Annotated in this window: 110 protein-coding genes and 2 pseudogenes (2 of these 112 cut by a window edge); 48 read left to right on the forward strand and 64 right to left on the reverse strand. The window is 44.4% G+C overall.

Annotation, left to right across the window (positions count from 1 at the left end; translation table 11 throughout):
- On the forward strand, positions 1-11 hold the final stretch of the coding sequence (locus IE103_RS01010; protein ID WP_189344157.1) for a xanthine dehydrogenase family protein molybdopterin-binding subunit. The gene continues 2,254 nt to the left of window position 1, outside the view; 11 of the gene's 2,265 nt are visible here — the last part of the coding sequence; the start codon falls outside the window, past its left edge; it ends in the stop codon at positions 9-11.
- 153 nt (positions 12-164) lie between these two features.
- On the opposite strand, the gene IE103_RS01015 is transcribed toward IE103_RS01010, so the two are convergent.
- Positions 165-590: a hypothetical protein gene (locus tag IE103_RS01015; protein ID WP_189344158.1), complete on the reverse strand. Its 426-nt coding sequence runs from the start codon at positions 588-590 to the stop codon at positions 165-167.
- A 373-nt stretch (positions 591-963) separates the two neighbouring features.
- Between IE103_RS01015 and IE103_RS01020 the strand changes: the two genes are divergently transcribed.
- Positions 964-1,644 (forward strand): hypothetical protein, encoded by a 681-nt coding sequence (locus IE103_RS01020; RefSeq protein ID WP_189344159.1) that lies wholly within the window; start codon positions 964-966, stop codon positions 1,642-1,644.
- Positions 1,645-1,737: 93 nt separating this feature from the next.
- Here the strand turns inward: IE103_RS01020 and IE103_RS01025 are convergent, their stop codons facing one another.
- The 13 genes and pseudogenes from IE103_RS01025 to mltG all read right to left on the reverse strand — a co-directional run bounded on the left by IE103_RS01025 (position 1,738) and on the right by mltG (position 16,214).
- A complete protein-coding gene (locus IE103_RS01025) occupies positions 1,738-3,339 on the reverse strand; it encodes an ABC-F family ATPase (RefSeq protein ID WP_189344160.1) in 1,602 nt (533 codons plus the stop codon).
- Between the two features lie 104 nt (positions 3,340-3,443).
- Positions 3,444-5,483 carry a 3-hydroxyacyl-CoA dehydrogenase NAD-binding domain-containing protein gene (locus IE103_RS01030; RefSeq protein ID WP_189344161.1) on the reverse strand — a complete coding sequence of 680 codons (2,040 nt, stop codon included), beginning with the start codon at positions 5,481-5,483 and terminating at the stop codon, positions 3,444-3,446.
- Positions 5,484-5,689: 206 nt separating this feature from the next.
- Positions 5,690-6,394, reverse strand: coding sequence for an ABC transporter ATP-binding protein (locus IE103_RS01035; protein ID WP_189345045.1), 705 nt, complete (start codon positions 6,392-6,394; stop codon positions 5,690-5,692).
- Between the two features lie 5 nt (positions 6,395-6,399).
- A complete protein-coding gene (locus IE103_RS01040; protein ID WP_189344162.1) occupies positions 6,400-7,149 on the reverse strand; it encodes an ABC transporter ATP-binding protein in 750 nt (249 codons plus the stop codon).
- Entirely contained in the window at positions 7,137-8,390 is a 1,254-nt protein-coding gene (locus tag IE103_RS01045) for a branched-chain amino acid ABC transporter permease (RefSeq protein WP_189344163.1), read from the reverse strand. Before IE103_RS01045 ends, IE103_RS01040 begins: the two co-directional genes overlap by 13 nt.
- Positions 8,383-9,342 carry a branched-chain amino acid ABC transporter permease gene (locus tag IE103_RS01050; protein ID WP_189344164.1) on the reverse strand — a complete coding sequence of 320 codons (960 nt, stop codon included), beginning with the start codon at positions 9,340-9,342 and terminating at the stop codon, positions 8,383-8,385. The genes IE103_RS01045 and IE103_RS01050 overlap by 8 nt, the downstream gene beginning before the upstream one ends.
- Before the next feature lie 103 nt (positions 9,343-9,445).
- Positions 9,446-10,741, reverse strand: coding sequence for a branched-chain amino acid ABC transporter substrate-binding protein (locus tag IE103_RS01055; RefSeq protein WP_189344165.1), 1,296 nt, complete (start codon positions 10,739-10,741; stop codon positions 9,446-9,448).
- 502 nt (positions 10,742-11,243) lie between these two features.
- Positions 11,244-12,125: pseudogene (locus tag IE103_RS01060) on the reverse strand (23S rRNA (adenine(2030)-N(6))-methyltransferase RlmJ); the annotation flags it as partial.
- Between the two features lie 230 nt (positions 12,126-12,355).
- Complete coding sequence (locus tag IE103_RS01065) at positions 12,356-12,874, reverse strand: GNAT family N-acetyltransferase (protein ID WP_189344167.1); 519 nt, start codon at positions 12,872-12,874, stop codon at positions 12,356-12,358.
- 110 nt (positions 12,875-12,984) lie between these two features.
- Positions 12,985-13,374, reverse strand: a complete 390-nt coding sequence (locus IE103_RS01070) for a PilZ domain-containing protein (RefSeq protein ID WP_229826996.1) — start codon at positions 13,372-13,374, stop codon at positions 12,985-12,987.
- Positions 13,375-13,450: 76 nt separating this feature from the next.
- On the reverse strand, positions 13,451-14,494 hold the full coding sequence (gene holB, locus IE103_RS01075; RefSeq protein ID WP_189344168.1) for a DNA polymerase III subunit delta': 1,044 nt from the start codon (positions 14,492-14,494) through the stop codon (positions 13,451-13,453).
- 19 nt (positions 14,495-14,513) lie between these two features.
- On the reverse strand, positions 14,514-15,179 hold the full coding sequence (tmk, locus tag IE103_RS01080; protein WP_189344169.1) for a dTMP kinase: 666 nt from the start codon (positions 15,177-15,179) through the stop codon (positions 14,514-14,516).
- 39 nt (positions 15,180-15,218) lie between these two features.
- Positions 15,219-16,214, reverse strand: a complete 996-nt coding sequence (gene mltG / locus IE103_RS01085) for an endolytic transglycosylase MltG (protein WP_189344170.1) — start codon at positions 16,212-16,214, stop codon at positions 15,219-15,221.
- Positions 16,215-16,316: 102 nt separating this feature from the next.
- Between mltG and ygfZ the strand changes: the two genes are divergently transcribed.
- Positions 16,317-17,336, forward strand: coding sequence for a CAF17-like 4Fe-4S cluster assembly/insertion protein YgfZ (gene ygfZ, locus IE103_RS01090; protein WP_189344171.1), 1,020 nt, complete (start codon positions 16,317-16,319; stop codon positions 17,334-17,336).
- Positions 17,337-17,343: 7 nt separating this feature from the next.
- The gene (locus IE103_RS01095) at positions 17,344-17,646 is read left to right on the forward strand and encodes a DUF4936 family protein (protein WP_189344172.1); all 303 of its coding nucleotides are present in this window, start codon (positions 17,344-17,346) and stop codon (positions 17,644-17,646) included.
- Between the two features lie 189 nt (positions 17,647-17,835).
- Here the strand turns inward: IE103_RS01095 and IE103_RS01100 are convergent, their stop codons facing one another.
- Entirely contained in the window at positions 17,836-19,146 is a 1,311-nt protein-coding gene (locus tag IE103_RS01100) for a homoserine dehydrogenase (RefSeq protein WP_189344173.1), read from the reverse strand.
- Between the two features lie 38 nt (positions 19,147-19,184).
- A complete protein-coding gene (locus IE103_RS01105; protein WP_189344174.1) occupies positions 19,185-20,441 on the reverse strand; it encodes a pyridoxal phosphate-dependent aminotransferase in 1,257 nt (418 codons plus the stop codon).
- A 303-nt stretch (positions 20,442-20,744) separates the two neighbouring features.
- Between IE103_RS01105 and IE103_RS01110 the strand changes: the two genes are divergently transcribed.
- From IE103_RS01110 to IE103_RS01160, 11 genes are all read left to right on the forward strand, one after another.
- Positions 20,745-22,775, forward strand: a complete 2,031-nt coding sequence (locus IE103_RS01110; protein ID WP_189344175.1) for a preprotein translocase subunit TatB — start codon at positions 20,745-20,747, stop codon at positions 22,773-22,775.
- Between the two features lie 214 nt (positions 22,776-22,989).
- Positions 22,990-23,367 (forward strand): Mth938-like domain-containing protein, encoded by a 378-nt coding sequence (locus tag IE103_RS01115; RefSeq protein WP_189344176.1) that lies wholly within the window; start codon positions 22,990-22,992, stop codon positions 23,365-23,367.
- The gene (locus IE103_RS01120; protein WP_189344177.1) at positions 23,364-25,058 is read left to right on the forward strand and encodes a glycosyltransferase family 39 protein; all 1,695 of its coding nucleotides are present in this window, start codon (positions 23,364-23,366) and stop codon (positions 25,056-25,058) included. Before IE103_RS01115 ends, IE103_RS01120 begins: the two co-directional genes overlap by 4 nt.
- A 47-nt stretch (positions 25,059-25,105) precedes the next feature.
- Positions 25,106-26,230: a DegT/DnrJ/EryC1/StrS family aminotransferase gene (locus IE103_RS01125; protein WP_189344178.1), complete on the forward strand. Its 1,125-nt coding sequence runs from the start codon at positions 25,106-25,108 to the stop codon at positions 26,228-26,230.
- A gap of 22 nt (positions 26,231-26,252) precedes the next feature.
- On the forward strand, positions 26,253-27,203 hold the full coding sequence (locus tag IE103_RS01130; RefSeq protein ID WP_189344179.1) for a glycosyltransferase: 951 nt from the start codon (positions 26,253-26,255) through the stop codon (positions 27,201-27,203).
- A 7-nt stretch (positions 27,204-27,210) separates the two neighbouring features.
- Positions 27,211-28,167, forward strand: a complete 957-nt coding sequence (locus IE103_RS01135) for a formyltransferase (RefSeq protein WP_189344180.1) — start codon at positions 27,211-27,213, stop codon at positions 28,165-28,167.
- A gap of 145 nt (positions 28,168-28,312) precedes the next feature.
- Positions 28,313-29,353, forward strand: a complete 1,041-nt coding sequence (locus IE103_RS01140) for a bifunctional UDP-4-keto-pentose/UDP-xylose synthase (protein ID WP_189344181.1) — start codon at positions 28,313-28,315, stop codon at positions 29,351-29,353.
- Between the two features lie 119 nt (positions 29,354-29,472).
- A complete protein-coding gene (locus IE103_RS01145) occupies positions 29,473-30,426 on the forward strand; it encodes a polysaccharide deacetylase family protein (RefSeq protein WP_189344182.1) in 954 nt (317 codons plus the stop codon).
- A 32-nt stretch (positions 30,427-30,458) separates the two neighbouring features.
- Positions 30,459-30,944, forward strand: coding sequence for a peroxiredoxin (locus tag IE103_RS01150; RefSeq protein WP_268248934.1), 486 nt, complete (start codon positions 30,459-30,461; stop codon positions 30,942-30,944).
- A gap of 167 nt (positions 30,945-31,111) precedes the next feature.
- Positions 31,112-32,836, forward strand: coding sequence for a PhoH family protein (locus tag IE103_RS01155; RefSeq protein ID WP_189344183.1), 1,725 nt, complete (start codon positions 31,112-31,114; stop codon positions 32,834-32,836).
- Positions 32,837-33,072: 236 nt separating this feature from the next.
- Entirely contained in the window at positions 33,073-35,322 is a 2,250-nt protein-coding gene (locus tag IE103_RS01160) for a bifunctional diguanylate cyclase/phosphodiesterase (RefSeq protein ID WP_229826997.1), read from the forward strand.
- A 79-nt stretch (positions 35,323-35,401) separates the two neighbouring features.
- On the opposite strand, the gene IE103_RS01165 is transcribed toward IE103_RS01160, so the two are convergent.
- Positions 35,402-36,010, reverse strand: a complete 609-nt coding sequence (locus IE103_RS01165; RefSeq protein WP_189344184.1) for a TetR/AcrR family transcriptional regulator — start codon at positions 36,008-36,010, stop codon at positions 35,402-35,404.
- Between the two features lie 224 nt (positions 36,011-36,234).
- Here IE103_RS01165 and IE103_RS01170 point away from each other — a divergent pair, with 224 nt between their 5' ends.
- The 8 genes from IE103_RS01170 to IE103_RS01205 all read left to right on the forward strand — a co-directional run bounded on the left by IE103_RS01170 (position 36,235) and on the right by IE103_RS01205 (position 43,289).
- A complete protein-coding gene (locus tag IE103_RS01170) occupies positions 36,235-37,527 on the forward strand; it encodes an NAD(P)/FAD-dependent oxidoreductase (RefSeq protein WP_189344185.1) in 1,293 nt (430 codons plus the stop codon).
- Between the two features lie 39 nt (positions 37,528-37,566).
- Positions 37,567-38,367, forward strand: coding sequence for a DUF1365 domain-containing protein (locus IE103_RS01175; RefSeq protein ID WP_229826998.1), 801 nt, complete (start codon positions 37,567-37,569; stop codon positions 38,365-38,367).
- Positions 38,368-38,429: 62 nt separating this feature from the next.
- Positions 38,430-39,605, forward strand: coding sequence for a class I SAM-dependent methyltransferase (locus IE103_RS01180; RefSeq protein ID WP_373295226.1), 1,176 nt, complete (start codon positions 38,430-38,432; stop codon positions 39,603-39,605).
- Complete coding sequence (locus tag IE103_RS01185; RefSeq protein WP_229826999.1) at positions 39,602-40,174, forward strand: chalcone isomerase family protein; 573 nt, start codon at positions 39,602-39,604, stop codon at positions 40,172-40,174. Before IE103_RS01180 ends, IE103_RS01185 begins: the two co-directional genes overlap by 4 nt.
- A 20-nt stretch (positions 40,175-40,194) precedes the next feature.
- Entirely contained in the window at positions 40,195-41,478 is a 1,284-nt protein-coding gene (locus tag IE103_RS01190) for an MFS transporter (RefSeq protein ID WP_189344186.1), read from the forward strand.
- Entirely contained in the window at positions 41,475-42,014 is a 540-nt protein-coding gene (locus tag IE103_RS01195; protein WP_189344187.1) for a DUF3833 domain-containing protein, read from the forward strand. Before IE103_RS01190 ends, IE103_RS01195 begins: the two co-directional genes overlap by 4 nt.
- The gene (locus IE103_RS01200) at positions 42,011-42,805 is read left to right on the forward strand and encodes an SDR family NAD(P)-dependent oxidoreductase (protein WP_229827000.1); all 795 of its coding nucleotides are present in this window, start codon (positions 42,011-42,013) and stop codon (positions 42,803-42,805) included. Before IE103_RS01195 ends, IE103_RS01200 begins: the two co-directional genes overlap by 4 nt.
- A 58-nt stretch (positions 42,806-42,863) precedes the next feature.
- A complete protein-coding gene (locus IE103_RS01205) occupies positions 42,864-43,289 on the forward strand; it encodes a nuclear transport factor 2 family protein (protein ID WP_189344188.1) in 426 nt (141 codons plus the stop codon).
- A 109-nt stretch (positions 43,290-43,398) separates the two neighbouring features.
- On the opposite strand, the gene IE103_RS01210 is transcribed toward IE103_RS01205, so the two are convergent.
- The 13 genes from IE103_RS01210 to guaB all read right to left on the reverse strand — a co-directional run bounded on the left by IE103_RS01210 (position 43,399) and on the right by guaB (position 56,025).
- A complete protein-coding gene (locus IE103_RS01210; RefSeq protein ID WP_189344189.1) occupies positions 43,399-43,818 on the reverse strand; it encodes a hypothetical protein in 420 nt (139 codons plus the stop codon).
- The gene (locus tag IE103_RS01215; RefSeq protein ID WP_189344190.1) at positions 43,809-45,695 is read right to left on the reverse strand and encodes an MFS transporter; all 1,887 of its coding nucleotides are present in this window, start codon (positions 45,693-45,695) and stop codon (positions 43,809-43,811) included. Before IE103_RS01215 ends, IE103_RS01210 begins: the two co-directional genes overlap by 10 nt.
- 140 nt (positions 45,696-45,835) lie before the next feature.
- Positions 45,836-46,264: a GNAT family N-acetyltransferase gene (locus IE103_RS01220; RefSeq protein ID WP_189344191.1), complete on the reverse strand. Its 429-nt coding sequence runs from the start codon at positions 46,262-46,264 to the stop codon at positions 45,836-45,838.
- A 44-nt stretch (positions 46,265-46,308) separates the two neighbouring features.
- Positions 46,309-47,310 carry an NADP-dependent oxidoreductase gene (locus tag IE103_RS01225; protein WP_189344192.1) on the reverse strand — a complete coding sequence of 334 codons (1,002 nt, stop codon included), beginning with the start codon at positions 47,308-47,310 and terminating at the stop codon, positions 46,309-46,311.
- Between the two features lie 137 nt (positions 47,311-47,447).
- Positions 47,448-47,903: a PaaI family thioesterase gene (locus IE103_RS01230; RefSeq protein WP_189344193.1), complete on the reverse strand. Its 456-nt coding sequence runs from the start codon at positions 47,901-47,903 to the stop codon at positions 47,448-47,450.
- Between the two features lie 80 nt (positions 47,904-47,983).
- A complete protein-coding gene (locus IE103_RS01235) occupies positions 47,984-49,162 on the reverse strand; it encodes an acetyl-CoA C-acyltransferase (RefSeq protein ID WP_189344194.1) in 1,179 nt (392 codons plus the stop codon).
- Between the two features lie 27 nt (positions 49,163-49,189).
- The gene (locus IE103_RS01240; RefSeq protein ID WP_189344195.1) at positions 49,190-50,107 is read right to left on the reverse strand and encodes an LD-carboxypeptidase; all 918 of its coding nucleotides are present in this window, start codon (positions 50,105-50,107) and stop codon (positions 49,190-49,192) included.
- 45 nt (positions 50,108-50,152) lie between these two features.
- Positions 50,153-50,680 (reverse strand): tRNA adenosine(34) deaminase TadA, encoded by a 528-nt coding sequence (gene tadA, locus IE103_RS01245; protein WP_229827003.1) that lies wholly within the window; start codon positions 50,678-50,680, stop codon positions 50,153-50,155.
- Positions 50,681-50,687: 7 nt separating this feature from the next.
- The gene (queD, locus tag IE103_RS01250; RefSeq protein WP_189344196.1) at positions 50,688-51,131 is read right to left on the reverse strand and encodes a 6-carboxytetrahydropterin synthase QueD; all 444 of its coding nucleotides are present in this window, start codon (positions 51,129-51,131) and stop codon (positions 50,688-50,690) included.
- Between the two features lie 71 nt (positions 51,132-51,202).
- Complete coding sequence (gene queE, locus IE103_RS01255) at positions 51,203-51,838, reverse strand: 7-carboxy-7-deazaguanine synthase (RefSeq protein WP_189344197.1); 636 nt, start codon at positions 51,836-51,838, stop codon at positions 51,203-51,205.
- A gap of 6 nt (positions 51,839-51,844) precedes the next feature.
- The gene (gene guaA / locus IE103_RS01260) at positions 51,845-53,437 is read right to left on the reverse strand and encodes a glutamine-hydrolyzing GMP synthase (protein ID WP_189344198.1); all 1,593 of its coding nucleotides are present in this window, start codon (positions 53,435-53,437) and stop codon (positions 51,845-51,847) included.
- A gap of 15 nt (positions 53,438-53,452) precedes the next feature.
- Entirely contained in the window at positions 53,453-54,502 is a 1,050-nt protein-coding gene (locus tag IE103_RS01265) for a GGDEF domain-containing protein (RefSeq protein ID WP_189344199.1), read from the reverse strand.
- A 62-nt stretch (positions 54,503-54,564) separates the two neighbouring features.
- Positions 54,565-56,025, reverse strand: a complete 1,461-nt coding sequence (gene guaB, locus IE103_RS01270) for an IMP dehydrogenase (protein ID WP_189344200.1) — start codon at positions 56,023-56,025, stop codon at positions 54,565-54,567.
- A 121-nt stretch (positions 56,026-56,146) separates the two neighbouring features.
- On the opposite strand from guaB, the gene IE103_RS01275 reads away from it, so the two are divergent.
- Entirely contained in the window at positions 56,147-56,656 is a 510-nt protein-coding gene (locus IE103_RS01275; protein ID WP_189344201.1) for a DUF4124 domain-containing protein, read from the forward strand.
- 35 nt (positions 56,657-56,691) lie between these two features.
- On the opposite strand, the gene IE103_RS01280 is transcribed toward IE103_RS01275, so the two are convergent.
- The gene (locus IE103_RS01280; protein WP_189344202.1) at positions 56,692-57,012 is read right to left on the reverse strand and encodes an RnfH family protein; all 321 of its coding nucleotides are present in this window, start codon (positions 57,010-57,012) and stop codon (positions 56,692-56,694) included.
- On the reverse strand, positions 57,005-57,436 hold the full coding sequence (locus tag IE103_RS01285; protein ID WP_189344203.1) for a type II toxin-antitoxin system RatA family toxin: 432 nt from the start codon (positions 57,434-57,436) through the stop codon (positions 57,005-57,007). The genes IE103_RS01280 and IE103_RS01285 overlap by 8 nt, the downstream gene beginning before the upstream one ends.
- 122 nt (positions 57,437-57,558) lie before the next feature.
- On the opposite strand from IE103_RS01285, the pseudogene smpB reads away from it, so the two are divergent.
- Positions 57,559-58,020 (forward strand): annotated as a pseudogene (smpB, locus tag IE103_RS01290) (SsrA-binding protein SmpB); the annotation flags it as partial.
- Positions 58,021-58,102: 82 nt separating this feature from the next.
- Here the strand turns inward: smpB and IE103_RS01295 are convergent.
- A complete protein-coding gene (locus tag IE103_RS01295; RefSeq protein WP_189344205.1) occupies positions 58,103-58,450 on the reverse strand; it encodes a hypothetical protein in 348 nt (115 codons plus the stop codon).
- 278 nt (positions 58,451-58,728) lie between these two features.
- On the opposite strand from IE103_RS01295, the gene ompR reads away from it, so the two are divergent.
- The 3 genes from ompR (at position 58,729) to IE103_RS01310 (ending at position 61,715) form a co-directional block, all read left to right on the forward strand.
- Complete coding sequence (gene ompR / locus IE103_RS01300; RefSeq protein ID WP_189344206.1) at positions 58,729-59,454, forward strand: osmolarity response regulator transcription factor OmpR; 726 nt, start codon at positions 58,729-58,731, stop codon at positions 59,452-59,454.
- A 57-nt stretch (positions 59,455-59,511) separates the two neighbouring features.
- A complete protein-coding gene (locus tag IE103_RS01305) occupies positions 59,512-60,870 on the forward strand; it encodes an ATP-binding protein (RefSeq protein ID WP_189344207.1) in 1,359 nt (452 codons plus the stop codon).
- Positions 60,871-61,064: 194 nt separating this feature from the next.
- Entirely contained in the window at positions 61,065-61,715 is a 651-nt protein-coding gene (locus tag IE103_RS01310) for a protein phosphatase CheZ (RefSeq protein ID WP_189344208.1), read from the forward strand.
- 174 nt (positions 61,716-61,889) lie between these two features.
- Here IE103_RS01310 and IE103_RS18305 read toward each other — a convergent pair whose 3' ends face one another.
- From IE103_RS18305 to IE103_RS01320, 3 genes are all read right to left on the reverse strand, one after another.
- Positions 61,890-62,114: a hypothetical protein gene (locus IE103_RS18305; RefSeq protein ID WP_229827004.1), complete on the reverse strand. Its 225-nt coding sequence runs from the start codon at positions 62,112-62,114 to the stop codon at positions 61,890-61,892.
- A gap of 252 nt (positions 62,115-62,366) precedes the next feature.
- Entirely contained in the window at positions 62,367-63,053 is a 687-nt protein-coding gene (gene lolD, locus IE103_RS01315) for a lipoprotein-releasing ABC transporter ATP-binding protein LolD (protein ID WP_189344209.1), read from the reverse strand.
- Positions 63,046-64,302: a lipoprotein-releasing ABC transporter permease subunit gene (locus tag IE103_RS01320; protein WP_189344210.1), complete on the reverse strand. Its 1,257-nt coding sequence runs from the start codon at positions 64,300-64,302 to the stop codon at positions 63,046-63,048. The genes lolD and IE103_RS01320 overlap by 8 nt, the downstream gene beginning before the upstream one ends.
- 84 nt (positions 64,303-64,386) lie before the next feature.
- Here IE103_RS01320 and IE103_RS01325 point away from each other — a divergent pair, with 84 nt between their 5' ends.
- The gene (locus tag IE103_RS01325; RefSeq protein WP_189344211.1) at positions 64,387-65,385 is read left to right on the forward strand and encodes a hypothetical protein; all 999 of its coding nucleotides are present in this window, start codon (positions 64,387-64,389) and stop codon (positions 65,383-65,385) included.
- 56 nt (positions 65,386-65,441) lie between these two features.
- Complete coding sequence (recJ, locus tag IE103_RS01330) at positions 65,442-67,136, forward strand: single-stranded-DNA-specific exonuclease RecJ (RefSeq protein ID WP_189344212.1); 1,695 nt, start codon at positions 65,442-65,444, stop codon at positions 67,134-67,136.
- Here the strand turns inward: recJ and IE103_RS01335 are convergent.
- Positions 67,133-67,369, reverse strand: coding sequence for a helix-turn-helix domain-containing protein (locus IE103_RS01335; protein WP_189345053.1), 237 nt, complete (start codon positions 67,367-67,369; stop codon positions 67,133-67,135). The two genes, recJ and IE103_RS01335, sit on opposite strands and share 4 nt — an antisense overlap.
- A gap of 18 nt (positions 67,370-67,387) precedes the next feature.
- Positions 67,388-67,897, reverse strand: a complete 510-nt coding sequence (locus IE103_RS01340; protein ID WP_189344213.1) for a hypothetical protein — start codon at positions 67,895-67,897, stop codon at positions 67,388-67,390.
- A 188-nt stretch (positions 67,898-68,085) separates the two neighbouring features.
- On the opposite strand from IE103_RS01340, the gene IE103_RS01345 reads away from it, so the two are divergent.
- A complete protein-coding gene (locus IE103_RS01345; RefSeq protein ID WP_189344214.1) occupies positions 68,086-68,697 on the forward strand; it encodes a hypothetical protein in 612 nt (203 codons plus the stop codon).
- 116 nt (positions 68,698-68,813) lie between these two features.
- Here the strand turns inward: IE103_RS01345 and IE103_RS01350 are convergent, their stop codons facing one another.
- Both IE103_RS01350 and IE103_RS01355 read right to left on the reverse strand, forming a co-directional pair.
- Complete coding sequence (locus tag IE103_RS01350; RefSeq protein ID WP_189344215.1) at positions 68,814-70,364, reverse strand: S1C family serine protease; 1,551 nt, start codon at positions 70,362-70,364, stop codon at positions 68,814-68,816.
- A 101-nt stretch (positions 70,365-70,465) separates the two neighbouring features.
- A complete protein-coding gene (locus tag IE103_RS01355) occupies positions 70,466-71,044 on the reverse strand; it encodes a hypothetical protein (protein WP_189344216.1) in 579 nt (192 codons plus the stop codon).
- 360 nt (positions 71,045-71,404) lie between these two features.
- Between IE103_RS01355 and IE103_RS01360 the strand changes: the two genes are divergently transcribed.
- From IE103_RS01360 to lysS, 4 genes are all read left to right on the forward strand, one after another.
- Positions 71,405-73,612, forward strand: a complete 2,208-nt coding sequence (locus IE103_RS01360) for a YgiQ family radical SAM protein (protein WP_229827110.1) — start codon at positions 71,405-71,407, stop codon at positions 73,610-73,612.
- 189 nt (positions 73,613-73,801) lie between these two features.
- Positions 73,802-74,080 (forward strand): hypothetical protein, encoded by a 279-nt coding sequence (locus IE103_RS01365; protein WP_189344217.1) that lies wholly within the window; start codon positions 73,802-73,804, stop codon positions 74,078-74,080.
- Between the two features lie 245 nt (positions 74,081-74,325).
- A protein-coding gene (prfB, locus tag IE103_RS01370) for a peptide chain release factor 2 (protein WP_189344218.1) occupies positions 74,326-75,430 on the forward strand; the annotation gives its coding sequence in 2 pieces (ribosomal slippage) (positions 74,326-74,406 and positions 74,408-75,430; 1,104 coding nt in all).
- A 152-nt stretch (positions 75,431-75,582) separates the two neighbouring features.
- Positions 75,583-77,115 (forward strand): lysine--tRNA ligase, encoded by a 1,533-nt coding sequence (gene lysS / locus IE103_RS01375; RefSeq protein ID WP_189344219.1) that lies wholly within the window; start codon positions 75,583-75,585, stop codon positions 77,113-77,115.
- Positions 77,116-78,010: 895 nt separating this feature from the next.
- On the opposite strand, the gene IE103_RS01380 is transcribed toward lysS, so the two are convergent.
- Both IE103_RS01380 and IE103_RS01385 read right to left on the reverse strand, forming a co-directional pair.
- Positions 78,011-79,003 carry an NAD(P)/FAD-dependent oxidoreductase gene (locus IE103_RS01380; protein WP_189344220.1) on the reverse strand — a complete coding sequence of 331 codons (993 nt, stop codon included), beginning with the start codon at positions 79,001-79,003 and terminating at the stop codon, positions 78,011-78,013.
- Positions 79,004-79,187: 184 nt separating this feature from the next.
- Positions 79,188-79,643, reverse strand: coding sequence for a CBS domain-containing protein (locus IE103_RS01385; protein WP_189344221.1), 456 nt, complete (start codon positions 79,641-79,643; stop codon positions 79,188-79,190).
- A 259-nt stretch (positions 79,644-79,902) separates the two neighbouring features.
- Between IE103_RS01385 and IE103_RS01390 the strand changes: the two genes are divergently transcribed.
- The 3 genes from IE103_RS01390 to IE103_RS01400 are packed head-to-tail and all read left to right on the forward strand — an operon-like array spanning position 79,903 to position 82,428.
- Complete coding sequence (locus IE103_RS01390) at positions 79,903-81,213, forward strand: O-acetylhomoserine aminocarboxypropyltransferase (RefSeq protein ID WP_189344222.1); 1,311 nt, start codon at positions 79,903-79,905, stop codon at positions 81,211-81,213.
- A gap of 1 nt (position 81,214) precedes the next feature.
- Positions 81,215-82,021 carry an alpha/beta fold hydrolase gene (locus IE103_RS01395; RefSeq protein WP_189344223.1) on the forward strand — a complete coding sequence of 269 codons (807 nt, stop codon included), beginning with the start codon at positions 81,215-81,217 and terminating at the stop codon, positions 82,019-82,021.
- Between the two features lie 26 nt (positions 82,022-82,047).
- A complete protein-coding gene (locus tag IE103_RS01400; protein ID WP_189344224.1) occupies positions 82,048-82,428 on the forward strand; it encodes a DUF5071 domain-containing protein in 381 nt (126 codons plus the stop codon).
- 19 nt (positions 82,429-82,447) lie between these two features.
- Here the strand turns inward: IE103_RS01400 and IE103_RS01405 are convergent, their stop codons facing one another.
- From IE103_RS01405 to IE103_RS01415, 3 genes are read right to left on the reverse strand one after another with little or no spacing between them, the layout of a single operon-like run.
- On the reverse strand, positions 82,448-83,989 hold the full coding sequence (locus IE103_RS01405; RefSeq protein ID WP_189344225.1) for a DUF4407 domain-containing protein: 1,542 nt from the start codon (positions 83,987-83,989) through the stop codon (positions 82,448-82,450).
- Positions 83,990-83,996: 7 nt separating this feature from the next.
- Positions 83,997-84,782, reverse strand: a complete 786-nt coding sequence (locus IE103_RS01410; protein WP_189344226.1) for a LytR/AlgR family response regulator transcription factor — start codon at positions 84,780-84,782, stop codon at positions 83,997-83,999.
- On the reverse strand, positions 84,775-86,028 hold the full coding sequence (locus IE103_RS01415; protein ID WP_189344227.1) for a sensor histidine kinase: 1,254 nt from the start codon (positions 86,026-86,028) through the stop codon (positions 84,775-84,777). The genes IE103_RS01410 and IE103_RS01415 overlap by 8 nt, the downstream gene beginning before the upstream one ends.
- Positions 86,029-86,245: 217 nt before the next feature.
- Between IE103_RS01415 and IE103_RS01420 the strand changes: the two genes are divergently transcribed.
- Positions 86,246-87,199, forward strand: a complete 954-nt coding sequence (locus IE103_RS01420; RefSeq protein ID WP_189344228.1) for an MBL fold metallo-hydrolase — start codon at positions 86,246-86,248, stop codon at positions 87,197-87,199.
- Between the two features lie 95 nt (positions 87,200-87,294).
- On the opposite strand, the gene IE103_RS01425 is transcribed toward IE103_RS01420, so the two are convergent.
- From IE103_RS01425 to rpsB, 16 genes are all read right to left on the reverse strand, one after another.
- Positions 87,295-87,993, reverse strand: a complete 699-nt coding sequence (locus IE103_RS01425; protein WP_189344229.1) for an ankyrin repeat domain-containing protein — start codon at positions 87,991-87,993, stop codon at positions 87,295-87,297.
- Between the two features lie 15 nt (positions 87,994-88,008).
- Positions 88,009-88,794, reverse strand: coding sequence for a TatD family hydrolase (locus IE103_RS01430; RefSeq protein WP_189344230.1), 786 nt, complete (start codon positions 88,792-88,794; stop codon positions 88,009-88,011).
- A gap of 129 nt (positions 88,795-88,923) precedes the next feature.
- Entirely contained in the window at positions 88,924-90,072 is a 1,149-nt protein-coding gene (gene lpxB, locus IE103_RS01435; RefSeq protein ID WP_268248935.1) for a lipid-A-disaccharide synthase, read from the reverse strand.
- Positions 90,073-90,100: 28 nt separating this feature from the next.
- On the reverse strand, positions 90,101-90,889 hold the full coding sequence (gene lpxA, locus IE103_RS01440; protein ID WP_189344231.1) for an acyl-ACP--UDP-N-acetylglucosamine O-acyltransferase: 789 nt from the start codon (positions 90,887-90,889) through the stop codon (positions 90,101-90,103).
- 2 nt (positions 90,890-90,891) lie between these two features.
- Complete coding sequence (fabZ, locus tag IE103_RS01445; protein WP_189344232.1) at positions 90,892-91,401, reverse strand: 3-hydroxyacyl-ACP dehydratase FabZ; 510 nt, start codon at positions 91,399-91,401, stop codon at positions 90,892-90,894.
- Position 91,402: 1 nt separating this feature from the next.
- Positions 91,403-92,497: a UDP-3-O-(3-hydroxymyristoyl)glucosamine N-acyltransferase gene (gene lpxD / locus IE103_RS01450; RefSeq protein ID WP_189344233.1), complete on the reverse strand. Its 1,095-nt coding sequence runs from the start codon at positions 92,495-92,497 to the stop codon at positions 91,403-91,405.
- Positions 92,498-92,499: 2 nt separating this feature from the next.
- Positions 92,500-93,018, reverse strand: a complete 519-nt coding sequence (locus tag IE103_RS01455; protein WP_229827005.1) for an OmpH/Skp family outer membrane protein — start codon at positions 93,016-93,018, stop codon at positions 92,500-92,502.
- 76 nt (positions 93,019-93,094) lie between these two features.
- A complete protein-coding gene (gene bamA / locus IE103_RS01460; protein WP_189344234.1) occupies positions 93,095-95,449 on the reverse strand; it encodes an outer membrane protein assembly factor BamA in 2,355 nt (784 codons plus the stop codon).
- A gap of 70 nt (positions 95,450-95,519) precedes the next feature.
- On the reverse strand, positions 95,520-96,893 hold the full coding sequence (gene rseP / locus IE103_RS01465; protein WP_189344235.1) for an RIP metalloprotease RseP: 1,374 nt from the start codon (positions 96,891-96,893) through the stop codon (positions 95,520-95,522).
- A gap of 1 nt (position 96,894) precedes the next feature.
- Positions 96,895-98,082: a 1-deoxy-D-xylulose-5-phosphate reductoisomerase gene (ispC, locus tag IE103_RS01470; RefSeq protein ID WP_189344236.1), complete on the reverse strand. Its 1,188-nt coding sequence runs from the start codon at positions 98,080-98,082 to the stop codon at positions 96,895-96,897.
- A 46-nt stretch (positions 98,083-98,128) separates the two neighbouring features.
- Positions 98,129-98,953 (reverse strand): phosphatidate cytidylyltransferase, encoded by an 825-nt coding sequence (locus IE103_RS01475; RefSeq protein WP_189344237.1) that lies wholly within the window; start codon positions 98,951-98,953, stop codon positions 98,129-98,131.
- Positions 98,954-99,062: 109 nt separating this feature from the next.
- On the reverse strand, positions 99,063-99,815 hold the full coding sequence (uppS, locus tag IE103_RS01480; RefSeq protein ID WP_189344238.1) for a polyprenyl diphosphate synthase: 753 nt from the start codon (positions 99,813-99,815) through the stop codon (positions 99,063-99,065).
- 43 nt (positions 99,816-99,858) lie between these two features.
- The gene (gene frr, locus IE103_RS01485) at positions 99,859-100,419 is read right to left on the reverse strand and encodes a ribosome recycling factor (RefSeq protein ID WP_189344239.1); all 561 of its coding nucleotides are present in this window, start codon (positions 100,417-100,419) and stop codon (positions 99,859-99,861) included.
- A 106-nt stretch (positions 100,420-100,525) separates the two neighbouring features.
- Positions 100,526-101,242: a UMP kinase gene (pyrH, locus tag IE103_RS01490; protein WP_189344240.1), complete on the reverse strand. Its 717-nt coding sequence runs from the start codon at positions 101,240-101,242 to the stop codon at positions 100,526-100,528.
- A 195-nt stretch (positions 101,243-101,437) separates the two neighbouring features.
- Complete coding sequence (gene tsf, locus IE103_RS01495) at positions 101,438-102,319, reverse strand: translation elongation factor Ts (RefSeq protein WP_189344241.1); 882 nt, start codon at positions 102,317-102,319, stop codon at positions 101,438-101,440.
- A 135-nt stretch (positions 102,320-102,454) separates the two neighbouring features.
- Complete coding sequence (rpsB, locus tag IE103_RS01500; RefSeq protein WP_189344242.1) at positions 102,455-103,198, reverse strand: 30S ribosomal protein S2; 744 nt, start codon at positions 103,196-103,198, stop codon at positions 102,455-102,457.
- A 307-nt stretch (positions 103,199-103,505) separates the two neighbouring features.
- Here rpsB and map point away from each other — a divergent pair, with 307 nt between their 5' ends.
- From map to IE103_RS01515, 3 genes are read left to right on the forward strand one after another with little or no spacing between them, the layout of a single operon-like run.
- A complete protein-coding gene (map, locus tag IE103_RS01505; RefSeq protein WP_268248936.1) occupies positions 103,506-104,432 on the forward strand; it encodes a type I methionyl aminopeptidase in 927 nt (308 codons plus the stop codon).
- A complete protein-coding gene (locus IE103_RS01510) occupies positions 104,432-106,993 on the forward strand; it encodes a [protein-PII] uridylyltransferase (protein ID WP_189344244.1) in 2,562 nt (853 codons plus the stop codon). Before map ends, IE103_RS01510 begins: the two co-directional genes overlap by 1 nt.
- A 57-nt stretch (positions 106,994-107,050) precedes the next feature.
- Positions 107,051-107,797 carry a pseudouridine synthase gene (locus IE103_RS01515; protein ID WP_189344245.1) on the forward strand — a complete coding sequence of 249 codons (747 nt, stop codon included), beginning with the start codon at positions 107,051-107,053 and terminating at the stop codon, positions 107,795-107,797.
- 203 nt (positions 107,798-108,000) lie between these two features.
- Here IE103_RS01515 and ilvC read toward each other — a convergent pair whose 3' ends face one another.
- The 3 genes from ilvC to IE103_RS01530 form a co-directional block, all read right to left on the reverse strand.
- A complete protein-coding gene (gene ilvC, locus IE103_RS01520; protein ID WP_189344246.1) occupies positions 108,001-109,017 on the reverse strand; it encodes a ketol-acid reductoisomerase in 1,017 nt (338 codons plus the stop codon).
- 161 nt (positions 109,018-109,178) lie between these two features.
- Entirely contained in the window at positions 109,179-109,670 is a 492-nt protein-coding gene (gene ilvN, locus IE103_RS01525) for an acetolactate synthase small subunit (RefSeq protein ID WP_186889435.1), read from the reverse strand.
- On the reverse strand, positions 109,670-111,445 hold the full coding sequence (locus tag IE103_RS01530; protein ID WP_189344247.1) for an acetolactate synthase 3 catalytic subunit: 1,776 nt from the start codon (positions 111,443-111,445) through the stop codon (positions 109,670-109,672). The genes ilvN and IE103_RS01530 overlap by 1 nt, the downstream gene beginning before the upstream one ends.
- A 616-nt stretch (positions 111,446-112,061) precedes the next feature.
- Between IE103_RS01530 and IE103_RS01535 the strand changes: the two genes are divergently transcribed.
- The 6 genes from IE103_RS01535 to IE103_RS01560 form a co-directional block, all read left to right on the forward strand.
- Positions 112,062-112,631, forward strand: coding sequence for an RNA polymerase sigma factor (locus IE103_RS01535; protein ID WP_189344248.1), 570 nt, complete (start codon positions 112,062-112,064; stop codon positions 112,629-112,631).
- Positions 112,628-113,059, forward strand: a complete 432-nt coding sequence (locus IE103_RS01540) for a DUF3619 family protein (RefSeq protein WP_189344249.1) — start codon at positions 112,628-112,630, stop codon at positions 113,057-113,059. Before IE103_RS01535 ends, IE103_RS01540 begins: the two co-directional genes overlap by 4 nt.
- Positions 113,060-113,079: 20 nt before the next feature.
- A complete protein-coding gene (locus tag IE103_RS01545; protein WP_189344250.1) occupies positions 113,080-113,682 on the forward strand; it encodes a DUF3106 domain-containing protein in 603 nt (200 codons plus the stop codon).
- Positions 113,683-113,725: 43 nt separating this feature from the next.
- A complete protein-coding gene (locus IE103_RS01550; RefSeq protein ID WP_189344251.1) occupies positions 113,726-114,280 on the forward strand; it encodes an RDD family protein in 555 nt (184 codons plus the stop codon).
- A gap of 113 nt (positions 114,281-114,393) precedes the next feature.
- Positions 114,394-115,068, forward strand: a complete 675-nt coding sequence (locus IE103_RS01555) for a TetR/AcrR family transcriptional regulator (RefSeq protein ID WP_189344252.1) — start codon at positions 114,394-114,396, stop codon at positions 115,066-115,068.
- Positions 115,069-115,077: 9 nt separating this feature from the next.
- A protein-coding gene (locus IE103_RS01560) for an LOG family protein (RefSeq protein WP_189344253.1) crosses the window boundary here: on the forward strand, positions 115,078-115,343 show its beginning. 307 nt of this gene lie beyond the right edge of the window; 266 of the gene's 573 nt are visible here — the first part of the coding sequence; it begins with the start codon at positions 115,078-115,080; the stop codon falls past the right edge of the window.

The following is a 115,343-nucleotide window of genomic DNA, read 5'->3' on the forward strand; positions in this document are numbered from 1 at the left end:
AGTTGGCGTAATATTGCTGATATTGTGGGTTAGCGCTTAAGAAACTCACTTCCATCAAAAAGCCCCTAAGACCATTAGATCTTAGGGGCTTTTTGTTCGACAGCGCGATTGATTTAGTCACGCAATTTCATGCAACTTCACGCAATGATACTTACTTTTCAAAATCACTCATGTTTCAATTTGCTGTGATGCGCTTTAAAAAAACGGATGAAAATTAAACAAAACAAAGCACCAGCACCCGCCATCATCAACAATAAAAAATACAAAACTGGCTTCTCAAGTGGTAACTCGCTATCCATATAGATTTGTCCCGGCTTGGTCACATATTTGCCATCGGCACTTAACATGCCGCCATTTTCAGCCAGTTTAGGTCCGGTCTCTTGCTTTGGCATAATGACTCTTGCACTGACAGCTTGTCCTGCGACGATAGGAAATTCACTCGATGCGGTTTTAAAGCCACGCTTACTACAAGCTTCACTGGAAAAAATCTTTTTCCCTTGCTGGTCAATGCAAATAAAGGCATCTGCGTGCACAAGATCGAATGAACAGATCGCAGTTAAAAAAATCAAGAACGATAAAATACGTGGCATAGAGGCGAGAATCAGCAGGAAGTTAACAGTAGATATTTGCGTAAATTGAATTCATCTCAATATAGATGCAGAGTTACGAAAACATCTTCGAATACAAATAAATTCAATTGAGCGGCGATGTTATCAGAGCATCGACAGTTTAGCGAGTTTTAAACAAGAAGCGCTTCGCCATCTCAAGTGTAGAATTCTTTAACTCAAGATTAACTGAAGATTAAATGAATTGAAAACTAAAGCAAATTTCATCATTCAGACTTATTTTCTTCTATTCTGTTGGAACACGAGAAACTTATAGTATATTTTCGAATGTGCGAAAAAATTCCCAATTGCAACAATTTATCGCTAACACTTTCGGATCAAGCTTTCTTTTCTGTATATGCAAATTTCCATCTATGACAAAACCGATAAAGGGCGCGAAGAAATCGCTACCCGCAAATGGCATTTACCTTCGCGTATGCGTTCTTTACTGGTGCTCATTGATGGCAAAAAGACAGATGCGGATATCGTACAAAAAATCGGTGGCTTAGGATTGAATTCGCAAAGCCTGCAAGAATTGCTAGATGATGGGTTTATTCAACGCGTGTCGGTTGAATCTGATCAAGTTGATACCATACTCGATCAGCAATCCGATAATCTCGATTTGACCCAAAATCCAAGTTCTCCAGACTTACAAGTTAACACCTTAGGTTCTATCGATGCACTAGAAGAATCGCAAACGATTTTTGATGCTTCCGAAGACGAAAACCCCGCGTGGAATCAAGACCTAGACGCCCTGCTCGCCAAGTTTGATGAAGATAAAACAGAATCGCGCGTGCAAATGATGAAGCGCTATTTAGCGGAATCAATAAAAGAGCATTTAGGATTAAAAGGTTTTTTCCTACAGAGAAAATTACAGAAAGCACAGAATCTTTACGATATTCACACCTTCAGACAAGCCTACGTCTCGGCTGTTTTGCATTCCAAAGGTAAGGATTTAGCGATTGAATTACGCGATCAATTTGATGCCCGCATGTATGTTCGATTTTCTTTGGATGATCCTGAATTTCTAGAAGAATAAAGCACAATGAAGATAAAAAAAGGCCAGAAAAATTTCTAGCCTTTTTTACTTTTAAGGCGCTAAAGACACGCCAAATCACTTACAACGACTAGCTTACTCAATGCCTTGGCTCGCTAAGTACTCTTCATAGCTACCACGGAAATCAATCACCTTGCCGTCCTTCACTTCTAGTACACGAGTCGCCAAAGAAGAAACAAACTCACGATCATGTGACACAAAAATCAAAGTGCCAGCATATTTTTCGAGGGCGATATTTAAAGATTCAATCGACTCCATATCCATGTGATTGGTCGGTTCATCCATCAACAACACATTATGACGACCTAGCATTAATTTGCCGTAAGTCATACGACCTTTTTCACCACCGGAAAGCACTTTTACCGACTTTTTGACATCGTCACCGCTGAATAACAAGCGACCCAAAATTGAACGCACGGCTTGGTCATCATCACCCTCTTGCGTGTACATGCCCATCCAATCCGTCAGATTTTTGTCCGAAGCAAAATTTTCTGCAGGATCTTGCGGCATATAGCCGACATTTGCATTTTCAGCCCACTTTACTTCACCGCGATCTGCTGTCAAACCGCAAATATCGGCACCACCAATACAACGTAATAACGTGGTTTTACCTGCACCATTGGCACCAATGATCGCGATTTTTTCACCTGCTTCAACCATGATGTCAAAGCTATCGAATAATTTATGATCGTATGCTTTGGATAAATGCTTTACCGCAACCGCTAAGCGATGCAATTTCTTTTCGCCATCAAAACGAATAAACGGATTTTGACGACTAGATGGTTTAACATCTTCAATCTTGATTTTTTCGATTTGCTTAGCGCGTGATGTCGCTTGGCGCGCTTTAGATTTGTTGGCTGAGAAACGACGTACGAAATCTTGCAACTCGAGCACTTTGTCTTTCGCTTTTGCGTTATTCGCTAATTGTTGCGCACGTGCCTGTGAAGATGCCAGCATATATTCATCATAATTGCCCGGATAAATCTTCAAGGTACCGTAATCCATATCCGCCATGTGAGTACAGACTTGATTCAAGAAGTGACGATCATGCGAGATAATAATCATCGTCGAATTACGTTGATTCAACACGTCTTCTAACCAACGAATCGTATTAATATCCAAGTTATTGGTTGGTTCGTCCAGTAACAGAATGTCTGGATTTGAGAACAAAGCTTGTGCCAATAACACGCGCAATTTCCAGCCTGGTGCTACCGCATTCATTAAGCCTTGATGCTGTTCAGTGGGAATGCCCACGCCCAACAGCAATTCACCAGCACGTGCTTCGGCAGTGTAACCATCGTATTCAGCAAACTTCGCTTCTAAGTCTGCTGCCTTCATATAATCATCGTCAGTCGCTTCTGGATTCGCGTAAATCGCATCGCGCTCTGCCATCGCTGCCCACATTTCTGTGTGCCCCATCATCACGACATCCAATACACGCATTTCTTCAAATGCAAATTGATCTTGACGCAATTTACCTAAACGCTCATTTTGGTCGAGCATCACGGTACCGGATGAGGGATCAAGATCGCCACCAAGAATTTTCATGAAAGTGGATTTGCCACAGCCATTGGCGCCGATCAAGCCATAGCGATTGCCTTCGCCAAACTTAACTGAGATGTTTTCAAACAGTGGCTTGGGGCCAAACTGCATGGTGATATTTGCGGTTGCTAACACGTTGAAACCTTTTGCATGGAATTAAATTAACCGCGCATTATATCATCGCACTCCAGCGCTTCTGCGATTTTCGACTTGTGCGCTGGAATACAGTAGGAGGTGAATCACAAAATCCAAGTCTGACCTTGATGTCCTTGTTGAAATTGTTGCAAAAGTTGATCCACTTTTTCCCAACCCAAGGACTCAGCAAAGTACATTGGGCCACCACGATGTGCTGGAAAGCCATAGCCTTTTAGATAGACTAAATCAATATCCGATGCGCGTGCTGCGATACCGTCACGCAAAATTTTTCTTCCTTCATTGGCAAGCGCAAGTACCAGTCTTTGCACAATTTCTTCATCGCTAATCTGCCTTTGTGGCACGCCTAGTTCTCGCGCGTGTGAACGTATCATTTGATTTACGATATCGGAGGAATAAGCTGTTCTATCGTTGGCTTGATAGTCATACCAGCCTGCCTGTGTTTTTTGGCCGAAGCGTCCCATTTCACACAAGCGATCACCTAACTTGGAATAGATTGCATTAGAATTGGCGGCAATTCTTCGCTTACGTATCGCCCAACTAATATCATTGCCGGCCAAGTCATTCATGCGAAATGGTCCCATCGCAAAGCCAAATGCTTCAATCGCATGATCAACTTGTTGTGGTGTGCATCCCTCTTCCAATAAAAACGCCGCCTGTTTGGTATATTGTTCCAACATCCGATTCCCAATAAAACCATCGCAAACACCAGCGATGATCGCTGTCTTTTTAATCTTCTTCGCTAAGCTAAAGCAGGTAGCTAAAACATCGGTCGCAGTATGTTTGGTTCTCACGACTTCAAGCAGTTCCATGATATTTGCGGGGCTAAAAAAATGTAGACCAATCACATCCTGTGGGCGCTTGGTCACCATGGCAATTTCATTCAAATCCAAAGTCGAGGTATTACTCGCCAAAATGGCACCAGCCTTCATCGTCTGATCAAGTTGTTCGAAAACACTCTTCTTAACTGCCAAGTCTTCGAACACTGCTTCTATCACTAAATCAACTTGCGCAATATCAGAGTAACTTTGCACGCCAACAATTAAATTGCATCGCTCCTCACATTCATTCTGCGTTAGCTTTCCCTTCTTTACTGCTGCTTGATATTGCTCTCTGACTCTAGCTAATCCACGAGTTAAGCTATCCTCTTGCAAATCAAGCAAACGCACTGGAAACCCTGCATTTGCGAAGTTCATCGCAATCCCTGTGCCCATCGTCCCTGCCCCAAGAATTGCAACAGAATTGACCGCGCGCAAAGGTGTAGAAGCATCGATATCGGCTATCTTTCCTGCCGCGCGTTCAGCCATAAAAATATGGCGTAGAGCTCTCGATTCGGGGCTTTGCAATAGTTGTTGAAATAATTGGCGTTCGGTTTGAATGCCTAAATCAAAATCCAGTTTTACACTCGCTTCCAAAGCGTCAACGCATGCAAACGGTGCAGGTAAATGTTTGGACTTTTTTTGAAGATTTTCACGGGCAGTCGCAAATGTCTCTGGTGTAATCGTTTGATTCGCTATCAGATCACGTACACGCGGGATTGGTCGCACCGTGGCGACTTTGTTTGCAAAGTCGATTGTAGTCTGTAGTAATTGTGCGCCGATTGACACAAATGCGTCGAATAACTTGGTCTCAACTAACTGATCCGAATAATAGCTGCGACCACTGCAAATCATATCTAGACAGGTTTCCATATCGACTAGTCGAGGCAAGCGTTGTGTGCCACCTGCGCCAGGAAGTAGACCTAACTTAACTTCAGGCAAAGCAATTTGGATCGCGCTGGTCGCAACACGATAATGGCAAGCCAAAGCGAGCTCCAAACCGCCGCCCATGCAAACACCATTCAAAGCGGCAATAATCGGCTTATTGCATGCATCCATTTGCACTAGCAAACTGGGCAGTGATGGTTCTGCATAGGTTTTATCCGTGCCAAACTCTTTTATGTCAGCCCCGCCTGAAAATACTTTGCCTGTTCCAGTCAATACAATGGCGATTGCATCCGAATTATTTTCTGCTGCACGCAAATGTTCCGAAATGGCAGTACGTGTCGCGTGCCCAAGTCCATTGACTGGCGGGTTATTGATGGTAATGATTGCGATGTGATCTTGAATGGCTAAGCTTGCAGTCATATTGGTCTCTTGTATTGTCTTTTTTAGGAATCAGACTTCCGATGTGACTTGCATCGCTAAGAATACCGACACAACTACCGACACAAATACCGTCAGGAGTATAGGCGCGAGTGCAAGTACTAATGTGCCACAAATTGTAAACCACTAGCGTTGAGTGCAGTCGATGAAATTGAGATTGGGGTTTAACTTGGTGTTTAGATTAGGGTTTAGATTTCCAGCCATTCTTGGCGTAAGGATTGATTCTCGATAAACTCGTCCCAATCACCGTCAAAGACAATGCTTCCATTCCCTAAAATCAAGAAGCGATCTGCTATTTGCTTTGCTAACTCAAGTTTTTGTTCCACCAACAGAATCGCTACCCCACGTTGCTTTACGCTGACAAAAAAATCCAATAATTGCGAGATCACTTGCGGTGCTAAACCTTCGGTTGGTTCATCAACCAATAGTAAATCTGGATTTCCTAGTAGACTCCGTGCCAGTGTAAGCATTTGCTGCTCGCCACCGGATAATACTTCGGCAGCTACAGCGCGGCGTTCGAATAAGATGGGAAACAAAGCGTAGGCATCATCTAATCGCCACAGCCAAGTTGATTCCGCACGCGCTGGTGGTTTTATTCCTAACATTAAGTTTTGTTCAACCGTAAGCCCTGCGAAAATCGCGCGATCCTCTGGCACATACGCAATGCCTGATTGCGCGATCTTAAAGCTGGGTAACCCGATTAAAGACTGATCACGATATTGAATTTGTCCCTCAGTGCGCACCATTCCCATAATCGCTTTTAAGCAGGTACTACGACCCGCACCGTTTCGACCCAATAGGGCGACGACTTCCGACGACTTGATATCTAAGTTGAGTCCATGCAGAACCTGACTTTGCGCATAGTAGGCAGATAGATTTTGAATCGTCAGCAAGTTCTTCATGTAGTCTTCCAAGTACCAAGATAAGCAGTTTGTACTTGGCGATTTGCGCGAATCGCTTGCGGTGTATCGCAGGCGATGACTTGCCCTTGCACCATCACCGCAATTCGGTCTGCTAAGTCAAAAACGACTTGCATATCATGTTCAATAATCAAGAGACTTTTGTTGATCGTAAGCTCACGAATCAGTTGCACTATGCGTGTGGCATCGGTACGACTCATGCCAGCTGTGGGTTCATCTAAAAGAATGCAATCAGCACCGCCTGCAATGCAGATGCCGATTTCTAATAAGCGTTGCTCAGCATACGATAATTCTCGCACGATCGTATCTTTACGCTCACGCAAAGCCAGCAAATCGAGAAGCTGCTCGGCATTGCGGATGACTTGTTTCTCATTTTTTAGACGACGCCAAAACATCAATGGCGAGCTAAATCGTTGAATCAGCGCACAACATAAGTGGTCAAATACACTCAAATCGGCAAATAAATGACTGGTCTGAAAGCTTCGATTAAGCCCCTGTCTAACAATTTGATGTGCAGGCAAACGCGTAATGTTTTTGTCACGCAGCATAATTCGACCACTAGTACAGGTTTGTCGTCCTGAAATCACATTAAATAAACTCGATTTCCCCGCTCCATTTGGACCAATCAAAGCGAGACGCTCACCAGCCTTCAATTGGAGATCAACACCGCGCAAAATAGCTGTTTGACCAAGCTGCAATTTGACCTCTTGTAACGTTAGCGCATGCATCGCAACACTCTCTTAGCCACGAGTTTTACCAACACGCCTAGTGCGAACATGCAGATGGGAATAATCCAGTGATTTACATCGAACGGATTATGCTTAAACCAATCTAAGAGCATCCAATTTTGATCAGCAAAACGAAGCTGATAAGTAAGTTCAATCAAGATGACAAGGCTACCGCCAATCATTGCGTTTGCAAATAAATGTAAGCAAGATACCCTGATCACGTTAATTAAATTATTTCTTTGATAGAGCGCTTTTATCTGAGCTAAATAGGCAGAAATGTAGCCACTAATTCCTTTTGGCGCAAAGCTCACCACCAAGATAAACAATATCCCTAAATACAGTTGCCAAGCGGGTGTCAATTCTGACAAAAATACCGTCATGCAGACAGCCAAAATAGCACCAAGCACAGGCCCCAGAAACAAACTAATTCCACCAATATAGGTGAATAATAAGATCGATCCAGATCGATACATGCTTAGACTATCTGTAGTGGCAATTTCAAAATGTAAAGCGGATAGTGCGCCTGATATGCCTGCAAAAAAACTAGCAATGCAAATCATAAAGAATCGAATTAAACGCGGATTAACGCCCAAGAATGCGACACGTTCGGGATTGTCACGCACTGCACTTGCAAGCTTGCCTAGCGGGCTTAAAGTGAGAAAAAACATCGCGCCCATCGACAATAAAGTCCACACGATAATCAAGTAAGTCACTTCAATTTGCGGCCCGAAACTCAGACCCAAGAAAGTATCGCCGATGACGCGATTGGTACTGATCCCCGCTTCACCACCAAAATATTGTGGAAACATCGGTGCCATCGCGAACACCAACTCACCGATTCCCAAACTAATCATGGAAAACACGATGCCGGCTCTTTTGCTCGATATCCAGCCGCAGATCACGCCGACCAATAAGCCAGCTAGCCCGCCAACTAAAGGAATTAGAATTACTGGAAATGCGCACTCACCCAAGCCAATTTTATTCATCACATGCACACTGGCAAATGCGCCTAAACCTGCATACATCGCGTGTCCAAACGATAGCAATCCAGTTTGTCCAAGCAAGATATTGAAAGACAAGCCGAGTACCGCAGCGATGCAAACTTGCGTAATAAAATTCAGTGCTGCACTAGAAGAAAAAATAAAGGGAATAAACAACAAGCTCACAGTAATCAGCAGCGCCCAATAAAATGTCGCTGGCAGAAATCCAAAATTGATCGGCTTAGATGAAAATTCAAGCATGAGAATTCAAGCCCGATTGTTGACCAAACAATCCTCGCGGACGCACAACTAACATCAACAATAAGATGACAAATGGCAACATAGGCGCCATGTGCGAAATTGGAATAGAGAGCACACTTTGATTGCTCGCTTCGTACTGAATTGACATAAACAGCGCCAACAAATCTTGTAAGCTCAGCTCAGATGTAACGGCAAAGGTTTGAGAAATGGCAATCAACATCGATGCCCAAAAAGCGCCCTGCAGTGAGCCAATACCGCCCAACACAATCACCACAAAAATGATACTACCAACATGCGCAGCCATGCTCGGTTCTGTGACTAATAAATTGCCGCCAACCGCACCAGCCAATCCAGCCAGGCCACATCCAAATCCAAACACCCACATAAAAATTCTAGGCACATTGTGACCTAATGCTTCGACCATGGTCGGTGCGGTCCATGCCGCTTGTATCACTAGACCGATATTAGTACGACGTATCAACAAATACAGTAAGCCCAGCACAAGTAAAGCAAGTAAGGCGATAAATCCACGATAATTCGAAAATGGGCTGGAATAAATCAAAAACAAGCTGCCCTGTAATGCTTGTGGAATTTGATACGGCAACGCCAATTTACCCCAAATCAGTTGCACCATCTCAAGCATCATATAAGCTAAGCCGAAGGTGAATAGTAGTTCAGCAAGCTGGCCTCGCGCATGCAATCGTCGCAAGGCAAATCGTTCAAGCAAGGCGCCAAGTAAGCCTGTGATAAGAGGGGCAAAAAATAAGCCCCACCAAAATCCCCAAAGCCCAGTGAAGGTATAACCTAAATATGCTCCCAGCATATAGAAACTAGCATGGGCAAAATTGAGAACGCCAAGCAAGCTAAAAATCAAGCTAAGCCCGGCCGTCAACATGAATAGTAAAAATCCGTAACTAAGACCGTTGAGTAAGTTGATCAAAAAAAATTCCAAAACGGGATCCTCTATTTGCACCTAATTTTATTTTTTCAACGTAATCAATCTAATCGATAAATTGCAGGTCATGTACTGCTTAGTCGTGTCCATAATGTAGCAATTAATTTGGTCGTTTCATTTGACAGGAAGTGGCTTGACTCGCGACATAGGGTTCAAAGACTTGCAGCGTTTTCCATCCTAGCCCTGTGTTTTCTTGATCGAATCGTTGTGATTTACCATCGATTTTTTCCCAATTCGATACATACAAAGGCAGTTGCAATTGATGGTCTGCTTTACGCATGCTTGCAGGCATTCCAAAAAAATCAATTTGTAAATCTTCCAAGGCATAAGCGATCTTTACAGGATCAATCATTGGTTTTGATTTATCTTTGAATTGTGCATCAACGATTTGAATTGCTTTCGCCAAACTGGCGATCATGGCGTAAGTTGATGTCGATGAGAAATCGTCCTTGTATTGCGCTTTATATCCTTGCGTCAAACTTGCACCAAGCTTGGATGGATTATTTGGATGCCAGTATCCAACCAATTTAACTTTGTCGACACCAGCATCACCGATGGCGGTTGGCACGCCAGTCGAACTGGCATAGTAGGTATAAAAATTCACGTTTAAATTCTGTTCTTTGGCGGATTTAATCAATAAGGCTAAATCAGTCCCCCAGTTGCCGGTAATGACCGAATCTGCCCCCGATGCTTTAATTTTGCTGATGTAAGGTGAAAAATCTTTGACAGTGGCGATAGGATGTAAATCATCACCGACAATTTGTATATCTGGACGCTTGCGCGCGAGATAGGATTTTGCTGCGCGCGCTACTTGATGTCCGTGAGAATAGTTTTGACCCAGCAGGTAGACTTTTTTTATCTGCTTATCTTTCGCTATGAAACTAGTTAATGCTTCCATCTTCATATCGGAGTTAGCATCAAAGCGAAAATGCCAAAAACTGCATTTAGCATTCGTCATATCTGGATCGATTGAGCCATGATTAAGATAGATGATTTCTTGCCCCGGATGACGCTGATTGTGCTTATTAATCGCATCAATTAAAGCCAAACCAACCGCTGAGCCTGTGCCCTGCGTAATGAATCGGTAACCCTTATCCGCTACCGTCTTTAGCAAACTCAAACTTTCTTGTACGCCAGCTTTATTATCAAATCCATCGAATACGATTTGATGTGAACCAGCCCACTTTTCCGCATTCGCGCGCGCAGCAATAAACTTAAATGAATTAAAGGTATTTAAGCCCACCGGCCCAAACGGACCAGACATAGGATCGATCACGGCAATTTTTATGGTGTCGGCATGAGCGACGCTGGTGGTCAACAGGCTTGATAGGCACAATCCGACCACTATCAAACCGTAAGCGGGTCGAAAAATAGTTTTTAAAACGGATACTTGCATGAGTTTTCCATATCAATAATCGACTAAGCCTGCGATTGGTTGATCTAGACATGCTTCGATGTCGACGCATCAAAAACCACAGCTAGCTTGCGAGTCGAGATTAATTGTCATTTGTCTTGCAGGTGATGCTTCAGCATCAGTCGATGAATGCATGCGCCGCAGCACATGCAATATCAAGTAGCGTCGTTCCAAAGCGGACGCGAAATAGCTTAGTTCAATTCGTTCAACGAGAACGTGATTTAGATAAATTTGCTGGGCGCGCTGTACGCTTTCCTTGCCCAAGATCACGATTTGTAGAGCTAGCTGCTCTGGTCGTGTTTGTTCTAGAATCAGCGCGTTTCGATCCACTCAAATTATTGCTATTGTTGGTTCTCAAACTACCCACTTGCGGGCGTCCTGTGCTCGTCATTGTGGCATTCATGGATTTGCCAGCGCCTACAGTATTTCTGACAGGTCGCTCTGCCGAAGCGCGCACCGGTGGCTTGACGCGCACCTGCTCGGTTTCACCCGATTCGATTTCAAACTTGGCACTGACATCTTTACCTAATACACGTACCAAGTAAGGCATGACCTCGCGCAGTGTCGCTTCTAAAGTCCATGGAGGATTGATAATAAACATCCCACTACTATGTAATCCGAATCCATCGGGTGTTGGTCCGCTGATACTTAAGGTGACATTCAACCAACCATTTGCAGGAATACGTTTTAAGCGCTCTGGCAATTGCTTCGATTCGATGCGTGATAAAACTGGATACCAAACCGCATAGGTGCCAGTCGGAAAACGCACCAGCGCATCTTCAAGGCAGACTTTGACGCGTCGATAATCGTCTTTTACTTCATATGGTGGATCAATCAATACCAAACCACGGCGTGATGGTGGTGGCAATATCGCTTTTAAGCCTTCAAAACCATCACCGGCATTAATCATAATGCGCTTTCCACGTACAGTTTGGCGCTCACCTTGTTCGGCTTTGTGCGCTTCTAGTTTGCGAAAATTTTCACTGAGAATCTTGATTTCGCTAGGATGCAATTCAAATAGACGCAAACGATCTTGTGCGCGCATCACTTCGTTTGCGCAATAAGGTGAGCCAGGGTAATAGCGCATCTTGCCACTTGGATTCAGTGTTTTCACCAGATCAAGATACGCTTGCAAGGCAGCTGGTGCATCATCTCTATCCCACAGGGGAGCGATTCCAGTTTCGTACTCTGCATTCTTGGTCGCATAGCCGGTATCTAAAGAATATAAACCCGCACCAGAATGGGTATCCACATAGGTGTAAGCGGTGTCTTTTTGGCCGAGATAATTGAGCAGTTCAATTAAAACAAAGTGTTTAAGAACGTCAGCATGATTGCCAGCGTGAAAACCATGGCGATAGCTCAGCATAGTGGGAATTCCTGAAAGATTGATGCTGCCCTGACCTGATCAAGGCAATCATATAGATGAAGATAAGCCGAGATTTTACTCTGTTTATGACATAAGCGCTTGATTTTACGATGTTTTTAGTACAGTAACGTAAGTCGTTCACAAGTATTTAGCTGGAATAGAATGGTTTTGACTTGCTGATACCGGCACAAATTGCAGATAGTTAACTAGCTACTTACGCATGCCAAGACTTACGCTACGCGCTTTCCAAAGATAATCAAATCGCGCTCTATTCCATCCAAATTCGCAACTCGCGGCATATTTGCCCAAATTTCAAAATTAAACGAAGCAAACAAATTCATGCTGGGCACATTATGTCCAAAGATAAATCCGAGCAAAGTATGTACTTGAATTTGAGGGGCGAACTGAATTGCTTGCTCAAGTAAATAACGCCCTAATCCTTGTCGACGAGTTGATTCATGCAAGTAAATCGATAACTCGGCGGTACCAGAATACGCTGGGCGTCCATAAAAATTGGAAAATGATAGCCAGCCGATAATTTGCCCATCTTTACCCTCTACCACCCACAAAGGACGCTTTTCTGGGGTGTGCTCATGAAACCAATTTAGGCGTGACTCTACAGCGATTTCTTCAGTATCTGCGGTCACCATGCGTGATGCAACGGTCGAATTGTAGATCGCCACAATTGCCGGTAAATCATGGAGGTGTGCGATTCTATGTGTGAAAGAAACTTGATTTTGCGTGGACATGGAAAATACTATCAAAAGAGTGCGATCAAAATAAAAGCGCTGAACTCAAGGACAAGTCAGCGCTATTTGGATTAAATATACGGAAGCAGAAACTAAAAGACAGTAGTTAATTACAGTGTATGTGTCGCTCGTGAAGATCGTATGGTTGCACCAAGCACTTCTTCGACGCGAGTTTTAACACGAATCCCGCTTTCATCTTGTGGGAAGTGCACACCGATTCCTTGCGATTTATTGTTGCCAGCACCAGCCGGTGTAACCCACGCCACTTTGCCAGCAATCGGGTATTTGCTCGGATCATCTAACAAAGTCAGAATCACATAAATCTCTTCGCCCAATTTATACGATTTATTCGTAGGCACAAAAATCCCACCATTTTTTAAGAATGGCATATACGCAGAAAACAAAGCGGACTTTTCTTTGATCGCCAAAGAGAGTACCGACGGCCGCGATGGAGATGGCATGTTTAAGGGAACACTGGGGTCTTGTGGTAGCTCAGCCATAATTTTTCCTATTGATGTGCGTGACTGTTTGCCATCGAGAGCTCAATTCAGCGCACATCCAAAATCTTCGTTAGATTTAGTTAAAAGCAGAAGAATATTCTAACAGCATATCCTCTAAAAATAGCTTCCCTGACAGAGGGTGACTCGCAATTGCTTGTCTTTCCTGCACATTTTTTATCAAATGCTGCAATTTATCCACGCTCACTCGATCTGAGAGCTTGGCAATATCGGTTTGGTACTTCGGATAATAGCGAATCTTTCCAGCTTGTTTGTATGAAAAAATATCATATAACCAGCGTTGTAGCCACGAAACGGTACGCGGCATATCCATTTTTTGCATTTTATCTGCGGCCTTTAAGCACACTTCCACATCAGGTTTTGCCAAACTGCGCAGCAGATCTTCAAGATCTTTAACATCGTCCGATTGCGACATCGCCAATGCCAATAAAGGCGCCCCACCTTGCTGAGCAAGCCAAACTTCTGCGTCCCGAACAGATTGTGTTTCCAACCAAGCTAAAGCTTGTGATTTACTTGGCATCGCTAACGGCAATTTGTGACAACGCGACAAAATAGTTGGCAACAAACGATCAATTTTATGCGACACCAAAATAAATACCGTATTCGTGTTAGGCTCTTCTAAAGACTTCAGCAAGGCATTTGCCGCTGGTACGTTTAGCGCTTCCGCCGGATACATCACAACGACCCTCGTACCTTGTCGATGGGTAGAGATATTCATGAAGTTAGCCAAAGCGCGAACTTGGTCAATGACGATTTCTTTAGATGGAGCCTTGCTAGATTTTGCAGATTTCTTTTCTGTTTCTTCGGTGCCCTCGCCCGCTTCTGACTCCGCGGCATCCTCTTCATCGAGTAAGCCCGGACGTACGCGACGATAATCAGGATGGCTATATTGATCGAACCAATTACAGGACAAACATGTGCCACAGGCATGGCCATCATCACTGGGTGATTCACATAGCAGAGACTTAGCTAAATGCTCGGCAAAATTTGCTTTACCGATTCCCTCAGAACCGTACAGTAAAAATGCATGCGGCATTTTGCCGCGCATCGCCATAATCTGCTTCCAAGTATCTAGTTGCCAGTCGAATAAAGGACTATTCATTTTTATTTTTCTTATTTTTCTAATTACGAAAATCACCGATAGTATTTGCATTTGAATTTGCAACCAAGGCATCAACAATCTGCTTTAACTCTTGTTGTATCGCTTCAATACTACGCGTTGAATCAATCACTTTTATGCGCGCGGGAAATTCCGCAGCGCGACGCAAATATTCATTGCGTGTATTTTTAAAGAAATCACTTTTTTCCTGCTCAAATTTATCTAAGGTGCGTGTTGCATCTAGTCGAGCACGTGCAACCTCAAGTGGAACATCAAACAGTAAAGTAAGATCAGGTTGCAAATGCGGATGAACCCACTGCTCTAGTGCATTCAATTTATCAATAGACAAATGACGCCCACCACCTTGATAGGCAAAACTCGCATCGGTAAAACGATCCGAAATCACCCAAGTACAAGCATCTAAAGCGGGTTGAATTACTTGAGCAATGTGTTCACGACGCGACGCAAACATCAATAAAGCTTCGGTTTCTAAATGCATTGTTTCTTTTAATAGCAGCGCGCGCAAAGCTTCACCAAGCGGGGTTCCACCAGGTTCACGTGTGGCGACCACCCTCACACCACGATTCTCAAGAATTTGTTGTACAAAACCGATGTGGGTAGATTTACCAGCTCCATCAATGCCTTCAAAGCTAATGAAACATCCTGTTTTTGATTTATTGTTCGTCATACTATTTCTCATTTAGACTTGGCATGCAGCGGCATGGAACTAACGTTGATATTTGTTCACTGCGCGATTGTGCTCATTTAAATTCTCTGAAAACTGACTTGTGCCATTGCCGCGTGCGACAAAATAATATGCATTGCTTGGTTCAGGATTTAAAGCAGCTCTAATCGCGTCAAGCCCTGGTAAGGCAATTGGCGTTGGCGGCAAACCAGCTCGGGTGTAGGTGTTGTAAGGCGTGTCTGTGGTTAAATCTCGCTTGCGAATATTGCCTTGAAATCGGTCGCCCATGCCATAAATCACAGTGGGATCTGTTTGCAGCAACATACCTGAGCGCAGACGATTCACAAAAACACTGGCGATCATACCGCGCTCTGAGGCCTGCCCAGTTTCTTTTTCAATGATTGAAGCCATCACCAAGGCTTGATAAGCATCTTTGTACGGTAAATTTTGTGCGCGTTTACGCCATGCCTCGTCTAACCGCGTCAGCATGGCTTGATGTGCTTGTTGATAAACTTGGACGTCGCTACTATTTTTGGCAAACAAATAAGTGTCTGGAAAAAATAGACCTTCCGGATGCGTATATTTACTGCCAATTTTTATAAGCAAATCACGATCAGAAAGTCCGGTTGTATCGTGCCGAATCGCGGGATGCGCATCAATCGCGCTGCGCATTTGTTTAAAACTCCAGCCTTCGATGATACTCAAACTGGTTAGGCTAAATTTACCTTCAACCATTTTTTGTAAAAGTTGCTGCGGTGTTTCTTGTAATTGCAATTCAAACGAGCCTGCCTTCAAACTGGCGGCTTTGCCTGTCACGCGCGCGAGTATCTCAAATAAGTAAGGATGAATTGGCACCCCTGCATCAACCAATTGGCGTGATGCGCTACGTATATTGCTTCCAGATTTAATCGTAAATTCAATTTGCTTGTCATGACGGATTGGCGCATCCATCCAATTTGTGAACCACCAAACACCGGCGGCAGACAACGCCAGTAGTATTAAAATACAAAATACCAAGAATTTTTTCAAAGAAGCCATGTGAACACTAATCTCGATTTGCTGCGATAATCATAAAAATCGCTGTCATTGTAAATGGAAGCATTACGCATTGACATAAAAACTGGAAAAAATGAGTACAACATGAGCACAACACTGCAATTTTTTGAATCCGCCAATCAATTCAATGCATCTACAATCGATCAAACGCAAATGAACAAAGGTTATATTTGCCAATTGCACGATCAAAGTTTAATTCTTGCTAATGGCGAAGATGCGCCCAGTTTTTTGCACAGTCAATTCAGTAATGACGTCGAACATTTGTCACAGAGCGAAGCGCGTTATGCGGCCTACTGCACGCCCAAAGGACGTATGTTGGCGAGCCTTTTCTATTGGAAGGACAGCGACAATATTTTGCTGCAATGCTCAGCAAGCTTGCAGCCTGCGCTGCAAAAGCGATTACAAATGTACGTGATGCGCTCCAAGGTAAAGCTCAATGATGTGAGTGAACAGTTTGCCGTGATTGGTCTAGGTGGAGAAGCTGCAACGAGTTTTTTAACAACGCTATTTGGCAAACTACCGTCAAACTTACATGAAAAAATCAGTCAGGAACAAGGAACGCTGATTCGCGTCCATGATGCGTTTGAATCAGCACGTTATCAATGGATCGTTTCGCATGAGCGATTTATCGAAATCACGTCATCCATCCCAGACCAGCTCAAAGCAGTTAATAGCAGCATTTGGCGTTTGGGAAATATTTTGGCGGGGATACCGCAAGTGCTTGAACAAAGCAAAGAGAAATTCGTACCGCAAATGATTAATTTTGAGTTAATCGGTGGTGTTAATTTCAAAAAAGGATGCTACCCAGGGCAAGAAATTGTCGCGCGTAGTCAGTATCTTGGCAAACTCAAGCGTCGTATGGCGATCGCGACTGTGAATGCAGATGCGGTTGAAGTGGCAATGGAGATTTTTTCTGACAACGATACAAGTCAAGCTTGCGGCATGATTGTGAATGCAGAACGCGGCTTTCACAAAGAATTCGTCTGTTTGGTCGAGATAAAATTAGCCGATCAAGAACAAGATAAAGTACACTTGGGGCAGCAAGATGGACCTGTTTTAAACTTCCTGCCACTGCCGTATGCGTATCTCGACGTAACTGAATAGGTGAAATATGGATTGCTATATTTACTACAAGGCCCATGTGCAAAATGCCCGTCAGGTGCAAGTAAGTGCCCAGCGCTTACAGCATTATGTGGTAGAAAATTTGTGGGCAAGTAGTGATTTTGCAATGACACCACCTTTGCTTCAACGTCGTCCAGAGCCTACAGATGGCGTGCATACTTGGATGGAAGTGTATAAAGATATTCCAGCCCAATTCGAGCAAGTTGTAAGCGATGCCGCAATTGCATCGGGCATACTCGAATACATCATCGGTGATCGACGCATAGAGTATTTTATGAATGCGGAAGAATAAGCCTCAACTTCACTATTAAATTTCACTATTAAATTTCACTATTAAATTTCACTATTAAATTTCACTATTAAATTTCAATATTAACTAAGAGCCTAAAGCAAAAAAGAGAGGTGAATCACCTCTCCTTTTTATGTCGCCTAACATGATGCTTATCAAAACTGGCACAGCCAATGATGGAAGATCAATAATCTAGCTGAGTTCTTCTAATCGCAACTTGGTGACACTGCCAGTAACGGAAGCGAGAGCTTCAATTTGCGCAATGGCAGCATCGACGTTTTTCTCTTGCGTTTGATGCGTCAACATAATGATGTCGGTACGAGATTCACCTTCGCCCGGCTCTTTCTGCAACATCGCATCAATCGAAATCGAGAAGCTCGCAAGAATCTTAGTGACATCCGCTAGCACACCTGGCTTATCTTCGACACGCATACGCAAATAGTAGCTGGTGAATACTTCCGAAATCGGCAGTACCGTTAAGTCGCTCAAGGCATTTGGCTGGAATGCCAAATATGGCACTCGATGTTCAGGATCAGCCGTTGCCAAGCGTGTGATGTCAACAACATCGGCGATTACCGAAGAAGCTGTCGGTTCTGAGCCAGCACCTTTGCCGTAATACAAAGTCGCACCCACCGCATCGCCTTGCACTAGCACCGCATTCATTGCGCCCTCTACATTGGCAATTAAACGCTTCTCTGGGATCAAGGTTGGATGTACACGCAATTCAATACCAGCCTCGCTGCGTTTGGTAATGCCTAATAATTTGATGCGATAGCCTAACTGCTCTGCATATTCAATATCGGTTGCTTCTAGTTTGGTAATGCCTTCAATATAGGCTTTATCAAACTGAGTTGGGATACCAAATGCGATCGATGCCATAATCGTCAACTTATGCGCCGCATCTATGCCTTCGATATCAAAAGTAGGATCTGCTTCTGCGTAGCCGAGTGCCTGCGCTTGCTTTAATACTGTCGCAAAATCCAAGCCTTTATCACGCATTTCGGACAAAATAAAATTCGTCGTGCCGTTGATAATGCCTGCTATCCATTGAATACGATTTGCGGTTAATCCTTCACGCAAGGCTTTGATAATCGGAATACCACCCGCCACTGCTGCTTCAAATGCGACCATCACGCCTTTATCTTGCGCAGCTTTAAACACTTCGTTGCCATGTTTAGCAATTAAGGCTTTATTCGCTGTGACCACATGTTTACCGTTGGCAATCGCCTTCAACACCAAATCTTTGGCGATATCATTGCCACCGATTAGCTCAATCACGATATCAATGTCCGGATGATTAACGACCAAGTTGCCATCGGTAACGATTTCAACCTCGCCTTTTACAATGTCTTTTGCACGCTCTACATTACGCACTGCCACCATCGTAATTTCAATCGCACGACCAGCACGGCGCATAATCTCTTCTTGATTGCGCTTGAGAACATTAAAGGTACCAGAGCCGACTGTGCCTAATCCTAATAGGCCTACTTTGATGGGTTTCATATTGAATTAAATATTAATAAAAAAAGATGGATTATAAATTATTCGACTGCCTGTTTCGCTGCAAATTCACCTGTGCCATGACGACGACGATAGCCTTCAAGGAAAGTAGCGATGCGCTTAATTGCATCGGTTAAATCGTCAGTGTTAGGAAGGAAAACCACACGGAAGTGATCCGGTGCAATCCAATTAAATCCTGTGCCTTGCACCAATAAAACTCGCTGCTCAACTAATAATTCTTGGATAAATGCTTGATCATCTTTAATCGGATAAATCTCAGGATCTAGCTTTGGAAACATATACAGTGCCGCTTTTGGCTTGACGCATGTGACTCCGGGTATTGCCGTTAACAATTTGTGCGCGAGATCGCGCTGCTTTAAAAGTCGACCACCGGGGCCAACCAAATCTTTAATACTTTGATAACCACCAAGTGCGGTTTGTATCGCGAATTGTCCCGGCGCATTCGAACATAAACGCATCGAGGCTAACATATTTAAGCCTTCGATATAATCTTTGGCGTGCCGCTTCTCACCTGAAATCACCATCCATCCAGCACGATAGCCGCAAGAACGGTAGTTCTTCGACAGACCATTGAGCGTCAAGAACAGAACATCATCGGCCAAAGAAGCGATTGATACATGCTCAGCTTCGTCATACAAAGTTTTATCGTAAATTTCGTCAGCGAATACGATTAATTCTTTTTCTCTGGCGATATCAACAATTTTCTGCAGTACATCGACTGGATATAAAGCACCGGTTGGGTTATTGGGATTGATGACAACGATTGCTTTGGTATTCGGCGTGATTTTGCGTTTAATATCCTCGATTTCAGGCATCCAATCTGCGCTTTCATCACACACATAATGCACAGGTTTGCCGCCAGATAGACTAACTGCTGCCGTCCAAAGTGGATAGTCAGGCGCAGGCACCAAAACTTCATCGCCTGGATTTAGCAAGGCATTCATGCCCATCACAATCAGTTCTGACGCGCCATTGCCGATATAAATATCATCCATTGTCACGCCACGAATCTTCTTTTCTTGGGTGTAATGCATAATCGCTTTACGCGGTGCGAACATTCCTTTGGAATCGGTATAGCCCGCCGCACTCTGCATGTTCAAAATCATGTCCTGAACGATTTCGTCCGGTGGACCAAAATTAAACACGGCTAAATTACCAATGTTTAATTTAATGATTTTCTGACCTTCTTCTTCCATCTGCTTGGCTTTTTCCAAGACTGGGCCGCGAATGTCATAACAAACGTCTGCAAGTTTTTGCGATTTTTGGATGGGGCGCACGAGACTGCTTTCAAAAAGTGAATTAAAAAATGCTGCACTGCCGAATGATCCATTCTGCCCAAAGCGCCCTATTTTATCAATGTGTTTTACCAAATTATTTTAGGAGATTTGCCAGCAGATAGACTTTTACTCTTGGTTTTTACGGTTTAGGCACAATTTAATGGATTAAATATGTTAAATCTCCGCAGGAAATCAGAGCGCCCTAGTTTGCCTTGTATCCAATTTAGCTGATAAATTAAAAATCAAGCTAATCAAATTGCAATAGCCTAAATTGCAATTCACAAACAATTTTCCATCAAGCCTATGCTAAAAAGTCTTTTACTCGCATTACCTCAAACCGACGATACCAATCACGGTTCCTCGCCTGTTAATCCATTACCAGCGTTAATGGCATTGTTTGATGGAATACGCCCAAGTTCAAAGGCAGATCAGTCACAATTGCCGAGCTTGCTACGCTTGCTTGAACAAGAACCTGAATTAATTAGCCGACTACGTTCAGCGCTTTTGCAATTATTTCAACAACGGCATGCCGTTTTGCTGTTGGCAACTTCTGGCATTTATCCAGCGACAAGTGTGCTCTCTGAAACTGTGCGTCGCGTCTCTCACAAGCTGCTGCCCGAAGTTGATGATCCTTCACAACTGAAAGATGCGCTAAGAGAAATTCTAAGACCTAGCGATGTCGAATGGATAAACGCAAGCAATCCAAACGATTGGCAAGATTTAATTCGTCTTTTAGGGTTTGACGAGAATATCAACTTGCAATCGCACACGGGGCTCACCAGCATGCTGGCAGACATCATTGAAGCCTTACGTGTGGTCGCGCATAGAATCGCTGCTGCTGGTCTGGAGCCAGAGATGTTACGTTTAGATCCGAGTTTAGAAAATCACGCCTCACCTTTCCTCGGTGTTTGTGAAGAAGCTCTCGATGTAACAAAAGCGATCGAAGCGCAACTAAATCAGAGACGCAGCTTCGAACAAAACAAAGACACCGACATTTCTCATCTTGAGGTCTTGATTACACAAGCACGTCAAACCATCGACCGCATCCGAAAACGCGCACAACAACAAGGCGCTAGTTTCTACTTAACTTTCCATTTAAGGCGTTTACAACAGCATCTTGATCGACTTACACGGTTGGCTTACCTGCTATCAAGTCTGGTGCAAAACGATAAAAAAAGCAGCGTGCAACATATTGCCGCACTGTGGCAAGAATTAGCAATTGCCGAATGCTCACAAAATAATGTGCGCCAATTTTGGCAACAAAACGCGGAATTAGTCGCCTTGCGCGTTACCGAAAATGCGGGGCGTAGCGGTGAACATTACATCACCGAGACCAGACAAGATTATTTCGCTATGTTGAAAGCCGCTGCTGGCGGTGGTTGTGCTGTTGCACTTATCGCTGCGATCAAAATCAATATCGGTATGCGCGGCTTAGCTCCGTTAGCAGAAGTATTAGCAAACTGCATAAACTATGGTCTTGGATTCGTGCTTATTCACTTATTGCACTTTTCAGTCGCGACCAAGCAACCGGCAATGACGGCGAATGCGATTGCCGCTGCGATTGGTGAAATTCAAGGTAATCCGCGTGAACGCAGACGCGACCTTGAACCGCTCGTCAGTTTGATCGCACGCACAATCAGAACACAACTCGCAGCGATCGTTGGCAATATCGGCTTAGCAATCCCTGTTGCGCTGATGATCGCGTTCTTGGTTCAGCATTTCAGCGGCGCTCATTACTTAACTCCCGCGAAAGCCAAGCACCTGTTGCAAGACATCGACATCTTGAGTGCAGGGACTTTATTATTCGCCGCAGTCGCAGGCATTTGTCTATTTTTGGCGGGGCTCATCGCGGGCTATTATGACAATTTGTGTAGCTACAGCAGAATCCCAGAGCGCTTAAATCAATTAAAGTGGGCACAAAAACTATTTGGCGTGGCACGTTGGCAGCGAGTCAGTGACTATATTCGTGACAATTTAGGCGTATTGGCTGGCAATTTTTTTCTTGGCTTCTTATTGGGTGGTGCTGCTGGTTTAGGTGCGCTGCTAGGATTGCCACTAGATGTACGTCATACGACCTTATCATCTGCGATGTGGGGCTACTCATTATTTGCGCTTGACTTCAATTTGCCTTGGCAACTGATATTAAGCACTGCACTCGGCTTCTTGGGCATTGGCATCGTCAATTTAGGCGTCAGTTTTTATTTGGCATTATCGGTCGCACTTCGCGCTCGCGGCGTCGATTTCACTCAGCGACTAGAGCTATTGAAAGCTTTAGGTCGAAGATTTAGAAATAATCCTCGAGAATTTCTGCTAGCACCTAAAAATGTTAAATAAAGTCAAATCCTCGTTCGCTAACGAAGAGGATTTGATGCGCATATCAGCGACAGTACTGTCGTTTCAAGCAAATACGACCGCAGTTCTCAATAAGGTCGATTAAAAAATCAACAAGCACCACTTTGATACACACACAGAAAAAGCTACAATGCGCCAGCTTTTTCTTCTGGCTGCGCATGCGAGGTGCGCAAAAATTATAACTATATTAAAAATCATGAAGCTGCACTCAACTAATACGCAACAATACCAAACCGTTACCGCTTACGATGAGCAAGGTGTCGAATTTAATCTAGTTCGATACGAACATAGCTTAATTGTCTTACCTGAATCTCGACCTGTGGTTTGGGACATCACTAATTTCGATGCGCTAACAGCGACACACTTTGAACAAATCGCAGCCTTGCAGCCAGATGTGGTGATTTTAGGAACAGGCAAGAAACAGCGATTTATCCACCCCAAACTGATTAGCGCCCTCAGTGCTCAACATAAGGGGGTTGAATGCATGGACAATCAAGCAGCTTGCAGAACCTATAATATTTTAATGACCGAAGGTCGCAAAGTTGCGCTTGCGCTGATCTTGGAGCAAGCATGAAACAGCATCTACATCCATCTTCACAGCAAGCAAGCACACAATCCCCGTATGATTCACCACGCACCTTATGGGCGGTGATGATAGGCTTTTTAATCGTATGGTTTTATATGCTTGGCGCAAGAACCTTGGTGCCTACTGATGAAGGCAGATATGCCGAAATGGCGCGCGAAATGGTGGCAACTGGCGATTGGATCACGCAACGCTTAAACGGCATCAAATACTTTGAAAAGCCACCGCTACAAAATTGGATGAATGCGCTCACTTTTAGTTTGTTTGGACTGGGCGACTGGCAAGCAAGATTGTGGACTGGATTATGTGGCTTAATCGGTATTGCCATCTCAAGCTATACCGCTTTCAAAATTTACGGTCGTCGTATTGCAATCAGTACGGCTGTCATTCTAGGCTCTAGTTTTTACTGGGCAGCGATGGGCCATGTCAATTCACTCGACATGGGTTTATCTGCGATGATGACACTGGCCTTGTGCGGCTTATTGCTAGCGCAACGAGATGGTGCCAACGCAAAAGAGCAACGCAATGGTATGTTGCTATGTTGGGCTGGGATGGCGCTAGCAACAATGTCAAAAGGTTTGATTGGTTTTGTTTTGCCTGGCGCGGTGTTGGTTTTATATACAATCTGGACGCGCGATTTTGGCCTGTGGTTACGCTTACACATGGGTAAAGGATTGCTGTTATTTTTCGCTATTACAGCACCATGGTTTATTTTGGTTTGGCAAGCGAACCCTGAGCATCCGCACTTCTTCTTTATTCATGAACACTTCCAACGTTTTACCAGCACGATTCATAAACGTGGTGGTGCTTGGTACTATTTTGTCCCTCTGCTGTTGATTGGAATTCTGCCTTGGTTAGGCTTATTATTGCAAAGTTTGTTTGCCGGTCTGCGTCAAGAACAAAGTAAATTTCAAGCAAAGAAAATGTTGCTGACGTGGGTAGTATTCATTTTCTTTTTCTTTAGCATTTCTGGGTCAAAGCTCCCGTCATATATTTTGCCAATTTTCCCTGCTCTAGCGATCTTGATTGCTTGTCAGTTAGAGAATATATCCACACTGAGTCTACGCATCAATGCATTAATCATGACGCTGATCGGTGCAGCATCAATCTTTATGACACCGAAAATCGCAGGCATGGCAAAACACGTCTATGAAGCACCATTTTATGCCGCCATGATTCCATGGGCATACGCTGCTGCTGGCCTGACTTTGTTTGGTGGTCTGTTCGCTTTAATTTATGCGCAACGTAATAAAGACTGGTCAGTCTTGAGTTTAGCGATTACCGTGTACTTGGCAGGACAAGCCCTCTTCATGGGGCATGACACTTGGGGTAAATATAATGCTGGCGTATATCATTTAGCAGCAATTCAAGCTGAGCTAAAAGCGGATACGCCAATTTTTTCAGTTGGGCGCTACGAGCAAGCTTTACCGTTTTATTTACAGCGCACAACCATCTTGGTTGAACATCCTGACGAAATGCAGTTTGGTGTCGGTATTCAGCCAGAACTTTGGATTCCGAAACAAACAGACTTCGTTCTTAAATGGCGCGAAATGCACGCCAAGGGTCAAAATGCGGTGGCGTTTGTACGGCAAGAAATTTATGACGATTTACAAAAACAGAATTTGCCGATGCGCGTGATTGGGCACGATCCTAAACGCGTCATTATCGCTATTCCCCGCTAATTTCTTCGCCTCTACGACGGCCACTTTACCGATTTTAGAAAGTTTATATGAGCGCAACAGCTGCCTTTCTCCCCTTTACAAAGCCAAGTATTGATGAAGAGACCATTAGCGCGGTGAATGAGGTTTTACGTTCAGGCTGGCTCACCAGCGGTCCCAAAGTAAAAGAATTAGAAGCCCAATTGTCTGCTTATTTTGGCGGACGACCAGTTCGCACATTTAATTCGGGCACCTGCACGATGGAAATTGCGCTCCGCATCGCCGGAATTGGTGCTGGCGACGAAGTAATCACCACGCCCAACTCGTGGGTCGCCACTGCCAATGTCATCATTGAAGTCGGTGCCACGCCGGTGTTTGTAGATATTGATCCTAAAACCCACAACATTGATCTAAACAAAGTAGAAGCCGCCATCACTTCAGGCACCAAGGCGATTATCCCGGTACACATGTGTGGCTTGCCTTGCGATATGGATCAGTTGTACGCAATCGCACAAAAACATCATTTACGTGTGGTAGAAGATGCGGCACAAGCTATCGGGTCAACTTGGCATGGGCAACGCATTGGTGCCTTTGGTGATTTTGTATCGTTCAGCTTTCAAGTCAACAAAAACATCATGACTGCCGAAGGTGGTTGTCTGGTATTGAACAATGAAGCAGAAGCAAAGTTGGCGGAGAAGTACCGATTGCAAGGGGTTTCACGCAGCGGCCTAGACGGCATCGATGTTGATGTACTCGGTGGCAAATACAATATGACCGATCTTTCTGCCGCAATTGGATTAGGACAATTAAAGCGCTTGCATGAATTTAATGCGCAAAGAAAAAAACTCGCGCTGCATTATTTCGATCAATTTGGCAAAGACTTTGAATCAAGTACCGGCGCGGAATTACCTGTTGCCGATTTCACTAATTCGAATTGGCACATGTTTCATATCGTCTTGCCCGAGCGAATTCATCGCTCAGAGTTTATGCAAAAGATGCTCGATCTTGGAATCGGTTTGGGTTACCACTACCGTCCTATCCATTTATTTACGCTGTATCGTGAGCGTGGTTTTACCGATGGTATGTTCCCCATTGCAGAAAGAATTGGCAAACAAATCGTTACCCTGCCCTTATTCCCTAGCATGAACGAAAGCGATGTTGATCGCGTAGTCGCTGCAGTAAAATCTTGTCTTTGATATTTTAATTACAGAAGCTCACATGCATCCTGAACTTTCAGTCGTTATTCCCGTTTACAACGAGGAAGCTGGACTTGCCAAACTCTATGCCAGACTTTATCCCGCCTTAGATAAATTGGCAGAGCGTGGTATCACTTATGAAATCGTGTTCGTCAATGACGGTAGTCGAGATCGCTCTGCCGAAATTTTGGCTGAGCAATTTCGCGCAAGGCCTGATGTCACCCGCGTCGTCTTATTTAATGGTAATTACGGTCAACACATGGCAATCTTGGCTGGATTTCAAGCGACCCGTGGCGATATCGTTGTTACGCTCGATGCAGACTTGCAAAATCCACCGGAAGAAATTGGTGCGCTGGTCGACAAAATGCGCGAAGGCTATGACTATGTCGGCTCTATTCGTCGCAAACGCCAAGATGCTGCATGGCGCACCTATCTCTCAAAAGCGATGAATCGCCTGCGTGAAAAAATCACGCGTATCAAAATTACCGATCAAGGCAATATGCTACGCGCCTATGGTCGCAATGTAATTAATCTGATCAATCAATGTAGTGAGGTCAATACTTTTGTACCCGCCCTCGCCTATACTTTTGCCCGCAAACCGACAGAAATTGTGGTGGAACATGAAGAACGTACTGCGGGTGAATCAAAGTATTCATTCTATAGTTTGATTCGTCTCAATTTCGATTTGATGACAGGATTTTCCATCATGCCATTGCAGTTATTCTCCATGATGGGGATGATCTTATCTGGCTTGTCAGGTGGCTTGGTGGTCTTGCTATTGATTCGTCGCTTCTTTCTCGGAGCTGAGGCCGAAGGACTATTCACTTTGTTTGCGATTGCCTTCTTCTTGATGGGGGTGATCTTATTTGGTATTGGTCTACTTGGTGAATACGTTGGTCGTATTTACCAACAGGTGCAAGGTCGCCCACGATTCGTCGTGCAAACAATCTTAGAAGAAAAATCCGGAGAATAAATTAATCATGAGCGATACCGGATTTGCCCAAACAGCCGAACAGCCGACGACTTCCGCGGTGGTCTTTGCGTATCACACAGTTGGTGTACGCAGCATTAAAACCTTACTTGCGCGTGGTATCGATATTCGCTTAGTGGTTAGCCATGAAGATAGTGCGAACGAAACGATTTGGTTTGAATCGGTTGCGGCTTTATGTGAGGAACAACGTATTCCTCGTATCACACCAGACAATCCCAATACACCAGAAATCATTGCCAAAATCGCGGCCTTGAAGCCAGACTTCATTTTCAGCTTTTACTATCGAAACATGCTATCGGCAGAAATGTTAGAAATCGCATCGCGCGGTGCCTATAACTTGCATGGCTCATTGCTGCCCAAGTACCGCGGTCGGGTTCCGGTCAATTGGGCAGTCTTCTATGGAGAGACTGAAACAGGCGCAACTTTGCATGAGATGACAGTCAAGCCAGATGCGGGGGCGATTATTGCGCAAACTAGCGTACCTATTTTGCCTGATGACACCGCGTTTGAGGTCTTTGGAAAACTGAGTGTCGCCGCTGAACAAACATTATGGCATGCCTTGCCATCATTAATTGCTGGCACGGCTATAAAGATTCCCAACGATTTGAGCCAAGGGAGTTATTTCGGCGGTCGTAGGCCTGAAGATGGTCGTATTGACTGGAGTCAATCAACGCAACAAGTTTATAACTTGCATAGAGCTGTTGCCCCACCATATCCAGGTGCGTTCACAGAACAAGATGGTGAAAAATTTATTATTGAAAAAGCACGCATTTTTAAGCACGCCACACTAAAACTGCCTGCAAATTTGCCGCTTGGCATATCTGTAGTGGATAATGTCATCTTTGGTGTTTGTGGTGATGGAAAAGCAATCGAGATTTTAGCTTTACAGCATCAAGGCCGCACGATGGATAATCAAGCATTAGTAAAGTTTTTCGGTCGCACTTAATGTTATTTTTGCACAAAAAATATTGACAAAAAAATCCGCGACAATTTGCGATTGTTAGACAGTTGGTTTGCTTTTCATTAGCGATACAAGCTGTAGCGACCTCACTACTCGAATTCCTACTATTTAATCTTTCAGAGAAATCATTATGAAAAAAGTCCTCATCCTCGGTGTAAATGGTTTTATTGGCCACCACTTATCCAAGCGCATCTTAGAAACAACCGATTGGGAAGTGTATGGCATGGATATGCAAACCGAGCGTTTGGGCGACTTGCTGAATCATCCTCGTATGCATTTCTTTGAAGGCGATATCACGATCAATAAAGAATGGGTCGAATACCATGTCAAAAAATGTGATGTGATCTTGCCTTTGGTGGCGATTGCGACGCCATCGACTTATGTAAAGCAACCATTACGCGTATTTGAACTCGACTTTGAAGCCAATTTACCTATCGTTCGTTCTGCTGCAAAGTATGGCAAACACTTGGTATTCCCATCGACATCCGAAGTTTATGGCATGTGCCATGACGAAGAATTCGATCCAGAGAACTCTGAACTCATTTGCGGCCCAATCAACAAGCCACGTTGGATTTATTCTTGCGCGAAACAGTTGATGGATCGTGTGATCTGGGGTTATGGCATGGAAGGTCTGAACTTCACTTTGTTCCGCCCATTTAACTGGATTGGCGCTGGTTTAGATTCTATTCATACACCGAAAGAAGGTAGCTCACGCGTTGTTACGCAATTCTTTGGTCATATCGTCCGTGGAGAAAATATCTCTTTAGTTGATGGTGGTGCACAAAAACGTGCGTTTACTTACATCGATGACGGTATTGATGCCTTGGTACGTATTATTGCAAACAAGGATGGCGTAGCATCAGGCAAGATCTACAATATCGGCAATCCTTCCAATAATCACTCTATTCGCGAACTTGCGCACATGATGCTGGAGTTGGCTACGGAATATCCTGAATATGCTGAGTCTGCTAAAAAAGTACAGTTGACTGAAACAACTTCAGCAGCGTACTACGGTGGCGGCTATCAAGATGTACAAAATCGTGTGCCTAAGATTACCAACACTTGTGAAGAATTAGGCTGGAAACCAACAACAACGATGGCTGACGCAATGCGTCACATCTTTGATGCCTACCGCAGCCAAGTTGCGCAAGCGCGCGCTTTAATGGATTAATGGATCAATGGAGTAATAGCGTCAAATTCACTACTTACAAAGCGCGTACGATTAGATAACACGCTTTGGTGAACGACTAATTCCAAATTACTTTCAGAAAAACTTCAACAGATTTATAGATGCCCACGATCGTATTAAAGATTGATGTGGACACTTACCGAGGCACCCGCGAAGGTGTGCCGAGTTTAGTGCGCATCCTCAAGCAACATCAAGCGAATGCCACATTCTTGTTTTCCTTAGGAAAGGATCACACAGGATGGGCATTGCGTCGTGCATTTCGGCCTGGTTTTTTCAAGAAGGTATCACGCACTTCAGTATTAGAACATTACGGCTTTAAAACGCTGACGTATGGTGTTTTTTTACCAGCGCCAGATATCGGTAAAGAATGTGTAGAAGAAATGCGTGCAGCAAAAAGAGCTGGCTTCGAATGTGGCATCCACTGCTGGGATCACGTAGTTTGGCAAGATAATGTCCGTCGACGTGGCGAAGCATGGACTCAAAGACAAATGCAGGCTGCATATGATCGCTATATTGAAATTTTTGGTGCGCCACCAAAAACTTTCGGTGCGGCTGGCTGGCAAATGAATCGACATGCGTTTGCACAATTAGACCAATTTGGCATTCGCTATACTTCTGACACCCGTGCATTATTGAACGAAGATGGATCACTAGAGAATCCAGCTGCAGGCCCCTATCGTTTAAGTGATGGTGATGAAGTGTTTGAAGCAGTACAAATGCCAACCACACTACCAACCTTGGATGAACTGCTAGGTGTAGAAATAAATGGTTCGGTAATTACTGAAGCGAATATTGCGGCGCATATTTTGTCTCTAACTGCTGAGCAAAAAAATCATGTCTTTACGATGCATGCAGAACTTGAAGGACAAAAGCTTGCCCCCATATTGATAGAATTGCTGAATGGTTGGAGTGAACAAGGTTACCAGTTCATTTCGATGGGGCAATATTATGCTCAATTAAAGGAGCAAGAACTGCCAGTTCATCCAATTTCATGGCGAGAATTACCAGGGCGTTCAGGCGAGCTACTCGCTTTTGATGCTAAACCAATACGATAAAGCACTCCACCACACATTTTCAGGAGATACTCGTGTCAGATAGTCATAGTACAGTTAGCGCCATAGGTTGCACAGTGCCACAATTTTCAGCAGCAATGACTGGCGCTTCTGAATTTCAATTATCCGCTTACGCTGGGAAAAAAGTCATTCTGTATTTTTATCCGAAAGACAATACCCCAGGCTGTACTACCGAAAGTATCGCCTTCCGCGATATTCATCAGCAACTTCAAGAAAATAATTCGGTGATTTTTGGTATTAGTCGCGATAGCTTACGTTCGCATGAAGGCTTCAAAAGCAAACTTGAATTGCCATTTGAATTAATTTCTGATCCGGATGAAACACTTTGCCTGATGTTTAATGTAATGAAAATGAAAAACATGTATGGCAAACAAGTGCGCGGCATAGAGCGCAGTACATTTGTGATTGACGAATCTGGTAAATTAGTGAAAGAATGGCGTGGAGTGAAGGTCGCCGATCATGCTCAAGCCGTATTAGATTTTGTGAGTAATCAAAGTTAATTGAAACCCCATCTTCATCCAATCAAAGCCGTTTCAGAAGACCGCAGCGTCTTCTCAAGCGGCTTTTGTTCTTTCTCAGCCCCTGCAAAAGCAAACCCTCAACTATTGCATTATTTATTGTTTTCTCGTTTTCCTTTTATTTCTCCAATTTTTATTAAGAGGTTCTAATGCCCCTGCCAAAAATGCCGACAAAACCAGCGGCCCTGCTTTCACCAAAAGATTATCCTAAAGCAGACAAAGGAAAATTAAATCAAATCGCGAGCGCTGAAGCGAAATCCACACAAACCAGCAAAGCTTCGATGACGTCTAAAGCTCTGCCAAAAGTCAGCGCAGCAAAGCAAAAAACAGAAAGTATTACGGCAAAAACAAGCAGCAAATCTGCCGCAACTTCGATCGCCAAAACGAAAATGACCGAGGTCATTGCAACCCACAAATCCAAAGATAATCCGGCAAAGTCGCCAGTAAGCAAAGCGGCTGACAAAAAAGGGATTACTAAGTTGTTTGTGCTCGACACCAACGTCTTGATGCATGATCCGACATCCTTGTTCCGTTTTGAGGAACATGATGTTTATCTGCCCATGATCACACTAGAAGAATTAGATGATCACAAAAAAGGCATGTCAGAAGTAGCACGAAATGCACGGCAAATTTCTCGATCATTGGATGCCTTGGTCGGCGGCATTGAGAGTGAAGATATCGAACAAGGCATTGCGCTTTCCAAACTTGGTAACAAAGACGCCAAAGGTCGATTATTCTTTCAAACCAAGCTCCAAGGCGGTGCTCTACCGCAAGGTTTGCCGCAGGGGAAAGCCGACAATCAGATTTTAGGAGTCGTGCGTGCCCTAGAAGATCAATTTCCTGGCCGCCCAATTGTACTGGTATCAAAAGATATCAACATGCGTATCAAAGCGCGTGCGATGGGTTTACCTGCGGAAGATTATTTCAATGACCATGTGCTCGAAGATTCCGATCTTCTTTACAGCGGTATCGTGCAGTTACCGAATGATTTCTGGAGCAAGCATGGTAAAGGGATTGAGACTTGGCAAGAGAATAAAAATGGACTCAGTACCACTTTTTATCGTATCACCGGACCATTAATTCCCTCTTTGCTAGTCAATCAGTTTGTCTACTTAGAACCCAACAATGGCGAAGCTTCGTTCTATGGACAAGTACGCCAAATCAATGGCAAAACCGCAGTGCTGCAAACCCTACGTGATTATGGACATTCTAAGCACAGTGTTTGGGGTGTCACATCACGCAATCGAGAGCAAAACTTTGCCTTGAATTTGTTAATGGACCCTGAATGTGATTTCGTTACCCTTCTGGGACAGGCTGGTACAGGTAAGACGCTCTTGGCGCTTGCTGCCGGACTTGCGCAAGTACTTGAAACTAAAACCTACAATGAAATTATCGTGACACGTGTTACGGTACCAGTTGGTGAAGATATCGGTTTCTTACCAGGAACGGAAGAAGAAAAAATGTCGCCATGGATGGGCGCTTTCGACGATAACTTAGAGGTTTTAAACAAGTCGGACAGCGATGCGGGCGATTGGGGACGTGCAGCGACACAAGACTTAATTCGTTCGAAGATTAAAATTAAGTCACTCAATTTTATGCGTGGCAGAACTTTTGTGAATAAATTTTTAATCATCGACGAAGCGCAGAACTTAACGCCAAAGCAGGTGAAAACATTAGTGACACGCGCAGGCCCCGGAACCAAGATCATTTGTCTAGGTAATATCGCACAAATTGATACGCCCTACTTGACCGAAGGTTCTAGTGGCTTAACCTATGTGGTCGATCGCTTCAAAGGTTGGGCACATAGCGGGCACGTCACTTTAGCAAGAGGTGAGCGCTCTCGCTTAGCTGATCATGCCAGCGAAATTCTATAATTGACGATAAACAACATAAAAGCGCGAATCGAACATGATTCGCGCTTTTTTTTTATGTAATTTGTTTGTTTGCGGAAATAATCTTTACAATCAGCAATACAGACTTACCAGCACAGAGCTTGCTTAAAGATAAATAACAATCTAGGTGTGGTTTAAGTCAATCTACTTTTCTCACAATTCACCTGCTAGGTAAAAGCCCAGCCCAACAGATGCGTGACTAATGAGCTGAATGCAACATGAATAACATGAATTCTGAAGATCCGTTTCTTTTCATCGAGGACGATGGAAACGTGAATCAAAGTGAAAGCGTCGCCGATCAAAATGTATGGAACATTTTGATCATTGATGACGATCCAGACGTGCATTCAGCGACGATGTTTGCCCTGCATGATCTCAAAATTCTCTCGCGCAATCTGCAATTTCTACACGCGTACACTACCACTGAAGCAAGACAAATTTTGATTCATCAAGAAGATATTGCTGTGGTGTTGCTCGATGTCGTGATGGAAAAAGATAATACGGGTCTTCAATTAGTAAGCTTTATTCGAGATACATTAAATCGACGAGATATTCGAATTATTCTGCGCACTGGTCAAGCTGGTTATGCCCCAGAAATTGATGCGATCCGCGACTTTGATATCAATGATTACAAAAATAAAACCGAATTAACACAAGCGAAGCTGTTTACCGCGGTTACTTCAGCGATACGTTCCTATCAACAAATTAAAATTATTTCCTCAAATAACGAAAGTTTAGAGTTGATTGTTGGTGCTGGTAGTTTGTTAATGACCGCCAACACCTTGCCGTCATTCTCCAAACTCTTACTTGATTACATCATTGAGTTATTGCAAATCGATGGACAGGGTTTTGTCTGCATCGCCAATACTTCCACCTATGATCAAAATGCCGAATATGAGACTCAACTTGGTCCGCACGCAATAGTTACCACTGACAAATTTGAAAATTACATCAATACTTCCTTAACTTTGAATGGACAAACTGACGAATTGCAGTTGGTGCAAAAAGCCTTATTCGAACAAAGACATTTATTCCATTCTCAGCAAACTGCACTCTACCTAAGCAACTTAAATGGCGCGGCAATCGTAATTTATTTGGATCAGGGATTGGAGGCAGTTCCGTACGCAAGGCACATGGTAGAACTTTTTTGCAGCAATGCTTCGGTGTGTTTGCAAAATGTGATGTTGAATTCAAAAATGCATAATCTGGCATTCTATGACCCATTAACAGGTCTGGCGAATCGACTGCAATTACTACAAAATTTACAGCAAACCTTGCATTCACAACAGCGTGCCGACAGTGTACTTGCCTTAATTGACATCAATCATTTTGCAGAGACAAATGATGCACTCGGACATCGATTTGGAGACGTATTACTCCACAGTGTAGGGCAAAGATTGCGTGAACACTTTGCTGATAATTGCAAAATTGCGCGAATCGGCAATGATATTTTCGCATTGCTTGGACATGAAGAGATTGTCTCACCGAAGCTAGTTTTGAGTCTATTTAGTACACCTTTTTCAGTCGAAAATCAATTTGTTCAATTATCGGTGAGCTTGGGATTGCTACGCCTGTGCGACTACGAATTAAGCGCGCCAGACGCACTAAAAGACGCGAATATCGCACTGAAAAGAACCAAGTCAGATCAGCGCTCAGATCACACCTACTTCACGCGTGAAATGGGAGTTGAAATAAGAGAACGCGTGCGCATGATGCATGCCCTACGTGCAGCCTTTGAAGCTGAGCGCTTGTATATCGTCTATCAACCACAAGTTGACATCGGTAGCGGTAAACCATTCGGCGTAGAAGCCTTGCTGCGGTGGAAAAACGATGATGGTGAACTCATCCCGCCAGATCAATTCATTCCTATTGCGGAGTATTCAGGTTTAATCGTCAATATTGGCGAATGGGTGTTGCGCACCGCATGTTTTGAATTAGTTCGCATTAGTGAATTAGGGTTGCAACAATTCCGTATGGCAGTGAACGTCTCACAAGCGCAGTTTATGCATCCGCTGTTCTTGCAAATGCTTAAACGTGCGCTGACTGATAGCGGCATTTCGCCGCAGAACTTAGAATTAGAAATCACAGAGTCGATGGCAATGACCGACCCTGAACTGGTGATCACCAATCTAGAAAAAATAAAAGAAATGGGTGTAAGAATTTCGATTGATGATTTTGGTACTGGCTTCTCTTCACTTAGCCAACTACAGAAACTCAAGGTGAATAAATTAAAAATTGACCGTACGTTTATCAATGAAATTTGTACAGGTACAGACGAGGGTAGCATCGCAAAAATGATCGTCGAGCTGAGTCAAAGTTTGCAACTAGAAGTCATCGCTGAAGGTGTCGAGAATCAGTTGCAAGCAGATACGCTAGAGACTTTTGGCTGCCACCATGCTCAAGGTTTTTTATTCGCCAAACCACAAAACAAAAATGATCTGTATTTTTGGTTAAAACAGTTCATCTAAGCGATAAACATTCGTCAACTACTACTTCATCCAACACACCTCAGTTAATGATCAGTTTGTGTCGCAATTGCTACAAAACTTAGTCTTCTAATCCTTGGAAACAGACGCGTAGCATGTTTTCGACGATTGCATTGGTATCCATCTTGCTAAATCGCTGCAAATATTCAACCGCTGGATCACAGCTTCGTGCATAGTAACTAAACAGAATCACATCGGGGCTCAATTTGTTACTTAAGTCTCCATTTTTTTGCGCCGCAATGACCAGTTTTTCTAACTGAGAATTCAGTTTGATCACTCTTCCGACATATTTCAAATTGCGCATCAGCATTTCGCGCACCGCATTACTTGTGGATGGTAAAAATGGCAAGCCACCATCAAGACGGACGCGAAGTGCCCATTCTAATAGCGCTGACAATTTTTCCTTTGCCGTATATTCCGCTGGAAATGATTCAAGCTGTGTGGTGGCGCCATCGAGTAAGCGAATCATTGCAGCACCGACCAAATCTTCTTTGGACTTAAAGTGTTTGTATAGACTAGGTTTGGAAATACCAATCAAATTGGCAACATCGTCCATCGTCATTAAATCAAAGCCTTTGCTTGCAAGCACTGTGGTAGTAGCGTCAAGAATCGCATCTTCACGTAGACGAAAAGCTTGATCTTTAAAATTTAGTTTGCTAAAGATACTCATAAGTATTAATATCTACCAATTGGTAGCGGTTTTTTCAAATCGGTATTAATATTAACACTGAAGTATATGTCACACAATGCTTTCAGGCCGGTCAATTTATAAAACCTGATTCGATAGCGAAATTGAAGTACTTAATTAGACGCTCAAAGTGTTCAACCAAGCGTGCAACTGAGGATTCAACTAAGCGACTAAACAAGCGTCCAAATAATTTAGGAAATCGTGTAATGCACAAAAAACAAAAAATCGCGGTGATCGGTGCGGGCATCTCAGGCCTAGCAAGCGCCTATTTTTTACAGCGCCAACATGATGTAACTTTGTATGAAGCAAATACCTATTTAGGTGGACACACCAATACCGTCGAAATTGTTATTGACGGCAAAACTTTGGTCGTTGACACAGGATTTTTAGTTTTTAATGAAAAGACTTACCCTAACTTAATTGCCTTGTTTGCAGAATTAGGCATCGACAGTTACGGCACCGATATGTCTTTTGGCTTATCACTAAATAATGGCGCACTAGAATGGGCCGGCACTAATCTCGATACCGTCTTCGCGCAAAGAAAAAACATTTTCTCTCCATCGTTTTTGGGCATGATTAAAGATATTCTGCGGTTTAATCGTGATGCTGAGAGTAATCTGCAACGAAGTTCTGAATCTGGAATCAGCTTAGGACAATTACTCGTCGATCAAAAATACAATGCTGCTTTTGCGAATCATTATTTGATACCGATGGCCGCAGCCATCTGGTCAAGTTCACCAAAGGACATCTTAGATTTCCCAGCACGAGCTTTTTTGCGGTTTTGTATCAATCACGCCTTACTCCAAGTGAATGACCGCCCACAGTGGCGCACTGTACAAAATGGTGCGCGCAGCTACGTCAGAAAAATCGCCGAAACTTTACAAGACATTCGGCTCAATAGCCCTGTGAGTTCAGTAACACGTAATGATCAAGGTGTTGTGGTTACCAGCAATGGTAATTCCGAAGAATTTGATCAAGTCATTTTTGCGACGCATGCACCAGATACACTGCGTATGCTAGCTGACGCGAGCGCGGCCGAATTGGCATTGCTATCGAAAGTACGCTATCAGCCAAATACCGCTTATTTGCATACAGACAGCACTCTATTGCCACGATCCAAGAAGGTTTGGAGCGCATGGAATTACATTGGAACTAGTGCAGACGCCAGTTCAGCTACAGGTTCGCCCCAATCTGTTTGTGTTAGCTACTTACTCAATCAGTTGCAACGTCTCGATACGGAAACACCTGTGATTGTGACCTTGAATCCAACTCATCAACCGCGGCAAGAATCAGTATTTGCGCAATTTGAATATGACCATCCCGTGTTTGATCAAAGCGCGATCGACAGCCAAACAAATTTATCCAGCATACAAGGTACTAACAAAACTTGGTTTGCCGGTGCTTGGACCGGCTATGGTTTTCACGAAGACGGATTGAAATCGGCATTACGTGTGGTGAAGCAATTTGATCTGAGTCCTGTTTGGGCTCGCATCGACTAATCGAAAATCAAGCAAACATAACGCAAACAAAGATAAACAATGGCATCGACACTAGTCAACGCTTTAGTAATGCACCAACGACTACGACCAGTCAAGCATCGCTTCGTCTATCCAGTTTTTATGCTGAAGCTGGATATCGATGCACTAAGTGACATGTCGAAAGACCTTCCCAACAGCGCAATATTTGGCATCAATTGCTGGCGTCCAATATCGATTCATACTAAAGATTACGGCCCACGTGATGGCTCTAATTTGAAGGTCTGGATACAAAGTATTCTGAATAGGCATCAGGTACCAGAGATAGAAAAAATTGAGTTGCTGAGTTTTCCAAGAGTATTTGGTTATGCCTTTAACCCTATTAGCATTTGGTACTGCTATGACAAGCAATCACAACTTCGCGCCGTATTGGCAGAGGTGAATAACACTTTTGGTGAGCATCACTTTTATTTATTACAAGCTGCAGAACATGGTGTGATCGATACCAACACAGAATTGGTGAGTACCAAAATGATGCATGTCTCTCCATTTTGCGAAGTAAAAGGACATTATCAATTTAAGTTCGCCGAAACCTCGAATAAATTGAAAGTACATATCGATTATCACGATGACCAAGCTACATTGCTGCAAACCGCCATCATCGGAAAAATGCAGCAACTTACATCTGGCAATTTATTAAAGGCGCTCTGCAAGCAACCTCTACTTACATTTGGTGTGTTCTACCGCATCCATTGGCACGCCCTAATCCTGTGGTTGAAGAAAGTCCCATTTCACCGTCAGGTCCATTTCACCAATCAACAAGTTTCGACTGGCACAACAATAAAACAGGAGCAGATTAAATGAGTTCAATTCAAACCACCTCAAGTGCAATGACGAACAATTCGAATGCGATGAAGACAACTACGATGCCGGCGAGTGCCCAATTGTTTATTCGCATGCTCAATAAAATCAAGCATGGCAATCTCCATCTAGTTACACCGAGTGGCGATGTATTGAAATTCGGTGATCAACAACTTTCTCAGTCAGTTATTTTGACGATTCACGATTGGCAAGCCTGCCGAAAAATTCTGCAAGGCGGCGATATAGGATTCGCGGAATGCTATGAAGCAGGCTGGATTAGCACGAGCGCTTTAACTGCTCTACTTCGCTTAGCAATTCAAAACGAAAACGCCTTGGACAAGGCGATATTTGGTGGCAAATTAATGGGGCTGTGGTACAAACTCAAACACTTATTACGCCCTAATACACGCAAAGGTAGCCGCAAAAACATCCATGCGCACTACGACATAGGCAATTCCTTTTATCAATTATGGTTGGACGCAAGTTGGACTTATTCTAGTGCGATTTTTTACGGTGATTACGACATCAGCTTGCAAGAAGCGCAGTACCGCAAATATCAGCGCATTATCGATGTGCTAGGTTTAAAAGCGGGAGATCGTGTTTTAGAAATTGGTTGCGGTTGGGGTGGGTTTGCAGAACACGCCTCGGCACGCGGGATTCATGTGCACGGCGTAACTATCTCGCCATCACAACTAGAGATTGCAGAACAAAGAATCCAACAAGCGCAGCGACAAGATTTAGTCAAATTGGAGTTGTGTGATTATCGTGATTTGAACGGCAGCTATGACGCGATCGTTTCGATCGAAATGTTTGAAGCAGTTGGTGAAGAATATTGGCCAACTTATTTTAAAACTGTGAATCAACGTCTGAAGCCAGGTGGCAAGGCCCTTATACAAACTATTACGATTGACGAAGCGCGCTTTGAACGCTATCGCAGCGGCACGGATTTCATTCAACAATATATTTTCCCTGGCGGCATGCTGCCAAGCCCACCTCGCTTTTTGCAACTCGCACAGCAGCATGGTTTGCAAACGCGCGATCAGTATGCATTTGGCAAAGATTATGCAGAAACTTTGCGTCGCTGGAACCACGATTTTGAAAACAACATCGACGGTATTCATGGCATGGGTTTTGGCACCGCGTTCCAACGAATCTGGCAACTCTATTTCTCGTATTGCGAAGCGGGCTTTGATGAGGGTCGTACCGATGTTTATCAATTCTTATTACAGAAGAGTTCATGATGCGTAACTACTTGTCGATGCTTTTTTTAAGCTCAACACTACTCTGCTGCGCAGCCGCGCAGGCACAAGTGTGGAAGCAACATTTACCACAAGCAAAAATGCTTGGTGGTGGAGAATTCCGCTGGTGGGGATTCTCAATCTATACCGCGAGAATCTGGCAGCAAACCCCAAATAAAGAGGGCGGACTTGATCAAAACGCGAGTTTTGCTCTAGAGATTACGTATAACAAATCAATTAGTCGCGAGCGATTTGTCGATTCCAGCATCGATGAAATCAAACGTTTACACGGCGATAAATTTAATTCGGACAAATTAAAATTGTGGCGCCAATACATGGAAAAAGCCTTTATCGACGTAAAGTCCGGTGACCAATTAATCGGCGTTTATTTACCCGGAACTGGCTGTCGTTTTTATAGCCAACAAACATTATTAGCAGAAATCCCTGATGAGTCTTTTGCGAATGCTTTCTTCTCGATTTGGTTAGACCCACGTACCAAAGACAATAACTTGCGCCAACAATTACTGGGCAATAATAAATCTTCAGCTGCGATCACGGGTCCATCAATGTGAAATCCAATGCGAAAACCAAAGTGAAAACTTCTGCGCTGATTTTTTATGGATTGTTAGGACTGCCATTAGCCATGGCTGCCTTGCCCGTGTATGTGCAAATTCCGAACTACTACACTGCGCAGTTAGGTTTACCACTGGCGACTACGGGTTTGGTATTATTTTTCGCCCGCATGTTTGACACGGTACAAGATCCATTCATCGGACAACTTGTTGATAAATTTGGCTCCAGCAATCGTAGTTGGATCGTTATCTCAGCCGCTTTACTCTGCCTAACTTTCGCGGGGCTGTGGTTGCCGCCCGCATTTGCGCGTGATTCCACTACCCTCTTATTGATCTGGTTAGGCGTCATGCTAAGCCTTGCCTACACTGCGCACAGTATGCTCAATATCGCCTACTTGGCATGGGGTTCTAGCCTTGAGAATCCGAGCGCAACTAACGATAGTCAGCAAGACACGGCATATCATCAATTGCTTGGTGCATCGGCTTGGCGCGAAGCATTTGGCATGATCGGCGTCATCCTCGCGAGTATCATCCCGAGCTGGATTATTCTGCAAGACAAGAGCAGCGCCACAACGCAATTAAGTCAATATGCAATCGGTTTTACCGTCTTAGTCGTGATCGCCATTTGTGCCTTGTTGATAGGTGCCGCCAGACCTTTGTGTCGCAGTGTTCATGCAGTCATTGCATTAAGCACCTTACTCAAAAATGCCCAGTTCGTCGCACTATTGCGTATCTATTTCTTCAACTCTTTATCGGTTGCGATTCCCGCTAGTTTGATCCTGTTTTTTATTAATGACAGAATTCAAGCGCCTGAAAAAACTGCCCTCTTTTTATCTTCGTATTTTATCGCTGGCGCTTGTGGTTTGCCCTTATGGGTCAAATTGGCGAAACGTATTGGTGCGCAACTTTCATGGCAATTGGGCATGTTGATTGCCGTACTAAGTTTTGTCAGTGCGAGCTTGCTTGGAGCTGGCGATGGCTATGTTTTCTTGTTAGTTTGCATTGCTTCAGGATTGGCACTTGGTGCTGATTTAGCCTTGCCACCAGTTTTACTCACGGTGGTTGTCAACGACAAACAAAATATGGGCGCCTATTTTGGTCTTTGGTCATTGATAGGAAAATTTACTTTGGCGTTAGCTGGATTGAGCTTATCGCTTCTTGCTCTACTCAACTATCAACCAAACCAAGTTAATCAAACAAATGGTTTGTTGGCATTAACTTTTACCTATGCGGTTCTCCCCTGCGCTTTCAAATTGATCGCGCTCTTTTTACTTCGTCATTTTTCTAAGAGCATTTCATCATGATCAAAAAAATTCTATTCGCCCTTGGCGCAGTGTCATTCACTTTCTTTCTCAGCGCCTGTGCGATCACCGATGTGAATCACTATAAAGACGTTAAACCGCAACTAGACTTAGAAAAATTCTTCCTCGGCACAACCGATGCATGGGGCATGTTTCAACAAAGGAATGGTGCAGTCGTCAAACGTTTTCATGTCGTCATCGACACCAAAAAAATTGGTGACGAGTTAGTTCTCGATGAGCGTTTCGTATATGACGATGGCAGCAAACAACAACGCATTTGGCGCTTACGTAAAAATGCCGATGGTCGCTGGGTCGGCAAGGCAGACGACGTGAAAGGCGATGCCCAAGGCGAGCTTGCTGGTAACGCCTTCAAATGGCAATACGCTTTACTGTTACCAGTCGATGGCAGTGTATATGAAATGGCGATGGACGATTGGATGTATCTGATCGATGAAAACACCATGGTCAATCGCGCCAAAATGAGCAAGTTCGGTTTTGAAGTGGGTGAAGTCACTTTATTTTTCCGTCGGAGAGGATGATGCGACTCCCTTTCTTACAACCACTTAATCGACCGATTGGGGATTGGCACGACCAAACTATTTGGATTATCGGTGCCTCTAGTGGAATCGGTGCTGCACTGGCAAAGTCTTTGCTAAAGCTAGGTGCTCACGTGATCTTATCTGCACGTCGCCAGCACCATCTTGGTTTGGTGGCAAATGATCATCCACATGCGCATGTATTGGCGTTTGATGTTGCAGATCAAAATAGCTGGCGTGAAGCTCAATCACAGTTGCGAGAAAAATATCCCAAGATTGATCTAGTGATTTTTTGCGCAGCCAAATATCAACCAGAACGCACTTGGGAAGTGAATGCTAATGATGCCGCTGATACCCTTAAAATTAATCTAACAAGTGTTTATCATGGATTGGAAACTGTTTTACCAAACATGCTTCAACAAGGCGCAGGCGGCATCGCGATTCTGGCCAGTGTAGCTGGTTATCTTGGTTTACCGAATGCCAGTGTGTATGGCCCGAGCAAGGCCGCACTGATTAATTTAACTGAATTGTTATACAGCGACTTGCACGAAAAAAATATCAACGTCTATTTGGTGAATCCTGGATTTGTCAGTACCGACCTTACCAGTAAAAATGATTTCACCATGCCCGCCTTACAAACGCCGGAACAAGCATCGAAAGCGATACTCGACGGCATCGCAAATGGCGACTTTGAAATCCATTTCCCTAAACGTTTCACGATGGGACTGAAATTAATGCAGATGCTGCCTTATCGTTTGCGCTTTGCTTTGATACGGCGCTTTGTGATCGCGTAACTTGCAAGCTGAGATAATTCGCTTAGATCACGAATCAATACCTTTCTATAGACGCATAATGACTACACCACAAGTACAAAACATCATGGCTTGGTATGCAAATTTGAGCCCGACTAGCTTACAAGATATCGCCAAATATTATGCTGATGACGCACGATTTAAAGACCCCTTCAACGAGGTTCAAGGGCTTAAAGCTATTCAAGCGATTTTTGAGCACATGTTCGCCACCACGCAGTATCCGAAGTTCATATTTGAAGAGGTAATCGAGCAAGAGTCCAAAGTCTTCCTCACCTGGCAATTTCACTTTGGCTTACGCGGCAAAAGCTATATCGTCAAAGGTGGCTCTATGCTGACTTTTAATGCGCAAGGCTTGATTATCGATCACCGCGATTATTGGGACGCTGCTGAAGAGTTATGGGAAAAATTACCTATCGTAGGCGGTTTGGTTGGCTGGTTGCGGCGACGATTCAAGGTATCTACTTAATACCTAAATGTATACTTAACCACGTAAGACAGAACACAGATATATTTTATCTATAGTAGATACGCCAGCAAAATTTACAATTATCTTATAGATCGAATAGTTACTGATTCTACGCCAATTGATTCACCCACAATCTTGCGTCGCCCCAACCGATAAGATAGTCGTGATGATTAAAACAAACTAGGTAATTAAACGCGATATCGGCCACATAAAATTCAAATGGCGGACACTCTTGCAGAATCAACATTAAATCCTTGCCGCTACCAAGCCTCCAAACTACGGAGGCACTTGCTGTAATCAATAAACAATTTTCAATTCCAACAAAGAACGGTATTAACTTCCACCCATCAGGATTCAAAATTCCATCGGGAGCATCAAGTTTGTCCCACGGTGATTCTGAGCAAAGGTCTACATTTAATCGATCGCGCAAACAAATAACTATGCTTTCTCGCTCATTTGCATCCAACTCTTTAGCGGACACACCTGTTGCTGCCACAGCGTCTACGATCGCCCCTTCTATCATTTCCAATCACCACGTAACTCCTTCACCTGCTGCTGTAGACTTTCTGGTGAAATTTTCTCTGGATCTTGCGGCTCTCCCACCACTAACTCCAAACGAGAAAATGGTCCACGACGGAATGAGCGATGGAAAGGATTTCCCTTATCTCGTGACAGCAAACTACCCCAGAGACCGCGCAAGGCCATAGGAATCACTGGCACTGGCGTGCGTTCAACGATTTTCATGACGCCGCCTTTAAACTCATTGATTTCACCATCGCGGGTGAGTTTGCCTTCAGGGAAAATGCACACCAAATCACCTTCATGCAATGCTTGCGCCACATCGATAAACGATTTTTCCATCAACCAAGGATTTTCCTTTGCTGGCGCAATCGGAATTGCTTTCGCAGTACGAAATACCCAAGACAGAAATGGAATCTTAAAAATATTATGATCCATCACAAAGCGTATCGGTCGTGGGCTATACGCCATGATGACAATTGCATCCATATAGCTGACATGATTGCAGACCAATACAGCAGCGCCCTCATCGGGAATTTTATCAACATTGATGCCCTTCACTCTGTGCACGGTATGAATCAAAATCCAAGCAACGAAACGCATCAAAAATTCTGGCACTACGCTGAAAATATAGATCGCCACCAATGCGTTCAAAATCGCGGTTGCCATGAAAATCTGTGGAATGGTAAATCCTTGCTTCAACATCAGCATCGCAGCTAAAGCAGCGACCACCATAAATAAGGCATTCATAATATTCATGCCGGCAATCGTGCGCGATAGATGTTTAGGATCACAACGTGTTTGAATCAAAGCGAACAAGGGGACGATATACAAGCCGCCGAAGATACCTATCATAAAAATATCGAACAAGATTTTGTAGCTACCGACTTGATCGATAAAACTCATCGCGGTCACCGCTGCAGTGTTGGTGTACATCAAACTCGACAGATATAAATCGAAGCCAAAGATCGACAAACCGATAGCACCAAATGGCACCAGACCAATTTCCACTTTATGTCCAGATAATCGCTCACACAACAGTGAGCCTGCGCCTATACCAAATGAGAAAATCGTCAGTAACAAAACAAAGACGCTGTGATCGCCGTGCAGATAATCTTTGGCATAGAGTGGAAATTGCGCGAGTAAAATTGCGCCATAAAACCAGAACCAAGAGTTCGCCAATAAGGATAAGAAAACCGGACGATTCTTTCTGCTAAAGCTGATGTTACGCACTGTTTCGGTGGCTGGATTCCAGTTGATCTTTAGATCGGGGACGGGTGCGGGTGAAACAGGAATGCGTAAGCTAAACAACCAACCCAAGACCGCAATCAAAATACATCCACCAGCGACCAACTCAACGCCCCAGGGTTTATGCACGACCAACATGGCACCTAAAATTTCGCCTAAAAGAATACCGACAAAGGTACCCATTTCAATCACGCCATTGCCACCGACTAACTCATCCGAACGCAAATGTTGTGGCAAATAAGCGTACTTGACTGGGCCAAACAAAGTCGAATGAATACCCATGCCAGCGACAGCCGCCACCAAAATCCAAATGTTTTTGCTCATCCAACCATAGGCTGCGATTGCCATGATGGCGATCTCTAGCAATTTAACGTAACGCGCAACTTTTCCTTTTTCAAACTTGTCAGCTAATTGCCCTGATGTTGCAGAGAACAACACGAACGGCAAAATGAACAAACCTGGAATGAGATTATTCAACAAGCCTACGTCCATCGTAGTCCAAGTTAAAGCATCGTAAGTCAAAACGGTCAGCAAAGCCGTCTTAAACACATTGTCATTAAACGCCCCAAAAAATTGCGTCCAAAAAAACGGCGCAAAGCGGCGCTCTTTCAATAGGGTGAACTGGCTGTGTTGGCTCATATTAGGATAGGCTCGCGAATGCGGCTATTAACAAAAAAGCCAATTCTAAAGTAATTAGCTTTGAAATTGGCTTATTTTTTCTTACTGCGTATTCGACAACAATTGATTACTACTTTGAACAACACAGCTTCAAAAAATACTTAAAGCGTTTTGTTCATGTGCACATGCTGAATGCCAGCCTCCATAAATAACTCGCCTTCGCGATGAAATCCCTCACGTTGATAAAAAGGTTCAGCCGAAATTTGTGCATTCAATTGCACCGCATACATCCCGCGTATCTTTGCTTGCGCCATCAATTGACGCAAAATCTCTGCACCCACACCGCAATTACGTGCTGTGTTCAACACCGCCATACGACCGATATGACCATCTGGCAGCAAACGCCCGGTACCTATCGCTTTGCCTTGCGCATCGTAAGCAACCGCGTGCAGACATTGCGCGTCCATCACATCCCATTCAAGTTCTGCCGGAATTTTTTGTTCTTCAACGAAGACGGAGGTACGTACTGCTTGTGCATCAGCTTGCAACTCAGACCATTCGCCTAATTTAATTTGTATTTCGGGATTCATTTATATTCTCAATCTGATCGTTTTCTATTTCATCTATATCGAAATTATGGAATCAAACGCACTAATTGTTTTCCAAGATTTTTACCTTTCAACAAACCGATAAATGCCTCAGGTGCGGCGGCTAAATTTGGAGCGATACTTTCTCTGAACTTCAATTTACCTTGTGCGACCAGCATACCTAATTCCTTTAAGCCTTGCGGCCATAAATCTAGATGTTCAGAAATAATAAAGCCACGTAACGTGACTCGCATACTGAGCAAAATTCGTGCATTGTGTATAGACATGTCACCACCATCATAGCCTGCGATCATGCCACAAAGAGCTATCCGTGCAAACGGATTCACACGCGCCAAACAAGCGTCAAAACTCGCACCACCGACGTTTTCAAAAATCGCATCAATGCCGTTGGGCGTTGCCGCTGCGAGTTGCTCTTCTAAGTTTCCCGCTTTGTAGTCGATACATGCGTCAAAGCCTAAGTCGTTGACCACGTAGGCACATTTTTCGGTTCCACCCGCGATACCAACCGCACGACAACCGCGTAATTTGGCTAATTGTCCAACCACGCTACCGACTGCACCACTAGCAGCAGAAACGACGATGGTTTCGCCTTCTTTTGCTTGCATAATTTGGGTCAGACCATACCAAGCTGTCATACCCGGCATACCTACGGCGCCTAGATAGGCGGATAAAGGAATGTGGGTCGTATCGAGCTTGCGTAACAAGCTTCCATCAGAGACGCCCATTTCCGCCCAACCCATCATGCCAATCACTTTGTCACCGATTTGAAATTGGGGATTTTTGCTGGCGACAATTTCACCTACCGTGCCACCTATCATGGTTTCATTTAAGGCTTGTGGTGCGGCATAGTTTTTCACATCATCCATACGAACGCGCATGTAGGGGTCGAGTGAAAGAAAATGATTGCGAATTAACACTTGGCCTTCTGTAATTGTGGGAACTGGCACAATCTCCAGACGAAAATTTTCTGGTGTGACCTCACCATTTGGGCGGGAGGCCAAAACGATGCGTTGATACTGCGCATTCATATTCAATTTTCCTGTTAATTGGTTCTGTTTTTATAGGACATATGCAAGTCGTGCTGACTAAAACTTGTTCACGATCGCACTACTTTCTGGCGGCGCGACTTACACCCGCCCTACGAAATTTCAAAATACTTTCTAGCTCAATCACTGCCGCCCATTTTCACTAGACCGGCTTTTGATTTCAGACTACGCAAATACTTATACGTCCCCATCGCTTTCGCCACCAATTTATCGCCGCTCCAAATTTCACCATCGCAAAAGCACATGGTAGTCGATTGATGAAAAGCGACGCTGCGCGCCTCAAGACTTCCGCCAACTACACCGCCTGGTTGCAAGAATGTGGTTTTCATCTCGACCGTAACAACTCCCTTTTGATCGTCATGCAAAGAACGTCCCGCCATCGCCATCACCACGTCGAGCAAAGTCATCAACACGCCTCCATGTGTGATTTGCCAGCTATTCATATGGTGATGATGTAGGTCTAAAAACAAATTGGCTTTACCTTCTTTCATCTCGCCTGAAACGATACCGAGATAGTCGAGGAAAGGATTTTCGATTTGCGAAATAACATTTGAATTTGGAACAGAATCAGACATCTTTTTTTCGTCAGTAAAATTAATTGCTTACGCCCTTAATACTAGTTAATGCTAGTTATACTAATTATGGCTAAACACGTTCATAAAACTTCAAACAAACCAGCAGCGCCCTGACCGCCACCAATGCACATGGTGACGACAACATATTTAACGCCGCGACGTTTGCCTTCTAACAAAGCATGCCCAGTGAGGCGTGCGCCAGAAACACCATAGGGATGGCCAACTGCAATCGCGCCACCATTTACATTCAATCTATCCATGGGAATGCCTAGTTTGTCGGCACAATACAATACTTGCACAGCGAACGCTTCATTCAGTTCCCACAAACCGATATCATCAATACCTAAGCCTGCACGTTTGAGCAATTTAGGAATCGCAAATACGGGTCCGATACCCATTTCGTCAGGTTCACAACCTGCAACGGCAAAACCACGAAACACACCTAATGGCTGCAAACCTTTACGTTCAGCGACTTGGGCATTCATGACGATAGTCATCGCCGCGCCGTCTGAAAACTGGCTGGCATTTCCCGCCGTGATGACGCCATCTGGCAATGCCGTTCTGATTTGAGAAACCGCTTCTAAAGTTGTCCCTGCGCGTATGCCTTCATCGGCCGCAATCGTCACTTCACGCAAATGATATTCGCCTGTTTCTTTATCTGTAACGCGCATGTTCGTCGTTACAGGAATAATTTCCGCATCAAATAAACCGGATGCTAAAGCAGCACTGGCACGATGTTGGCTGCGCACACCGTATTCATCTTGGCGTTCACGTGAAATTTGATAACGCTTAGCAACGATCTCGGCGGTTTCGAGCATGGGTATATAAACCTGTGGAATATGCTGTTGTATCCACGGGTCACTCAGCATGTGCTTATTCATCTCGTTTTGTACACAAGAGATAGATTCAACACCACCCGCCGCGATGATATCAACTTCACCTGACATCACGCGTTGCGCGGCTAGCGCGATGGATTGCAATCCTGATGAGCAATAACGGTTGATCGTGATTCCGGGTACAGTGACTGGGCAACCGGCACGTAATGCGATTTGACGCGCAATATTGCGACCATTTGCCCCTTCGGGAAATGCACACCCCACCATCACATCGTCGATTTCGGCGGCTTCGAGTTTGGCTCTCTGAATAACCGCGGCGAGCGTTGGTCCCGCCATACTCGCGCCGTGTGTCATGTTAAAGGCGCCCTTCCATGACTTTGCTAATCCGGTGCGCGCTGTCGAGACGATCACTGCGTCTGTCATTTTTGTCTCCGTATTCTTTTGAGTTAATTAGAATTCTGCGGTGAGTTTCACTTGCGTATCGTTGACACTCAGATATGCGATTGAACCTTGCATCAAGCTCGCTTTATCGTCGCAATGACCAAACGGTAGCCCAGTCACAATGGGTGTTTCAATAGTCGCGCGCAAAAACTTCAACATCGCCGCGAAGTCGTAGCCATTGTCTTGTGGTGCCAAGCGATAAGCAGAAAAATTTCCCAATACGATCGCCTTTTGTTTCGCCAACACGCCCGCCATATGGAGTTGCAGCAGCATGCGCTCGACACGATAAGGATGTTCAGCAATATCTTCGACAAACAGGATGCCACCTTCAATGTTTGGAAAATATTCAGTACCAAGCAGATGACAAATCATGGCCAAATTACCACCCCACAATTTACCTTCGACATTCACATTTGCGTCTTGATCCGATTCAAATTCGAGATAGGTTTTGCGCTCGCGCAAAGCTTTCAGGAATTGGTCTTGGGTAAACGGGCGCAATTCTTCGCGCGTGAAGTCATTGCACAGCATAGGGCCACATAAACTAGCCGTATCCGTCTTTGCCAACATCGCCAATTGCAAGGCGTTGAAGTCGCTGTAGCCTACCAACCACTTACCGCTGCTGGCAATTTTTTGGAGATTGATATTTGGCAAAATTCTCGACAAGCCATAACTTCCGCGCAAGCCCATCACGATATCGACCTCGGGATTGTCTATCGCAGCATGCAATTGATCCAACCGTCCTTGATCTGTTGTGCCAAATCGTTCAAAACGATCTATATGTCGATAGTAGTTAATGAGCTTAAAACCAGCTCTTGTGAGAGCATCCAAACCAGCATCAATATTCGTATCATCTAAAGCCGCACCGCTAGGTGCAACGATAGCGATGCAAGGATGCTCAGGAAGAATTTTAGGAAAAGAAATGGGCATCGCTAATAACTCGTCTCTTCAGTAATCAGCGATCGATAGCGGCTATCACTCGCCTAGGTTGTCTGATGGAATCCGCGATTCTACCGCGGCACGGCGGCGCTCAGCAAAGAAATCCTTGAGGAGTTGCACACATTCCTCTGCCAACACGCCAGAGATCACTTCAGCATGATGATTAAGCTTTTCTTCTTTGAATAAATCGACAATCGAACCACATGCGCCCGTCTTGAAGTCATGCGCACCAAAGACAATTCGAGAAAAACGTGCATGCATTAAAGCACCAGAACACATGACACAAGGTTCTAAGGTGACATAGAGTTCACAATCAGGAAGGCGATAATTGCCAAGAACTTCGGCTGCAGCACGCATGGCGACAACTTCGGCGTGGGCCGTCGGATCATGTGTGGCTATTGGTTGGTTAAAACCACGAGCAATGATTTCACCATCTTTAACGACGACCGCTCCGACTGGGACTTCGCCTGCTTGCCATGCGAGTTTGGCTTGCGCGATGGCTTCGCGCATAAACGACTCGTCGCGACTAAAAGTCATTTCTACATTATCGATAGTAGTCGACATGCGGTGTTTAGCCGTCAATCTCCGCCCAACAATTAGGCGTTTCATATAAGGTAATTTTCGTCAAAGACAAATGGCGACCATAACGATCATGATAGACATCTTTGAGCATATCGAAGGCGATTTTGGCCAAGTTTTCGACGGTAGGAACGCGATCGATCACTACCGTTTTATGTCCAGGCATGCTTTCTAAGAATTGACGTACCGCGGTGTCTTTTTCATACACAATAAATGCGTGATCCCAAAGATCGACCAGATGTTTATTGGCGAGTGCTTTGATGTCGCCAAAATCCATAATCATGCCGTTATCAGACTCTCCGTCTTTTTCGACGACATCACCAGTCAAGGTAATCAACAAGGTATAGCGATGCCCATGCAAATTGCGGCATTGGCTATTGTGATCGGGAATCCGATGTCCTGTATCGAATTCAACTTTTCTGGTAATGGTTAACATGTATTGCCTGTGAACATAAGGTCAGACAAAACGTCATAGTCACGTCATGTCGACAGCTAATAAAAAATTGTTTAAGGAATCTGCAGCAATTTATGCGTCTGCAAACTCAATTTCCATTTTGGATGCGCTTTGCAATAATCGATGGCTTTATGCAGATTATCCTGCAACAAAGGACCATCCATCGCTTGCAAATAATGATAAGTAAAATCGAGCGCTTCATACGCCTTCAAATCCTGTCCCAACTGCGGAATCACGACTTTCAACTCGTCGCCTTTGCGCACCACGAGTTGTGAACCCATTTTCGGGCTGACGCAAATCCAATCCACACCCATCGGCACTTCTATCGTGCCATTGGTTTCAATCGCAATTTCGAAACCGACATCGTGCATCGCATCGATTAACGCTTCATCCAGTTGCAGTAATGGTTCGCCACCAGTGAATACGACGAATTTACTGGCGGTATGCGTTTCTGGCCACAAAGAATTGATTCGAGCAGCAACAGCTTGTGGCGTCTTAAACTTGCCACCGCCTTCGCCATCCGTCCCGACGAAATCGGTATCGCAAAATTGGCACACCGCCGAGCTGCGATCTTCTTCACGTCCGGTCCACAAATTACAACCAGCAAAACGACAAAACACAGCAGGACGCCCGGTATGCGTGCCCTCGCCCTGCAAAGTGTAAAAAATTTCTTTAATGCTGTAGCTCAAAAGAAATCACTCCCACTCGATTGTCGCCGGTGGTTTTCCGGAAATATCGTAGACAACACGATTAATCCCACGCACTTCATTAATAATGCGATTAGAAACTTTACCCAACAATTCATGTGGCAAGTGTGCCCAATGCGCGGTCATGAAATCCTGCGTTTGAACTGCACGCAAAGCCACCACATATTCATAAGTACGACCATCACCCATCACGCCAACCGATTTGACTGGTAAGAACACAGCAAATGCTTGGCTAGTCGCGTCATACCAAGTTTGTGGTTTTTCTGCGTTCGGATCAACGTAAGTATTACGTAATTCTTCGATAAAAATCGCGTCAGCACGGCGCAATAAATCGGCGAAATCTTTTTTGACTTCACCCAAGATACGCACGCCTAAGCCTGGGCCAGGGAAAGGATGACGATACACCATACTGTGTGGCAAACCTAAAGCCACGCCCAACTTGCGCACTTCATCTTTAAATAATTCACGCAGTGGTTCTAATAACTTCAGATTCAAAGTGTCTGGCAAACCACCAACATTGTGATGACTCTTAATTGTGTGTGAGCCTTTTTTGCCCTTGCCTGCACTTTCGATGACGTCTGGATAAATCGTACCTTGCGCCAACCATTTTGCGTTCTTAAGTTTGCCAGATTCTGCTTGGAATACTTCGACAAATTCACGACCGATAATTTTGCGTTTTACTTCTGGATCAGTAACACCAGCCAAATGCCCCATGAATTGTTCAGTCGCATCGACGTGAATGACTTTCACACCTAGATTGTTCGCGAACATTTCCATGACCATCTTGCCTTCGTCGAGGCGCAATAGACCGTGATCAACAAATACGCAAGTCAATTTATCGCCAATTGCACGATGGATTAATGCTGCCGCGACGCTACTATCGACACCACCGGACAAGCCGAGAATCACTTCATCGTCGCCAACTTGGGCGCGAATCGACGCGACTGCTTCAGAAATATAATCTGGCATATTCCAGTCAGATTTGCAGCCACAGATATCATGCACAAAGCGACCAATAATCGCTTCGCCTTGAATCGTGTGCGTGACTTCTGGATGAAATTGCACTGCATAAAAACGACGATCTTCATCCGCCATCGCGGCGATCGGGCAATTGTCGGTGGATGCCATCAACTTGAACCCTGCTGGCATTTCATTTACTTTATCACCGTGGCTCATCCATACCTTGAGCATACCGTGACCTTCAGGTGTCACGAAATCGTTGATGCCCTCTAATAATTTGGTATGGCTACGCGCGCGAACTTCAGCGTAACCAAATTCTCTTACCTTACCGTTTTCAACTTTGCCACCGAGTTGTTCTGCCATGGTTTGCATACCATAGCAAATTCCCAAAACTGGTACACCAGCGTCATACACCGCCAGTGGTGCACGTGGGGTGTCGCCTTCAGTCACACTACTTGGGCCGCCAGATAAAATAATCCCAGCTGCGCCATAGTTGCGAATGAATTCATCACTGACATCGTAAGGATAAACTTCTGAAAAAACGCCAGCATCACGAACACGGCGAGCGATCAATTGAGTAACTTGGGAACCAAAGTCGAGGATAAGGATTTTTGAATGCATGATTCTATTTATTGATTAAAGAAGAATATCAAGCTGGTCAGCTTCTGCTTGAACTATTCGGTTACTTTCTAAACGTCTGGCCGCAAGTAAGGCTTTTTCTGCGTGAGCAACCAGTGCTTCCGGCGTGACATTTGGGAATACGCTAGTTGACGCTATTCCCATGCTTATTTCAATCTCGATGTTTTGATCGTTTAGCATTTCTGGACGTGAAATTACCGCCAGACGAATACGCTCAGCGACTGCCGCTGCCACCAAATTCGATGCTCCGGGTAAAACAATTAAAAAAGCATCCACTTCAAATCGCCCCAAAGCATCAAAAGGGCGAATGCAAGAGCGCATACGACTAGCAACTTTCAGTAAAAAAGCATCACTGACCGAGCTGCCATGCTGTTCTTTTAAACTTTGATACTGATTGATACTGATATATATAAGCGATACTGGTTTCTCTGCTTTGAGACAGCGATCTAGCTCTAAACCAAGAGAACGGGTAATCGCTGCGCGATTCCACATCCCAAGCACAGGGTCAAGCAAAGCATCTCTTTTTAAATTGCGAATTTGTTTGATCAATTCACCATGCTGAACTCTTAAGGCTCCCATCACCAATTCACGCTCGACCATCACAGCAAGATCTGCGAGCAACAATCGGGATTCGTCATCGAATTCGCGTTCGGTGTAATCAATCAAATAAATGCAACTAACACATTGATCATTCGCATCAAACACAGGATGCTGGGCACAAAACACAATGTGCGGTTCCCCTTTTACCGAGGGATGTTCGGCATATTCTTCTTCAAAATTCAAATTCGTAAAAACACGAATCTCTTCAGAAAAGCCCAAATGCTCACAAAAAGCCGCTTCTATCGTCACCATCGCATGTTCGCTACGATTGAAGCGCTCGCGCAAATTACCAAAGCTGACGATGCAATTAGCAACACCAAATAAACGAATTCCGAGACGTTCAAAACGAGCGATCTTCGCCTCGTATTTACCGGGATCTACTCGTGACAAGCTCGCATCATCGAGCATAAGTTCCATGCGACTAACACCTGTAGTTGATGTCACCATTGCTTGCTCCGCGTAAATGAACCTTGATCAAACATCTCGGAACGATATCGTGCTAGCGACAATTAATCTGCACGATAATTTGGCGCTTCTTTAGTGATTTGTACATCATGAACATGCGATTCACGCATACCAGCAGAAGTAATTTCAACAAACTCCGCTTTATCATGCAAATCTTGAATTGATGCACAGCCGCAGTAACCCATAGAGGAACGTACGCCACCGACCATTTGGTACAAAATAGCCAAAACGCTACCTTTATACGGAACACGACCTTCAATACCCTCTGGCACCAATTTATCGGCGTTATTAGCGGAATCTTGGAAGTAACGATCTGCAGAACCATCTGCCATCGCTCCAAGACTACCCATACCACGGTAGGATTTATAGCTTCGACCTTGGAACAAAATCACTTCACCAGGCGCTTCTTCCGTGCCCGCGAACATACTGCCCATCATGACAGTTGAAGCACCTGCTGCCAAAGCTTTAGAAACGTCACCAGAAAAACGAATTCCGCCGTCAGCGATACATGGAACACCAGTTCCGCGCAATGCTTCTGCCACATTTGCGATAGCCGTAATTTGAGGCACACCAACACCAGCAACAATACGCGTGGTGCATATCGAGCCGGGACCGATACCAACTTTAACCGCATCCGCACCGTGCTCAACCAATGCCAAAGCCGCTGCCGCTGTGGCGATATTGCCGCCAATGACTTCAATATGTGGATAATTCGTTTTTACCCAACGTACACGATCAAGTACACCTTTCGAGTGACCATGTGCCGTATCGACAACAATAACGTCGACCCCAGCTTTGGCTAACAAATCAATACGTTCGTCATTATCCGCACCGACACCAACCGCCGCGCCAACACGCAATTTGCCTAAACTATCTTTGGAAGCAAATGGATGCTCAGTTGATTTCTGAATATCTTTCACGGTGATCAAGCCGCGCAATTCGAATGCACCATCAACGACCAAGACACGCTCTAAGCGATGCTTGTTCATCAAACGTTTCGCTTCGCTCAAATCCGCACCTTCGGTCACATAGACCAATTTTTCACGCGGCGTCATTTTGGCGCGCACTTCAGCATCTAATTCTTGCTCAAAACGCAAATCACGATTGGTAATAATGCCGACGACTGTTTTACCTTCCACTACCGGAAAACCACTAATACCGTGTTGTTGACTCATCGCGATCACTTCACGAATTGTCGTCGTTGGTGCAACTGTGATTGGATCTCTCAATACACCAGACTCGAATCGCTTGACCTTAGCCACTTCGCGCGCTTGTTCTTTTGGTGTGAGATTTTTGTGAATAATACCGATACCACCCTCTTGCGCCATCGCAATCGCGAGACGCGCTTCGGTAACCGTATCCATCGCTGCGGATACGAGGGGGATATTAAGCTTAATATTACGAGTCAAATTCGTCGCAAGAGACGTATCTTTTGGGAGAATATTGGAGTAAGCTGGGACGAGCAACACATCATCGAAAGTGAGTGCTTTTTGAAGAAGACGCATAGTATTTCCTATAGGCGCAAAAGTAAATTATACAGAAAACTTGCCGATCCGTCTCGTTCCGTGTAAAACTTGCTTTAAATTATCAGGAAATTTAGTCTTTCAAATAGAAATCGAGTTAACTATGCAAAAGAAGTCTCCACTCCTCAGCGCAGGATTTATTTTATCGCTATTACTTTCTCAGTCAGTGATGGCACAGTACATTTGGCTCAATGAAAAAGGCGTCAAGCAGTACTCGGATACGCCTCCACCCAAGTCGGTTCCACGTGACAAAATCATTAAAACACCATTTGGCACGGCAAGAGCAGCGAGCGCGGCACCAGTGGAAAATACGTCGACGACTTCCGCAAGCAATCCCAAATTGGAAAAACCGGTGACCATTGCGAGCAAAAATGAAGACTTTAATAAGCGCAAGTTAGCAAAAGAAGAAGCAGAGAAAAAAAGCGCAGATGAGAAGCAACAAAATGCCGATAAAGCGAAGAACTGTGAACGCGCAAAGTCCTATAAGCAAAGCTTAGACGAAGGCATGCTCATCATGTCAAGAGACAAAAATGGCGAACGCATTCCTTTGGATGAAGCACAACGCGCTCGAGAAATGGCTGATGTGAAAAAAGTATTGGCAGATTGCCGTTGATTAGTAATTCACTCGACACGCGAAAAACTAACTCACTACATTTTTCCTGATTTGTGCTCGCGCTTTGCGCGAAGGCGACGAGCACTCATAGGATCAGCAATCAGCGGGCGACACAATTCAAGTCGATCGCCTTCGAGAAGACAATAATCTGCGTTCTTTTTTTTGCCAAAAACAGCCCATACGCTATGATTTTCGAGTAAAGACTGCACATCAGCAAGTTGTGAACTAGAGAGATAATCCATTACCTGTTGAGGCTTAGTACCCGATTCAACCAACAAGGGGATCAACACAGGACTTGCATGCGGCAAGGCATAACAGAGTTCAATTTTTATGCGCTGCATTACTTGCTTATCCATACACCGCCTCTGCACGCTCACAAAAAGCGTCAACAAAACTATTGGTGATCTTACTAAACACCGGCCCGATTAAGTGCTCCAGCAATTTACTTGAAAACTCATAGCGCAGATCAAACTCGATCTTACACGCGTCTTTTCTCAGTGCGGTAAAGGTCCAAGTTCCATGTAATTGCTTAAATGGGCCATCAACTAGATGCATTTCCATCGAATGCGGAGGTGAATTGACGTTTTGCGTAGTAAAACTTTGCTTGATTCCGTGGTAATTGATAGATAATGTCGCCTTCAAATGGGTGTCGGTGCGCTCTGCGACCTCAACGCCACCACACCATGGCAAAAACAAAGGGTAGTCTTCTACTTTCTCGACAAGTGCAAACATCTGTTCGGCACTAAAGGCTACAAGGACATTTTTTTTGACAACTGCCATTATCTCAAGTCATTTGGTATGATCACAGACCGAATTTTAACTGAAACAAGGCTCTTCTCGGGAATTAAGCGAAAAACCAGCATCGAACGCCCCAGAAGTCACTACACAATAAATCGAATAAGTATGAGAGCAGTATGAGTATTGCAGATAATAAAAAAGCATTTCACGATTTTTTCATTGAAGAACAATATGAAGCTGGTATTGTCTTGCAAGGCTGGGAAGTTAAAGCGATACGCGCTGGTCGCGTACAACTGAAAGAAGCCTACGTGATCATCAAAAATGGAGAAATTTTTCTGTTTGGTGCACACATAGGCGCACTCCCAACAGCATCAACCCACATCCATCCAGATTCTGTGCGAACCAGAAAATTGCTGCTGCACGCAGAAGAGATTAAAAAGTTAATCGGCAAAGTGGAACGTTCAGGCTACACAATGGTGCCACTGAATATGCATTACTTGAATGGACGCGTTAAATGCCAGATCGGATTAGCCAAAGGTAAAAAGCAACACGATAAGAGAGAAACCGAAAAAGAACGCGATTGGCAGCGAGAACAGCAAAAAATTATGAAACAACACCGACGCTAATCTGCCAAAGACACAAAAAGCAAAAAAACAAATTAGGTGAATCGCCTCTCGTCGCTTAGCGATATGCATGACGAGATTCACCTTATTTTTTTTGTTGCCGGCGCAAATAAATATCTTGTCTTGCTTCTCGAATCTGTCTACGTAGCGCCATTCGCTCTTCTGGGCTTAAACGATTCAATTTAGCTGCTGGCCGCTCTTCATTATTCAACCGGTTTTTTTCAACCCCACGTAAAACTGGTGAAGGATTTCTCTCAAAGCCAGAGCCATTACGAAATTCTTCAATACGCTCGGCTCGACGATTAAATCTGAGTTCTTGCAACTCACGAAACTGTTGGCGTCGCTTTTCAATTTTTTGGCGAGTTTCTGCATCTTGCTCTTGTGGCGCCAATGCAGAAGCATCTTCACCTATCCACAATGAAGAAATAAACATCAAACAAATTAATCGGCACTTAACAGACAACACAACAATCCTTAACTTTGTCAATTTATCGACATAAACATGATCAAACATAGACCATTTTATTCGGAAAAATATCGTGAACCAAGCAGTTTTAACAATGATTAAAGTCTAAGTCCCAGAGAAGAAGATAGATAGCCCTTTTTCTGTAAGCGCTGTAACAGTTTGTAATCTTTCACAAAGATGATTTGCCGATTCATTGTTTAGCAGTAAGATAAGACTTTTCCATTTGCAAAGAAGTGAGCATTTGAATGAGCGAATCCAAAGCAAAAATTTTAGTGGTTGATGATGATTTACGCTTACGCGATTTATTGCGGCGCTATTTGAGCGAGCAAGGATTTCAAGTTGTGGTCGCTGAAAATGCACAAGCCATGAACAAATTATGGATGCGAGAACGTTACGATTTAATGGTCCTCGATTTGATGTTACCAGGTGAGGATGGTTTATCTATCTGTCGCCGCTTGCGAGGTGGTGGCGACAATACACCAATTATTATGCTCACCGCAAAAGGCGAAGAAGTCGATCGCATCATCGGCTTGGAAATGGGGGCGGATGATTATTTGCCCAAGCCATTCAATCCAAGAGAACTCGTTGCTCGGATCAATGCGGTACTGCGAAGAAAAGCACCAGATGAAGCTCCTGGCGCACCTTCTGAGCAGGGTCAGAGTTTTCAATTTGGTGAATTTGTATTGGATCTATCGACGCGCAAACTCAAAAAGAACGGCGAAAATATTAGTCTAACTACCGGGGAATTTTCTGTACTGAAGGTATTCGCCCGCCATGCCAGACAACCTTTATCAAGAGAAAAGCTGATGGAACTTGCACGCGGTCGTGAATATGAAGTGTTTGATCGCAGTCTTGATGTGCAGATTTCTCGTCTGCGAAAATTAATTGAGCAAGACCCAACCAATCCGCAATATATACAAACCGTATGGGGATTAGGCTATGTTTTCATTCCTGATGGTCAAAGTCAGTAAGCATCCCAATCGAAGAATCTTCTCTCGTCGCTATCAACATTTAAAAAAATCATCGTAATGCGCAAATACCTGCAAGGATTAGCTTGGTTTCAAAACAGCTTGTTTTGGCGCACCTTTTTCCTGCTCGCATTATTGGTCACTGCCAGCCTATTGACTTGGTTTGTCAGCATCAAATTATTAGAACGCAAACCGCGCGCGCAGCAGTTATCAAATCAAATTGTTTCGATAGTTACGATTACTAGTGCGGCGCTTACGCACTCCGCAGAAGACAAACGACGAGAATTATTAATCGATCTAGCGCGCAATGAAGGAATACGGATTTACTTATTAGAAGATAGCGATCAAGTGCAGAAAATCACAGAGACGCCACTACTCACTGAAGTACGCCGATTAGTTCAACAAAAGCTTGGGAAACAAACACAATTTGCCAATAGTGTGAATGGTGAGGATGGGTTTTGGCTTAGCTTTCAAATCGATGAAGATCAATTTTGGTTGAGATTAGAAGCAGATCGCTTACAAACTGAAGTTGGCTTACAGTTTCTCGGATGGGCGATTTCCAGCTTGATCTTGGCACTCATCGGTGCGGTATTTATATCGAGACGAATCAACCAACCGCTCACCAATCTGATCATCGCAACCAGGCAATTATCACGCGGGCGCCATCCAAAACCTTTGTCAGAAAACGGGCCTAAAGAAATCCGTGAGACCAATGCGAGCTTTAATCAAATGGTCGATGATCTAGCAAGAATAGAATCGGATAGAACCGTGATTCTTGCTGGTATCTCGCACGATCTAAGAACACCGCTTACGCGACTACAACTTGAATTAGAAATGGCAAATTTAGAGGTCGATACGCGCGAAGCAATGCAAGCCGACCTCAGGCAAATGGATAGCATCATTCAACAATTTCTTGACTATGCCAAGCCCTTACATGAATCGACTTTTAGTAGCTTCAATTTAAGCAAACTTATCGATAAGATTTTTTCAGATTTGGCAAAATCGAGTGATGTTGTCATCGAAGCCAACATCGAACCTAATCTTTATGTCACCGGTATCGAGATTGAGTTTCAACGACTGTTTGATAATCTGATTCAAAACGCCATACGCTACGGACGAGATGCTCAGACCCATCAACTCAAATTAGCAATTCTATGCAAACGCCAAACTAATGCTGCGAAAAGCGCAAACTCAAACGAAATTTACGTGCAGCTTAGAGATTTCGGCAGTGGCATCGACGATGCACAAATTCCTCGCTTATTACGACCTTTTACACGCGGAGAAATCGCCCGTAGCCAAGCAAATGGCTCTGGTTTAGGATTGGCCATCGTTGAACGGATCGTAAAACGACATGGTGGCAAAATGCATATTCGTAACCACGTACAAGGCGGTTTGGAAATTCAATTAATGTTCCATTAAAACTGAATGAGCTTACTAGTATCAATTCTGTATTCACAAACACAAATCAAGCCAATGTGAACAGGAACAACAACAACAAAATATTGTGAGCGGATGATGTTCTTTCGTCTTAGCATCTTTTTATTGTCGACATTCACTTTATCATTTAGTATCTTCTGATCAACAAAAACTTACCTGATAAAAAAGGACGAGGTATGACGCAAGCAGCTCCAATGCTCAACACAGTCAATTCAGAACATACCGAAGGCGATCCTGAATTAATGTATAAAGGTGTGGGTCATGTAGTCAGAGCCTTACACGACGCACTAACTTGGGTTGGCGCAGACGGCATATTGGCGGAAGCATCAACTGAATTTCCATCAGCACGTGAGCGACTCAATCACATTGGAGCACTAACTGAAAAAGCAGCAAACAAGGTACTTTCTGCTGTTGAAGAAACATTGCCCTTGCAGCAAGCAACAATAAAAGATGCTGCGCTACTTTTACAAGCAAAGGATAAACAAACACTTAATAACTTATCGAAAGAAGAGTTAATTCATCTCAACCTACAAATGCTTAGCTTCATCCAACAGACACGCGAAAATAGCCTTCGCACTGAGCAGTCGCTTTCAGACATCATGATGGCGCAAGACTTTCAAGATTTAACAGGTCAACTGATCAAAAAGGTGGTCGGATTATTGGAACGCACCGAAAAAGACTTATTGGGATTACTTTTAAGTGGAGCTCCAGAGGGAGCAGTATCTGTCAATAAAAAAGAAGACTTATTAGCTGGTCCAGGTGCCGTAGGTGGTGTCCAACTTAGCCAAGATAATGTGGATGACCTCTTATCTGACTTAGGTTTCTAATTGAATACATTCAATTAGTTTGCCTTCAAAATTAGGCATTCACAAATTACCAAAAAAAAGCAGGCTTATTACGCCTGCTCTTGATTCTTTCAATTGAATTTAAGTTTGTCTCAACACAAAAGTCATTAGAATTCGACCAAGTTAGATCATCGCTAACCAAGCATAATCAAACTCTTATCTCGCTTTAGACAAAATCACCAACCACTTACGAAATAATAAAATCTCTAGGTGCCCGGCTTGAACTCCTGTCGAACACTCAATGACCGGATTCACATGATAGTGACGATTTCTAAAATCGTTACAGATAAAAATTTCACGGCGTCCAAAACGCATCAAAAATGTGCTTGGTGAAAATTGCACTGCAAAACGCGTGTCTAATGTTTGTTCTAAATTAGTCATTTGAAGAAATCTCCGTAGTTGAATGTCGATAGAGTCTAGGCTGACTTACTCACAATTCCTCGCACAAAGAATACTGTATGTGCGTTCAGTAGTTAGTAATGTAAAGCAAAAATACTGTGTATGCAATCAGTATTTTATTGCTGTTGTTTTGATTTCAGCTTATATAGACAATATACAAATCATTCATCTACGATTTATCTCTAACTTCAATAATCGATCTAAGCAGAGAACATTTATTGAAAATTACCTTCGCTAACTTTCAACCAAGCCTTGTTCAGTAAGTCTAAGCACGCGATCACAGCGCTTCGCCAAATCAGCATCATGCGTCACGATCACAAATGCAGTTCCCAATGTTTTAGACAGGTCCAACATCAAAGCAAACACTTGATCTGCGATACCGCGATCTAAATTTCCTGTAGGTTCATCGGCTAATACACAGGCTGGATTGGTAACCAAAGCACGTGCTAAAGCAACACGTTGACGCTCACCGCCAGATAACTCTCCAGGCACGTGGGTGATGCGATGAGCTAAACCAACTTTACTCAACATGGTCTTAGCGATCTCTTGTGCCTCAGCACGTTTCATTCTTCGGATGAATAAAGGCATGGCAACATTATCTAATGACGAAAACTCAGGTAGCAAATGATGAAATTGATAGACAAACCCTAGAGACTGATTACGCAACTCGCCGCGCGTTGATTCATTCATACCAGCAAAATCATTGCCGAGCAAATTCACGACGCCTTGCGTCGGCGTATCCAAACCACCGAGCAAATGTAGCAAGGTTGATTTGCCTGAACCAGATGCGCCAACAATCGCGATACGTTCACCTGCATGAATCGCAAAATTAATGCCCTGCAAAACCTTGACCGCATGCTCACCCTGACCATAGATTTTTGCCAAATTCTTACAAGACAAAACGGTTTGCAACTTATTCATAACGTAATGCCTCCGCAGGTTTTACGCGGGCAGCACGCCAGCTAGGATAAATAGTCGCCAAGAAAGCCAAGACGACAGCAATGCCGCCAATAGTCCAAACATCAGACCAATGCAAATCCGAAGGTAAAGTACTAATTACATACACTTCTTTTGCTAAAAACTGTATACCTAGAACTTTTTCGATGAATGGAACGATCACCTCAATATTCAAAGCAACAACAATCCCTGACAAGACACCAAGAGCAGTACCAAATAAGCCTACTAATCCGCCCTGCACCATGAAAATTTTCATGATCGACATTGGTGATGCTCCCAAGGTACGCAAGATTGCGATATCCGCCTGTTTCTCCGTCACCGTCATCACCAAAGTTGAGACTAAATTAAACGCGGCAACAGCAATAATCAAAGTCAAGATAATGAACATCATGGTTTTCTCGGTTTTTACCGCCGCGAAGTAATTGCTGTTTTGCTGCGACCAATCACGCGTGATTAAACTACCACCTAAATTTCGACTTAATTCAAACGCAACCTGCGGAGCTTGCAACATATCTTTAATGCGGAGACGAACCCCTGTTGGTGCTTCTTGGCGGAAAAATTTTTGCGCATCAGCGAGATGAATAAACGCCATTCCTGAATCAAACTCGTAATGGCCGGCTTCAAAAACTGCGACCACGGTAAATCCTTTTAAACGAGGAATCGTGCCAGCTGGGGTTAATTGTCCTTCAGGTGCGGCCAAGGTCACTTTATCGCCGATGCCAACATGCATCGCACGCGCTAAATCAACGCCAAGAATAATATTGAAAGCACCCTCTTTTAAGTCAGCTAATTTACCTGCCTTTACCTTACTGGCAACAATCGATACTTTAGGCTCCTCTTCCGGCAAAATCCCACGAATCACGGCACCACGCATCACGCCATCGTTCACAATCATACTTTGTGCATCAACATAAGGCGCCGCACTAAGCACCGAAGAATGTTGTTGCGCTTGCTTCGCAGTTGCTTGCCAATCAGGAATCACACCACTCGCATCAAACACTTCAATATGCGGTAACACCGATAGCATCCGATCTCGCACTTCTTTCTGAAAACCGTTCATCACCGACAAAACGATAATCAGCGCAGCCACGCCCAAGGCGATGCCAGCCATAGAAATAAGAGAAATAAAAGAAATAAAACTATTGCGACTGCTACGACGACCTGCACGGGTATAGCGCAAGCCAACTAGCCATTCAAAAGGAAGATTTTTCACGAAAGGAGCAATTCCAAAAAAACAAAATGCAAACAAAAAGCAGACAAATTTTCAAGAGCCCGTAGTTTGCCATACAATGACGTTATGAGCTATTTAGAAATTATTTTGCCTTTTGGCATTCCCCCCACGCCTTTGGCTAGAGAACTAGTCAAGCAAATGAAAACGCATTCACTTGCTATGCTTTTAGGACATGCGCGACAAGATTCGAAACATAACTTTGACGAATTTGCGCGATTATTACCGCATGAGCATTGGCTCAGTCGACATTTCAATTCATCAAAATCCATCCTAAACAGTCCTGCACTTACGCACAGTCGTATGCATGCGTTTAATCTACAAAATCCTGAGGGATATTGGTTCACCTTAAGCCCAGTGCATATTCATATCGCGCGCGATCATATGGTGATGACCGACCCGCGTCGTCTCGATATTTCCACCGAAGAATCACGCGCGTTATTTGAAGCAGCCAAAGAAATTTGTGAAGAATTGGGAAAAACGCTGGTTTACGGTGATGCAAAAACTTGGTTTTTACGCGCGGATGAGTGGGCTGCATTGCAGACAGCGAGTTTGGATGCGGCCGCAGGTCACAATATGGAAATTTGGATTGCAAAAGGCGAACACGAAGTCGCTTGGCGCAAACTCCAAAATGAAATACAAATGCTTTGGCATATTCACCCGGTCAATCAAAGTCGCGATGAACAAGGTCGAAACACGATCAATTCTGTTTGGCTACATAGCGGGAGCGCTGAACTGCATCATTTAGATTGCGAATTGAATACTTCTAGCTTTGCTGAATTAATGCAGAAAAAAGATAGGAAAAACAGCGTCTACGTAGAAGACTTACTGGAGCCGGCACTCAATAGTGACTGGGGAACATGGCTAATTCACATGAATCAATTGGAACACAATTGGTTTGCGCCCGCACTGCAAGCACTACAGAGCAAACAATTGAAAACCGTGCGATTAGTATTAAGTGATGGTCTATGCTTGGCTGAATTATCTTGTACGGCGCCACAAAGCTGGAAATTCTGGCGCAAACCTAGTTTAGATACCTTACTCAAACTAGCGCAATCATCGCAATAATTCGTCGACTTACACATCAGCACAGCCCACAAATTCAATATTGAAGCACACTTGATATGACACGCATCAGCACTCGCCCCTACGCTTTTCGGCAAGCAGAATTATTAAAGCAAAGTGGTTTGCATCCAGTACTAGCGCGCCTATTTGCTGCGCGTGGCATTGTAAGTGCAGATGAATTACTCACCGACTTACCTGCATTAATTCCGCCAAATCGCTTATTAAATAATGAGAAAGCTGCGAACTTTTTAGCCGATGCAATTGCCGCAAAAAAGAAACTCGTGATTGTGGCGGATTATGACTGTGATGGCGCGACGGCTTGTGCGGTCGGCTTGCGTGGCCTACGCATGTTGGGCGCAGAAGTAGATTACATCGTTCCCAATCGTTTCGAGTACGGTTACGGTTTAACACCAGAAATCGTTGATCTCACCGCTCGTGAGAAATCACCCGATATTATTGTCACCGTCGACAATGGCATCGCGAGTATCGATGGGGTCGCTGCCGCGAATGCTAGAGGCATACAAGTCCTCGTAACCGATCACCATCTACCGGCCGATACTTTGCCGCAAGCGAGTGTGATTGTGAATCCGAACCAGCCATTTTGCGACTTTTCTAGCAAGAATTTGGCAGGGGTTGGTGTCATGTTTTACGTGCTGTTGGCATTGAGGGCGGAACTAAGAAAACGCGGCGCATTTGATCAACAGAATCAACCTAAATTAGACACTTTGTTGGATTTGGTGGCGCTCGGCACCGTTGCGGACGTGGTCAAGCTAGATCCAAACAACCGTATTTTGGTTGCGCAGGGCTTAAAGCGTATGCGTGCAGGTCGCATGCACGCTGGTATCGCGGCACTGTTTCGCGTCGCTGGACGAGAACCGCGTCTGGCAAGCCCGTTTGATCTAGGTTTTGCCGTTGGTCCTCGTTTAAACGCGGCGGGTCGCTTGGCAGATATGTCGCTTGGCATTGAGTGTTTAACTACTGATGATGAAGGCCGAGCTTGGCAGATCGCTCAAGAGCTCAATAGCATCAATGCCGATCGCAAAGACATTGAACGTGAAATGCAAGATGTCGCTCTTCTTCATTTAGATGATTTTCAAGCGCAAGACACTCATACTATTACCGTGTTTGACGAGTCTTGGCATCAGGGTGTCATTGGCATCGTTGCCTCACGACTTAAAGATAAATTCTTTCGGCCGACCATCACTTTTGCCCCGGGCGATGATGGCTTAATTAAAGGTTCTGGACGCTCAATTCCTGGCTTTCATTTACGCGATGCACTCGATTTAGTATCCAAGCATGCGCCCAGCTTGATTCAAAAATTTGGTGGACACGCGATGGCTGCTGGTTTGACGATTCGTGCCGACGATTTCGCGTCGTTTCAGTCTGCCTTTGAAGCAGTTGGTAAATCCTGGTTACGCCAAGAACAATTGGAACGCATTATTGAAACCGATGGTGTCTTAGAAGAAGCGTATTACACCACTGATTTTATTGAGCTGCTTGACAGTCAAGTATGGGGGCAAGGCTTTGCTCCACCTATTTTCTGTGATGAGTTTAAATTGGTTTCGCAACGCATTTTAAAAGAGCGTCATTTAAAAATGGTGCTAGAAAAAAATGGTATTCGCTATGATGCGATTTGGTTTGGGCATACAGAGAGTTTTGGCGAGCGTATTCGAGTGGCATTTCGACTTGATGCGAATGAATACAATGGTGTCACCAGAGTGCAGTTATTAGTGGAACATGTAGAGCAAGCTTAGTTTTCATCCGCCAAATACAAGTCAGCTGGATCTACATCATAGTCAAGAATATCGGCCGGTTTGCAATCCAACACCAAACAAATCTTGGCCAGTGTATCAAATCGTATGCCACGAACTTTTTCTGTACGCAGCATCGATAACTGTGTTTCTGAGAGACCAATTTGCTCGGCCAATTGTTTGGCGCGCATTTTTCTGCGCGCTAACATGACATCTAAGTTCACTCGAATCGGCATCGTCACGCACTTTGCAATCTAGACAAAACTATCGACCTGAGCTTGCAAATTCTGCGCACGCTGTGCAACGTACTTCAAGATCAATCCGACCATGCCGATAGTGACAGCTTCAACATCCCAATTCGTTTTTAAACCGCGCTCACCTTGATTAATCCACGCCTCGATCGTGGGGACAAATAAAATCGCTGCCATTGCGGCATACATTAAATTGGCACCAATTAGTTGCAAACTTTTGAGTAAGCCTGCATCGAAAGACTTGCTCTGTTCAAACCGCTTTAAAAAATCTGCAGCAGCCCACAATGCGCAAACATAGACGATCGGCACAAGTAATCCCGTCCAAAAATAAGGCAAACGCAGCGACAACATCAGCGTATTTTCAATATTAAAATTTCCACCTAAGCTAAAGGCTGGCAATAACTGCATAGCGCGATCCGCGATTAAATTAAGAACCAAAACAAACGCCATCACCTTAATAAAAATACTGAATTTACTGGTCTTTAGCGAAAGCTGTTGTTTATTTGAACTCATATACTGCTCCCTAATAACAAAGCATAAATATCATTAATACCTATATTAATTTAAGTAAAACTTAAAGTAAACGATTTTATTTCAATATCTCGCTTGAGTAATTTGATGTAAATGATAAGATTCTCCGCCATGCTAGTTTGATCCACATTTGGGATAAAACGATGCTCTTATTTTGAATGGAAATTACCATGCACAAAATCACCGCCCTAATCGCCAGCTTGTTGTTGCCAATATCTATCGCTAGCGCACAGTCCAACATCAAACTAAGCACGATTGATGGTGTAGAAAATGAAGACTTAATGAATGTTTTGCGCTTCCAAGGCATCAACTACCACAAAGTAAAGTTTTCTGGCACCCACTTATGGGGCAAAGATTTTAAGATCGTTATTCGCGATTTCGCGAATGGCAAGCTGATCAAAACCTATGAAGTATTTGATTCAAAAGAGGATGAGTTTTTCAAACTCAAAGAACAAGAGTTCAACTTTAATGTGCTCGTACAAAAAACACCGAACGGCAAAGCCAAATTTGATTTTCGCTTCTTGGGATTTGGCATAGTAAAAGAAATCGCACTCGGCGCAGACCAGAAAGATTTTGCTCTAAAAAGCTTTCAAGCTGGCTCAAACGAAGTTGGTTTCCCCATCAATCAAAGCCAAAGTATTCTTGCGTTCACCATGCCTTATCAATCGAAAGGTAAATCAACGCAGTACCCAAACTTAATCAATGCCAATGTGCCACCGGAAAATCTAGGGCGTCAATTTAAGATCCCACGCTATTTTTTAGTCGATCTACGATTCGACTAATTCCAAACAACATACACCAATAAAAAAGAAGCGCATCAAATTTTGATGCGCTTCTTTTTTCCCTCACAATTTATAAGCTAGTAGTTAATTAGGCACCTTCATCTTCAAGCTTCGTTCTATTTCGCATTCCAAATCGCCATCATATCTGGCGAACCCTGCGAACGAATTCCATTATCGGATAACACCGCCTCCGTTTCAGCGAGCATTGCTTTGCGCGGCAACACCATCGTTTCTCCATAACGTTGATCATAATGAATCACGATCAAATCATCTTGCATGTCACGTAAAAGCGCAACCAAGTGCTTCAAACTTTTCACAGGAATTCCATTAATGGAATACACCACTGAACCAAATCGATTGCTATAGCCAGTCACAAGCTTGTGTGGAAAAAATGGCGAGCTAATCACGACTAACTCTTCACGATCTTTACTTGGTTTTTCACCTCGTAAGGTAATCAACGGGCTTGCATTGTACGCATAACCATTAATCGCGGGCGCGTTGTTGCTCAAGAAACTCATGTACTCTACCGTTGCGCGTGAAAATACAATCGGGCCAAAAATAAAGTAAGACGGATAACCACCTTGCAAATCGCCAATCAAATGAGGACGACCTATATACACTGGCGCTTGTACATTCATAGGCTGTCCGCCGCGAATGATTTTTAACGCCACTTTGCCGTTGCTTGCTGCTTGTTGAACTTTGTACTTAAACATGACCCGCACACTTGGCTTAATTCTGACCATGCATTGGTTGTCAATTGCGGTATCACCAATATGTGTAATCACATCCCACTCTTTCAAAATCGATGATGCAGATTGATCGTAAGGCTTATGAATGATACAACCCTCAACACTTTTATCTAGTTTCAAATACTCACGTACAGTAGGATTTTCTAAAGTCTGGGTAATATCGAGCAAAGATGGTTTTCCATCATATTTTTTATCGGCGATATCTTTGAGGAAAATTTCTATCTCTTCGTTTGGAATAATGTAGCCAATATTTTGCGCATGCATTAAACCTGAGAATGCCAAGCCAATCATCTTATCGCCAGCGATAACAGGACCGCCGCTATTGCCAGGATTAATGGCTGCATCAATTTGAATACGCAAACCACCTGTACTGCCATCATAATCAACAAACTCAATACGAGAAACGATACCCTTGGTAATCGATAATGAATTTCCACCTGTTGGATAACCATAGGCAAATACTGCATCGGTCACTTCAGGTAATTTATTGCTACGAGCGACGGCAGCGTGACTATCAAAGAATTTCTCATCATCGAGCTTTAAAATCGCCAAATCCATCGCACGCGATATCGCGACAACCGTGGCAGGAACTTTATCTCCTTCCTGCCCAGTTTGTATCTGCACTTGGCTGGCGTATTCGACGACATGCGCATTCGTCAAAATGCGCCTACCCTCAATCACCACACCAGATCCGGTTACATCTTGCGGCGATGCCTTACCCCAAGGCTTGAATGGATCAGGGCCACGTATGGTAGAAAATACCTTTACAACAGATTTTTCTAAGTTGGTCGCAGTATTGTTCTCTAGATTACTTACTTTCGCTGCCGCGTTCTTGTTTTGCACCGCGTGCGCTATATCAAACGAGCCAACTAAACTACACGAGATAAAACTAAGACCAAGCAAAAACTTTTTAAACATCGGAGTGTCTCTTTGCATAAGCTAATTATTGTTAAAAATCGATACGAGGATTTGAACCAGTAAATCGAAGATTGTTCCCTAATTCTTTGAGATAAAGAAATTTACTTCGTTACAGAACTTTCTTGCTGAGGCTGATTTGAACAAGATTTGGCTTGCACAACACCTTTCAAATATGAACGCCGCACAATACCTGCCATACCAGCAGCAGCGACTTCGCGCGCGTGACTATCAGCTCCCGTCAAACGTCTCACCCAAGAACGAAATGGTACAAATCCTTCCGTAAAACTCTTCAGTGCGTTGATTGTCGCATTACCAAGTTCACGCTCAACAATATTGCCGTCAGCATCAACTTTTGCAGCATCTAAATCAGGCCCTAACACAGAATTCAAGCGATCAATTTCGGTTTGATACCACGCACAATCAGCACCAGGCACGATCAAGTAAGGTGCCTTTCTTGCATTGATCAAAACTTCGGGAATATCGGACTTTACAATATTCAAATCACTCAAAGGCGAGGTCATTGCGGCACCGACTTTTGAATCAAACCCTGCTTCAGCACTTGGTTTTTCAGATTTATTTTTCGCGGGCTCTGACTTGGTCGCGCAAGCAGACAAACCAAGGGCGGCTAACAAAACAACATACGATAAGTTTTTTCTGTACATCAATTGATGTCTAAACATTTTATTCCTCGTTTAATACAGTTCTACCAATCAGTCTGGGACATGATTCACAGATCAATCTAATCCTCCGAAAAATCAAAGTGAACACACATTTTATATTGCAACTCAAAATTGCCATGATTTTAACCGCTGTTGCTTAGACTAGCTTGTATCAAATGAAATATATTCACATCAAGCAAATAAGCGCATACAAACATCTTCAAAAACAAGGGCTTACAACTTGAATCGTTTTGAACTAATCGGCGAAGAACGAAGGATTCAGGTAAAATCACGTCCATGAATCCTGCACCGAAAAATCTCTTCGCTTCACCGCGCTATCGCCCTGATGTGGGCGGCAAACATGCTGCTCCCTTTCTTCCTATGTCACGCGCCGAAATGGATGCGCTTGGCTGGGATAGTTGTGACGTCATCTTAATTACTGGCGATGCCTATATCGACCATCCGAGTTTCGGTATGGCCTTAGTTGGCCGCCTGCTTGAGCAACAAGGCTTCCGCGTCGGCATTATTAGTCAACCTGATTGGCATTCCGCCGAGGATTTTCGGGCTTTAGGTCGCCCCAATCTGTACTTCGGCATTACGGCTGGAAATATGGATTCCATGGTCAATCGCTACACAGCTGATCGCAAAATTCGTTCAGAAGATGCTTACACTCCCGATGGTGATCCGAATAAGCGCCCTGATCGCGCGGTCGTTGTCTACGCACAAAGGGCACGCGAGGCATTCCCGGAAGTGAATGTCGTGATTGGTAGTATTGAAGCCAGTTTGCGCCGCATTGCACACTATGATTATTGGTCGGATAAAGTAAAGCGCTCGGTTCTACCTGATTCCAAAGCAGATATGCTGTTATTTGGTAACGCAGAACGTGCGATCGTGGATTTAACCCACAGACTCGCGGCGGGCGAGCCAATCAAATCCATTCGTGACCTGCGTGGCACAGCCTTCATGACACCGTCTAACTGGTTGCCTAGCCCAGATTGGTCAGAGATTCAATCAATCAAACTTGATACGCCAGGCAAAATTGAAGCGCACACCAATCCTTATGAAATGATGCCGGAGAAGGACGCCAAGTGCGCGACTGGATCAACATCGGATACCACAAGTAGCGCTACTAATAGCGCGGGAGCAGACGTCATCAAACAACAAGCAATTCGCATTATGAGTCGCGAAGAGCGCCAAGCGATGCTGCGAAATAAGCATAACAACACCGTGATACGCTTGCCTTCATTCGAGGCGGTGAAAGATGATCCTGTGATGTATGCCCACGCATCGCGTGTATTTCATCTGGAAGCCAATCCCGGTAACGCCAAAGCTTTATCGCAAGCACACGGTGATCGTGACGTATGGATCAATCCACCACCGTTACCATTAGCGATGGACGAAATGGATGGCGTTTATGACCGCGCCTATGCGCGAGCGCCCCACCCTAGTTACGGCAAGGCGCGCATCCCCGCATGGGAGATGATTCGCTTCTCGATCAATATTATGCGCGGGTGTTTTGGTGGCTGTACTTTCTGTTCGATTACCGAACACGAAGGTCGAATTATTCAAAGTCGATCAGAGCCTTCCATCTTGCGTGAGATTGAAGAAATTCGCGACAAAACCAAGGGGTTCACTGGAACGATTTCTGACCTTGGTGGGCCAACGGCGAATATGTATCGACTGGCGTGTAAAGATAAGAAGATTGAAGAATCTTGCCGTCGCTTATCCTGTGTGTATCCTGGCATTTGCAGCAATTTAAATACTGATCATAGCAAACTCATTTCGCTATATCGCAAAGCGCGCGCCATCCCCGGCGTTAAGAAAATTCTCATCGGTTCTGGTCTACGCTACGATCTAGCTGTACGCTCTCCAGAATACGTAAAAGAACTGGTAACCCATCACGTCGGTGGCTTGCTCAAAATTGCACCTGAACATACAGAAACCAATACTTTGTCGAAAATGATGAAGCCTGGTATCGGTGCGTATGATGAATTCAAAGCAATGTTCCATAAGTATTCAAAAGAAGCTGGCAAAGAACAATACTTGATCCCCTATTTCATCGCGGCTCATCCGGGTACAACCGATGAAGACATGGTGAATTTGGCCTTGTGGTTGAAGAAGAATGATTTCAAACTAGATCAGGTACAAACCTTCATGCCAACGCCGATGGCCTTGGCAACCACGATGTACCACACACGTAAAAATCCGCTCAAAAAAATCACTGCAGATTCTGAAGTCGTTGAAACGGCACGCTCAGGCAAGATACGAAAATTTCATAAAGCGCTGTTACGTTACCACGCGCCAGAAAATTATGAGATCGTGAAGGAAGGCTTGCTACGCATGGGACGTGGCGATTTGATTGGTAGTAGTGAACGACATTTAATACCGTCACGCGCACCTGTTGTGGCGAATTTGGTCAATACTGGCGTGGTTCCTGTCAAACGTGGGATTGCACCTAAATTAAATACATTTGGCAAAAACTCTGCAAATCGTTTGGCAGCTAAGGTTGCGCCAACAAGCACTAAATCTGGCTTGTCATACAATCCAGCTAAACCTAAAAAAGCACCTGCCAAATCAGGTCGACGTTAATTCGTGTTATCACCCATGTTGTAAGCAATACGACACAACATGGGTGATCAATCTTCATAAACAACAGCGCAGCAAATTTCTCGAGGTTGGCTAACAAACTCGCGCTACAATTTCCTGACGGAAAATTTTTCCTCAGATGTTGCCTGAGTTTCTCTAGTCTCACTTGCCCCGAAAATAAGGAGAGTCGCCATGAAGCACATGAAAACCGTATTGATTTTGGAACATACCGAAGAGGTTTTTGATAAATTGACATGTGACGTCTGCGGAGCCGAATCACATTGGGATGAAAATTGGTCGAGTGCCGAACCAGAAAAAAAGATGACGACTATACAATTGGAAGAAGAAGAGTCATTTCCTAACGGCGGTCAATCAACACAGACACAATTCCACATTTGTCCGACTTGCTTCAAAACCAAATTGAGCGCTTGGTTTGAAAGCCATCGTCAAGCAAAAACCTACCGTTTCTAAGTCAGTTTGGTAGATTTTAGTGAGTCACACAAGGTGTGGCTCATTCTTGCTTCCATTAATTAAATCAGCGTTCGCTTTCGCAGCAATTGCCGAGTTTAATAAATTGCAATCCAAACACGCTCTAACATAAAAAGCTGTGAGAAGCGAATTGCATTAAATTGCATGTCATTCGCCTGCCAAATCGCAAGTTCAGACCACACTCGGGTATAATTTAGGGTTTATTTATCCCACTAGAAGAATCCCAAATGGAAGCCGAACGCCTCAATAGTATTGCCAACCTGCTCATCGACTTAACCAGTCGTGAAGCCGAACTTCGGAGGTATCTTTGACTTCGATATCAAGTCAGAGAAACTCGAACAAGTTAACGGTGAGTTAGAAGATCCTAAAGTTTGGGAAGATCCCAAGCGTGCACAGGAACTTGGCAAGGAAAAGAAATCCTTAGAAGCCATTGTCCATACCTTAATCAAGATCGATGCCGATTTAAAAGATGCGAATGAAATCTTTAACATGGCGCGTGAAGAAGGTGATGAAGACACGTTGGAAGCCATCGAAGCCGATGCAGCACATCTCAAAGAATTAGTCGAAGGTATGGAGTTCCGTCGGATGTTTAATAATCCTATGGATTCAAACAACTGCTTTATCGATATTCAAGCCGGCGCTGGCGGTACCGAAGCGCAAGATTGGGCATCCATGTTATTGCGTCAGTATTTGCGTTATTGCGAGCGTAAAGGCTTTAAGGTCGAAATTTTGGAACAATCTGATGGTGAGGTTGCTGGCATCAAGACTGCAACACTCAAAATCGAAGGCGAATATGCGTATGGCTTCCTGCGCACGGAAACAGGCGTGCATCGCTTAGTTCGTAAGTCGCCATTTGACTCCGCGAATGGACGCCATACTTCATTCTCCAGTTTGTTCGTCTATCCAGAAGTCGATGAATCGTTTGAGATTGATATCAACCCAGCCGATGTGCGCGTTGATACCTATCGCGCCTCCGGTGCCGGTGGTCAGCACATTAATAAAACCGATTCCGCGGTACGCTTAACTCACGCACCGTCAGGCATCGTGGTGCAATGTCAAAATGATCGTAGTCAACATCGTAACCGCGCTGAAGCATGGGAAATGTTGAAAGCGAAATTGTTTGAACTCGAATTGCGCAAACGCATGAGTGAGAAGCAAAACTTAGAAGACACCAAGACCGATGTGGGTTGGGGTCATCAAATTCGCTCCTATGTTTTGGATCAATCGCGGATTAAAGATTTGCGTACCAACTACGAGGTGGGTAATACCAAGGCGGTGTTAGATGGCGATTTAGACGGATTCATTGCCGCGTCGCTCAAGCAAGGCGTTTAAAATGTGTGCGCATAAATCCAATTCTAGGGCGCATCACGGCGATGCCAATGCTCGCAATGCCGACGTATTGCTGCACTCCTATAATTGAATTTCTACACACACATTTCCGATTGCATTATTAAAGAATCAAAATTTCATTTTAGAGAACAATCATGTCCGACCAACAAAATCCAGCAACAGAATTGCCACAAGACGAAAATTCGATCATCGCTGAGCGTCGTGCCAAGCTCGATGCGATTCGTGCGAAAGGCGTCGCCTTCCCTAACGATTTCCGTCCACAGCATAAGGCGGCAGATTTGCAAGCACAGTATGGTGATGTGAGTCGTGAAGACTTAGAGGCACAAAATGTGGAAGTCGTTGTTGCTGGTCGTATGATGCTCAAACGTGAAGCTGGCAAAAAAGCTGCCTTCGCCACTTTGCAAGATGCATCAGGTTTGAAAGCCGATGGCCGCATTCAGTTGTACGTCACCAGTGACAAAACTGGCGAAGCCGAAATGGAAGCTTTCCGTCACTATGACTTGGGCGACATTCTCGGCATCGAAGGTGTTTTGTTTAAAACTAAGACAGATGAGCTGACCGTCAAAGTAACGAAGCTGCGCTTACTAACTAAATCTTTGCGTCCTCTTCCAGACAAGTTCCACGGCTTGTCGAATCAAGAAACCAAATACCGTCAGCGTTATGTTGACTTGATCATGAGCGAAGAAACACGTCGCACATTCAAAGCACGTACCGCGGCAATGAATTCCATCCGTAGCTTCATGAATAGCCATGATTTTATGGAAGTAGAAACGCCAATGTTGCACGTGATTCCTGGTGGCGCGGCAGCAAAACCATTCATCACACATCACAACGCATTAGACATGGAAATGTACTTGCGTATCGCACCTGAGCTGTACCTAAAGCGTTTGGTTGTCGGTGGTTTTGATCGCGTATTTGAAGTCAATCGTAACTTCCGCAATGAAGGTGTGTCACCGCGTCACAATCCAGAATTCACCATGATGGAATTCTATGCCGCGTATGTTGATTACAAGTGGTTAATGGACTTCACCGAATCCGTCATTCGCAAAGCAGCGGTTGATGCGCATGGTACAGCGGTGCTCACTTACCAAGGCAAAGAATTAGATTTATCCAAGCCTTTCCAACGTTTGACGATTGTTGGCGCGATCAATAAGTACGCTCCACATTACACAACAGAACAATTGAACGACGCGGAATTCATCAAAATAGAATTGTTGAAATTTGGCGTCAAACCATTCGCGACAGCAGGCTTAGGCGCATTGCAATTGGCTTTGTTTGAAGAAACAGCCGAAGCACAATTATGGGAGCCAACTTACATCATCGACTACCCTGCCGAAGTTTCTCCGTTAGCACGCGCATCGGATACGGTTGCTGGTATTACAGAACGTTTTGAGTTGTTCATGACAGGTCGTGAAATCGCCAATGGCTTCTCAGAGTTGAATGATGCAGAAGATCAAGCAGCTCGCTTCATGGCACAAGTGGCCGCGAAAGATGCGGGTGATGAAGAAGCGATGTATTACGATGCGGATTACATCCGTGCTCTGGAATACGGCTTGCCACCTACCGGTGGTTGCGGTATCGGGATTGATCGTTTGATGATGTTGATTACTGACTCACCGAATATTCGTGATGTGATTTTGTTCCCGCATTTGCGTCGTGAGGAATAATATTTCTTTACTTTAAAATTCATGTTGTGAATAAGGAGGAAACTTAAATGTTTCCTCCTTTTTTATTTCTGTTATTGATTTGAGTTCGCAGGTCGGGTGTGGCCCGACAGCCAATTACCTTTTTTGCTTCGCCAAAAAAGGTAATCCAAAAAAGGCGACCGTAGACTCGCCCCCTACGGGGTGCTTACGCTACGCTTCAGCATAATTTGCGCATCACAAAAAATGGGAAAGTGTTGAAACTCGCCTTCGGCTCAGACAACAACACTTTCTTATCCATTTTCTGCGAAGCACAAATTACATCGTCTCAAACGGGGGAAAGTCAAAGTCAAAAGCAACGACTATCAACGGGTAATGGAAAAATCAGAGCCCGTAGTTAATATGACCCTTTTTGCGATACCCTACACTAGGTATCGTCATTCCCGCATATGCGGGAATCCAGCGACTTAAAAGCTTAACGTCACGGGATCCCTGCCTAAGCAGGGATGACGCCACGATTTTCTAGCCTAGTTGAATGCCGTGATGGCCGATACTGTTTGTTTTGCTTTTGACTTTAACGCCGTTCCACTTCTGACACTGCCAATTGTGCAAGACAGAAAATGGATAAAGAAAGCTTCGTTGTTTGAGCCGCAGGCGAGTTTCGAAGCTTTCCCATTTTTTGTCTTGCTCAATTGGGAAGCCGAAGGCCAGTGACAGCGTGGTCGCCTTTCTTTGCTTACTTTCTTTGGCGAAGCAAAGAAAGTGAGTGGCTGTCGGGCCACACCCGACCTGTGAACGATGAGATTGTTTATAAATAATCGGCAATCACTAAATGATCAACAAACCTAAAATACAAAACAAAAGAGGCAAGTTACGCTCTCACGTAACCCACCTCTTCAAGTCAAAGAGAAAACTACAATTACCCAATTTCCTGCGCCAACCCCAAACCACTCAAAAACGCATTCTCCACCCGCCCGCCGCCTTCCAACCCAGCAGCAAACCAATCACCACACACCCCAATTTTCGCCTTCGCATCCCACAAAAACGACTCAGCTAAAGGTGAATCTGCCTGCGCGTAGCGCCAACGATGTGTAACTGCATGAATGGCTTGAATGGGTGATCCGGTCGCCTCATGAAAAGCCTTAGATAACTTCTCTTTCGCACGCTCATGATCATCTTCTAAATGCTCGACACTCCAAGCGGCAGTGGCGTGGCAGACCCAACGTTCACCGGCACGATGATCAGGTTTAGACGTATCGCGAGCAATCCATCCCAAGCGAGAATTCGCCACCCATGCACCGTCGTAATCGAGATTTAAAGGATGTTGGAAACCCAGCATCAATACCCAGCATGGCTGCAAATGCACACCCGCGACTGTTTTACTAAAACTCGCCTGATCTTTCAACAAAGCAGAGGCCTGTTCTGGTGGGATCGCCATAATCACCGCATCAAATGGACCAGCCGATGCAGCTACAGGAATGTCCTCGGTTTTAACTGACAAGATCCATTGATCACCATGTGCTTCTAATGCAACTACTTGCTGCTCTAGGCGCACATCTAATCCATGCGCTAATTGCTTACCCAGAGAACTCATGCCAGGCACAGGCACAAAACGCTGAGTGCTCTTGGCGACGGCACTTGTTTTTCCATGATCCAGATTCACCAACTTACTTTCCCAAGGTACAACCCATTCCAATTTACGCCAATCAGCGACTTCTTTTTTGAAACGATCTGAACTCGCGGTGAAATATTGCGCACCGTGATCAAAGCCACCGAGTTCGGTTTGTCGTGTACTCATACGTCCGCTGACGCCACGACTTTTTTCATACACAGTGACATGATGTCCTTGTGCCTGACATTGACGGGCTGCGGTTAATCCAGCTAAACCTGCACCGATGATGGCTACCTGCATATGCTTCTCCTTATTTTTATGGATTTTTCAATCTGATATTCACTCAACAATTCACTCAACTCAGCCACACTACTTATTTCTTACTTAACATAGTCTTTCTTGAAATTTTCTCTATCAAATCGTCCCCTCGTAAAATGAATAGGCAAAAAAAAACCCACAATTCGCATCGTGGGTTTCGCACTATTTATGACTGTTCTTTTTCATCCTCAACAGGCCAGTCGCGGATGTAGGCTTTCAACATCTTATTCTCAAAACTTTGTGCTTCTAATACCGCACGGGCAACGTCATAGAAAGAAATCACGCCCATCAAAGTTTTTGCATCCATTACCGGCAAATAACGTGAATGTTTTTCTAGCATCATACGACGTACTTCATTCACTTCGGTCTCTGGTGTTACCGTCATTGGATGGTCATCCATATATTTGCGTACTGTACCGTCGCCGAGTGCACCACCATTTTTATGGACAGCACGTATCACTTCACGAAAGGTCAACATTCCAACCAGATCACCGAACTCCATGACGATCAAAGAGCCGATGTCTTTTTCTTCCATAAAGCTCACCGCTTCTTTCATCGGTGTATCAGGCGTAATGGTAAAGAGAATATTTCCCTTCACTTGCAGAATTTCAGAAACTTTCATTTTATTCCTCCGATCTGGTAATGCATTACGGCCAATATGCTGTCAAACACTCAAGACTCAGCCTACTTGTCTTTGCTTTCTTTCATCTAATGTATCGCAAGCACCCAGAAAAATCTAGTGATAAAGAACAAGTATTTTTGATTTATTGCAAGATGTTACGGGATCTGTGGTTTGAAGAAATTGAAAGCGAAGTCAAGTCTTTTCAAAAACTTGCCAAGTGCGTAGGATGTCGGCATCCAATTAGGGAGAATACCAGTTTATGAGCGGTCCAAAATACCCAGGCTTTGACACCATGTCATTGCATGCCGGCGCCGTAGCCGATCCAGCTACCGGTGCACGTGCCACCCCCATTTATTTCACATCCTCATTTGAATTCAAAGATTCTGATCACGCGGCCTCTTTATTCAATATGGAGCGCGCTGGCCATGTTTACAGCCGTATCACCAATCCGACCAATGCTGTCTTAGAAGAGCGCATGGCTGCACTCGAAGGCGGTGTCGCTGGAATCGCGGTTGCCAGTGGGCAAGCTGCATTGCATCTTGGACTCTCCACGATCGCCGGTGCTGGCTCGCACATCGTCGCATCACGTGCGCTATATGGTGGTACGCATAATTTGTTGGCTTACACCATGAAACGTTTTGGGATAGAGACGACTTTCGTTGATCCACGCGATCTTGATGCTTGGCGAAATGCGATACGCCCGAATACCAAAGTTTTGTTCGGCGAGACTTTAGGCAATCCCGGTTTGGATGTTTTCAATATTCCCGCTATCGCAGAAATCGCACATGAACATTATTTGCCATTGATGTTGGATTCGACTTTTACTACACCTTACTTGTTGCGCCCGTTTGAACATGGGGCGGATTTGGTCTATCACTCTGCTACCAAATTTTTATGTGGACATGGCACTGCAATAGGCGGTGTACTAGTCGATGGCGGCACCTTTGACTGGCAAGCAGCTTATGAAAAAACAGGTCGCTTCGCTGAGTTGTGCGAGCCTTATGAGGGTTTTCATGGCATGGTATTTAGTGAAGAATCGACCGTTGGCGCATTTTCATTACGTGCCCGCCGTGAAGGTCTGCGCGACTTTGGTGCCTGCATGAGTCCACACAATGCCTTCGCGATTTTGCAAGGTATAGAAACGCTGGGATTGCGTATGGATAGGCACGTTGCTAATGCACGCAAGGTGGTTGAATTCTTATCTTCTCATGCTGCGGTCGAGAGCATCGCATTTCCCGAACTGGAATCCCATCCCGATTATGAACTCGCCAAAACTATGCTGCCTAAAGGTTGTGGCTCAGTCTTTAGTTTCAATATCAAAGGCGATCGTGCTGCGGGTCAACGCTTTGTCGAGTCTTTGAAAGTCTTCTCTCATCTCGCCAACGTGGGTGATGCCAAATCTTTGGTGATTCATCCAGCTTCCACCACACACTTCCGCGTACCCGCCGAGCAATTGGCTGCATCTGGCATTAGCGAAGGCACGATCCGTCTTTCTGTCGGATTAGAAAATGTCGATGATCTGATAGAAGATCTCACGCGTGGTTTAAAAATGGCACAGAAAGGCAAATAAGATGCATCTGACGATACAGAATAAAGAAGTCTATGCGTACACAGGTGGCAAAGCCTTCAATCCGAATTTACCAACCATCATCTTGGTGCATGGCGCTCAAAACGATCACTCAGTTTGGGCAATGCAATCGCGCTATTTAGCTCACCACGGTTTTAGTGTGCTGGCGATTGATCTACCAGGTCATGGCCGCAGTGCCGGGCCAGCATTAAGCAGTGTGGAAAAACTGGCGAGTTGGTTATTAGAATTGATCGAGCTCAGTGGCGTCCAACAAGCCTATGTGGCTGGTCACAGCATGGGCTCATTAATTGCTTTGGAAGCCGCCAGCATGGCGCCGGAACGCATACAAAAACTCGCTCTGCTTGGTACCGCGTTTCCGATGAAGGTGTCGGATGCCTTATTGTTTTCAGCGCAGCATGATGAGCAATCAGCGATTGATATGGTGAATATTTTTTCCCATAGCAGCAATACACATAAGCCGTCTTGCCCTGGTCCTGGCTTCTCGGTGATGAATAGCAGTATGCGCTTAATGCAAAGAATCTCTGCAATCAATCCTGCGCAAGTTTTTTTCAATGACTTCACTGCTTGCAATACTTATTTGAACGGTGAAGAAGCGGCGAAAAAAGTGCAATGCCCGACACTATTTTTATTAGCACGTCAGGACATGATGACACCTGTCAAAGCCAGTGCTTTGCTATCGAATGCAATTAGCAATAAGCAAATTCACATCATTGAAAACTGTGGACATTCGATGATGAGTGAACAGGCTGATGCGGTGTTGGATGCGTTGTTTGGGTTTATGAAAAACTGAGCTGATTCTTAGCAATGCATCCCAAAATGCTAACATTACCGCTTAATAAATTTGATGTGGAAACTGCGACCACGATTGCCAAAGCAGATTGGCCGAAGATTGAGCCAATCGCGCTTCAATTGCTCGATTGGCTACAAGACGCTAATTGGCCCGTTGCCGTAGTTTTAGCACCTGCATTGGCAAATATTGGCGCACCAATCGCTCCCTATATTAAACAAATACTTCAATCTGACGATGCCACTTGGAAGTACAACTTAATACAACAACTTGTTGCAAGGTCAGCGGAACTGACGCACACGCTTAAATCAGACCTTGAGCGCATCGCCCAAAATCCAACTTTTGCAGAACACTCTGAAGAAGTTGATTGTGTCGCTTTTCATGCTTTGTCTAATTTGAATATGGAATAACAATTAGGAAGATCGATCATTACAAAGCCTTAGCTACTGATCGCCGCATACCCGATAAGCTATCCAATATCTTAGCAATTGTTTCTTGCACCATATTTTCTATCCTCGGATCAACACCGCCCGCATTCAACACCATCGAGTTATTTTTCAACTGCTGAATGGCGTCTAACTGCGACAAATGCAATTTCAATGCCTCGACACTCAAACACAATCCCATATCGAGTTCACTTAACTCGCGATGTAGCTGTGTTTCCAACTCTTGCTCCAATCGCAAACGTGCTTGCGCCATTTGCCCATCATCTTCCAACCAAACTGCTTGCTCACCTTTCGCCTGCATGCTGGCTTGTAATCGCTGAGTCGCAATTTGTTCCTGTTGGGTTTGTAACTGCGCGCTGATTTGGTCTTGCGCTGCGACTTCCATGCTATTGAGTCGCAGATCCACATCGGTGGTTGACGTAAACTTCACCAGAATCGCGACCATTTCTATCGCAAAAAACCAAGTTAGCCACCAAATCAATTGAAAGCGGCGATTAGCATCATTTCGGACTAAATCTGCCACTGCTGCAAAGTCAGCAGCGAAGCCAGATTGTGCGGCGAGTGTAATTTTTTTCTCTTGTGATTCGCTGAGCGACAATTCTTTTTGCTTAGCTTCTGCGATGTGACCTTGCACTTGTTTTTGCTCGTTAAGCAGTACTTTCTTTTCTGCGTTTTTTTGCAGTTTCCATTCCAATAGTTTACTCATCACAAGGCTATCAGCATTTTGGCATGGTGCTTTTGCAGCATTTAGTTTTTGATTTAATGCATCGATTTTTGCGTCCAATAAAGCGTCGGGCGCAGCCACACTTGCAGCCGCGTTTTTCTGCAACATTAAAGGTCGCAATTGACGTTGTATAGCAAGATCATTTTTCGCAAATGTTTGCCAACACAGTTTGGCACGTTGTCGATATGCAGCCAAATCGGGTGGCTCGCTAGCAAGTGCTACATCGACTTGTTTAATCGCGCCTTCTACCCTTGTTGCATCTTGACGCAAAGCCGGCAACCCAACCGCAAGTTGGGCTGACTGCACATTATCAATCAAACGAGTGCGCGCCATCTCGCCGACTTTGACATCTATCTCGGCGCGATTACTTTCGACAAAAAACGGATACACCATGGTCGATGCCGATAACAAGGCTAACAAGCCGCGCCAACTTAAACCAAATAGTTTCTTCCACCACGCTGCGTCTGCGCGAATACTAATCAGCATCTGCCGTTCTAAACACCATTGGAATACCGCCCAAATCATTCCTGCCGTAACCGCACCCCAAGCAGAAATAGTACTCATGGTCGCAAGCATGTGTCCCATGCCATAACCAGAAAAGAGCGCGAAGAAGATGACTAAGGAACCAATCCCATAATATTTATGACGCCCTCGCATAAAACGATAAACGCCTTGTTGATCGCGCTCTTCTAACACCTCTACAGGAACCGCCGCTGATAAGGCGAGAAAACTCAGGGCGGCACGTCGCCACTGCCCACTGCCGCTGTGAGATGCGGGGACAGAATTCACTGAAGCATGCATAGTCACCTCACATATTACGGAATAAAACCATGAAGGGCTGACTGACGGTGAGCGTCTCTGGTCGTGCTTTTAGCTTGACGATCCCTTTGCCCGTATCATCGCGCGCAATAGAAGAAATAGCTTTTAAATTGACGATAGTGGAACGATGAATTTGTTTAAAAATATTCGCGTCGAGTAATTCGAGTAATTCGCGTATAGGTTTGCGCAACAAAGATTCGCCTTCGGCAGTCATGACAACCGTGTATTTATTATCGGCTTTAAAATAAGCCACATCATCAACCATAATCAGTTTGGTTTCTGCGCCGGAGCTAGCGGTCAGCCATACCAAAGGTTCATTTTTTTGTGTGCTTTGAAATGCAGCTTGCAAACTCTTACTGCCGCCAAGATTTAGTTGTTGCAATAGCGTTGCTACTGCATTCAAATCTTTCATCGCACGAGTTTGTAGTCTTTGCACAGTGGCGGATAAACGATCATAAGTGACCGGCTTCAATAGATAATCAACCGCACCTTTATCAAACGCATCAATCGCATACTGGTCATACGCAGTGACAAATACAATCTGCGTATGTGGACTACTTAGCTTCATGGCCTCTGCGATTTCTATACCAGTTAATCCAGGCATTCGAATATCTAAGAAGGCGACATCAGGTTGATTCTCAACGATAGCCTCTAGCGCGCTAGCGCCATCATCACACGCAGCGACTATTTCCAAATTAGGCCAAGCTTTATTCAACTGTTCAAGCAAAGCCTCACGTAATAGACTTTCGTCTTCAGCAACGACACATTTAGGCATTTTGTTCTCCTTGCAGAAAACTAGTCGGCACTGTAATCGTTGCCGCTACACCGCTAGGAAAATTCGCTACGATGTGAAAATTAGCATTATTGCCGTAAGCCAAACGCAGACGTTCTCGCACATTTCTTAATCCAATACCCGTTCCCGCACCTTCTGCGCTAAAGCCACGTCCGTCATCGGCGATCGTCACCGCTACATTATTTTCATGCGCACGCGCTAAAATCCAAATCGTGCCACCACCGGTCTTTGGTTCCAAACCATGCTTAATCGCATTTTCAACCAGGGTTTGCATCATCATGGTGGGAAACAAAACTGGCTTTAAATACTCTGGCACTTCAATTTGAAAATTAAGGCGTGATCCCATACGTATTTTCATAATATCGAGATAGGCTTTAGCTCGCTCCAATTCTGCCCCAATCGTGGATGGCGCATCTTCTGTCTTGGGCAATGAATGCCGCAAGTAAGTGATTAAATTTCCAAGCATCACATCCGCGCTGGCTGGATCAGAGCGCGTTAGTAGTTGCGCACTGGCGAGCGTGTTGTACAGAAAATGGGGTTCCACTTGCGCGTGTAGCAAATTCAGTTTGGCGACGGTTAATTCTTTCTCCGTCACAGTTTGTTGCGCACTCGCTTTTTCTTGTTTACGACTATCTGCAATGCGGCGTGAAATTGCACGACCCAAGGCCTCGGCATTTTCTAAATTGGTACCATTATCAACTAAGAACCAATCTGTCCATGCAGCACGATCAGGCTCACAGATTAAGGTGACGCTACAGGTTTCCGAACCTGGTGAAACCGTCGCCAGAATTTGATTGTTACCGCTTTCCAGCCATTGAAATAGTTTTGTTTCGCTTAAAAAATCATTATGATAAGGATGAATGCGTTTGATTTTTGCGCGCAATTGCAAACTATCTGCAGCACTTTCAACGCGCTCCGCACCAGGTAACTCTTTGATTGCCGCTTCAATTAATGCGAATGCCGCGTTCGCATCCAAAGGAATTTCTATTTGCCGACGCTGACGGTTAGACAGTGTTGCAGCATTGACGTCCATCGTGATTAAACGCACACGTCTTATATGAGAAAACGCGCCTATCATCGCAAAAAAACCTGCGCCTAGCGGCAAGATTTCAATCCCATTCACATGACCTACGCGAAAGATCACCTCAGTTAAGGTTACCAAAATGATGAGGACTGCCATTCCCCAACCAAAAGCGATACGGGCGATAAAGAAAAGACTGGTTAACATTGTATTCTCCGTAGATTAGATGCTGGCAAGCTTAAGCAAACATCCAATAAAGATCGCGTATTATCCGATGAAAGACAAAAAATAGAGATAAAACCCCGATTTAAAGACGTAAAAAAGTTCAACGACCACAAAGCTGCTAGATAGTTTGTCAGCGATCTAATACATAGATAAACTAAGCCCCATCTTTTATCCAAGTCGACCAATTATCCTTTGCGCTATGAACTCCTCTCGCCGTCATTTTTTGCAGCAAGCCGCTATCGCCACAAGTGCAACGCTACTCGCCTCCCCTTCATTAGCAACACAGAAAAAAGGAATGCGACTGATCTTACTCGGTACCGCGGGAGGTCCCACTCCAAAGAAAAATCGTGCAGCGCCGGCGCAAATGATACTGATCAATAACGAGGCATACATTATTGATTGCGGCAATGGCGTTGCACAGCAAATCGTCAAAGCTGGCGTGAAATTATCAACCGTACGCCATGTCTTTTTAACTCACCACCATTCCGACCACAATGCCGATTATGGCAATCTAATGTTGTTAGCATGGGCAGCGGATTTGAATCATCGCATTGATACTTACGGACCAGCTCCGATCAAACGCATGACTCAGCAATTTTTAGCCTTGAACGATTTTGATATTCAAACTCGCATACATGATGAAGGTCGTCGTCCACTCAAGTCGATGATAGTTCCTCACGAAATTTCACATCAACTAAAGCATAATGGGCTTGTTCTACAAAATGCGCAGATCAAAGTCACCGCGACGCAAGTCGTACATCCACCAATTAAGTCTGCGTTAGCTTATCGCTTTGAGCATGCAGGAAAATCTATCGTGATTTCTGGTGATACGACTTACTCAGAAAATCTAGTCCAGCTAGCAAAAGATGCCGACGTGCTGGTACATGAAATCATGCACACACCCGCCTTGGATCCATTACTCGCAACCGAACCGAATGCGACGCGACTAAAAGAACATTTACTCGCGAGTCATAGCACGGCGGAACAAGTCGGACGAGTGGCAAGCGAGGCCAAGGTCAAAAAGCTCGTGCTATCGCATTTTGTACCTGGCGGCTATCCTTATCTAGAAGATAGCGTTTGGCTGAACGCGGTACGTCCTTATTTTGACGGAGAAATTATCGTAGGCAGTGATTTGATGGAAATCGCGGTGTAGAGCTTGACTGAAACTTTGCTTGATTCGACTTTGACATTTTAACTGCGCTCATACAAAAATATCTACGTGAAGTGAATGCTTTGTGATTAGCAAACTTACTTACGCTCTTTTGCTTTTTCCTGCATCAACTCTTGCAAAAAACTCGCGATATCGCGACGTTCCGATTCGACTGCAAAATCATAAGCAGTCCAGCCCAACATATTTTTAAGCGAAATATCTGCGCCTTCGGCAATCAAAAACTTCACGACATTCATTTCACCACGACGCGCCGCAAGCATCAATGGTGTGGTCTTATTGGGCGTTTCTGCATCGATGTAGGCGAAACGGGCAATTAGCATTTCAACGATGTCGAGTCGCCCGACTACAGCGGCATAATGTAATGCAGTCCAACCAGTTTGATTCACTTGCGCTCCTGCTTCAATTAAGCGTTGTACAGTTTCTTTTTGCTCTAGATAGGCGGCCAACATGATGGCCGTGTCGCCATTTTTTGCTCGTTGATCGAGTTGAATTTTCGGATGCGTTAGTAAGTAGTCAAACACTTTTTGCGATTGTTCTCGCACACTGATCATCAACAAAGTTTCGCCGCGATCACGCTCTGCCAAATTCACATCACCATCGTGCTCAGCAAATTGTTTGATCGTACGCAGGTCATCAAATCTTGCTGCGCGAATGATCTTATCTGCCCCAGAAGATGATGATTGCGCCCAGATGACAGGAGAAAAAAGAAACAAAACAAACCAAATAGTCAATCGACTACATTGACGAAACTGGCTAGTTAGTTGAAATTGACACATGAAATTTCACGCTCCTCAATGGGCTCGTGCAAATTGAAACAAATCAAAAAAGTTTTGCGTGGTTTGTTCTTGCACTTGCTTCAGCGGTAGCTCTTTTAAATCCGCCAAAAACTCGCCGACATGTTTTACAAAGCCAGGTTCATTCATTTTGCCACGATGCGGTGCGGGAGCCAGATAAGGTGAATCCGTCTCTATCAAAATTCGCTCAATCGGCAAGGCTTTCGCGACGGCTTGTAAATCTTTTGCACTCTTGAAAGTTAAGATTCCCGAGAAAGAAATATAAAAACCCATCTCCACCGCTGCTTGTGCCACCTCTAAAGATTCGGTGAAGCAGTGCATCACACCCGCCACACCGCCTTGATCAGTACCTGCGCCCTCTTCGCGCATAATGCGTATAGTATCTTCCGCCGCTGCTCGGGTGTGAATAATCAAGGGTTTGCGACTTAAGCGTGAAGCCCGAATATGCTGGCGAAAACGCTCACGCTGCCATTCTAAATCGCCCTTCAATCGAAAATAATCCAAGCCAGTTTCACCAATCGCAATGATCTTAGGATGCTGCGACAACTCAACTAAACGCTCTGCACTTGGATCTTCCGTATCTTCGTAATCAGGATGCACGCCAACCGATGCGTAGATATGCGGATACTGCTCAGCAAGCGCCAAAACTTGTGGGAAGTCGGGCAGATCAACCGAAACACACAACGCATGGGTGACGCCATTGTCTTCCATGCGTTGCAGTAGCTCAGGCATACGCGCTGCCAATTCTGGGAAGTTAATATGACAATGAGAATCGATATACATGGTGAAAATTTCCTGCTGAATTTGAATGCGACTTTGAGCTACTGATTGTTAAGGCGTCTTGCCGTGTAATGCTCGCTGCACGGTTCGCGATTTCCTAACGCGAGCTTTGCGAATGGATGCGCGACCCGACTAGCGATTATGAATAAGATTGAGCACCGCTTGTGCCGAGATACCCGCCGTATCACGCAACAAATCCTGGTGCATATTGGCAAAGCGCAGCTTTAATCGTTTTTGCAAAGCGACGTCATTGAGCTGCTGCCACAAAGCATCTGCCATATTTTGCGGTGTTGCTGCGGATTGCAAAAATTCTGGTACCAAGAAATCTTCGGCAATGATGTTCGGCAAACCTATCCAAGGCTGGTAACCCATGTGCTTTAATACATGCCAAGATGCCGCCATCATCTTATAGGCGATCACCATCGGTTTTTTAAACAAGGCGACTTCCAATGAAGCCGTTCCTGACGCCACCAACACTACATCGGCAGCGGCAATCGCTGTGTGTGACTTGCCTTCCATGAGCAGAATCGGCACTTCATCCAATTGCGCAGCCAATACCAGCTCGGAATAATATGCTCGCTGTTTTGCACCAACCATCGGCACCAAGAATTGCAAATGCGGATCGCGTTGTAAAAGTAATTTTGCCGTCGCAATAAACGCTGTCGTATTGTATTTAATCTCCGACATACGACTACCCGGCAAAATCGTCACAACACGTGCGTCTGCTTCTAGTCCAAGTTCCTCACGCGCGGCTTCCACATCCGGCTCCATTGGTATCACTTGTGCCAAAGGATGCCCAACGTAAGTCGCGGGAATGCCTGCTTTGCGATAAATCTCTTCTTCAAACGGAAAGATCACTAACATATGCGAAACCGCTTCGGCGATCTTTTTGATTCTGCCGCCACGCCAAGCCCAAATCGATGGACTGATGTAATGCATGGTCGGAATCCCAGCGCGCTTGAGTTGAACTTCTAAATCCAAATTAAAATCTGGCGCATCAACACCAATAAACACATCAGGCTTTTCGTCCAACAACTGCGCCATTAATTGTTTGCGTATCCCTGAAATTTCGCGATAGTGCATTAACACTTCGAACAAGCCGCGGACCGACAGCTTCTCCATAGGATAATCGCTTTGAAATCCATATTCGGCCATGTGCTTACCACCGATCCCATGCATCAAGGAATCGGGCAATTGCGGACGCAAGCCCGACAATAAGCGGGCTGCCAACATATCGCCAGAGGTTTCTCCGGCGACCATAGAAATAATAGGACGAGTCACAATGATGAGGCTGTGTTCATGAATCGACTTAACGCACGATACCGCGCGTTGAAGTATCGAGGAATTGACGGAATGTCGAAATATGTTCAGCGATTTCTGCCGATTGCGCAGCAATTTCCTTGTCCAATTCCGCTTTTGCTTCGTCTAAAGTCAGACCCGATTTGTACAAGGTTTTATAAGCCTGGCGTATCGCAGAAATTTGTTCACGACTAAAGCCACGACGCTTCAAACCTTCAATATTAATGCCGTGGGCGGCGGCTGGATTACCATTCAAAATCACAAATGGCGGCACATCCTGCGTCAAACTCGTGCTCATCCCTACCATCGCATGCGCGCCAATTTTGCAGAATTGATGGACGTTGGAGAATCCACCCAAAATCACCCAATCACCAATATGTACATGGCCGGCCAAAGCCGCATTATTCGCGAAAATCGTGCGATTGCCGACGTGACAATCATGCGCAATGTGCACGTAGGCCATAATCCAGTTATCACTACCCACGCGTGTGACACCGCCATCTTGCACCGTACCTAGATTAAAAGTGCAAAATTCACGTACCACATTGCGGTCACCGATCTCCAGCAACGTTGGTTCACCCGCATATTTCTTATCTTGCGGTGCGGCGCCAATCGAAGAAAATTGGAAAAACTGATTGTCTTTACCTATCGTCGTATGACCTTCAATCACCACATGCGGACCAATTGTCGTACCCGCATCGATACGCACATTGGGGCCGATAATTGAATAGGCACCAACTTCAACACTAGAGTCGAGTTGTGCTTTGGGATCAACAATTGCGGTGGAATGAATTGCCATCTTTATGCTCCTGTAGAAGCGCTAGTACCTGTCGCAGCTGCGGTTTTCAGTTCGTCGTTGGTGGTGCGTAATGTGCACATTAATTCTGCCTCGACTGCCAATTGGCCATCCACCGTTGCCACAGCTTTGTATTTCCAAATGCCACGCGCAACGCGTAAAATTTCCACGTCCATTTTCAATTGATCGCCAGGGCCTACTGGGCGCTTGAAACGCACATTATCGATACCAACGAAATACACAATCGTATTTTCATCTGGTTTTTGGCCCATCGTCAGGAAGGATAAAATCGCTGCCGTTTGCGCCATGGCTTCCACCATCAACACGCCGGGCATCACTGGCTTGTTTGGGAAGTGTCCATTAAAAAATTCTTCATTTGCCGTGACGTTTTTGATCGCTGTAATTGATTTGCCGCTTTCCCAAGTCAACACGCGATCAACCAACAACATCGGATAACGATGTGGCAGGTATTGTTTAATCTGGTTGATGTCCAAGCTTTTATCGATGTTTTCCATACTATTCTTCTGAGTTAGAGGTATTTGAATATTGAATCGCTGATGCAGAAGTCTGTGCTTTGACAGTCTTCTCTAATTGTTTGAGTTTGTCGCGCATGCTATCGAGATTGCGCACAATCACCGCTGTTTTCTCCCAATCGGCGTTCTTTGCCAAAGGATAAAAACCAGTGTATTGGCCGGGTTCTAAAATCGAACGTGACACCATGCTGCCAGATGAAATATGCACGTTATCGACGATAGTCAGATGTCCTAAGACCATCGCAGCACCACCAAAGGTACAGTTCTTGCCGATCTTGGCACTACCTGCCACGCCTACACAACCTGCCATCGCGGTATTTTCGCCGATATGGCAGTTGTGTCCAATTTGGATTTGATTGTCGAGCTTGACGCCATTTTCGATAATGGTATCAGCCAAAGCACCGCGATCTATGCTGGTATTGGCACCAACCTCAACATCGTCACCTATCACCACACGTCCAGTTTGTGGAATCTTGATCCATTTACCTTTTTCATTGGCAAAGCCAAAACCATCCGCACCAATCACCGCGCCAGAATGGATGATGCAACGCTGCCCGATCACGCAATCATTGTAAATACTAACATTCGCATTGATTTGACTATGATCACCAATCGCAACGCCTCGACCTATCGACACACCGGCGGCGATCACCACATGCTCACCAATCACAGCACCAGCTTCAATCGACACATGCGCTGCAATACTCGCGCTGGCTGCTACTTCCGCTTGCGGGCTTACCCACGCTGACGGATGTACGCCTTGAGTTGCCGCGATAGAATTGATATCGAAGAAGTACTGTGCAGCTTTCGCAAAATACACGTAAGGATTCGCAGTAATGATGCGCGCACCTTGGTAGCTATTAGCTAATTGCTGATGATCTTGTTCTGACAAAATCAAAGCGATCGCCTGCGTTTTTTCCGCTTGCGATCTGAATTTGGAATTGGAGAGGAAGGTGATATGACGATCGCTCGCATCACTTAATGGGGCAATGCCGACGACCTGAATATCAGGATTACCAATTAACTGACCACCGAAGCGATCGACTAACTCCCCTAGTCGAATGCTTTTATTTGTCATTTTTATTTGGAAAGTGCTTTCAGTACTTTATCTGTAATATCGATGCGTGGATTAACATAAGAAGCGTCTTGTACCACGATGTCAATTTTTTCTGCCTCAGCAATTTGGCGCACGATTTTCAAAGCACGTTCGCCCAGCGCAATCGCTTCTTCTTGACGACGCTGTGCCAAATCTTCATTGTAAATACGTTGCTTACGATTAAAGTCTTGATCCAGTTCAGTTAATTCACGCTGACGACGAAGACGCTCGACTTCGGACAAAGACGGCGCATCTTTTTCATACTTGCGATAAGCACTACGAAAACGCTCATTCACTTCATCAAGTTCTTTTTTGCGCTTAGAGAATTCTTGCTCGATACGGGATGATGCAATTTTTGCTGGAACCGACTCGTCCAAAACGCGCTGTCCATTAAAAAAAGCAACTTTAAAGTCCTGCGCCTGTACTTGCGCAAAAGCTAGCAACGAAGCCGCGCCAAAAAAGAAATTGCGCATCAATTTGGACGGATTAGATATGTGACTCAAAATATTCTCCACATTACGAACTTCAAATTACCAACAAGCGAATCTCAAACGCAAAACAACTATAACATCTAGGAAATTAGAATCCAGTTCCCATTGTAAACTGGAAGCCCTGACGACGATCATCCGGTTTCGCATTTAAAGCCTTACCGAAACTCAATTTCAAAGGCCCCATAGGGGAAATCCAGCTAATCCCCATACCTACCGAGGTTTTCATATCCTGAGCGCGAATTTTTTGTCCTTCGTCGAACACATTACCGACGTCAAAGAAGGTGAACCAACGCAAGGACTTATCTGCACCAGGGAATGGAATTTGTAATTCTACATTACCAACTATACGTGTGGCACCACCAAGTGTGTCTCCACGCGGATCTTTGGTTCCTAAAGATCCAGGTTCAAACCCACGAACCGATCCAATACCACCAGCATAGAAGTTTTTAAACACAGGATAAGGTTTACCTGCCAAACCATGACCATAGTTGACCTCACCGTTCATCGCCAAAATGACTGAGCGATAAACCGGCTTGTAGTACTCGTGTTTATAAATTGCACGATAGTACTTAAACTCGCCATAAGCAGAAACTTCAAGATTAATTCGTTGATAACGGCCGATTGAAGGCGTCAATACATTATCACGACTATCACGCTGCCAAGCGACCGATAAAGGAATCGAATCATTGGTCGCACTACCGACACCCCACAAAGGATTGGTAGGATCTTTAACAATTTCTCGGCCGCCAAAATCAGCAACATACTTCAAGTAGCGATATGGACTGTCGGTATAAGTATCAATTTTTGAGCGTTCTAAACCGATACCGAAAAATACGGTATCTAACTCAGAAAATGGAATCCCGTAGCGTAAATTACCGCCAGAGGATTGAATACGGTAGTAACCATAAGCACCAATCGGCGGCAAGGAAGTACGAATATAAGCATCGATACTACGGCTAATGCCGTCGTCAGTTACGTAAGGATCAACGTGCGTTAACGCAATCGTCCGATTGTATTTACTGGTGTTGATATCCAAGCCTATCGTGTCACCGCTACCGAACGCATTTACTTGCTGGATAGAACCTGTGATCGTCACTTTCTCAGCACTAGAATAACCAGCACCAATCATGATGTTACCGGTTGGTTTTTCAGTGACGCTCAAGTTGACATCAACCTGATCAATGCTAGTTGGCACTTCAGGTGTGTCAACAGTAACTTCTTTAAAAAAGCCCAAATATTCAACACGATCACGCGATACTTTAATCTTTTCGCCGTCGTACCAAGAACCCTCAAATTGCCTAAATTCACGACGAATAACTTCATCACGGGTACGCGTATTGCCAGCTAAATTAATGCGGCGCACATACACACGCTTGCCTGGATCAACGAAAATAGTAAATGCGACTTCTTTTTTCTCTTTATCTACCAAAGGATTCGCGACGACATTCGCAAAGGCATATCCAAAATTACCCATGCGATCAGTAATTCGCTTGGTACTTGCGGTTAATAGGCCCGCATTGTAGGTCTCGTTTTTCTTCAGCAACATGAGCGAAGCTAGTTCATCTTCACGGCCAAAAGTCTCGCCTTCAATCTTGATGTCGGTAACTTTATATTTATCACCTTCATCAATATTTAAGGTGATGTAAACTTGCTTTTTATCTGGAGTAATCGAAATCTGAGTGGAAGTGACTTGCATTTCCAAGTAACCACGATTTTGGTAAAACGAACGTATCGTTTCGACGTCACCTGACAACTTTTGCTTTGAATATTGATCCGCTTTGGAATACCAACTAAACCATGTTGGTGTACTCAAGGCCAGCATTTCTTTTAATTCACCGTCAGAAAATGCCTTATTTCCAATGATATTAATTTGCGCGATTTTGGCAACATCGCCCTCGTCAACAGCAAACGTCACGTTAACGCGGTTACGTTCAATAGGGGTGATGGTGGTGGTAATTTGTGCGCCGTATAAACCACGTGACAGATATTGTTTCTTTAACTCTTGCTCAGCGCGATCCACAGTTGCTTTATCAAAGATACGCGTTTCGCCAACGCCAATATCTTTCAAGGCTTTAACTAATTGATCTTTTTCAAATTCTTTGGTGCCAGTGAAATCAACGGCAGAGATGGTTGGTCGCTCATCCAAAAGAATAACCAATACGCCGTCTTCTACTTCTATCTGCACATCTTTAAAGAAACCAGTTGCAAACAAAGCTTTAATTGCTGCAATACTTTTTGCATCATTAAAAACTTCACCAACTCGCACAGGCAGATAACTAAAGACCGTTCCCGCTTCAGTTCTTTGCAGACCTTCAACGCGGATTTCTTTCACTGTAAATGGTTCAATTGCAAGGGCATGACCAGAACACAAAGCTAAGGCTGCTGCGGAGATGAGATGACGAGGAAATGCTGGCAAAGTTAAATTCTCTAAAGGTAATTTCATTGGGGTTTTTCAGTCTCAATATTTCTACTTGATTGCAGCTTTTACAACGCAGCGATGAATAAGCTACGTATTATGACATCTGTCGGACGATATCATTAAAAAAAGCAACAAGCATTAAACACAACAGCACAGTTAGCCCTCCTCGCTGCGCCATCTCTACATACTTCTCGGGAATTGCTCTCCCTGTTAAAACTTCCAGCGAATAATACAACAAATGGCCGCCATCTAACACAGGTATAGGGAGCAAATTCATTACACCTAGACTGATACTGATCAAGGCGATAAATTGAAGATAGCTAATCCACCCTATCCTTGCAGTCTGACCGGCATAATCAGCAATCGTGATTGGCCCTGTAATATTGCGCCAAGAGACTTCACCCGTGAGCATTTTGCGTATCATTTTCAGCGTAAGCACACTGGTATCCCATGTACGCACCATACCGCGATAAGCCGACTCAATGACTGGATAAGATAACTCGGTCATCTCAAGTTGCGCTCTAGGAGCAACTTGGATTTTTCCTACGATTTTTCCATTTTCTTCAACCGCTTCGGGTGTAACCACCACCTCAAATTCTTGTCCACCACCAAGCACTAACATCGTCAACGGCTTATTCGGCGATGCGTTGACCATATCTCTAAATGCTTGACTATCTAACACAGGCTGATCATTGATTTGCATAATTTGATCGCCTGGCTTAAGACCTGCTTTGCTGGCCGCACCACCTTGAATAACATCATTCAAAATCGCCGGTGGTCGGAAAAACTCTATGCCCAACTTATGCAAAAAATCCGATTCGAAGTCGGCTGAATTCAATTGCGACATCGGCAATTTCATTTCCATTACATCCGTACTGCTATGGCGATCTGGATTCTGACGCGCCACTTTTACTCGTGCCTCAGCTCCATCTAAGCCTAATTGCAGAAGTTTCCAGCGCATATCAGACCACGATTGCACTGGTTCTCCATTAATACTTTGAACTAAATCGCCATGACGCAAGCCTGAGGTATAAGCCATGGAAGTTTCGGAGGCAATTCTTAGCTTTGCCACAGGATCAGGCGTGCCATGTGTGTATAAAGCAGCGAACAAAAAAATCGCCAATATAAAATTAAAAATCGGCCCCGCAGCGACGATGGCAATTCGCTGCCAAACCGATTTGCGTGAGAAATCACCCTCCAATTCCTGCGGACTAGCGTGAGAAACATCGACTTCTCTTGAGTCATAAAACTTTACGTAGCCACCCAATGGGATAGCGGACAGAGTCCATTCAGTCTCGCTATTTCCAAACTTTTTGATCCACAAAGGCTTACCCATTCCAACTGAGAATCTCAGCACTCTCACTCCACACAAACGGGCAACCCAAAAGTGTCCTAATTCATGGAAGATAATTAGAATTCCTAGCGCAAATATAAATGCGATTACGGTTTGCAGAAATTGTAAAGTCATATCAACCTCCAATTGCCGCTACATGTTCAGAAGCAAATCGGCGCGTTTGCCTATCCACTTCGAGTATCGATGCCAAATCTGTCACACTTTGCGCAGAAATTTTCGCTAGAGATTCAGCGACAACAGCTTCAATCTGCATAAAACCTATTTGTCCTTGCAAAAATGCCTCCACTGCAATTTCATTGGATGCATTCAAGACAGTCGGTGCTGAGCCGCCAGCACGCAAAGCATCGTAAGCAAGTTGCAAACATGGAAAACGTGCAAAATCAGGCTTAAAGAAGTTTAATTGCAAAAACTGACTAAGATCGAGCGCCTCTACACCAGATGCGATGCGCTCAGGATAAGCCAGCCCATAAGCGATAGGCGTACGCATATCTGGATTACCAAGTTGTGCTAGCAATGACCCATCAACATAAGACACCATAGAATGAATTAAGCTTTGAGGATGAATTAACACTTCAATCTGATCTGCCGATGCGCCAAACAACCAGTGCGCTTCAATCACCTCCAGACCTTTGTTCATCATGGTAGCGGAATCAACCGAAATTTTACGCCCCATCACCCAGTTTGGATGGGCAACCGCTTCGGCCGCTGTCACTTGCGGAAGCGTTGCAATATCGCGTTTTAAAAATGGACCACCAGATGCGGTTAAGATGATTTTTGCGATACCACTTACCTGCAAATCACGACCATAATTTTGTGGCAAACATTGAAAGATCGCATTGTGCTCACTATCGATAGGCAATAAGCACGCGCCGCTTTTCGCAACCGCATCAATAAATAGCTGGCCTGACATCACCAAAGCTTCTTTATTTGCCAGCAGAATTCGTTTTCCCGCTTGAGCTGCCGCCATTGAAGCTGGCAAGCCTGCAGCACCAACAATTGCTGCCATCACGACATCGCACTCTGCCGCACTCGCAACCTCACATAGCGCTTCAGCGCCGGATAACACTACTGTCGTGCTAGAAAATTGCGCCAGCAAGTCACGAAGTTGCTGCGCATATTGAGGATCAGAAACGACCGCAAACTGTGGCTGAAATTGACGACATTGTTGCGCCAGTTTTTCTACCTGTTTATGCGCGCTTAAGGCAAAAACTTGATAACGTTCGGGATGACGAGCAAGCACATCGAGAGTCGAAACACCGATAGAACCAGTTGATCCTAAAATACAGATTCTTTGTTTTTGCATATGATTCAACAATTCGACAAATTGATTTGGGAAATCAACGAGATAATTACAAATTCCAAAGCGCGACGAACATCGCAGCAAATGGCAACACAGGAATCAAGGCATCAATGCGGTCAAGGACGCCGCCATGTCCAGGCAATAAACCGCTACTATCTTTCATACCGATACGGCGTTTTAATAGAGATTCAAATAAATCGCCAATCACACTAGCGACGGCAATTAAGATCATTAATACCACCATCACGATAAGACCTTGGTGATGATAAATTCTCGCAGGTAAAGTATCTGATAGTGAAGGCAAGTAAGCACAGCTAAACGCAAACAGCAAAACTAAAACAGCACCACCAATTGCCCCCTCCCAAGACTTACCTGGCGAAATAGTTGGCGCAAGCTTTTTCTTTCCAATCGCTTTACCCACAAAATAAGCACCGATATCAGCAATCCATACTAAAGCCAACACAGATAACAGCAACACAGCGGATTTGCCGAACAAATAGCTCATCGCGACAAAACATCCGAAGATGGTCACTGCATACACACCACTAATCAGTCCACTCGCAAAACTATTGATATCTGGCAGGCCGAATTTCAAGCTAGGAATCAGACCAAACACCCAAAACAGTACGCAAACAGTGAACAAAGTTTGCAAGGAAAAATTTGTTGTTTGCAAAGTGAGGTAAGCAAAAGCAAATGCCCACACTGCTGAAATGAGAATCGCACCTGGCTTATTAAACAAGCGTTGACTCTCCCACATTGCCGCTGCCAAGAAAATCGCTGCTGCCGCTGTGAACGCCAAACTTGAGCCAGAAAATACGATGGGAATCAAGATCGATAACAACACGATGGCGGTGAGAATTCTGGTTTTTAGCATAGCGTAGGTCTGAAAGAAAATGAGTCGTTGAAGTGTTAGTTGAATTTATTGTTTTAGGAATCGTAGACCGAATCGTTCAATAGCGCTATCTGGTATTAATACGTGACGCTTAGACTTGAACATCTGTCACTTGCGCACTTGTACGACCAAACCGCCGCTCGCGAGATTGATAAGAAGCGATCGCCTCATCTAATGACTGCGCGTTAAAGTCCGGCCAAAACGTCTCAGTGAAAAATAACTCTGTATAAGCTAATTGCCATAATAGGAAATTCGAAATACGCGTTTCTCCACCAGTGCGAATAAACAAATCGGGCTCCGGTGCGTAAGCCATCGATAACTGCGCCTCAAGCATCTCTTCTGTGATTTCACCAGCAAGCTGACCATTTGCCACGACTTTATTCATCGCCTGCAAAATATCCCAGCGACCACCATAATTGGCGCAAACAGTGACTGTTAAACGTGTATTTGCTGTGGTTAATTGCTCCGCCTGATGTATGGCTTCTTGTAAGGACAGATCAAATCGAGATAGATCACCAACGATTTTCAAACGAATATTATTGTCATGCATTTTTTTAACTTCTTTTTCTAAAGCAGTTACAAATAAACGCATTAATAATGAGACTTCATCCGCGGGTCTTCGCCAATTCTCTGAGCTAAAAGCAAATAAAGTCAAAAACTGAATATCGCGTTTGATACAGGCTTCGACAATGCCTCGCACCGCATCAACACCCTTTACATGGCCTGCGACGCGCGGCAAAAATCGTTTAGTAGCCCAACGCCCATTGCCATCCATAATAATGGCAATGTGTTTTGGCATCAGCCCCGTACTAGGAACTGTTTTCGTTGAGCTTGAATGATTCATGAAACTCCGAATTGAATTAAAAAGATGAGAGATAAAAACAGATTTAAACTGTCAATACTTCTTTTTCTTTTTCAACCAATAGTTTATCAATTTCGGCGACAAATTTATCTGTCAACTTTTGGATATCATCTTGCGCACGACGCTCATCATCTTCAGAAATATCTTTTTCTTTCAACAATTTCTTCAAAGACTCATTAGCATCACGACGGATATTACGCACCGCAATTTTGGCATCTTCACCTTCTGTTTTAACCAATTTCACCATTTCTTTACGGCGCTCTTCGGTCAATGGCGGTGTAGGCACACGAATCATGTCGCCTTGCGAAGCTGGATTCAAACCTAAATCAGACTCACGAATCGCTTTCTCAATCACCGTCAACATTTTCTTTTCCCAAGGCTGCACGCCGATGGTGCGCGCATCAATTAAGGTAACGTTCGCTACTTGAGAAATATTGGTAGGAGAACCGTAGTAATCAACCATTACGTGATCCAAAATACCGGTATGCGCACGACCAGTGCGCACTTTGGCTAGATCAGACTTCAAGGTTTCTATCGATTTTTGCATGCGCTGATCGGCACTACTTTTAACACTGGCAATTGTCATGATTTACTCCTGAACTAAATGAGAATGAGAGCTTACGCTCTCATTCCACAATAAAATTAATTTACTTTAATAAAATTAGGATCTCAACACGACCCAAAACCGCGCATTATACGTGGACTAAGGTACCTTCGTCTCCACCCATAATCAGATTTTTTAGAGCGCCCGGTTTAACGATAGAAAAGACCTTAATTGGCAGCTTTTGATCACGGCACAAAGCGAATGCCGTAGCGTCCATCACCTGCAAATGACGCGCAATCGCTTCATCAAATGAAATGGTCGAATAACGTGTCGCGGTCGGATCTTTTTTCGGATCGGCAGTGTACACGCCATCCACTTTCGTCGCCTTCAACACCAACTCAGCGCCAATTTCAGAGCCGCGCAGCGCTGCCGCAGTATCAGTCGTAAAGAACGGATTGCCAGTACCTGCGGCAAATATCACTACCTTACCTTCTTCCAAATACTGCAAAGCTTTCGGGCGAACATAAGGCTCAACCACTTGCTCAATCGCGATCGCTGACATCACGCGGGCTGTAATACCTACTTGACGCATCGCATCGCCCAAGGCGAGTGAATTCATCACTGTCGCTAACATACCCATGTAATCCGCAGTAGCGCGATCCATTCCTTGTGCGCCGGGTGCAACACCACGAAAAATATTGCCACCGCCAATAACGATAGCAAGCTCAACACCCATACGGGAAACTTCAGCGACATCCGCCACCATACGTTCGATGGTAGAGCGATTGATACCATAAGCATCATCACCCATTAAGGCCTCGCCAGAGAGTTTTAAAAGCACACGCTTATAAGCTGGTTTAGTCACGGTCTGGGCTCCTTTAAGTTTAAAAGACATTATTGCAAAAATTCTGGACGGTCAACTCTGCATCAACTCCATGCAAAGCACCTAGGTAAAACACTTGCGATAATCACTTACACATCTAGCACTTCTACAACACGAACAGTATTAAACTTCCCTTAAAAAAACGGGCCTTTCGGCCCGTTCTCTTTTAATGCTTGCTTACGCTTGTTTAGCAGCAGCAACTTGCGCCGCCACTTCTGCAGCGAAGTCATCTTGCTTCTTCTCAATACCTTCACCAACTACAAACATCGTGAATGCTTTTACAGAAGCACCAACAGATTGCAACATTTGCTCAACTGTTTGCTTGTCATTTTTCACGAAAGGTTGGTTCAACAAAGACACTTCTTTCAAGAACTTTTGAACTGCGCCATCAACCATCTTAGTGACGATATCCGCTGGTTTACCAGATTCAGCTGCTTTTTGAGAAGCAACAGAACGCTCTTTTTCGATCAATTCAGCTGGAACTTGTTCAGTAGACAAAGACACTGGCTTCATCGCAGCAATGTGCATCGCAACGTCTTTACCGACTTGGTGATCAGCTGCGTCAAAATCAACAACCACACCAATACGTGTGCCATGCAAATATGTCGCCACTTTTGCTGTTGTTTCGAAACGTTCGAAACGACGGATAGACATGTTTTCACCGATTTTACCGATCAAACCAGCGCGTACTGTTTCTACTGTGCCATCATCCAATGGCAATGCAGACAATGCAGCAACGTCAGCTGGATTTTTTTCAGCAACCAATTTTGCCAATTTATTTGCAAATGCGATGAAGTCATCGTTCTTAGTAACAAAGTCTGTTTCGCAATTAACTTCTACCAAAGATGCTACGCCGCCTTCAACATAAGAAGCAACAACACCTTCCGCAGTCACACGAGAAGCTGCTTTAGAAGCCTTACTACCCAATTTAACGCGCAAGATTTCTTCCGCACGTTCCATGTTACCTTCTGCTTCTGTCAATGCTTTTTTGCATTCCATCATTGGCGCATCAGTCTTTGCACGTAATTCGCCAACCATCGCTGCTGTAATTGCTGCCATGTTTCTCTCCTAATTCATTGCATCATAACGATGCACAAGTTCAATATCAATTCGATTTAAAAAAAGGGGCAAACACGCGTTGGCCCCTTTTTAGCTTTTTAAACGCCGCGCTTTAAAAAAGCTTCGGCGCAAAAATTAAGCCTGTTCTACTTCAACAAACTCATCGCTTGGCTTAACAGCTTCAAGCACTTCATTCACTGCATTTGCACGACCTTCCAAAATCGCATCTGCAACGCCACGAGCGTACAAAGCAATCGCTTTAGAAGAGTCATCATTACCTGGAATGATGTAAGTAACGCCTTCTGGGGAGTGGTTAGTATCCACAACACCAATAACCGGAATACCCAATTTAGCCGCTTCAGTAATCGCGCCTTTATGGTAACCAACGTCAACCACGAAAATCGCATCAGGAACACCTGGCATATCTTTGATACCACCAATTGACTTTTGCAACTTAATCATTTCACGTTGGAACATCAACGCTTCTTTTTTAGATAACTTCTCAACAGAACCATCTTGCACAGATGCTTCCATATCTTTCAAACGCTTGATGGATGTTTTAACTGTTTTAAAGTTAGTCAACATACCACCCAACCAACGTTGATCTACAAATGGCATACCAGCGCGGTTTGCTTCAGCAGCGATCAACTCGCGCGCTTGACGCTTAGTACCAACCATCAATACCGTGCCACGGTTAGAAGACAATTGGCGGATAAATTTCATTGCTTCTTGATACATCGCCAATGTTTTTTCCAAATTCATGATATGGATTTTATTGCGATGACCGAAGATGTACGGTGCCATTTTTGGATTCCAAAAACGGGTCTGGTGACCGAAGTGAACACCAGCTTCTAACATTTCACGCATTGTTACAGACATAATAACTCCAGGGTTAGGTCTTGAATCGAGTCAGTGATTCCTCTCATTGAGAAACACCCTTTTCGACCAGATTCGATCTTTAAAAAACAAACATAATTTAAAACGCTTACTTCTGATTAGCGTGCAATTTATTCAAGCTAACCATCTATTCTAACCCGAAATGCCTAAATTGATCAAGCATCGAACTTGTCCAATAAGCTCTCAAAGAGAAGAACTAGGTATTACTACACCGTCAATAACCGATGCATTTTGATTTACGAACAGCTCGCCAGAAATTTATCAATGCTAAATTTCGCTTACATAGGCAATGTGCTCCTCGCGAGTCGACTATAATTACAGCCTCGACGATTTTCGACAAAATTTCGTCTATTACTTACATACTCATTCTAATTACCAAAAACGCATGTCAAATATTTCCATTAAATCCGCAGAAGATATCGCTGGCATGCGCATTGCCGGTCGTTTAGGCTCTGAGGTACTTGATTACATCACTCCATTTGTGAAAGCTGGCGTAACGACTGGCGAACTTGATCGCCTATGCCACGAATACATGACGAATGTTCAAGGGACAATTCCCGCTCCATTGAACTACTGCCCGCCTGGCTACACTCCCTACCCCAAAGCCATCTGCACATCGGTCAATGATGTTATTTGCCACGGCATTCCAGGAGACAAAGTTCTCAAAAATGGTGATGTCGTCAACCTCGATATTACTGTCATTAAAGACGGCTACCACGGTGACAATAGCCGCATGTTTTTTATCGGCGAACCATCCATCCTTGCCAAGAGATTGAGTGACATTACTTACGAATGCATGTGGTTAGGAATACAGCAAGTTAAACCAGGAAATCACTTGGGTGATATCGGTCACGCGATTCAACAACATGCAGAAAAAGCTGGCTATAGCGTGGTACGCGAATTTTGTGGTCACGGCATCGGCAAAGTCTTCCACGAAGAGCCGCAAATTTTGCACTATGGTCGCCCTGGCACTTTAGATGAATTGAAGCCTGGTATGATCTTCACGATTGAACCGATGATTAACGCAGGTCGTCGCGAAATTCGCGAAATGAATGATGGCTGGACAATCAAAACAAAAGATCGCAGCTTGTCGGCACAGTGGGAGCATATGATTTTGGTCACCGAAACAGGGTATGAAGTCCTCACCTTGTCGGCTGGTTCACCTCCGCCCCCAGCTTTTATTACTGCACAAACTACAGCGCAATCCAAAGCCTAATGAAGACAGCCATCGCGAATGCCATGGCTTTCAAAGCAAAGCTTAAGGCCGAACAACAAGCAATTATTCAGTCCTTCAAAGACAAACCGAAGGCTGAAACCCTGCTCAAAGATTTATGTCGCTGTGTTGACGTCAATTTAAGTGAGATCTGGAAAAGCTTTAATTTCCCCAAAGAGCTCGCTCTGGTGGCGGTAGGTGGCTACGGTCGTGGCGAATTGTTTCCGCATTCCGATGTAGATGTCTTAATTCTTTTAGCAGACAATCCCAATCCAGCTCTCAAAGAAAAGCTCGAAAGTCTGGTCCAAGTATTTTGGGATATTGGTCTAGACATTGGGCACAGCATACGAACGATTGATGAATGCATGACAGAAGCTGCAGCAGACATTACCGTCAAAACTGCATTACTCGAAGCGCGTTTATTGGCAGGCAGTCGAAATAGCTTTCGCGAACTTAAAAATCGCTACGATGCGGCGATGCATCCGCAACAGTTTTTCCAAGCGAAACTACTCGAGCTACACCAACGTCACGTCAAGTACGAAGATACCCCATACAGCTTGGAACCAAATTGCAAAGAAAGTCCCGGTGGGCTACGCGATTTGCAAGTTATTCTGTGGGTGGCAAAAGCCGCAAAACTCGGCGACTCATGGGCTGAATTAGCCGCACGTGGCTTGATCACCGCAACTGAAGCACATCAGCTGAAGCGCAATGAACGCGCATTCAAAGACATCCGTGTTCGCCTACATATACAGGCCGGTCGTCGCGAAGATCGTTTAGTATTTGACTTGCAGAATGCCATTGCTGCGACCTTCGGCTTTGAGACCACTGAGTCTCGCCGTGCAAGTGAATATTTGATGCAACGCTACTATTGGGCAGCCAAAGCAGTCACACAGCTAAACACGATACTTTTACAAAATATTGAGGCGGTGTTATTCCCACTTCCTCATCAAGCGCATGCAATCAATGCGCGATTCAATGAAGTAAATGGACTCATCGACATTGCAGAAGAAAACGTGTTTGAACAAACACCTTCCGCGATGCTAGAAGTATTTTTATTGCTATCGCAGAACGCCAACCTTAAAGGTATGACCGCGAAAACCTTGCGCGCACTTTGGCATTCGCGCAACTTAATCGATGCAGAATTCCGTCACGATATTTTTAATCGTGGCACCTTCCTACAAATACTGCAGTCGCCGCGCGGCATCACCCACGTTTTGCGTAGTATGAATCAAACCAGTATTTTAGGACGCTATTTACCTAACTTCCGACGCATTGTCGGGCAAATGCAGCATGATTTATTCCACGCTTATACTGTCGATCAGCACATCTTAATGGTGGTACGTAATTTACGCCGCTTCACCATGACTGAGCACGCGCATGAATATCCCTTTTGCAGTCAGTTGATGGCTAATTTTAATCAGCCTTGGGTACTTTATATCGCAGCTCTGTTTCATGACATTGCCAAAGGTCGCAATGGTGATCACTCAGTTTTAGGCATGGCTGACGCACGTAAATTTTGCTTTGACCATGGTATTTCCAAAGACAATACCGAGCTAGTCATTTTCTTAGTGCAGCAACATTTAACGATGTCGCAAGTCGCACAAAAACAAGACTTATCAGACCCAGATGTGATTCAAGCATTTGCCGATTTAGTCAAAGATGAGCGTCATTTAACAGCCTTATACTTGCTCACCGTTTGCGATATTCGCGGCACCAGCCCCAAAGTATGGAATGCTTGGAAAGGTAAATTACTAGAAGATTTATATAAGATCACCTTGCGCGTGTTGGGTGGAGAAACACCATCAACTGATCGAGAACTAAAGAACCGTCAAGAAGAAGCGCTCAAAGCACTACGTTTAGTCGGCATAGAAAATAACGCGCACAGCAAATTGTGGGATGAACTCGATATCGTCTATTTTTTACGGCATGATGCCTCAGACATCGCATGGCAAACACGGGTGCTACACGACAAAATTGATAGCACAACTCCCATCGTCAAATGCCGCGTTGCTCCGATTGGAGAAGGCTTACAAGTCACCGTCTACGTGCATGATCAAGCGGACTTATTCGCAAGAATTTGCAACTATTTTGATAGTAAAAATTTTGCCATCCTTGATGCCAAAATTCACACCACAAAGAGTGGCTATGCACTTGATACCTTTTTAGTCACCGAGCCTGCATTTGCCAGCAATTATCGTGACATTATCAATTTAATTGAGCATGAATTGGCAGAAGTCTTGGCAAAACAAACGCCCTTAAGCACACCAAATCAAGGAAGATTATCGCGTTTATCACGTAATTTCCCATTAGTTCCAACCGTAGAGTTGCGCCCAGATGATAAAGGACAGTATTTTCTATTATCGATATCTGCAAACGACAGAAATGGTTTGTTATATTCCGTCGCTGGAGTGTTGGCAAAGTACAAAATTAACTTACATACGGCCAAAATCATGACCTTAGGTGAACGTGTCGAAGACGTTTTTCTCGTCGATGGCGCTGCCTTACATAATCCTAAGAACCAAATCCAATTTGAATCTGAATTACTTGATGCTCTACGCATTTGACATTGATGCATTTGAGCCGACACATCGAATTAACACACAGAATTAAAAAAATTCCCTATGACAGAACAATTACGACTTTCTAAACGCATGTCCGAGTTAGGCCTATGCTCAAGACGCGAAGCGGATGAATGGATCGCCAAAGGCTGGGTGCGCGTAGACGGCAAAGTTATCTCGGAACTGGGCAGCAAAGTCTTTCCACATCAAAAAGTCACTGTTGAACGCCAAGCTGCTGCAGAACAATCGAAGCGTGTCACCATCCTTGTCAACAAACCAGTCGGCTATGTGAGCGGCCAAGCCGAAGATGGTTATGAGCCTGCAATTGCGCTGATCAAAGCTGAAAATCGTTGGAGTGAATGCAAAGTCGAAAATACTTTTCACCCAACTCAGTTACGCAGTCTGGTTCCTGCTGGACGTCTCGATATTGATTCAGTAGGACTGTTGGTACTAACCCAAGATGGTCGCGTCGCAAAAAAATTGATCGGCGAAAACACCGATGCCGAAAAAGAATATTTAGTACGTGTCGAATACACAAAACCAGGTAAATTACCAGACCGTGATTTGCGTCTACTCAATCACGGGCTCAGTCTAGATGGAAAAAAACTGATTCCGGCAAAAGTACGTTGGCAAAACGAGGACCAACTGAATTTCATTCTCAAAGAAGGTAAGAAACGTCAAATTCGCCGCATGTGCGAAATGGTGGGATTAAAAGTGATTGGACTAAAACGCGTTCGAATCGGTAAAGTCAGACTAGGCAATTTACCAGAAGGTCAATGGCGATATTTGCGCGATGATGAACCGTTTTGATCGACAGATTTCGATTCTCGCCTTCAAAAATTTGCACATTTAATTTTTCAGTTGTAAAACCTCATTCAAGAGGATTTTCGAACTACGACTTTATCGAACTAATTAACTCACAGCTTTACTTGATCAAATTATGAAAAAAGGTCATTCGCCAATGAATGACCTTTTATTCTTTGTAACGCAACAAGAACTAAGGAATCGTCAAATTAGTTTTTCGATTGATCAACCATCTTGTTCTTGGCAATCCAAGGCATCATCGCACGCAATTTCGCGCCGACTTGTTCGATTTGGTGCTCAGAATTTAAACGACGACGCGAGATCAAAGTTGGTGCGCCTGCTTTGTTTTCCAAGATGAAGCTCTTTGCATATTCGCCTGTTTGAATATCTTTCAAACATTGGCGCATCGCGTTCTTGGTGTCTTCTGTCACAACACGTGGGCCAGTTACATATTCGCCGTATTCTGCATTGTTCGAAATCGAATAGTTCATATTGGCGATACCACCTTCGTAGATCAAATCAACAATCAGCTTCAATTCATGTAAGCACTCGAAGTAAGCCATTTCTGGTGCATAGCCAGCCTCCACCAAAGTTTCAAAACCAGCTTTGATCAACTCCACCGCACCACCGCACAAGACTGCTTGTTCACCGAACAAATCGGTTTCAGTTTCTTCGCGGAAGTTGGTTTCAATAATACCAGCACGACCACCGCCATTTGCCATTGCATAGGACAAAGCGATATCACGTGCCGAACCGGATTTATCTTGATACACGGCGACCAAATGTGGTACGCCGCCACCTTGTGTATAAGTCGCACGCACTGTATGGCCTGGTGCTTTTGGCGCGATCATGATCACGTCCATATCGGCACGAGGCACAACTTGGCCGTAATGCACATTGAAGCCATGCGCGAATGCCAATACTGCGCCTTGTTTCGCGTGCGGCGCCACGTTTTCGTTGTACACCTGAGCGATATTTTCGTCGGGTAACAAGATCATGATAACGTCAGCTTCTTTTACGGCTTCATTCACTTCCGCGACTTTCAAACCAGCATTTTTTGCTTTATCCCACGACGCTCCACCTTTACGCAAAGCAACTGTGATCTGGCAACCAGATTCACTCATATTCAATGCGTGCGCATGGCCTTGTGAACCGTAGCCGATGATGGCTACTTTTTTGCCTTTGATCAAAGAGAGATCGCAATCTTTGTCGTAAAAAACTTTCATGTTGATGTCCTATAAATTTAAATAATTCGAAATTAAAATGGCTTGAGTCGAAGATCAAGCCTTAACCCAGACCGCAGAGACACCGAGTGCACGGAGGAGGAGTCAAGAGACTCCCTGTATCCTCTGCGCCTACGCGGTTTTACTTCTTCTGCTAAATCTGATTACACTTTAAGAATGCGTTCCCCACGTCCAATACCTGATCCACCGGTACGGACTGTTTCTAAGATCGCGGTACGCTCAATCGAGTCGATAAAGGCATCGAGCTTTCCTTTATTACCGGTCAATTCTATGGTGTAGCTTTTTTCAGTGACGTCGATGATGCGACCGCGGAAAATATCCGCTGTACGTTTCATCTCTTCACGTTCTTTACCGACAGCACGCACTTTAATGAGCATGAGCTCACGTTCAATGTGCGCGCCTTCGGTTAAGTCGACCACCTTGACCACTTCAATCAAGCGGTTCAAATGTTTCGTAATTTGTTCAATCACATCATCTGAACCAGTGGTAACGATAGTCATACGTGACAGCGTTGCGTCCTCGGTCGGCGCAACCGTCAAAGTTTCGATGTTATAACCACGTGCGGAGAATAAACCGACAACACGCGATAAAGCGCCCGCTTCGTTTTCGAGCAATACGGAAATTATGTGTCGCATTACAAATCCTCCGAACCAAGCAACATTTCAGTCAGACCTTTACCGGCTTTCACCATAGGCCACACTTTTTCGTCTTGATCTGTAATGAAATTCATGAATACCAGCTTGTCTTTCATGGCGAAAGCTTCTTGCAATGCGCCGTCCACATCCGCTGGATTTTCAATCTTCATACCAACGTGACCATAAGCCTCAACCAGCTTAGTAAAATCAGGCAAAGAATCCATATAAGATTCAGCGTAGCGACCTGCGTAATCAATTTGCTGCCATTGACGCACCATACCGAGCGCACGGTTATTCAACAAAATAATTTTTGGCGTCAGATGATATTGCTTACATGTAGCAAGCTCTTGGATACACATTTGTATTGACGCTTCGCCAGTAATACAAGCAACTGTCGCATCTGGATTTGCCATTTGTACGCCCATCGCATACGGCAAGCCAACACCCATCGTGCCCAAGCCACCAGAGTTAATCCAGCGTTTCGGTTGATTAAACTTGTAGTATTGCGCCGCCCACATTTGATGTTGACCAACGTCGGAAGTGACAAAGGCATCGCCACGTGTCAACTCACATACCTTCTGGATTACAGATTGTGGCTTGATAATTTCTGACGAATCAGAGAATGCCAAACAATCTTGAGCACGCCATTTATTGATCTGCTTCCACCAATCGGCTAAATATTTCGCATTTGGTTTGGCATCAGAAGCCGCCAATTGCGACAACATTTCAACCAAGACATCTTTGACATTACCAACGATAGGGATGTCGACTTTGACACGCTTAGATATAGATGAAGGATCGATATCAACGTGAATGATTTTGCGTGGATGCGAAGCGAAATGCTTAGGATTTCCGATCACACGATCATCGAAACGTGCACCGATCGCGATCAAAACGTCGCAATGCTGCATCGCCATATTGGCTTCATAAGTGCCATGCATACCTGGCATGCCGACGAATTTTTCATCAGTTGCACGAAAGCCACCCAGCCCCATCAGGGTATTGGTGACAGGGAAACCTAATTGATCGACTAATTTGTTTAATTCTGGTGCGGCATTTGCCAAGATCACACCACCACCGGTGTAAATCATTGGACGTTCAGCTTGCAACAGCAATTGAACCGCTTTACGAATTTGTCCTGCGTGACCTTTATCGACGGGGCGATAGGAACGCATTTCAATTTCTTTAGGATAATGGAAAGTGGTTTTGTGATTGCTAATATCTTTAGGGATATCAATCAACACTGGACCAGGGCGTCCGGTAGTCGCAATGAAGAAGGCTTTCTTCACTGTGTCTGCCAATTCACGGACATCTTTCACCAAGAAATTATGCTTCACGCATGGACGTGTAATGCCCACAGTATCGCACTCTTGGAAAGCATCTTCGCCAATCGCATGACTAGGAACTTGCCCAGAAATAACCACCATAGGAATCGAATCCATATAGGCAGTTGCCAAACCCGTCACTGCATTCGTTACGCCGGGCCCAGAAGTTACCAAAGCGACGCCGACTTTATTTGACGAACGGGAATAAGCATCAGCAGCATGAATTGCAGCCTGCTCGTGACGGACTAAAATATGTTGAAATTTACGCTGATTAAAAATCGCGTCATAAATGTAAAGAACAGCGCCACCCGGATAGCCGAATACGTGCTCTACACCCTCTTCTGCAAGACACTTAACGAGAATTTCTGCGCCAGTGTACTCAGTATTGCGGTCTGAACTTTTATCAACACCGCGATCCGATTGACGATCGGACGGTCGTTCTGAACTCATTTTATTTCCTTTCAAGGTCCATTGGAGATTGATCGGATGTTCTTTCCTGACGAAATTCAAATTTCAATAACGGTCTGCTGACTTTCCTTTTTGTGCGGTCACTCTCCCCTTCTACTATCCGTTGGATAATATTCCAGGCAAAGCTTAATGGCGACTCGTGCGGTCAGGGTAAGGCTAAGAAATTACAAATTTCTCACGCTTGTGGCATGGGTTAGAACAAACTGCTACTAACAATTTACTGATAGTGACTTGTTGACAAAGGCATTGTGAGCCCGATCAAACAAGTGTTGGTGCCCCGAGATTTTGAGGCGAGGCTCTACAGTACTGCGATGCAGCAAATTGGTCAAGACTATTTAACGACTTATTTCCAAATAAATCGGCAAATTCAGAAAAGATGAATCGTAATTCCGGCATCTAAGTAAGAAATTCAGTGAAACAGCGCGACATCGATACAGAATTTTGTTAGCATGTGCGCACTTTTAAGGTGAACAACAATTCACAATTTTTACAATCAATGTAAACCAATTTTCTTGGAAATTCGTTGATCAGTTTTAAATTGAGATTCACTTCTTTACTATTTTAGAAATTTTACGCTTTCCAAGCATCCTCCCTCTGAATGGCAACTAGCAAAGAATTATCCAATTTTCTCGAAGGCGTCGAGCGTCGGGCATATAAACATGCTGTGTATATGGTACGAAATGACGAGTCAGCACTCGACATCGTGCAAGATGCCATGATTAAATTATCCGAAAAATATGGCGATAAGCCCGCTGATGAATTGCCTTTGTTATTCCAAAGAATTCTTCAAAATACAATTCTTGACTTTTTTCGTCGTGAAAAAGTTCGCAATAATTGGGTAAGTCTGTTCTCAAATATCAGCACAAACAACCAAGACGATGATAATTTTGATTTACTAGAAATCCATGCGGCCGAAGAAGGTAGCGAAGCAGCAGAATCGACAGAAAAGAAGTTGGAAAGAGAACAAGTTTTAAATATTATCGACGATCAAATAAAAAAACTTCCCACGCGTCAACGAGAAGCCTTCTTGATGCGTTACTGGGAAGACATGGATGTCGCAGAGACAGCAATTGCTATGGGCTGCTCTGAAGGAAGTGTGAAAACACACTGTTCTAGAGCGACACACGCACTAGCCGCATCACTTAAAGCAATAGGGATACATTTATGACTTACGCAAAAGAAAAAGAGGAAATTGACTTCGCCTACAAAGTGCGTCGTGCAATGACGGAATCAAGCGAAAACTTGCCGGAAGCCACTCTCGATCGATTGGCCGCAGCTCGTCAATTAGCGTTGTCACGTCAAAAGCAAGCTGAACCAAGCCGAGCACTCGCTTTTGGCGGTATTTTGGCAGGCAATAGCGGGCAGTCCATATCGCAAAAAAGCTGGGTAAAGAAAATGTGGATAGCATTACCTCTCTTAGCTTTGATGATAGGCTTATATGGAATTTACGAATACGAACAAGAACAACAAATTAACGATCTCGCGGAGATAGACGCAGCTGTTTTAGTTGACGAATTACCACCTGATGCTTATTTAGATGGCGGTTTTAATGCTTATTTAAACAAAGAAACACCACCAGTAAAAACAGAGGAATAAGAGTGCAAATTACGAGTCTTTTGCTCCAAACAAGTTTCCCTAGCTTAGTATTTTTATTGACTGTTGGTTTATCGGCCAATGCTGTTGCACGTACGCCAATGCAAGCACCTGCTAGTGCAACAAGCATTAGCTCTTCCGCGGTTCCGACCAAAACAAACCAAAGTATAGTCACAACAAAGACCAGTTGGAAACAACTGCGGCCCGATGAGCAAAGCGCATTGGCACCGCTAGCCAATGAATGGGATCAAATGGACGCCACGCGCCAAAAAAAATGGCTCGCGGTTGCGCACAAATATTCCAACATGAAACCCGAAGAACAACAAAGAGTTCAGGAACGGATTCGCACTTGGGTAAAATTAACACCTGAGCAAAGGATGTCAGTTAGAGAAAACTTTGCCAATACTGCCAAGAAATCGCCAGAACAAAAATCAGCGCAATGGCAACAGTATCAACAGTTGAGTGAAGAAGAAAAAGCGAAGCTGGCGCAACAAGCAAAATCCAAGAAAACCATTACAACAATACAACCCGAATCGAAAAAAACAAGTCCTGTGCTGGCACCAATAAAAAAGGTGCCTCCAGCAAAACCGGCTGATAGCACTGCATCGCAAGCGAATATCAAATAAAATAACGGTCAATACAAAGAACCATCGACTAAGTTAGTTATTCATGAATCATTCGCCAGCAAGTAAAAATACACCAACAGCACAAATCAACAGCACACCAAGTTTAAAGCGCCGCCTAGTATGTATGATCATATACGAGGCAGCGTTGGTATTTGGTGTGATTTTTTTTGCTAGTTTTATCTTTGATGTAACAACGCAAAGCAAGAGCGCCTTAAGCCTAAGACTGGCAAGAGAAGTTTTTCTGTTCGTTGTGATTGGTTCTTATTTTGTGTTTTTTTGGCGTCGTGGCGGTCAAACGCTCGCCATGCAAACTTGGCGCATTAAATTAGTCAACGATGACTTTTCTCGCATCCCATTAACCAAAGCGATCGTGCGATATTGCTTAGCTTGGCTGTGGTTCTTACCTGGACTTATTGTCGCCTATCAACTTAACCTAAAAAATGCACAATTAGCGATTCCCGTCGTGATCGGCTTTTGCTGCTGGGCGGCGACCGCTCTATTCATTAAGGATGGACAGTTTTTGCATGACAAACTGGCAAAAACACGCTTGATTGAAATCCCAAAACCAGAAAAGAAACTTGAATCAGATCAAATTTGATTTTGCTTAATTGCATTTCTGCGCCGTTAAATTTGGGGTAATGCTTGATTCAATGATATTCTATTGCCAAATGATCGCTACTTGCGATTAGACAAGATCAATAGGCATTCGACATGCAAAACAAAACACCAAGACGAACGCGAGACCGTATTTTAGATTTATCACTAAAGCTATTTAATGACTTTGGTGAACCTAACATCACAACCACGATTATTGCCGAAGAGATGAGCATTTCTCCAGGCAATCTTTATTATCACTTCAGAAATAAAGAAGATATTGTAAATTCCTTATTCGTTCAATTTGAAGAAGAGATTAATAAGAAGCTCGCCTTCCCAGAAGGCCGAAAAGCCAATATTCAAGATATTTGGATCTATCTTCACCTTACCTTTGAATTAATTTGGCGCTATCGTTTTTTCTATCGCGACCTCAATGACTTGCTAACACGCAATAGAAAGCTTGAGCTCACCTTTAAACAAATTCTAAATCATAAAATTAAAGTCGCTACTGAACTCTGTTTGGGTTTACGCGCTGATGGTGAATTCGAGGCTGACGATATTACAGTCGATGCATTAGCGACAAATATGGTCGTCGTCGCAACTTACTGGCTCTCTTATGAATATGTCCGTAATCCACGTAAATATACGGAATTACAAACAATGTCAGAATCGTTGGCGCGTGGCTGCTATCAAGTTATCGTGCAAATTAGCCCTTATTTGCGGGGAAATACAAAAGAGGTCTTTGAAAAGCTGTCTCAAGACTATTTACTCAAAATTAAGCGTGAAGCCTAATTCATTTATATGAAATCAGTTTGTGTCTACTGCGGCTCAGCGAGTGGAAATTCGCCTGCCTTTCAACAAGCAGCCCTGTCTCTCGCTAAGCAACTTGTTGCGAAAAATTTAGAGTTAGTCTATGGCGGTGGAGATGTGGGACTAATGAAAGTCATCGCTGACGAAGTAATGCGGCTTGGCGGTCATGTTACCGGCGTTATTCCACAAGCTTTATTGGACCGAGAAGTTGGTCATACTCAGCTGAATAAACTCCATGTTGTTGCCAACATGCACGA

The sequence above is a fragment of the Affinundibacterium macrobrachii genome, assembly GCF_014652415.1.
Taxonomy (GTDB): Bacteria; Pseudomonadota; Gammaproteobacteria; order Burkholderiales; family Burkholderiaceae_D; genus Undibacterium; species Undibacterium macrobrachii.

Coding starts and splice junctions, on each gene's coding strand:
- IE103_RS01530 (WP_189344247.1), bottom strand. CDS start 111,445: ATGAGTTCAGAACGACCGTCCGATCGTCAATCGGATCGCGGTGTTGAT.
- IE103_RS01510 (WP_189344244.1), top strand. CDS start 104,432: ATGAAGACAGCCATCGCGAATGCCATGGCTTTCAAAGCAAAGCTTAAG.
- IE103_RS01350 (WP_189344215.1), bottom strand. CDS start 70,364: ATGTTTAAAAAGTTTTTGCTTGGTCTTAGTTTTATCTCGTGTAGTTTA.
- IE103_RS01130 (WP_189344179.1), top strand. CDS start 26,253: ATGCATCCTGAACTTTCAGTCGTTATTCCCGTTTACAACGAGGAAGCT.
- map (WP_268248936.1), top strand. CDS start 103,506: ATGTGCTCCTCGCGAGTCGACTATAATTACAGCCTCGACGATTTTCGA.
- IE103_RS01225 (WP_189344192.1), bottom strand. CDS start 47,310: ATGAATGCGCAGTATCAACGCATCGTTTTGGCCTCCCGCCCAAATGGT.
- IE103_RS01220 (WP_189344191.1), bottom strand. CDS start 46,264: ATGAATCCCGAAATACAAATTAAATTAGGCGAATGGTCTGAGTTGCAA.
- recJ (WP_189344212.1), top strand. CDS start 65,442: ATGACACGCATCAGCACTCGCCCCTACGCTTTTCGGCAAGCAGAATTA.
- IE103_RS01100 (WP_189344173.1), bottom strand. CDS start 19,146: ATGAAACCCATCAAAGTAGGCCTATTAGGATTAGGCACAGTCGGCTCT.
- ilvN (WP_186889435.1), bottom strand. CDS start 109,670: ATGCGACACATAATTTCCGTATTGCTCGAAAACGAAGCGGGCGCTTTA.
- frr (WP_189344239.1), bottom strand. CDS start 100,419: ATGACAATTGCCAGTGTTAAAAGTAGTGCCGATCAGCGCATGCAAAAA.
- fabZ (WP_189344232.1), bottom strand. CDS start 91,401: ATGGAAAACATCGATAAAAGCTTGGACATCAACCAGATTAAACAATAC.
- IE103_RS01325 (WP_189344211.1), top strand. CDS start 64,387: ATGAGCTATTTAGAAATTATTTTGCCTTTTGGCATTCCCCCCACGCCT.
- IE103_RS01310 (WP_189344208.1), top strand. CDS start 61,065: ATGACGCAAGCAGCTCCAATGCTCAACACAGTCAATTCAGAACATACC.
- IE103_RS01175 (WP_229826998.1), top strand. CDS start 37,567: ATGGCATCGACACTAGTCAACGCTTTAGTAATGCACCAACGACTACGA.
- IE103_RS01295 (WP_189344205.1), bottom strand. CDS start 58,450: ATGTTTATTTCTTCATTGTGGATAGGTGAAGATGCTTCTGCATTGGCG.
- lolD (WP_189344209.1), bottom strand. CDS start 63,053: ATGAATAAGTTGCAAACCGTTTTGTCTTGTAAGAATTTGGCAAAAATC.
- IE103_RS01205 (WP_189344188.1), top strand. CDS start 42,864: ATGACTACACCACAAGTACAAAACATCATGGCTTGGTATGCAAATTTG.
- IE103_RS01070 (WP_229826996.1), bottom strand. CDS start 13,374: ATGGCTGAGCTACCACAAGACCCCAGTGTTCCCTTAAACATGCCATCT.
- IE103_RS01040 (WP_189344162.1), bottom strand. CDS start 7,149: ATGCATGCGCTAACGTTACAAGAGGTCAAATTGCAGCTTGGTCAAACA.
- IE103_RS01015 (WP_189344158.1), bottom strand. CDS start 590: ATGCCACGTATTTTATCGTTCTTGATTTTTTTAACTGCGATCTGTTCA.
- IE103_RS01535 (WP_189344248.1), top strand. CDS start 112,062: ATGGCAACTAGCAAAGAATTATCCAATTTTCTCGAAGGCGTCGAGCGT.
- IE103_RS01180 (WP_373295226.1), top strand. CDS start 38,430: ATGCCGGCGAGTGCCCAATTGTTTATTCGCATGCTCAATAAAATCAAG.
- IE103_RS01200 (WP_229827000.1), top strand. CDS start 42,011: ATGATGCGACTCCCTTTCTTACAACCACTTAATCGACCGATTGGGGAT.
- tadA (WP_229827003.1), bottom strand. CDS start 50,680: ATGTCGACTACTATCGATAATGTAGAAATGACTTTTAGTCGCGACGAG.
- IE103_RS01020 (WP_189344159.1), top strand. CDS start 964: ATGCAAATTTCCATCTATGACAAAACCGATAAAGGGCGCGAAGAAATC.
- IE103_RS01405 (WP_189344225.1), bottom strand. CDS start 83,989: ATGCATGCTTCAGTGAATTCTGTCCCCGCATCTCACAGCGGCAGTGGG.
- IE103_RS01120 (WP_189344177.1), top strand. CDS start 23,364: ATGAAACAGCATCTACATCCATCTTCACAGCAAGCAAGCACACAATCC.
- IE103_RS01515 (WP_189344245.1), top strand. CDS start 107,051: ATGACAGAACAATTACGACTTTCTAAACGCATGTCCGAGTTAGGCCTA.
- IE103_RS01155 (WP_189344183.1), top strand. CDS start 31,112: ATGCCCCTGCCAAAAATGCCGACAAAACCAGCGGCCCTGCTTTCACCA.
- IE103_RS01420 (WP_189344228.1), top strand. CDS start 86,246: ATGAACTCCTCTCGCCGTCATTTTTTGCAGCAAGCCGCTATCGCCACA.
- IE103_RS01135 (WP_189344180.1), top strand. CDS start 27,211: ATGAGCGATACCGGATTTGCCCAAACAGCCGAACAGCCGACGACTTCC.
- rseP (WP_189344235.1), bottom strand. CDS start 96,893: ATGACTTTACAATTTCTGCAAACCGTAATCGCATTTATATTTGCGCTA.
- ompR (WP_189344206.1), top strand. CDS start 58,729: ATGAGCGAATCCAAAGCAAAAATTTTAGTGGTTGATGATGATTTACGC.
- IE103_RS01385 (WP_189344221.1), bottom strand. CDS start 79,643: ATGAAAGTTTCTGAAATTCTGCAAGTGAAGGGAAATATTCTCTTTACC.
- IE103_RS01285 (WP_189344203.1), bottom strand. CDS start 57,436: ATGGCAGTTGTCAAAAAAAATGTCCTTGTAGCCTTTAGTGCCGAACAG.
- IE103_RS01240 (WP_189344195.1), bottom strand. CDS start 50,107: ATGCCCATTTCTTTTCCTAAAATTCTTCCTGAGCATCCTTGCATCGCT.
- IE103_RS01395 (WP_189344223.1), top strand. CDS start 81,215: ATGCATCTGACGATACAGAATAAAGAAGTCTATGCGTACACAGGTGGC.
- bamA (WP_189344234.1), bottom strand. CDS start 95,449: ATGAAATTACCTTTAGAGAATTTAACTTTGCCAGCATTTCCTCGTCAT.
- IE103_RS01215 (WP_189344190.1), bottom strand. CDS start 45,695: ATGAGCCAACACAGCCAGTTCACCCTATTGAAAGAGCGCCGCTTTGCG.
- IE103_RS01335 (WP_189345053.1), bottom strand. CDS start 67,369: ATGCCGATTCGAGTGAACTTAGATGTCATGTTAGCGCGCAGAAAAATG.
- IE103_RS01400 (WP_189344224.1), top strand. CDS start 82,048: ATGCTAACATTACCGCTTAATAAATTTGATGTGGAAACTGCGACCACG.
- IE103_RS01305 (WP_189344207.1), top strand. CDS start 59,512: ATGCGCAAATACCTGCAAGGATTAGCTTGGTTTCAAAACAGCTTGTTT.
- tmk (WP_189344169.1), bottom strand. CDS start 15,179: ATGACGAACAATAAATCAAAAACAGGATGTTTCATTAGCTTTGAAGGC.
- IE103_RS01055 (WP_189344165.1), bottom strand. CDS start 10,741: ATGCAAGTATCCGTTTTAAAAACTATTTTTCGACCCGCTTACGGTTTG.
- IE103_RS01185 (WP_229826999.1), top strand. CDS start 39,602: ATGATGCGTAACTACTTGTCGATGCTTTTTTTAAGCTCAACACTACTC.
- IE103_RS01265 (WP_189344199.1), bottom strand. CDS start 54,502: ATGGTGACATCAACTACAGGTGTTAGTCGCATGGAACTTATGCTCGAT.
- IE103_RS01360 (WP_229827110.1), top strand. CDS start 71,405: ATGTCACGCGCCGAAATGGATGCGCTTGGCTGGGATAGTTGTGACGTC.
- ygfZ (WP_189344171.1), top strand. CDS start 16,317: ATGAGCACAACACTGCAATTTTTTGAATCCGCCAATCAATTCAATGCA.
- IE103_RS01235 (WP_189344194.1), bottom strand. CDS start 49,162: ATGACAGACGCAGTGATCGTCTCGACAGCGCGCACCGGATTAGCAAAG.
- IE103_RS01430 (WP_189344230.1), bottom strand. CDS start 88,794: ATGTATATCGATTCTCATTGTCATATTAACTTCCCAGAATTGGCAGCG.
- IE103_RS01115 (WP_189344176.1), top strand. CDS start 22,990: ATGAAGCTGCACTCAACTAATACGCAACAATACCAAACCGTTACCGCT.
- IE103_RS01540 (WP_189344249.1), top strand. CDS start 112,628: ATGACTTACGCAAAAGAAAAAGAGGAAATTGACTTCGCCTACAAAGTG.
- IE103_RS01170 (WP_189344185.1), top strand. CDS start 36,235: ATGCACAAAAAACAAAAAATCGCGGTGATCGGTGCGGGCATCTCAGGC.
- lpxA (WP_189344231.1), bottom strand. CDS start 90,889: ATGGCAATTCATTCCACCGCAATTGTTGATCCCAAAGCACAACTCGAC.
- holB (WP_189344168.1), bottom strand. CDS start 14,494: ATGAATAGTCCTTTATTCGACTGGCAACTAGATACTTGGAAGCAGATT.
- IE103_RS01275 (WP_189344201.1), top strand. CDS start 56,147: ATGCAAAAGAAGTCTCCACTCCTCAGCGCAGGATTTATTTTATCGCTA.
- IE103_RS18305 (WP_229827004.1), bottom strand. CDS start 62,114: ATGACTAATTTAGAACAAACATTAGACACGCGTTTTGCAGTGCAATTT.
- IE103_RS01555 (WP_189344252.1), top strand. CDS start 114,394: ATGCAAAACAAAACACCAAGACGAACGCGAGACCGTATTTTAGATTTA.
- IE103_RS01340 (WP_189344213.1), bottom strand. CDS start 67,897: ATGAGTTCAAATAAACAACAGCTTTCGCTAAAGACCAGTAAATTCAGT.
- IE103_RS01140 (WP_189344181.1), top strand. CDS start 28,313: ATGAAAAAAGTCCTCATCCTCGGTGTAAATGGTTTTATTGGCCACCAC.
- IE103_RS01195 (WP_189344187.1), top strand. CDS start 41,475: ATGATCAAAAAAATTCTATTCGCCCTTGGCGCAGTGTCATTCACTTTC.
- IE103_RS01390 (WP_189344222.1), top strand. CDS start 79,903: ATGAGCGGTCCAAAATACCCAGGCTTTGACACCATGTCATTGCATGCC.
- IE103_RS01045 (WP_189344163.1), bottom strand. CDS start 8,390: ATGCTTGAATTTTCATCTAAGCCGATCAATTTTGGATTTCTGCCAGCG.
- IE103_RS01095 (WP_189344172.1), top strand. CDS start 17,344: ATGGATTGCTATATTTACTACAAGGCCCATGTGCAAAATGCCCGTCAG.
- guaA (WP_189344198.1), bottom strand. CDS start 53,437: ATGCATTCAAAAATCCTTATCCTCGACTTTGGTTCCCAAGTTACTCAA.
- IE103_RS01365 (WP_189344217.1), top strand. CDS start 73,802: ATGAAGCACATGAAAACCGTATTGATTTTGGAACATACCGAAGAGGTT.
- IE103_RS01110 (WP_189344175.1), top strand. CDS start 20,745: ATGCTAAAAAGTCTTTTACTCGCATTACCTCAAACCGACGATACCAAT.
- IE103_RS01410 (WP_189344226.1), bottom strand. CDS start 84,782: ATGCCTAAATGTGTCGTTGCTGAAGACGAAAGTCTATTACGTGAGGCT.
- guaB (WP_189344200.1), bottom strand. CDS start 56,025: ATGCGTCTTCTTCAAAAAGCACTCACTTTCGATGATGTGTTGCTCGTC.
- IE103_RS01030 (WP_189344161.1), bottom strand. CDS start 5,483: ATGACTGCAAGCTTAGCCATTCAAGATCACATCGCAATCATTACCATC.
- IE103_RS01415 (WP_189344227.1), bottom strand. CDS start 86,028: ATGTTAACCAGTCTTTTCTTTATCGCCCGTATCGCTTTTGGTTGGGGA.
- mltG (WP_189344170.1), bottom strand. CDS start 16,214: ATGGCTTCTTTGAAAAAATTCTTGGTATTTTGTATTTTAATACTACTG.
- tsf (WP_189344241.1), bottom strand. CDS start 102,319: ATGGCAGCAATTACAGCAGCGATGGTTGGCGAATTACGTGCAAAGACT.
- IE103_RS01355 (WP_189344216.1), bottom strand. CDS start 71,044: ATGTTTAGACATCAATTGATGTACAGAAAAAACTTATCGTATGTTGTT.
- IE103_RS01475 (WP_189344237.1), bottom strand. CDS start 98,953: ATGCTAAAAACCAGAATTCTCACCGCCATCGTGTTGTTATCGATCTTG.
- IE103_RS01550 (WP_189344251.1), top strand. CDS start 113,726: ATGAATCATTCGCCAGCAAGTAAAAATACACCAACAGCACAAATCAAC.
- ilvC (WP_189344246.1), bottom strand. CDS start 109,017: ATGAAAGTTTTTTACGACAAAGATTGCGATCTCTCTTTGATCAAAGGC.
- ispC (WP_189344236.1), bottom strand. CDS start 98,082: ATGCAAAAACAAAGAATCTGTATTTTAGGATCAACTGGTTCTATCGGT.
- IE103_RS01145 (WP_189344182.1), top strand. CDS start 29,473: ATGCCCACGATCGTATTAAAGATTGATGTGGACACTTACCGAGGCACC.
- IE103_RS01165 (WP_189344184.1), bottom strand. CDS start 36,010: ATGAGTATCTTTAGCAAACTAAATTTTAAAGATCAAGCTTTTCGTCTA.
- IE103_RS01425 (WP_189344229.1), bottom strand. CDS start 87,993: ATGTGTCAATTTCAACTAACTAGCCAGTTTCGTCAATGTAGTCGATTG.
- IE103_RS01065 (WP_189344167.1), bottom strand. CDS start 12,874: ATGTCCACGCAAAATCAAGTTTCTTTCACACATAGAATCGCACACCTC.
- IE103_RS01160 (WP_229826997.1), top strand. CDS start 33,073: ATGAATAACATGAATTCTGAAGATCCGTTTCTTTTCATCGAGGACGAT.
- IE103_RS01280 (WP_189344202.1), bottom strand. CDS start 57,012: ATGGATAAGCAAGTAATGCAGCGCATAAAAATTGAACTCTGTTATGCC.
- IE103_RS01230 (WP_189344193.1), bottom strand. CDS start 47,903: ATGTCTGATTCTGTTCCAAATTCAAATGTTATTTCGCAAATCGAAAAT.
- lysS (WP_189344219.1), top strand. CDS start 75,583: ATGTCCGACCAACAAAATCCAGCAACAGAATTGCCACAAGACGAAAAT.
- rpsB (WP_189344242.1), bottom strand. CDS start 103,198: ATGTCTGTAACAATGCGTGAAATGTTAGAAGCTGGTGTTCACTTCGGT.
- IE103_RS01380 (WP_189344220.1), bottom strand. CDS start 79,003: ATGCAGGTAGCCATCATCGGTGCAGGTTTAGCTGGATTAACCGCAGCC.
- queD (WP_189344196.1), bottom strand. CDS start 51,131: ATGTTAACCATTACCAGAAAAGTTGAATTCGATACAGGACATCGGATT.
- uppS (WP_189344238.1), bottom strand. CDS start 99,815: ATGAATCATTCAAGCTCAACGAAAACAGTTCCTAGTACGGGGCTGATG.
- lpxD (WP_189344233.1), bottom strand. CDS start 92,497: ATGACAAATAAAAGCATTCGACTAGGGGAGTTAGTCGATCGCTTCGGT.
- IE103_RS01125 (WP_189344178.1), top strand. CDS start 25,106: ATGAGCGCAACAGCTGCCTTTCTCCCCTTTACAAAGCCAAGTATTGAT.
- IE103_RS01345 (WP_189344214.1), top strand. CDS start 68,086: ATGCACAAAATCACCGCCCTAATCGCCAGCTTGTTGTTGCCAATATCT.